The sequence below is a fragment of the Limnobacter sp. SAORIC-690 genome, assembly GCF_002954425.1.
Classification (GTDB): domain Bacteria; phylum Pseudomonadota; class Gammaproteobacteria; order Burkholderiales; family Burkholderiaceae_B; genus Limnobacter; species Limnobacter profundi.
The window spans coordinates 3,216,958-3,330,788 of the sequence record NZ_MQVZ01000001.1; the positions used below are offsets into that span (position 1 = coordinate 3,216,958).

Below are 113,831 nucleotides of genomic sequence, written 5' to 3' on the forward strand. Positions count from 1 at the left end.
TGGTTGTGCATCAAACCGAACAGTTGGCCACCCGCGCTGTGACCGACCAGGTACGCGCCGTTCTGCCCAGTGAGTTCAAGCAGAAAATCCAGGGCTGCAGGCATGTCATACAAGCCCCAGTCCTGCTTTTTCACCTCGCAATGCTTGACATGCGACTCCTGCAAAGATTTTCCGATGCCTCGATAATCAAACACCAATACAGAAAATCCCTGATGGGCCAACCATCGGGCAAACGGAAAATAAAATTTCTGGGTAATCCCTGTTGCGGGGCAAATCAGCAACGGTTTGTCAGTGTTGCCATTTGATGCGGGAAAAAATGTTCCAGCCAAAGGTTGCCCCACGGCTGGAATCGAGACTTCAATCTTGTTTGTCATGGAGGCACCCAATTAATAGTGTCGGTGCCAGTCTAGTTGTTGTTAGCAACTAGATAAGCAAGTGGATCAGCAATTCACTGTTCCACTTGGCGCAAGAATAAATGACGAATCACCGGCGTGATGATTCGTCCTGGATCAGAAAATCCCGTCAACCGCATCCACGACGATGGCTGTTCCTACTGCGATCAACAACAGATCAGTGCCCAACTGAACATATTTGTGGTTCAAAGGTGGTGCGGGCAGGCGAATGCGCAACTCATTGGGAATGTCGTAATAGCGAACATCGCTGCCCAAGGCTCGGCCTTTTTGCCACTGTTTGGCCTGCCCCGGGGGCTGGCAACCGTTGCCCTTCTTGGCCAATCCGGGCGGGCATTTGCCCTTGGCAACCTGGCCACCGTAATAATCGCGCACGATTCGGGTTTCAGAGCTACCAAAATTGAAGGACACAGATACACCGTCTTGACGTGAATCCCGGCCGTCGAAACGGCTGCCCTTCTCGCTGCCACCACCTTTGCGGTTTTCCTTGTGCTCCCGTTGTTCTCCTCTTTCCTTGTTTTTACCCTGGTTGCCGTTGCCTTTTTCAGGTTTATCCGCATAGGCACTGCCGCTTGCGATCAACAATGCGGTGGATGCGACAGCCAAGGTGCGTAGTATCGATTTCATGAACATGGGTGGCCTATAATTGTTTGTAATCCATTAGTAGTACCACCACGATGAACAACAAGCAATCCTTACTCGCCTCTTTGCAACAAAGCCGTGAGCGTGTTCTTGAATTGCTCAACAGCTTGAGTGCACAGCAAACCAAAGTGCCCTATTTGCCGGGCATTAATCCGCCTATTTGGGAGGTTGGGCACGCCGCTTTTTTCTTCGAGCGGTTTATTTTGCAAAACCTGGACAAAGCCTCCTCGTACAACCCCGCGCTTGACGATATCTGGGATTCGTTTGAACTGGCTCACGAGGACCGCTGGCACGAGGGGCTATTCCCGGACAAACCGGACACCCTGCGCTACTTTGACGACACCTTCAACAAGGTGAAACAGCGAATTGAAACCAAACCACTGACCGACAGTGATTTGTACCTGTACAAGTACGCCATTTTTCACCTCAACATGCACATTGAGTCGATGGTGTGGGCGCGCCAAAGCCAGGGCTATGCGCCGCCGCCCTATTCGTTGAAGGACACAGGCGCGGAGAACACATATCCAATCGACCACAGCGATGTGGAAGTACCTGCAGGCCGCTACCGCATCGGCATGCCTTCGGAGTCGGCACATTTCGCGACAGAAGATTTCTGTTTCGACAATGAAAAGCCTGGATTCATCGTTGACATGAAAGCCTTCAAAATTTCGAAAACTCTGGTCAGCAATGCCGAGTTTCTGGCTTTCATTCAGGCAGGTGGTTATGAAAATGACCACCTTTGGAGTATGGCAGGCCTGAAGTGGCGTAACAGCACTGGCGCGAGGCACCCTATATTCTGGAGAAAAGAAAACAGCATTTGGCTGGAACGCCACTTTGATCAATGGCTGCCTGTTCAGGCCAACCTGCCCGTTAAACACGTAAGTTATTGGGAAGCGCAAGCCTACTGCAAGTTTGCCGGGCGACGCTTGCCTTCCGAGTTTGAATGGGAAGTGGCCGCTTTGGGCAACCACGAACAAGGCACCTTCAACAAGTTTCCCTGGGGCAACAACATGGAAAGCCACCGGGTGGACATGGACAGCACACACCTTGCGAGGCTACCAGTAACTGCCCTGCCCGAAGGTGACAGCCCGTTTGGATGCCGGCAGATGATTGGCACTGTCTGGGAGTGGACCGACAGTCTGTTTTTCCCTTACAGCGGATTCACCATGGACATGTACCCCTTCATGTCCACCTTGCAATTCGGAGACCACAAAGTGGTTCGGGGTGGTTCTTGCGCCACTTCTTCCATACTCATTCGCGGCACATACCGCCAAGCCTACACGCCCGATCGAAACGATGTGTTCGTCGGCTTCAGAACCTGTGCCCAATAAGGCTTTATGACCAATTATTACGAAACCGACGAGCTATTAAACCAGTACCTGGCTTTTCACTACGGCGTCGACTATTTTGATGTTCCCAATTACCCAGTGCGCTGCGCTCAACTTTGCCTGGAATTCATGGGCAATCAGCCACGCCGCAAAGCGCTGGACCTGGGCTGTGCAGTTGGAAGAAGTACCTTCGAGCTGGCTTTGGGCTTTGATACAGCTGTGGGCGTTGATCTTTCCGCACGTTTCATCAACGCCGCCCAAGCATTGCAACAGGGCAATGCGCTGAATTACTTTTTGCACGATGAGGGTGATTTGGGCAGGGCCATGCAAGTGTCGCTTGCTGATTTCAATTACAGCGAGTGCAGCCAGCGTGTTGAATTCTCGCAAGGCGACGCCTGCAAGCTGGGCGCGGAACACACGGGTTACGACCTGATATTCGCGGGCAACCTGATTGACCGGGTGAACAACCCCACCGGGTTTTTAAACGACATGCCAAAGCGCATTGTGCCCGGCGGCTTGCTGGTGATCAGCTCGCCCTACACGCTGTTGACCGAGTACACGCCCAAGGAAAACTGGATTGGCGGCATTGAAGAACATGGCAAGCCCAAAACCATGCTTGAAGGCATGCAAGCCGTGCTTGCTCCCCATTTCAATCTGGTTCGCGAGCCATTGAACGTTCCGTTTGTGATTCGGGAAACTGCCCGCAAATACCAGCACAGCATTGCAGAAATGACTGTGTGGGAAAAAAAGGCAGGCTGATTGACAGTCAGCCCGGCACTTATTGCACCACAGGAATGAGTGTCACAGGTACGCCGTTGACTGCGGCGTTCCCACTGGGCTCATCCAGCCATTGCTCATCGGTCAAATCATTGCAACTAACCCCCGCGTGGGCGGCAGCCACTTGCAAGCGCGTGCCTGACTTGTCGTGGCCCCAACCGTGCGGAATACTCACCACGCTGGGCATTACATCGTTTGAAATTTCTACAGGCAATGTAATTTCACCCACTCGGCTGCGCACACGCACGTTGTAGCCGTCTTGCAAATTCAACCGCGCAGCATCCGCAGGGTTGACCATGGCGGTGCAGCGGTTCTTGCCTTTGACCAGGCGCTCGGAGTTGTGCATCCAGGAATTGTTGCTGCGAATGTGGCGCCTCCCAATCAACATCATTTCGGCACCAGCCCGCTTGTCGTCATTCAGCAAGTCGGCCACATAATTTGATGCGGCCTGCAGCACTTCCGCAGGTGCCAGCTGAATTTTTTTGTCGGCGGTTTGCAAGCGGTCTGGAAAACTGGGGCGAAGCGGCCCCAAGTCAACGCCTTCGGGGTGCTGTTTTAATTTGTCCAGACTCAGCTTTTGCTCACTGGCCATGCCATAGGGCCCCATTTGTAAACCCATGTCGAGAATCATTTGAGGCGGCATGGAAGGCCGAGCAGGTTTGCCAATCTTTGCACTGTAGCAGGCGGCCAGTTTGTCCATCAGTTCCCAATCGTCCAGGCTTCCTTGTGGTTTTGGCAAGGTGGCCGCGCTGTACTTGGCCTGGTTACGCACACCGAAAATATTGAAAATCAAATCGTAGTGATCATGCTCAAGAGGCGATGTGGTGGGCAAAATCACATCCGCATGGCGATTCGTTTCATTGATGTACAGGTCCACGGACACCATGAACTCAAGCCCTGCCAAAGCCTTGTCAAGCTGCTGGCCATTGGGTGTAGACAACACAGGGTTGCCCGCAACGGTCACCATGGCCTTGATTTGTCCTTCGCCCCAGGTTTGAATTTCTTCAGCCATGATGGCACTGGGAAACTCACCCAGCGCCTCAGGCTTTTGGCTGACCCGGCTGTGCCAGCGGCCATAACTGCCGGGCTTGCTGTTGGGCGCGGCAATCAGGTCTAGCGCAGGGTTGGCCACCAGGCTTCCTCCAACCCGGTCGGTGTTGCCCGTCACAAAGTTCAGCAACTGAATACCCCACTGCGCCAAGGTGCCATGGCGTTGGGTACAGGCGCCCATGCGACCATACGCCACCGCCTTTCCGGCATTCGCAAAATCACGCGCAATTTGGCGAATGGTGTCCGCGTCAATACCACACTCGGCCTGCGCCACTTCAGGCGTCACCTTTGAAATCGCGCCCAAAGCCGCAAACAAACCCTCACTGTGGTGGGCCAGGCGATCCATGCGGGTCAGGCCCTCCTCCACAATGGTGTTGATAAGTGCGAACACAAAAGCCGCATCGCTGGCAGGCCTGATGAAATGATGCGCATCAGCCACCTCGGCGGTTTCGGTTTTGCGAGGATCAATCACGATCAGCTTTCCGCCGCGCGCCTGGAGGGCCTTGATGCGTTTGGCCACATCGGGCACAGTCATCAAGCTACCGTTCGAAGCGATCGGATTGGCCCCCAGCATCAGGAAATATTGGGTGTGGTCAATGTCCGGGATGGTGATGAGCAGTTGGTGCCCAAACATCCAGTAACCCAACAGCTGCATGGGCAACTGATCAACCGAGGTGGCTGAAAAACGGTTGCGTGTTTTCAGCAACCCCAGAAAATTGGCACTGTGGGTCATCAAACCCCAGTTGTGCACATTCGGGTTGCCCTGATAAACACCCACGGCATTGGCACCATATTTTTGCTGCACCTGAAACAACCCTTCACAGGCCAACTCAATGGCGTCTTCCCAGGTGGTTTCTACCCATTGCCCGTTCACTTTTTTAACCGGTTGCTTTAAACGGTCGGGGTCTTCCTGAATATCCTTCAGAGCCACTGCCTTGGGGCAAATGTGCCCACGGCTAAAGGGGTCTTGCTCATCGCCCTTGATTGAAACAATCTGATTGTTGTCTACCTCGATCTTCAAGCCACAAATGGCTTCACACAAATGGCAGGCGCGGCGATGGGTTTGCAAGTCTTGTCTCCTGATTGTTCTGATTATTACTTTGACCTACATACTACTGTCGAAGGTGTAATACCATCAAGCAAACTCAAGGAGACATCATGATCAACGCTTACGCAGCTTTCGAGGCCAAAGGCCCACTCAAACCCTATCAGTACGACCCCGGTGAACTGGGTGCATTTGATATCGAAATCGATGTCGACCACTGCGGCATTTGCCACAGCGATGTCAGCATGCTCGACAACGACTGGGGCCGCGCCCAATACCCCATGGTGGCTGGCCATGAAATTATTGGTCGCGTGAGCAAATTGGGCAGCCATGTCAGCCACCTTGTATTGGGTGATGTCGTGGGCCTTGGCTGGCATGCAGGCTACTGCGAAAGTTGCAGAATGTGCATGGGTGGCGATCACAACCTGTGCAGCACAGCCAAAGGCACCATTGTTGGTCGTCATGGCGGGTTTGCTGACAAAGTACGCGCTCAAGCCATCAGCGCGGTAAAAATTCCCGCAGGTGTCAACCCGGCAACCGCAGGCCCGCTGCTGTGCGGTGGCATCACCGTTTACAACCCGCTTGTGCAATTCAATATTTCACCGCAAAGCAAAGTGGCGGTGATCGGCGTGGGCGGTTTGGGCCACATGGCGGTAATGTTTCTCAAAGCCTGGGGCTGCGAAGTCACTGCATTCAGCAGCGACCCCTCCAAAACCAATGAACTGAAAAGCATGGGCGCACACCACGTGCTCAACAGCAAAGATCCTGACGCCCTGAAAAAGGCAGCGGGTTCATTCGACCTGATTTTGTCGACTGTGAATGTGAAACTGGACTGGAATGCCTACATTTCTACATTGGCACCCAAAGGGCGTTTGCATTTTCTGGGTGCAGTGCTGGAACCTCTGGACATCGGCGTGTTTGGATTGATGGGCCAGCAACGCACCATTTCATCCTCGCCGGTGGGCAGCCCACGCGTGATTGCCGACATGCTGAAATTCGCAGCCTTGCACAACATACAGCCGATTGTAGAAACCTACCGCTTCGAGCAGATCAATGAAGCGATTGAGAAGGTACGCAACGGTAGCCCCCGCTTTAGGTGGTATTGTCACGATAATCCCCCCCTTTTTACCCCCCACCCCCACCCTTTGATGCGATTGATTTCGTTGAGCATTGAGAGGAATCTGGGTGGGAGGGTTCTGAATACATCTAGAAACGGCAAAAGACCGAAAAAAGCTCAGAGAGGACTGCAGGAATTTGCAACAAATTTATCACGAGAATGAAATATAAAAGGAAATTAATCTCTTTATAAATCATGGATCTTTGATGATCACCTCATGTGGATACTTAGAATTTGTCGCAATTTTTGTAGGTACTGTTACATGAAATGACAAAAAATGTGATTTTTTCCAAACATTTGTTCAGTCAACACTTGTTCGCACAATAAATTCGGGCAAGTATTCATTAACTCAACGAGTGAACAATAAAAAATATGGTCGCACAAACAAAGCCATTCGAGAGTACGGCAGCAACGCTTGCAAGCCTCTCCTCGGGCACATCGATCGCAAACAATATTGCTTATTTCAGGGCACACCATCCGGTCGATCCATGCGACTGTGAATACAGCGAATTGGCTGCGCACATTGAGGACAATGGCCTTCTGAACCTTAGTCTGCCGTTCATCCTTCGAGGCCTTGCTGAGACAGAAGGCACAACCTGGCACTACTTCCGTGGTCTGATGAAAGCCCATTCCGAGTTGCGGCCAAAGATCAAAACCGTCGAATCCACGCCTCGCCTGATCGGCGAACTGTTGAAAGTGTGTATTTACGAATACGACGCAATCAATCAGGAAGCCTTCGACAAAGCACAGGCCTGCAGTCTTGCGGTGCTTGAGACAGCAGCCTACCTTTTGGTTCATTACAGCCCGCACGAAGGCAATCAATGGCTTGACGCGATTTATCAAGATTGATTTGCCTCTGACAAAAACCCCCTGACGCAGCAGAAGAAATTTGGGATTGCTGCAAAAGAAAATATTTCGTATATTGATGTATATTCGAATTAATAAAATTTGCAAACTCGCTGAAAACCGATCCATACGAAGAAGGTAAAACGAATATGGAATTTGCTCTTGGTCTAGCCATCGTGTTGATGGCATGGAATACAACCGGGGAAACGAGTGGGGAGACAGGTGCCACAGTTGCGATGAACACACCCGCACACGCCATGGTGGCAGAGAAACATGAGGACCACCTTCCTTATTTCGCGGATGAGTTGCTATCGCGCAATGTCGAGCTGGCCAGGCACAGCGCCCCAGACCCCCTGCCGCAAGCCCGAAGCTTCGTAGCGGTTGCTCAGCCAAACCTCGAACCCAAATCTCCGAGCGCCACTTCAAACAAAACCAGCAACATACAGCTGGCCATGCAAGCCCCATCCTCCGATGTATTCATAGTTGACCTGCCGCCCAAAGTGATTCGGGACGCCGAGCAATTGGCTGCTCTGCCTGTGAAACAGGAAAGCGCAAGGCTGGTGGTGACACCGCGTGCCATTCAATGGGAATTGCGTGTTGAAGACGGCCGGCTGGACAAAGCCATTCGCCGTTGGGCCAAGGAAGCGGGTTACACATTTCGCTGGGATGCCGACCGCTACGTGATGATTGCAGCGGGCACCACCTTCTCCGGTACGTTTGAATATGCAGTGGAACAAGTGCTTGAAACACCGGGAATCAAGAACAGCGAATACCCCCTGGAAGCCTGTGTTTACAACAACGAACCGCCATTGCTGCGCATTACCCGCTTGGGCGATCAAAAAGAAGAGTGCCGATAAAACATGAAGACACCACTGAACAGAACACTGGTATGCACTGCTGTTGCAGCATTGCTAAGCCTTGGAACAGCAGCTTGCACAGGCCCACAGATCAAGGCTGAAGTACAGGCTGACAATGACAACGGTTTGCGCAAAGTTGAGCAGGTGAACACCAGCTTGCAAACCAACGGTTCCTTTCGTGGTGGTCGGCAATACGCCGAAGAACAAGCCAAGCAACAACAAAATGCGAAGGTGCTGAAACGCGCCAGCAAAAGCTGGATTGGCGGCACCTTCGTGCATGTGAATGACGACGACAAGTTGCCCGCGATTTTTCATGAAACCTACAAAATGAATTTCGCGGACAAAGGCCGCCCTGTGGATTTGAATACAGTGGCAGCCCGCCTGACCCAAATGGTCGGCATTCCTGTGCGCATTCAGCAAGACGTATTCAACACACCAGTCAGCGCCGAACCCCGCCGCGGCGCACGCCAGTTACCACCAGTAAGCGCCCCTACCGAGGCGGCACCACCGGTATCCACGCCAGTCGCAGTGGACAGTGTGGCCCTGGCGCCCCGTACCACCGTAGGTGCCGTGGCGATGAACTGGGACGGTACACTGATTGATTTTTTGAACAACACCACCGACAAACTGGGCTTGTCCTGGGAGTACCGCGACAACTCAATTGTCATCATGCGTTACACCACCGCCATGTATGAGCTGGCCTCTTTCCCCAATGGCTATGAATACGCCATGAGCAGCGGCACGCAAGGCCGGGTGCGGGGCAATGAAGTGCAAAGCAATTCGAATTTGAGCGTGTCCGAGAAAGGGAAAATTGACGGCCAGGCCAGCATACTGGAAGTGATCAACCGCATGGTGGCCTCGGTGCCCGGTTCCGAAGTGATCGTAGCCGAAGGCACTGGCCGAGTGATGGTTAAAACAAGCCGCGACATGCAAACCCAGGTGCGCGACATGATCCGCGCCGAAAATGCAAACATGCTGAAACAGGTGCATGTACAGCTTGATATTTACTCGGTCATGTCCAAGAAAGACGACCAACAGGGCGTGAACTGGGATGTTTTTTTCAGAAGCCTTTCTCAGCGCTACGGCATTGGCGTGTTGTCGCCAGAATCGCTGGTGGCCCCTGAAGCAGGTTTGATTGCACTGACCATTCCGGAAGCCTTGCAAGGTTTTATTCCCGGACAAAACCCACCCAACAGCCCTACCAATCAACGCTTTGGTGCCAGCTCGGCCATTGTGCAAGCTTTAAATGAAATTGGCGACAATGTTCAACACCGCCCCATTTCCCTGGTGGCATTGAACAGGCAGTGGGCACGCAAAGCAAGGCTGACCACCACGGGTTATTTGTCGGAAACCAAACCCGCCTCCTCAGGTGCTCTGGGTGGCGGCACGGGTGTACCCGGCTTGACCACCGATGAAATTACAACTGGTGACCAGTTTGCGGCCATGCCGTTTATTCTGGACAACAACACCATCATGCTGAAAATGGGCATTAGTTTGTCTGACCTCACCAGCCTGCTAGAAATTACCACTGGCTCTGGCGAAACCCTGCAGCGGGTTCAAACGCCCAACACCAGCAGCATTTCTGACCAGTACACCATCGCACTTCGCCCAGGTGAAGTGATGGCCATCACAGGCCTGTCACGCGATGTGTCCGGTTTCAGTGAGCGTAAGCTGACCGAGCAGGCACCTCTGCTGGCTGGTGGTTCGCGCAACTTGTCCACCATGCGAGAGAACTTCATCGTTCTGGTTCGCGCGGTGGTGCTGTAAGCATGGAGATGCGCCATGGCTGAGCAATCTGCAGTAGTTCATCAGCTGGGGAAAAAAGCCTACATTGCCGGCTTGAACTGGCAGCCACTGGCACGCTCAAGCTACAGCAAACGCATTGCCGATATTCGGGAGTATGCCGACCGGATTGATGCCACCAAGCATATTTTGCTCAAGGGCCATCAGAACGAATACCTGGGTCTTTATAACTACGATCCTGACATCTCGGATGAAGAACGCACCGGGCAGGTGTACAGCCTGGCGGCCATGTTGGCCACACAGAATGAGCAGGAACACGCCATCTATGCCATTCGCATAGAGGAAGGAAGCAAGAAAGGCCAAATGGCCTTGATGGTGATTGAACAGGGTGCGCCCACCATGGACATCATCGGCAGCGATGCCGAGGTGGTCAGCACTGTGAACACTTACACCAATGGGTCAATCGAAAGTTCGGAATACCATGTTTACAGCAACGCCCCAGAGCTGTTTCCGAGTGCCCTGCCCCTGGACATTGCAGCGCGCTTGGGCAGCTTCAGCAACAAACATGCGCTGATTGGTTTACCCACCGATTTGATCAAAGCCTCGGCGATGCTTGCCGTGGTGCTTCTGCTGGCTGGTGGCGTGTATGGCGGCAACGAATACCTGGAAGCCAGCGCACGTGAAGCCCGCATGAAGCAGGCGCAGTCAAGCATACAAACCCCGCAGTATTTGAAAAAACTGGCGACCGATCAACGCAATGTGGGGCTGGCCAATACCGATGTAATTGAAATGCTGAACCTGTTGAGCGAGCAACCTTTCATGGCGCGAGGCTGGCTATTGGAAAGCATTCAGTGCAACCTGGGCAAGTGCAGCAGTGAATGGCAATCGCAAGGCGGCTACACGCAAGAGTTGGTGAGCTTTTTGAACAACCAGCAAAGCAGCCCCGACCCCAAAGACGTCAACAAACTGAAGTTTTCGTTTTCATACGACATGGTCTCCCGGGGCATTCAGCAGTTGCAGGATTTGCCCAAAAAACAGGAAGCCAGCGAGCTGCTTTACCTGGAACAACAGGCTTGGCAAAAAGCGGGCATTCAGTTCAAGGTCGACACCCAAGGCCAAACCTGGCCCACTGGCTTCAAGAGCATTCCACCCAATGTGTCGGTGAACCGCCATGCAACTGAGGTGACGGGCAGCCTGACCCTCATGAAAGACTTTCTCGATCGATACCCTTCCGGAATTTACTGGAATCAGATTTCCATGAAGATTGAACCCAAAAACCTGGATGCCGCCGTGATGGTGACATTGAAGGGAGCACTGTATGCGTACTAAATATTTACTGGGCGGCCTGCTGGCGACATTGGCATTGAGCAGCCTGCATGCGCAGGAAAATGCAACACCCAAAGTTGAAGCCAAGGCCGAGAACAAAACCGCAGTGACACCGGTTGAGAACATCAAGCTCAACGGGGTGACAGTGCCTTTGAACATCAAAACACTGGCTGAAATTCAAAGACTGCAAGAAGAACAGGCCATGCGGGAAGAATTACAAGCTGCGCTGAAAATTGGTGGCAGTGTAACAAGCACGGCAAGTAAACCATTGGCAACACCCACACCTGCAGCAGTTGCGCCAAGCAAAGCCACAGCAACCCCAGTGCGAGCCTCCAGCAAGGCAGCACCTGCAGTTTCAGCCAACACAGTACTCGGCGTGTATGGCACAACAGGTGCAATGACCGCTGAAATTCAAACAGCAGGTCGAAGCGTACGCACACTTCGCGAAGGCGAACAACTGGGCAAATTCAATATCAGGCGAATCACCCGGAACGGACTGGAATTGGTCGCAAGCAACGGCAACACGCAGCATGTCTCCGTGGGTGCGCAAGTGAGGTTTTGATCATGAAAAGAGACCCGGCACTGAATTTGTTGGCCACGCAGGCGGAGAAGTCACTGAAGGTTGAAAAACTCAGTGAACTGCCCGCGTTTTCGCGCGTGCTGACCGACGGCAGTGCGGGAGCTTTGCTCAAGCTGCCAGCCGCTGTTGAAAAATATGTGTGTGCCATTGAAACAGGCGTGAAGCGTGCCATCATTCTGTACGATGCGGAAAAACTCGCGCAGATTCGCCCCTTCATTTCACACCTGCGCGGCAAACTGATTGCCGAGAAATTCACATTTGAGCGACCTGAAATTGGTTGTGGTGGTGGCGTAATCGAGCACTTGATCGAAAACTCCCGAACCAAAATCGACAATCCTGAAGGTGAAGAAGACCCGGCTGTAGCGCAGTCCAAAGCCAAAGAAATTTTTGAATCCTGGGTAGCTCTGGCTGTGCAGGAACGCGCAACCGACATTCACGTACAAGTGGTCAACAACATTGCGGAAGTGAAACTGCGCGTGGATGGTGAACTTGAATTTTTGCGCGATCAGCAAGGCGGCGTGTACACCCCGCTGCAAGCCGAGCGTGCCGTGGCCTGGGCCTACAACAATGCATCGGGCAAGGGGTCGAACAGCAACAGTCAGTTCTCGGTGGGCGAAAACCTATACTGCATGATCGCCGCCCGCGAAGTGGGTGGCAAACGTGTGGCCATGCGTTATCAATCCATGCGGGGCTGGGCCGGGATCAAAGTGGTGTGCCGCTTGCTGTACGTTGACATTGATGCCCCTACCCTCAGCTATGAGCAGTTGGGTTATGCCCCTTCGCACATGAAGCAGTTAAAGAGTGCATCCAACACGCCCTCCGGCACCATTATTTTTGCGGGTGTTACGGGTTCAGGCAAAACCACCACGCTGAAAACTTTCATTGAAACGCACCCTGGCAATGGTACAGACGCGTTTTACTCCATTGAAGACCCGGTGGAATACCCATTGCGAGGCGTTCATCAAATTCCGATTCAGCGTGATTTGCTGGACCGAAAAGGCTCCGCCGCCAAATACGCCGAAGTGGTTGCTGGCCTGATGCGAGCCGACCCGGGCTGCGTGTTGATGGGTGAAATTCGCGACCCGGCCACTGCGATCTCGGCACAACAAATTGTTGAAACAGGCCACATGGCTTGCGGCACGGTGCATGCGCATTTGATATCCGGTATTGTGCCCCGCCTTACTAACGAAGAAATCGGTATGAGTCGCGATGTGCTGACCAACCCGAATATTTTGACACTGCTGGTGTACCAAGCCTTGGTGCCCAAGCTGTGCCCACACTGCAAAATTGGTGGTCGCTTGTATCAGCAGGGCATGCCCGACTCGGAGCATGTGCTTGAAATCCTCGACACACTGGAAAACCGCTACGGCCTTGAACGTGATTTGTTCTACTTCAAGAAACAAGGCGGTTGCCCCAAGTGCAAACACCGCGGTACTGCTGGCCTGAGTGTGGTTGCTGAAATTTTGACCCCCGACCGGAAGTGGCTGAACCTGATTCGCCAGGGCAAAGACTATGAAGCCATGATGTACTACCGGTCGAAATCGGATGGCAACTTCAAATCCGAAAACATGGATGGAAAAACCGTGTTTGAACACACACTGTTCAAGGCACTGCAAGGCGACGTGGACCCACGCCATTGCGAACGCTTCGACAGCTTTGACCGTTTCGAAATCATGAACGACGCAGACCGCGCCGAAACTGCGGCTTACACCTGAACATGACATTCAAAAAGAAACTCACCAATCTTTTCAATGCCATCAACTTGATGGACTTTCGCGGCAAGCGCGAAGCATTTTATGAACAGCTTGCCAAATCGATAGAGAACAAAGAACAGTTCAAAACCTTTCTGGAAGAAGAACTGAAAATTGCCCGCCACAAGCGAACACGCAACAGCAGCCGGGAAGCGGCATTGAAGCTGATGGTTCGTAAACTGAGTTTGGGCGACGACTTTCTGATCAGCCAAATTCTGGGCACCGTAATGCCACAAAACGACCGCATGATGCTGGCCGCCGTGGACGAAGCCAAAGACAAACCGGGCACCTTGCGTGCATTGGCCGCAGCGATCAAATCACAAAAAGAAGCCAAAAGCGTGATCTGGAAGGCCATTTTCCCGCCGATGGTATTGATACCCGGTGTGGCAGGTTTTAGCTACGTGCTGGCCACGCAATCCATTCCAATTATTGTGAAAGTGGCACCGCCTGAAGTGTGGACGCCGTTCAATATGTCGGTGCGAATCGTGTCGGAAATTGTTGCCTCTCATGGCGGTTTGATTGTGGCCAGTGTTATTGGTGCTATCGCCGCATTTACTTATGCTCTGCCCCGCTGGAAAGGCAATTTGCGAAGCCAATTGGAGCAAGTGCCGCAGGGCTGGGGCTTCTTGTTGTTTCCGGTGGCGCCATTCTTATTGCCTCTGTCCATTTACCGCGACTTTCAGGTCAGCCTTCTGGTCACCTCGCTCGCGGTGCTGTTGAAAAGTGGAGCCACTTTGTCGTCGGCACTCGACACTCTCAAACGCAATGCCGACCCGTGGATGCGCTGGCATTTGAAAAAGATCATGAACCACCTGAACGTGGCCCCCACCGATTACATTCCCGCATTCAGCAAAGGGCTGATGAGCCCGAAGCTGCTGGCGCGCCTGGCCACCACCATTCGCAACAACCCGCAATTCGACAAAATTTTGATTCAGTTGGGTACTGAGGGTGGTGAAGACATTCGCAATGAAATTGGCAACACCGCCAAGGGTTTGAATGCCGTGTTATTGAGTGTTGCTGCGGCTGTGGTGGTGTTTTTGTATGTGGGGCAATTGTCGATCAGCCAAAGCATGACCGAGGAACTGGACCCTGTGAAAAGAATGCAACGCATGCGTTGAAATAAGTGCTTGACACAGCATGCATTTGATCTACAATTAATTCGTCTGTTGGTATATATACGGAATGCTTGGGCCAACATGTACTACACAATTTCCCTTCGGAGAGGAATCAAAAATGATTACATCGCACACACTGAATGCCCGCCGCAAACAAAGCGGTATTACCCTGATTGAAGTATCAATCGGCCTGATCATCGCAGCGATTGTTGCTGCCGCAGCCTTTATTGCATTCCAGAACAATGCACGCCGTACCGAAGTGCAGGACAACATCAAGCAGATAACAGAGATCATTAGCGAAACCAAACAAAAAGTTGGTTCTACTTCTGGATACGCTGACTTAACCACGCCGATCGCAGCACAGCTTGCAATTCTGCCGGCAGATCAAGATGGAAACCCATTACCAAACAGCTACAACGCGGCCGTTACATTGGTTGGTGTAGATGCAGATAACGCCACCTTGACCTGGACAGGTGTTGAGGGCGATCAATGTTCAGACATCGTTTTAGCGGTGGCTAACGGTGTCACAGACATTACAGGTACACCGACATCAGGTACCGGCGGCACTGTAAACGACATCGCTGGCGATTTGACACTCGCTCAAGCATCGACAATTTGTGGTACTGACGGATCACCAGTTACCTTGGCTCTAACCTTCGGCCGTCGTTAATCACATCTCATGTAGCACAGCAAGGGGGCAACACTGCCCCCTTGTTCATTTGAATCAAGGCGAATTACCATGCTTGACTCACTGAAACACAGCAACACCAAGCACACTGGCTTTCTCAGCATCGAGTTGGCGCTGGTGCTGATCATCAGTGCCATCATTGCCTTCGCTGTGGTTCAACAACAAGCACGTTCTGCAAAATCCTCTGTCGCGAAAATCCAGGCTGATCAACTCAACCAGGTCGGCGACGCATTGAATTCTTACACCGATTTATACCGGCGCGGCATTTCCGCCCCCGGCGATTTACAGGTGGATTTGAACAACGACGGCATCACCGATGTCACCATTCCCGAAGACCCCGTCACAGGCAATGAAGGCAGCAAACTGACCCCCACCATTGAAAACCTGATTGATGTGGGCCTGTTGCCTGCAAGCTTTGTGAACCGCCCAGCTGCATCGAATGGACAATTCATTACCCGCCTTTCAATTTTGCCGGCGGGCTGCTCAATGGCAGCCGACAATTGCCGCATTGAAGGCTACATTACCCTGAGCGAACCAGTCACGATTGGCGGGCAAGACGGTGCTGCTGGCGAATTCGACATTGAAATTGCAGGCGACATGCTGAGCTTCATGGGCGGCAACGGATTCACCACACTACAAGCCGACACCCCTGCTACCAGTGCTGGCGGCAACTTCACTGTGGCGCTGGATATTGATGGTGACGGCACGACCGATGCCAACACACCCGCGGGCATACCCGGCGTACGTGTGGGTGCCCTTGCCTCCCGATACGATGTTCGCAACCCGATTCCTGATGTTGATTTTTGCCGAGGCAACCGCACCCTGAACTGGGTGAATAGCGGCAATTCATGCACCACCGTTATTTTTAACGACACACCAGTGGGCTATCGCTTCGTAGCAGTGGATGCCGACAGCGGCGGCGGCGCAGGTGGCGGCGGCAGTGCCTTCATTCGCTGTGTGTACAACCCGAATGCCAACCCGCCCGCGCAACTGTCCATTCTCAGCAGCTGCTGCCAAAATGGTAACCAGTCTTGCACCCCACCTGCGGTGCCTTGATCATGAACAGGCGCCAGTTTCTTGCTGCTGCAAGTTCGGTTTTACTGACCGCACACCTGGACAAACTGGCGTGGGCCGCACAATCCCCCAGCTACACCCTGCTGGATATTCAACGCGGCCCGGATCGCTTTCAAATTGATTTCAGCACGCCTGAAGGTTACCGCACAGCCGCCTGGATGCTTCGCGATATTCGAGCCAATCGGGTGGGCGTGCCCAATATTGAAATGTTGCAACTGGCAGCATGGGCTCAAATTGTTTTGGCTGAACACCACGCCTACACCGTGTTTGAAGTAACCTCGGGTTTGCGGACACATCACACGAATTCCATCATCGAGGGTGCAGCCCGACATTCACGCCATTTGCCCGATGAGAGCGGACAGTTTTACGCCATGGACATCAAACCCATTGGTGTGAATATTGATCAATTGGCTAAAACCCTACAGTACCCCGCATTCGGGGGGGTTGGTGTTTACAGAAGCCATGTACATTTCGACATTCGCGACTACGCCACACAATGGCGTTCAAAAAAATGATTAAATTCATTAACTTGAGTCACTTCAAGTCAACCACAAAGCGACATGATACGTTGTCCATTTGTGTTAAATAATGATTTTTAGACCAAATTACAATTTGAAAGTCTTGATTCCGTATCATCATTAACCCACGAGATTGCTTTATCACGCGCCATGCCTCAAATTAACAACAAGAACAAGCCACGCACAGGTGCCTACCTGAACCTGTTCAAGCAAAAATACGGGCTAACCGTGTCAAAAATGTGCGCTTTGTTCGGTATCAGTACCCAGGCGAAATTCAACTCAATTGTTCGCCCACCCGAGGGCAATTCAAGCGATGAACCGCTCGATCCCACGGTTGCTTTGATCTTGAGGTTGTACGAAACCCATGAGTCGCTGGTTCCTTTGAACAATGAGCTCAGCCTGGAAGACACCTACAAAATGTTCCAAAGGGTGTTTGGAAAAACGAAAGTCAGCGAAAGCACTTTTGGTCAATTGTTGGGCCGCAGTGCAGGTTCGGGTTACCGGTGGTTGAACGGTTCAGGCAATGCCACACCGCAAGTGGGCATCGTGCTGGAAAGGCTGCACCACATGTTGGCCAGCGGCATGGAAGAACCGGAGGTTTGCTATTTGTGGCTGGACATTGTTCATCAGGAATACCGGGCGCGTAACCAGGTGCCACCGCTAAACGATATAGACGCAGTGAAGTTGTTGATTCAGAAGTACCCGCTTAAATACAAACACATGGCGTCATGAACAAAACATGGATTACACCGAGGTCAAACTGATTGCTGTGTGGAGCGGACCCAAGGCCCCACCCAGCCAGTTGAAACTTTCTGATTACAAATTGCCCGTGGCAGGTCGCATGCCGAAGAACTACTTCAATGCACTGTACGGCAACCGCAATGCCTACATGGCATTGGGTGAACTGTTGTCGCAAGCGCAAAAAGCAGGTCATTACTTTTCAACAGCCACCATTACTGTGGGCATTGAAACGCCACGCAAGCCGGGCGTGGTGCACCTGGAAGACCTGGGTGAAGAAAGTGGCACGCAATTTGTGAATTTGTCGCGCGTATCCAAAGAAGTGGTGTCAGAAGTGGCTGACATTTACCGTGCGTGTAGCGCCTTTAAAAAAATACCTGAGGGCGAAATAGACTGGCGCAAGCCCTTTCGCTTCATGCCAGAATGCCCGGAGCACTTGCCCGTGGTGTTCGATCTGCTGCAGTGCTCAGTGCTGGTTCACCCGGTGGCTTTTACCACCACACCCGAGGGCAAGCACCACTTCATTGCCAGCTTCGATCCCGATCGGGTCAAAATTCTGGACGCCCAACCCAACCGGCATGAAATAGGCCCACACCCAGAGCAAATCGTTTTTTAAATGTGGTACTGGGGTGTTTTGTGGTTGGGTGCGTTGGGGCCAGCCTGTTGAGGCGGCAATATGGTAATGATGGGCTGAGTCAGCTGATTGCTGAGTGAAAACGCCTGAGGAACCATGCCGTTTTCATCGGCATGCATGTAAATAATCGACATGACTGCGGCGCAGAAGCTGATCACCAACACTGCCATCATGGTAAAAATCACCGCCAGTATTCGTCTTGAAAGCCTTGGCTTTGCCGGGTTGAGTCCGTTCATGCTGCTGTCCTCCGCACCTTGGCATTTAACATTACAACTTCTGTACAAAATTACAAGCCATTCTTGCGCTGAAAAGTTTGCCACTGGCGAATAATTTCATGCAATGCAGCAAGGCCGTCGGTCAATGCTGCCGGCCCAGGCTGCAAAATCAAGGGCGATTTGACCTCGAAAATTTGCTGGTGCTTCACCGCACTCACATTGCCCCACCCTGTGCGCGCCGCAACGGTTTCAGGGCGAAATTTTTTGCCGCACCAAGAGCCAATAATGATGTCGGGATTGCGGCGAACAATTTCACTGCTGTCGGCAATAATACGGTTCTTGCCCAGGCTTTGCGTGGCCAGCTCGGGAAAACAATCGTCGCCCCCGGCAATACCAATCAGCTCGCTCACCCATTGGATGGCGCTGATCGGCGGCTCGTCCCATTCTTCAAAATACACCTTGGGGCGCACAGTCCATTGGCTGGCTTCAGCGCGTATGTCTTCCACTTGCGCCTGCATTTCTGCAATCAGTTGCAGGCCCTTTTCCGCAGCACCCACCATGGCGGCCACCTGGTACATCATGCTGAATATCTCAGGCACCGAACGTTGGTTGAACACCGTCACCTGAACGCCATGGCGAATCAATGCACTGGCAATATCGGCCTGCAAATCAGAAAAACCAAACACGCAATCAGGCTTCAAAGCCAAAATTTGATCAATCTTGGCAGTCAAAAATGCACTCACCTTGGGTTTTTCAAGGCGGGCTTTGCGTGGGCGCACGGTGTAGCCGGAAATACCGACAATCCGGTGTTCCTCACCCAGCAGGTAAAGCCACTCCGTGGTTTCTTCGGTGAGGCAAACAATGCGTTGGGGCAGCTGTACAATTGCGGGCGGACTCAACATTTATACCTCAATACCCATGCGCTTTGCCCGCCGTTGCCAGCGCTTGCGAGCCAGTTCGCGCATGTCGGCAACCTTGTCACCTTCGTCCACAATTTCTTCGCCCAACAAGGTTTCAACCAAATCCTCCAGCGTGAGTAGTCCTTTGGCTTCACCATATTCGTTAATGACCATCGCAATGTGCTGATGCTGCTCAAGAAATATGTCGAGTACCTTTGAAAGCGGGGCTGTGTCGGACACTGCGAGTAGATCACGCCTAAGTTCGCTGATCGGCATATCGCCTTGCTTGCGGGCCTGCGCTGTCAACAGGGCTTCCCGCAAAACAAAACCAATCAAATGATCAGGTTCGTCCTCGTAAATCGGAATTCTGGAAAAAGGCGTGTGGGTTTTTACCTTCAAAGCTTCATCTACGGTCAAATCCTTGTTCAGGGTAAACATCACAATTCGGGGTGTCATCACATCGCTGACATTGACGCTGCGCAGTTCAAGCAAATTTTGAATAATCGCAGATTCCCGATCGCTCAACACGCCCTGCTCTTCGCCCATGTTGGCCATGGCGGCGAATTCGCCTCGGTCCACATCGTTGTCTTTTTTCCCGCTCGAGATCAACCGGGTCAACTTTTCCGAAACAACAATCAGCGGATACATCGCCTTCACCATGAAATTGACATAAATCAAGGTAAAGGCAGCCAATTTTTTCCAGTGTGTGGCTCCCAGGGTTTTGGGAACGATTTCAGACAGAAACAGAATGAGCAGCGTCATAACCGCCGAGAACACGCCGAACCACACTTCACCAAATACCGCGGTGGCTTTTGAACCGGCGCCGATCGCACCGAGAGTGTGGGCGATAGTATTGACAGTCAGGATCGCAGCCAGAGAGCGATCCAGATTGGTCTCCCTCAGGTCTTTCAGCTTTTGAGCCTTTGAGGGATTGGATTCTTTCAGGCTGGCAATGTAGGAGGGAGTCATGCTGAGCAATGCAGCTTCACACAACGAGCAGAGAAAGGAAAAACCTAGCGCGGAGGCAACATAAACGATTAGCAAGAGGGCGTCCGCGCCCAACGTCGAGGGGTCCATTGAAAAATCCAGTAGTTTAAAACAGCGTGCTTTTTCAAGCAGCTATAGACTAACACACACGATATTTCGTTCAGTTGGCTGAATCACTTGCACAGGTCTTCGGTGCCAAAGCGAAAACGTGCGCCTGTGTATTGTTCAATTTCTGCAATGGCCTTGCAGGGGTTCTCGCCACGATCGATTAAATGCTGCGATGCATAGTGGTTGGCCCGGGTTTCAACCTGATCGAGAAAATTCTTAAACTCAGGGTCCTGGCCATACGCGCCCAGAAGCGTCATGAACGCATTGTTCATCAGTTCGGTGTCTTTGGCGTTGGTTTGGTGAATGCGTTTCAACAAGTCATACCCACGCGGGGGTCGTCGTATTTCAGGTGCACCAGTTCATGCACAAAAACATAGCGCAGGGCTGTGTCGCTCAGGCCTTCAGAAAAGGCTTCGTCAATCACGATCTGGGTTTTGCCCTTGGCAAAAGCAAACAAGGGGCTTTTCTGAAAACCCATGCGGGAATATGGCACATCGTACTGCTGGCGCAGTTCTTCAAACATGCTAAGGGTGTCGGCGAAATCGCGTTGGGGCGGCGTGGTGCAGCTGCTTACCCAGGGAAGCAGGAATAAAACCCAAATCCAGCGAAACGGCGTAAGGTGCATTCGGTAATGAATACCAAGTTGTGAGTATTGTGACGACAGCGTATCGAAATACTACTATCAAATAGAAAGGCCGGTGAAAATTTGTTCAACCCTTTGGCAGCCCTCAAGCCGACTGGCTGCACCTTGGTTTTTTGCGTTACACTGCCAGCCCTTTTTCAATTTCAGCGAGCAAAGCCATGTGGTTTAAAAACCTGTTCATCTTTCGCCTTACCAAATGGGAAGAAACCCCCGAATCGCTGGAAGACAAACTGGCCAAACAAGCCCTGCAAGCCTGCGGTGGCATGGACTTGCAAACGCGCGGTTGGGTTTCTCCAAAGGCCGAGGGCGAACCCTTTGTGCATCGAAGCGGCCAGCAGTTGCTGATTTCATTGGGCTTGGAAAAAAAGCTGCTGCCCAGCACGGTGATCAATCAATTCACCAAAGCGCGCGCAGCGGAAATTGAAGAACGCGAAGGCTACAAGCCCGGCCGCAAGCAGATGAAAGAAATCAAGGAAGCCGTGACTGACGAATTGTTGCCACGGGCTTTTGCCATTCGCAGCCGAATTAATGCGTGGATAGACCCGCAGGGCAAGTGGCTGGTGATTGACGCTGCAAGCCCGGCCAAGGCCGATGAACTGGTCGGCATGCTGATGAAAAGCGTGGAAGGCGTGGCCATGGCTTTGGTCAAAACCAAAATATCGCCCACCGTGGCCATGACCGCCTGGCTGGCCGAGAACGACAACCCGCCCCCCTTTACCGTGGACCAGGACTGCGAACTGAAAAGCCGTGGTGAACAGGCCGCCACTGTGCGCTATGTGAAGCACTCGCTGGAGTCTGAGGAAATTGCGAAGCACATCAAGGGTGGTAAGGACGTGACCAAACTGGCCATGACCTGGGCCGACAAAGTGTCTTTCGTGCTGCATGAAAACCTGCAAGTGAAGCGGCTTGCACCTTTGGATGTGATCAAAGAACAGGCCGCCCTCAGTGCCGACGATGATGCCTTTGATTCCGACTTTGCCTTGATGACCGGTGAATTGAGAAAGCTGATTCCCGGTTTGATTGATGTACTAGGTGGAGAACTGACTGGCGCGAATTCGCAACTCGCAGCCTGATATTTTCGAAACTCAGTGCACAAGTGTTAACTCTAGCCGCTTCGAAATTCAAGATTTCGTTGCGGCTGTACCTCAACAATCAAGAACAATTATTAAATATTTAAATTTGGGTTCATGCCAAGGTCAAGAATCAGTATGATTCCCCCACCCTTTGAACCAACTGGTAAAACCCAACCTTCAATGACCACACGAGTTGACCCCAACAGCCCGATCCACTGGCCCGGCGCAATCACCCTGTTCGGAACCACCATTGCTGCACTCATTCTTGTACCCGCTTACGCCTGGTTCAACGACTACAGCACTGCAGCCTGGGTGTCATTCGTGGTGTTGGCCATTCTGAATGGCATTTCGATTACCGCCGGTTACCACCGCCTGTGGGCACACCGCACCTACGAAGCCCACTGGACCGTGCGCTTCGTGTTGATGTTCTTCGGCACCATGGCCGTGCAAAACAGCATTTTGATTTGGGCTTCGGGCCACCGCACACACCACCGCCATGTGGACGACACCGAGCACGACCCTTACTCGGCCAAGCGTGGCTTCTGGTTCTCGCACATGGGCTGGATGATTCGCAAATATGAATCCGGCAAAGAAGACTTCAGCAACTCGCCTGACCTGCTGAAAGACCCACTGGTGATGTTCCAGCACAAACACTACACCGCCTTGGCCTTGGGCATTAACTTCGGTTTGCCAGTGATTATTGGCCTGCTGGTGGGCGACTTGTGGGGTGTGGTGCTGCTGGGTGGCCTGGCTCGCCTGGTGTGGTGCCACCAAACCACATTCTTTATCAATTCACTGGCGCACATTTGGGGCCGCCGCCCTTACACCGATGAGAACACCGCCCGCGACAATGATTTCCTGGCGATTTTCACCTATGGTGAGGGGTATCACAACTACCACCACCTGTTTCAGTACGATTACCGCAACGGCATCAAGTGGTTTCACATTGACCCCACGAAATGGCTGATTGCCGGTTTGTCTTACTTGGGCTTGACCAAAAACCTGAAGCGCTGCGACAAGTTCGCCATTGAAAAAGCACGCATCGCGATGCAATTCAAACGCGCCGAAGAAAAAATGCAGGCACAGCCCACCTCCATGCATGCGCATGTTGAGGCCATGAAAGCCCGCCTTGCGCAGGAATACGAGCACTACAGCAAGGCTTTGCAAGACTGGGCCAAACTGAAAGAAGCCTGGTACCAGGACACAAAAAACGCCATTAAAAACGGCGAAACCCTGGCAGCCTACAAAGCGAAATTCAAAGCCATGGAAGTTGAAATGCGCCTGCAACGCAAGCGCTTGCAAGCACTGGTTCGCCAGGTTCAAAAACCGGCATTGGCTGCCTGATCAGTTAAATGAAACGGGCCAAGGTGACTGCCACCTTGGAGCCTGACCCGATGGCACCCACCCAAAGCCTGGCGATCAACCCGCCGGGCTTTGTCGTTTTTGCGGCTGCCTCGTCGCGGTGTGCGCACTCATCCAGTTGAAACTCAATCAGTTGCGCCTTGAGTACCGTGTGAGTGCCCAACGCATTCAGCTTGTCGATTTGTTCCTGGTAGTGCAGGTTCACAAAAGTTTCCACGGCAGCAATGGTTCGGTACACCGCAACCGGCCCGAACAGGGCAGGCAAAGCACCAGTGATGAAGCCCGCAATGCGCCAGGGCACCAACAGCCAGCTTCGGCGAAACACGGGCAGCAGCTCATTCATGGCCTTTAAATGGCGTTGCTCAGTTTGCAGGTGTTCACTGGCAAATGCGCGAATTTCAGGGTTTCTTGAAACCGCCAGAATGCCCTTGTAAATCCACACCGCCCCGGTTTCACCGGCATGGTCGGTGCGAATATCGGCCACCAATGTGGACGGCAAATGGCTGGTGTCGAATTTCAAAACAAAGCGTTGAATGGCAGGGCGTACCGGCAAAAAGCCGTTGTAAGCCTTCTCCATCAGCCACAACATGCCGGGCACTTTGGCCAACCACGCCAACACCCGCCAGCCGGGCAACTGCGCCCACACATGCACAAAGGCCGCAGCACCACTGAGCAATTCGCCTTGCACCGTGCGCGTGTGAAAACGCGCCATGAGTTGTTCTTTGGATTGCCCTTGGGGCAGTGGCGTGTCGGGTTTGGAGACATCCACCCAGGCTATGGGCTGATCGGGCGTGATGTTTTGGTACACCGCGATTTCACGGCGGCACATGGGGCATGAGCCGTCGAAATACACCTCAACACATTGGGGCTGGTTTACAACTTGTTGGTCTTTAACTGCCATGACCGTACTGCCTTGATTGAAACTGCTTTGGGATAAAACGATTACCCCAGTTTAACTGTGTACTTCACGCCGTCAAACTCGATGACATCGCCACTCACAATTTTCTTGCGCTTCTGGGTTTCAATTTGGCCGTTGACCAACACGTGGCCATCGGCGATTACATTTTTTGCTTCGCCGCCGCTGGACAACCAACCCTGAAACTTCAAGATTTTGTAAAGCTCAACGGGTTCTTTGTTGATGATGACTTCGTTCATGGCGTGTATTCCCTGCAATCAATGCCCGAAGTGTATCAGCCTTCGAGTATCCACCGCGCGGCCTTCTCGGCAATCATCAGCGTGGGGCTGTTGGTGTTGCCGCTGGTAATAGTAGGCATCACGCTTGCATCAGCGATGCGCAGGTGCTTCACACCAATCACCCGCAAGCGGGAATCGACCACGGCAGCGGGGTCGTTGGCCGCACCCATTTTTGCTGTACCCACCGGGTGAAAAATCGTGGTGGCAATGTCGCCTGCCAAACGCACCAATTCCTCGTCGGTTTGAAACTCCACGCCGGGCTTGAATTCCTCAGGCTTGTATTTGGCCAAGGCGGGTTGCTGGGCAATGTTGCGGGTCACCCTTAATGAATCAGCCGCCACTTTTTGATCTTCAGTGGTGCTGAGGTAATTCGGTGCAATCGCAGGTGCTTCGTCGAACCGGCCGGTTTTGATGTGCACTGAACCCCGACTGCTAGGGTTGAGGTTACACACACTGGCCGTGAAAGCATTGAAGTTGTGCAGGGGCTGGCCGAACGCTGGCAGGCTCAGCGGCTGCACATGGTATTGAATGTTGGGGTATGGCCGGTCGGCACTGCTTTTGGTGAATGCACCCAGTTGCGAGGGGGCCATGCTCATGGGGCCGCTGCGCTTGAACACATATTCCATGCCAATTTGCGCCTTGCCCCACAGGCTGTTGGCCAGCGTGTTCAAGGTTTTAACGCCCTGCACTTTGAACACGGCGCGTATTTGCAAATGGTCTTGCAGGTTGGCACCCACACCGGGTTTGTCCAGCTTTACCTCAATGCCGTGTTGCTGCAGCAGGCTGCCCTGCCCTATGCCAGATAGCTCCAGAATTTGTGGCGTGCCAATTGCACCCGCGCACAACACAGTTTCACGCACGGCTTTCATCGCCACTTCTTCACCGCCCTTCACCACCAGCGCGCCATTGCACACCAGCTCGCCACTGGCGTTGCGTTCAATGATTAAATTTTTAACTTGTGCCTGGGTCCACACGGTTAAGTTGGGTCGCTTCAGGATGGGGCGCAAGAAGGCTTTGGAGGTATTCCACCGCCAGCCGCTGCGCTGGTTCACTTCAAAGTAGCCCACACCAAAATTATTGCCGCGGTTGAAGTCGTCGCTGGCGGGTATACCCGCTTGCTGCGCCGCTTCAGAAAATGCTTCCAGAATTTCCCAACGCAGGCGCTGCTTTTCAACGCGCCATTCTCCCTTGCCACTGTGAAACTTTGGCAGGTCTGTGTCGGCCAACTCGGCATGCGGGTTGTCGTAACGCCAGTTGCTTTCATGCGCTAGAAAATCTTGCAAACAATTGTTCCAGTTCCAGGCCTCGTCGCCGGTTTGAGCGGCCCAGCTTTCGTAATCGCGGGCCTGGCCCCGCATGTAGATCATGCCGTTGATGCTGGAGCAACCCCCCAAGGTTTTGCCACGGGGGTAAATCAAGGCGCGGCCGTTCAGGCCTGCATCGGGCTCGGTGCGAAAACGCCAATCGGTGCGGGGGTTGTCGATGCAATACAGGTAACCCACGGGAACGTGGATCCAGTGGTAATTGTCTTTACCGCCCGCCTCCAGCAACAGCACTGAATTGTTGGGGTTGGCACTGAGCCGGTTGGCCATCAAGGCCCCAGCCGTGCCCGCCCCTACTACGATGTAATCAAAAGTCCGCATGTTTACCCCGAATCGATTACCCAATAGTAACCAGCCCACAATTTGGATTGAAGCCTGCGTTGCTGCAATCGACTTGGGGTTTTCCAGAGTTTTGCAAAAAAGTTAAAGATGAAATGACCGATCACCCGCGCTTGTGACGATTCCAAGCGTGTCAGAATGACATCCGATTCCTTTACAATCATGGGCTAATACCCTATTCCAACAGCTCGAGGTTTTCAAAATGACAGAACGCACCACAGTGCATGGCTTGAAAGTAGCCACACCCCTGTACAACTTCATCAACAATGAAGTGCTGCCCGGCACCGGCATTGATCAAGCTGGTTTCTGGAAGGGCTTCGACGAAATCGTCAGCACACTGGCCCCAAAAAACGCTGCCCTGCTGGCCGAGCGCGACCGCATTCAGCTGGAAATGGACGCCTGGCACAAAGCCAACCCTGGCCCCATCAAAGACATGGCCGCTTATCAAGAATTCTTGAAAAAGATTGGCTACCTGGTTGAGCAGCCTGCCAAAGTGCAAGCCACCACTGCCAATGTAGACAGCGAACTGGCCACCCAAGCCGGCCCCCAGTTGGTTGTGCCTATTTTGAACGCACGCTACGCCCTGAACGCAGCCAACGCACGTTGGGGCAGCCTGTACGACGCACTGTACGGCACTGATGTTATTTCCGAAGAAGGCGGTGCAGAACGCGCAGGCGGCTACAACCCAGTGCGCGGTGCAAAAGTAATTGAGTTTGCACGCAACTTTTTGGATCAGTCTTTCCCATTGGAAGGCGCATCACACAAAGATGCCACTGGCTACGCCATTGCAGGCGGCAAGCTGCAAGTTGCCTTGAAGAACGGCAGCACCGCTGGCCTGAAAAACGCCGCACAGCTGGTGGGTTACCAGGGCGACGCTGCTGCTCCTTCTTCAGTATTGCTGGTGAACAACGGCATTCACGCCGACATCATTATTAACCGCTCAACACCGATTGGTTCCAGCGACGCAGCCGGTGTGGCCGACGTGGTGCTGGAAGCAGCGCTGTCGACGATTCTGGATCTGGAAGATTCTGTTGCAGCCGTAGACGCTGAAGACAAAATTGTGGCCTACAAAAACTGGCTGGGTATTTTGAAAGGCACCCTGACAGAAAGCGTCAGCAAAGGTGGCAAAACCTTCACACGTGGCCTGAACGCAGACCGCGTGTACACCGGCGTGAATGGCGAGAAAGTGACCATGCATGGCCGCTCCATGTTGTTCCTGCGCAATGTGGGCCACTTGATGACCAACCCCGCAATTTTGTGGGGCGGTGACAAAGAAATTCCCGAAGGCATTATGGACGCGATTGTGACCACCACGATTGCGCTGCACGACCTGAAAGGCAATGGCGTCAACGGTATTCGCAACAGCCGCAAAGGTTCTGTGTACATCGTGAAGCCGAAAATGCACGGCCCAGTTGAAGTAGGCTTTGCTGCCGAATTGTTCACCCATGTAGAAAAGCTGCTGGGCCTGCCCGACAGCACCGTGAAGCTGGGCATTATGGACGAAGAGCGCCGCACATCAGTCAACCTGAAGGCCTGTATTGCCGCCGCAGCCAGCCGTGTTGCTTTCATCAACACCGGCTTCTTGGACCGCACCGGCGATGAAATGCACACCGCCATGCACGCAGGCGCCATGATTCGCAAAGCCGACATGAAGAGCAGCGCATGGATTACCGCCTACGAGCGAAACAACGTGCTGGTTGGTTTGAGCTGTGGCTTGAAAGGCCGCGCGCAAATTGGTAAAGGCATGTGGGCCATGCCCGACCTGATGAAAGCCATGCTGGAACAGAAAATTGGCCACCCCAAAGCCGGTGCAAACACCGCCTGGGTACCCAGCCCAACTGCCGCAACACTGCACGCCATGCACTACCACCAGGTAAGCGTGGCCGCTGTTCAAGCCGAGCTGGAAAAGATTGATGCCGACGCAGAACGCCCAGGCATTTTGGCCAACCTGTTGCAGGTGCCAGTGGCTACCAACACCAACTGGAGCGACGCCGAAAAGCAGCAGGAACTGGACAACAACGCCCAAGGAATTTTGGGTTATGTGGTTCGCTGGGTTGACCAAGGTGTTGGTTGCTCGAAGGTGCCCGACATTAATAACGTGGGCCTGATGGAAGACCGCGCCACACTGCGCATTTCCAGCCAGCACATTGCCAACTGGATTCACCACGGCATTGTGAGCAAAGAGCAAGTGATGGAAACCATGAAGCGCATGGCCGCCGTGGTTGACCAGCAAAACGCTGGCGACCCCGCATACAAGCCCATGGCTGGCAACTTTGAAACATCCGCCGCATTCAAGGCTGCATGTGACCTGGTGTTCAAAGGCATGGAACAACCAGCCGGTTACACCGAGCCACTGCTGCACGCATGGCGCTTGAAGGTGAAAGCCGCTTGAGTTGATTGAGCAGTTGGATTTGAGAAAGCCAGGTGCTGAACAGTACCTGGCTTTTTTGTTGGAACGATTACATGCTTAGTTGATCAGTAGTTATTCAACTTTGATCGGGAGAAAAGTTTCATCAGAAAGCTGAACAACAAATACATCAACAATCCTCCCATGGCGCCAATTACAAACCAAAGGCTGAAGAGGCCAAGAGAGCATTTGTAATCGATACCGCCACTTGAAAGATAAAACTCCGACTGCGAATTGTGTGAGAAACCCAGAGCGATCATCACGCTTGCCAGAACGAGGCCACATGCCATGGCCACAATCAATGCCTTACCTTTAAGCAGTTTCATTTTTCTGCCTTCCGAAGCCATGGTTGTGACAAGTAGATTTTTTCTACACGGGCGCCGTAATCCGCTTGAGAATTTCTGCGCCGGCATTGTGCGAAATCTCGTCGTCAATCAAATTTTGAATATTGCTAGTGTCGAGATTACAAGAGTTTCGCTGGATTACTTAATTCTAGGTTCGCTCACAACTCCCGAGATTGAGCAGAGTCATTAGCCAGACGTTGCTTAGTTTGGCGGAACTAATATGACTACCGCGCAACAGTTTGACCTCGCCAGCCAAGTAATGTACATTATCCTGTACATGTACGGAGGAATTATGGACGCAATATCCTACACCGCAGCCAGACAGAATCTCGCCAAAACCATGGACAGAGTATGCTTTGACCACGAGCCAATCATCATCACCCGGAACAATGAACAGTCTGTGGTCATGATGTCACTAGAAGACTACAAGGCACTTGAAGAGACGGCATACCTGCTTCGTAGCCCCAAGAACGCGCGACGCCTGTTGGAATCGATTGCCCAACTTGAAGGTAAGCAAGGTGATGAACGGGAGCTGCTGGATTGAAAATTGTATTTTCTGAAACAGCTTGGGAAGACTACTTGTATTGGCAGAAAACTGACAAAAAAATGCTGCGCAGAACCAATGAATTGATTAAAGCGACTATACGTTCACCATTTGAAGGAATTGGTAAGCCTGAACCACTCAAACACGGCTTGGCGGGTTATTGGTCACGCCGAATTAATGACGAACATCGACTTATATACAAAGTGCTTGATGACTCACTGCTGATTGCGCAGTGCAGGTATCACTACTGAAGCTTCGCATTTCATGGAGACCATTTGGCTTACTTCTCCCCTGCGATCGACGCTAAACCCTGTGCTATCGGCGTCACCGCAAACTCTGGAAATCTCTGTTTGAATTTGCTTGAATCAAAAATATTGTCCACCGCGTATCGGGGTAGCAATTCAGTGGCGTCACAAATACGCTGACTGAAAAGCCCTGCCAGAACAAGTTGCCATTTTTTGAGAATCGAGTAGTCAGGCTTTGCACTAAAAGTTTTAGCGGCCAATTGTACAAACTCGCGGTAGGTTAAGCGGTTGTCATCGCAGGGCAGGTGCCAGGTTTGCCCGAATGCATCTGGAGTATTGCCCAGCAATGCCATGGCCCGGCTCGCGTCGGGCGTGTAAATGAGCGTGCGCAGCACATCGTCACGCAAAAACACCTTGGCTTTTTTTCCTGCTTTTAGGGGCTCAATGATGGTGGAATTCGTGATACTTTGCGTAAGGCCTGGTCCATAAAATTCTGGTGCCCGGCATATCAATGCCTCCACCTTGCCTTGTTTCATGGCTTCCAACAAGTCGTTGGCGATTTCTGCCCTCACCATGCCCTTCAAGCCGTGGGGTTCAAAACGGCAAGTCTCGGTTTGTACTTCGCTGGTTTGCGGGTACATGTAGGTGTTGTCGAAAAAAACCAGCTTTGCCTTGTGCTGCTCGCAGGCGGCAATCACATTGCTCATCATCACCGGCCACTGGTCTATCCACATTTGCGTGTTCATGGGCAGACCCACTGTGAGGTACACCACCTCAGAACCTGCAACTGCCTTTGATGTTTGCTCTGCGCTCAACAGGTTGGCGGGCATTAACTCATCCGTGCCGTTGACTTGCTGCGGGGTGCGGCTCACCAGGCGAATTTGGTCAATAAAATCGCGCTTCAGGCACCGTGCCAGCTCCTGGCCAATTTGCCCGTTGGCACCCAACACAGTTTGCATACCCTTCTCCAGATTTGTTTGGCCTGACACCACCAGTGCGTTACCGCAACTGAGTGCCGAATAGTACGCAAACATAACACTTTGGCGGGTGCTTGCTCAGTTTTCGTCGATACCTTGCTGAGAAATTTTCAATTTGACCTGAAACAATTTCTCGGGAAGATTTGGATTGGCTCGGGTGGCAAACCGATTGTATTCGCGAAATGTCAGAAGCAACTCGGCTTGGTCTACTGCTGTTTCAGGTGTTTTGGGCACAACCCAATCGGCCTTCACGAACTCCCCTCTCGCTTGCAGTGTGTGTACTTGAACTTCCGGTAGTTCATCGAAAGTGGCAACAGTGACCAGGTGATTATTTTTACAAGTGGTACCAGTTTCAAGTCCACAAGTTTCATTGCGAGCTGGCGTTGCAAACAGGCGTAATATCAGGCTCTTCTGTTGGCCAGGGCTGTATTGATTGAGTTCGATCAACTGCCCGTACGCTAGGTTGTTCAAGAGAGTTGGTTCTTCCACCTCAGTTGCCCAGCTTGAATTTACGAACAATACCAAAGCGCTGCTCATCATTATTTTTTGAATCTTGTTCATTGATCGACCCATAAAACGGATGGGTTATTGCTCACGCTGTTGTGAACGTTCAAGCCAAATTGAACTTGAACATTATTGATTTGGTTGGGGATAACTGCCATGCGGTGCCATTTAAACGAATTTAAAGAGGCACCTTAAAGAGAAGTAATGGGGGGTTACAAATTGCGGGGTGGTGATTGCTTGGTGTGATTACACCGCGCGGCAAGAAGACTTAACTTTTTCGTGATTCAGTTTGTGCCGCAAATGTAGCGAGGTAAAGTTGCTCCACCTGCTCTCTGGCCCACGGCGTTTTTCGTAGAAACTTCAGGCTGGATTTAACGGAAGGATCGTTCTTGAAACAATTGATTTTGATCCTATTGGCGAGCTCATACCAACCGTAGTGCTCAACAAGCTTCGTGACAACAACCTCCAGGGTAACTCCATGCATGGGGTTTTTGGATTGCTCGGTATTCATGCTGGGCTTTTATCCTTGAAGCGATTGCTCTTTATAAGAAGTGTCAAGCAGGCAATTCATACGAAACCTTGGTACCCGCAATATTGACTATCCCTTTCGTCTGTAACTCTAGCAGCAATGACTGAAGCTCTTCATCGGATAGTTGCTTTTGAAACATGTTGCTGATGGTGCTCGTGAGCGTCTTGACGGCGCGTGGCTTGGATGCTCCCCTACGCTTTAAATCAGCGATGATTACAGCAATTTTCTCGCTGGGTGATTTGGAGTTTGACGCCTTGACAATCGGAATGTCAGTGACATCTTTGGAACGACAGGCGAGGATCTTTTTGCCCTTGAGGTGATTGATCAGCGGGTCGAAGCCGGTGTCTTTGGAAACAATGTGGAAGTATGCCTCGGGCTCTTTGCTGGCCAACAAGCCGATGTAGTAGGCAATGTGAAAGTCGAGCGCGTTGGAGCCATTGCCAGAAATCTTGATGTACTCGGCACGCTCACCCATTTGCTGAAGTGCTGATGCCACCTCGAAGGTGACTTTGGCCTGATTGGCACCGACGAATACGATCACTTTGAAGTGCTCTTTGCTGAGCACCGCCATTGCTTCTGGCTGCACGTTTTCGTAATCGATAAGGACATAGTTTGTTCGCAATTGAAATCCTCGTTTTGGGCTTTGGTCTTTATAAGTCGGCAGGCTAGTTCTATAGGCTGATCGACCTCAATTAAACGGTCATTTCTGGATTGAATGCAACTTCCCAAAGGTGACCGTCGGGATCTTGAAAGTAACCCGCATAACCACCCCAAAAAGTTGCGCCTGTGGGCTTCACGATTGTTGCACCAGCTTTGCGTGCTTGCTGCATAACATCATCAACCTCGTCTTGAGAAGCAACATTGTGGGCAAGACTAAAGCTGCCTGTGCCACCACCGGTAAATGGTAAGCCTGTGTCGGCGGCTAGACTTGTGCGCGGCCACACTGCGAGTTTCAGGTTGGGTTGAAGATCGAAGAAAGCCACAGCACCGATCTCGAACTCAGTGCCCATGATGCCATTTGTGGGTAACCCAAGACCATCACGATAGAATGCGACAGCACGTTGCAGATCTTCGACGGCCAGGGTTATGAGGCTGATGTGTGGACGCATAAGCTAGTGGCAGGAAACTCTAGGGCAGATCAGGTGGACGAACAACTTCTCCATTACAACCAATGCGGGCACTTCAACGCGATGCTAATTGCACCTGTTAATTATTTTTTGCTGGCACTCCACTTGCCGTTTAATCCGATCGCGCCAGAAGGAATTTTTTCAACTCGCATCACGTTCATAGAGTTATTGGGCGTGAAGGATAATCTCTTTTCTTTGCGATCAAGGTCGTCGTTGTAATTGATTTCGCAAGGCCCCCAGTAGGCCTCATATCGAGACATCTGTGTGGTGCCTGGAACGTACTGAGGTGCTCTGCGTAAGTTGCATTGAGCGGAGTATCTGTAAACGGTTTGAGCGGAAAAGCCGTGAGTGGGACGGGCAGGAATATCGCGGGTGCCTAGAAATCGAATGTCCTTAGCAATAATGTCTCCGGCTTGATACCGCTGCTCAAGGCTTCCTTCGTGTGGAACATTCAATATCATCTGATCTCCACTAACAGTAGCCACCTGCATGTGCCAAAGAGACTCGGGTGAACCGTCGGGGAGTTTTTTGCCAGTCTGTCGGTAACTTTGCCAGTCGCCTTTCAAATTATCCAACCCGCCATCGGCTGTTGCAGAAAAAGAAATGGTGAACGCGACGAGAAAAATTCCGGTTGTAAGTGGCTTTTTCATGTTCAATATCATCTGACTGGGGTTAGAGGAAGTAAGTCACCAAACTACTATATAGCAAGCACTGATATTTGAATCGTGGAAGAGCCATGCCCCCTAACAATCTGATGCAATGACCAGTTAACTCCCTTCAAAATATTCATTGATGCCGAACAGTGCCTTAACGTTGGAGATAAGGGGCTGCGGCGCGAATTAGACTAACGTGAGAAACCACACCGATTCCGCAGTCCCGCTTGATCGAAAAGTTAGCCCGAAAGCAACGAACAAAGCCACTCATTTCTTAAGGGCGCGGGTGGCCGCACATTTCTCTAAGTTCTTTTTTCACGCGTCGCGCTGCGTCTCCGCGCCAACCGATAGAGTGCGCCAAAAAAGATCCAATAACAGAGTAGCCATTTGGATCTGCACCATAAGGTTGAGTGATCAAGCCCATTTGCTTCATGTGCTTCAGCGCTTCTACGGCGCCAGCATTATTGATTTTCTTCCAGTCGGACGTGATTTCCAATGCAATATCTCGAAGCGTACGCATACAAACTCCCTAAGGGCTAACGTTGGATCTGACCGGAATGCAACACAGGCGACGAAGCCAATTACTGCAGTTGCGTTTCCGTGTCGAGCAATCTGTTAAACCCCATTCTTCGCCTCACTATTCCTACGCCGCCGCAATATCGAGAACGTCGTCGGATCTAAAACCAAGATCAAGGTACTGACCCGTGCTTTCGTCAGGGCCCCACGCGGCACCAAAGGATTCGCTGGAAGGATCATAAAAGACGCTGAGCGGATTATCTTCAGTGACGAAGTACACCATGTGCGTTCCGGCCGGCAAATCCACTAAGTGGACGATGTGGTGTTCAACTATCACTGTCCGGAGAGCGGGTTCTATCCGTTTATCCAAAAAGCGCTGGCGAATGGACTGAATATAACACTCGGGGTCAGGAACGTGGCCGACGTACACGCTTCGCTCACCGGCCAGCGACTTGGAAACCATTTCGTCGATATACGCTGCATTCATGAGGTTTAACGTTTGAAATGAGAGGCGCTGACCGGCTTGCCGGGCAGCGTCCTCTCGATGGAAAAGTTAGGCATCACTCGTTGAGTCACCGAATGCCACCGAATCTTTTCATTTTGCCGAGCTGAACGGCCGCAAGTACAGGGAGCAGAGTAGTGCCAATAATCAGTCCATCTCTTTCTCGAAAGCTGTGCATGAGCCCTACAAGCTTTGGCAGATTCCAGTCATCTGAGAGTTCCTCACCTTTTGGCCACGCGAAGATTCCGCCGCCGCTTATACCCTTGAGGCTTGGTGTTGAGGTTTTCTCAAACTTCTCGGGATCGACGGCTTGCTTCTTGTTGAAGTGAATCACGATGTTGAGGTCTGATGACAACTCCAGCGAGTCATATACGTGCTGTTGCGCAGCTACGCCGCGAAACGAAAAGATCTCAGAGCGATGAGCTCCGTCTGCAGTTTTTCCAGATTTGGTCGCTGGATAACCAGAAACTGAGCACACAGTGAGCTCCAGGGAACTCTTGATCAGCTCGCAGCGTGTCTGGGGAACTGGTCTGAAGTGGCCGCAAAGGTCGGTAGCAAACTTCGAGCTGAGTCGGTAGTAAGCAATGTCGATACGATCTGTTCCTCTCCGTACCTCGGGCGGAAGATCGATGAACGCCATGTAGCCATCGATTGGCTCTAGACCAGTAGCCGTAGGAACTAGGAGTTCACCGGTCTTGTGGTCATCTGTGACATGGGCAGCCGTGTACAGAAATGGTTCACCGTGCAGCTCGACGAAAACTGCAGTGCCAAGCTGAGCGACTCGGTTGGGTGCTTGCGTTCTGAGGAATACAGGTACTAAGGCATCGTACGGATCGAAATTCTGCATGTAATGCCTAACGCCCTAGTTAACCGGTGCCGGAGCACGAAGTGCGGAGGGTACCAACAATTGCCATAAAAATGGCGAAGCCATGGCTAGTGTTGGCGTCCGCGTTGAATGCCCAGTTAGGCAAGTGATATTTGCGAGAACTACTGCATCACTTGGTCTGAGCTCGTACTGCATATGGTCTGACATCACTATTTCTGAGGGTAACTCTCTAGAGCGCTGATCCCTTTGATCAGTCCCTGCAGCGCAGAGGCAACATTGCGTTGATTGTATTCATGATCAACACCGTTCGCGGACTCTTTTGTGTACTTCGGGCCAAGGCAGTTGTTTTGCTTGCAAATTTCTTGCGCTCTAACATATGAGTCGGGATAAAGATCTTTGTTCTTTTCCAAGAAGGCTAACGAGGCTTGAACAATTCCTTCAGTTGAATAGTTGTATTCGAAGTCGGAGAGCAATCTGGATGCTGCTTGCTCAACTTTGTGGAAACGCTGATTCGCCTGCCAGTACCAGACTGCAGCCGATGCAAACAATGCAATCGCCAACCCGTATGCAGCATGCATGAGCCGTTGGCTCTTGCTCTGTGGTGGAAGCAACAAGCCGATCAATGATGCAATTGAACCGACCGCTCCTAGAACTACCCAAAGATCAATCATATTTCCTCGATGAGGTGTTTGCGCTTATTCAAAAAAGCCTAACGTCGGAGTTGACCCGCGCACACCGGTAGGGCGCCGCAAGACGTATACTCCCGCGCACGGCTTGCGGGGCCCTGCCGGTGGAGGTCCGCTCGAGCGAGGAGTTGGCCTCACCTCGGGAACTCCCGCCGTAGTGTCGCTAGCACATCACCGAAGGTCTCGCGGATGCTCCCCGCGGCGAATCGAATCTGCTGAATGCCATCTACGTTGGAGAAGTTCTCTACACCCTGCTCTAAAAGCATGATGGCCCGAGAGAAGCCTAGCGCACCCTGAAAAAGACCAGTCTCATGGATTACGTTTTGCCTTGCTCGAACCGCGCCATCAGCCTGTTCATCCTCAGCGGTTAGAACGAGCAGGGCGAACGTACTTGTCTTGACTAGATCTTCTAGAATGTCACGGATCGTGTGCCCCGCTCGCGCCCCGGTCTCATACGCGACGACCTGGATGCCATGCTGATCTTGAAGGTGATCCTTTAGATCCCGCCATGCGCGGCTTCTACCATGCCCGATAAAGACCACCGGGAGTTCTCGTTTCTCGCCGGGTTCTTCGGTCGGAAGCTGGTACTTCGGCGCTGCTGCTTCAAGAACCGAAAACACCTTTTCAATGGCGGCGCGAGTTGGCGCGTCCAGGGATGCGTACACGTATCGCTCGTATACCTGAACGTGCAGCGCAAGTCCTGTGGCTCGCAGATCAAGAATGGCGTTGCCGGACTGAACACGATAGTCGGCGAGAAACTCGTCGACGTCGTCGTAGGACCATTGAGCGTCCGGATGGTCCACGGTAAGGCCGTTTGGTTTCCACTCAACCTTCAGTGAGGTGGCAATGTTGACGAACTGGTTCACGAGCTCGCGCAGTACTTCCACGGGGAAGCGTGTTTCGCGGAACGTCTTGGCTTTTTGCATGTTGAGTGACTGTGCGTGGGTTGTGAGGTCTAACGCCTAGGTTAACCGGCGACGGAGCGCGTAGCGCGAAGTGTAACGACACTGGCCATGAAAATGCCGAAGGCATGGCCAGTGTTGGCGTCCGAGTTCAACCTACTGTTAGACATCACTGGTGAATTGCGAGGCTAGGCCCCGGATGCAAGGAACAAAGATTGCTGTTCGGAATTTTTGGCCTCTACTTGGCGCATTTCTTCAAGTTTCTTGCACAAGGCTTCGACGATGTCTGCCAATTGTTCGACAATTTCTTTGCTTGGGTCAAAGGATAAGCCGCCTACCCGTCTACTTTCGTCGAAAAGTCCGGGCGTAGTATCTGTATACCAAATTGGAATTACTGCGCCGTCCCCGAATCTCTGCTTGAATTGCTCGGATTCAAATTTGGTCCATATCTTCTTGGGGTAATGCTTGCTGAGCAGAGCTATCACGAACTTGGATTCGCTTCGATATATGGGTGCGAGATACTCCTCGACATCGTTGGCGAGTATTCTGTGTTGTTCATTTTTGTCGTAGAAGACGCTTATTTCACGGATGGTGAGTTCGTGCGCGAGTGATTCTGCTACAGAGCGATCTTCGCCGGCAAAGGAGAGGGCGAAATCGTATCTACTATTAAAGTCAATGCTGAAGTAACCGACTTGTCTTGCGAATTTTGACCAAATGATGTTCCTAATGAAGTAAAGAAATTTTGGATCTTCGGTTGTTAATAAGTCTGTCTTTGCTTCAAAATGGATCAACTCCGAGATCGTTTTGGAATTGGCAATGAGGTTGTTCAAGTGGCCCTTTTCTATCACCTGCGACACGCTTCCTTTAAGATCGGGGTTTGCGGCCATGGCCTCCTTTGTGTCGAGTGCTCCTTCTTGCGTTTGTGACAACCAAAGCAGAAGGTGGAGGTATGGAGCACGACCTTCTCTGCGTAGCTTGTTGCCTGTGGAGAACTCTCTCGCAATGGGGAAGAATCTTGGGCCAAGGTCTGCAAGCACTGCCTCCCTAATTGCGGGTAGGCTCATGCCAATTTTTTCTGGCTCAGGGGCGACACGAGTTTCTAGCAACTTTCCTTGGAGGCATACCTCGTGGCACAAAACTTGTGCCATCGCAAAGCTTCCTTCTGCCTCCTCGGATATTTCTCTAGAAATTGAAATGCTGCAATTTAAGGCGCGCTCTCCCAACTCAATGAGTTGCCTTATTCGCTCAACACTCGTTCTGCCAACCCGGATGGTTTCCACGCGGTGAAGAAGGTCTGGCGCATATTCAACCAGAGTTTGGCCTGCGCGGTTGATGCCAATTAAAATGATCTTGCTTGTCGTGTCCTCTTCGTCCGCAAGCGTTTTGGCGAAGTCCGTGATCTTTTGTTTTGAGGCGGGGGGTAAGCGATGAAAGTCGTCAATGATTACAACCCCAATACTCCTCATGGTGGGCAACTCGTTGATGAGTGGTATGTCTCCTTGCTTTCGGCCGGACAAAAATAAGCATGACTCAGCAAGCCCAGTTTCATCTAGTGCTCTCTTAATGCAGGATGTCTTCCCAATTCCAGATGGGCCCTCAATGATGACGCCTCGGCCTGGCGTTTGAATCGCTACGCGAACTCGATCGTATTCATCTGGCTCAACGAAAGTATGAGTTGGAACTCCAGATTTCTTAAAGACTTCGTCGATGCGAGGCATCTGTCTCTCCTAATACCTTAAGTGTATATCTAACGTGAAGCTAACCGGCCTGCACGGCTTTTCGCGCAGGTCCAGTTGAGCGTAAGGTTCTACGTTTCCTAATCATCAGCTTAGTCTATAGGTGGCAAACTTTTATCACACCTCTGAGCATTAGAATGAGCCAGTACCTTTCCCACAGATGTGATGGTAAAACTGGTGGGAATACTATCCCACCACTCCCTAAGAGTTCTTAGATTCGGCCTTTTATCCCATTCGCTCATGAATAAATTTATATTATTGCTTCTAACATTGCCGTCTTTAGAGTAAAGCTCATATATCGATTTGATTGCTTGTTTCTGTTCTTCAGAGAGCTCTTTTTGTACAGAGATGAATCTACCTTCATGAAATATTTGATGCACCAAGGAAATATCATCAATGCTCTTCGTGCTGCGAACAACAAGCCTGCAGAACTCATTGTTAAGGGTATGTTCAACAAGCATACTGGCAGGCAGGTTGTGGCTCTTAAGTATTTCGATAGCCTTATCGTGATTCTCTGATTTTTTGGCAATGCCAACGTCAACGTAACCTGGCAGAATTTCAGGGTAATACTGCCCTAATTTTTTCAGGCTCCCAAATGGAGTTAAACGAATTGCATCCAATATGTCCAAGTGGTCAAGCCAATCCTGCCCTCCCGGAAGTTCTCTGTAGAAAATTTTTCCAAATAAGTCATTTAAAATATCGAGCCCTTGGTTAATATCGCCGCTTAAGGGAAAAAAACTGCTTACCGCATGCGATGCGGTCAAACCCAATAGTGCTTCATCAGAAACTTTATCTACAATTTCCACTGCAAGGCTAATGCCTGCTCGTGCAATGCGATTTGCACCCTTCTGAAATCTATGAATAAGTAATTCAGACAGGAGATCATAATCTGCTGCCCTTTCGGTAGCAGCCGCTGTCTTTTGCGCTTCAACGAGAAGCAGCTGAAAACTAGGATCGGCAAACGCTTCCAAAGCACCTTCAACCTGAGCCATTTTAGGCATTAGCCTATTCTCAAACTCTATAACCCTAGAATTTGCAATATTTAGGGCTTCTTGAGAGTAGTCCTTTCTCAATTGCAAATTCATTTCCTGATATATCTCTCTTGCTCGTTTTTCATCAATGCCAACATGCACCACCATTTGTTGCGCTTGAAGATTGGTGGAGCCATCTCCGCCTTTTTGGCTCTGGCTATTTATCATTCTTATTGTCACCAATTTTCAAATCTCTACCGACTTGTATATTTGTTGATCTATCCCCACCGTTTTGAACTTGCTTGCTTCCTCGGCCAGAAAACAACCAACCAATTATTGCAAGTGGTATTGCAATGGCGACTCCACTAAATAGCCACTCTTTATTTTCAACGATCCATTCCATGTGAGCGCTCTCTGAGTACGACGTATAACGCGAAAGTGATTGGCCTGCGCAGCATTTTACGCTAGTCCGCTTGACTGCCAAGTTAGAAGGGCAAACCAGAGAGCCGCCTGTCATTTAGTTTTCTTTGGGGCTTGCTAGGTTTTAGGGATGATGTATTCCCTGGTGTGGTTTTGTTATCACGACGACGCTGATCCGGCTTCCCTGTTGATTTTGCTATCGGCTTTGGTCCAGGTTTAAGTGCCATAAATGCTCTCTTTTATGGTTTGAGAATGAAAGTGACCCACCATAGCTACCGCAGGCCAACACCAAAGCCTGCTTTTGTAAGGCATGTAATTTAATTAGTACATAAACTAAATTAATTGTCATACAACAGCAAGCAATCCACTCCCCTCACCCCACTGCTTAAAAAATAATCAACAGCCAGAAACCGCACTCAGCTTTACTCTCCGCCAAACAGCAAAACACACCACCCCTCATTTGAAGGGCGGTATCACTGAACTAAAAAACTCGCGGAAATAAAAAAACCGGACCACCCCGCTACGAATGGTCCGGTTTTCAGGAAGAAAAAATTATTGTTTTTATGCGGTCACTGGTGCCTTGGTTACTGCTTTGCTCATGCGTGCACGTACTGCTTTTTTCACTTCGGGGTTGGGGTTGCGCATGGCTTGGTTAACCTTCTCCACGAAAGCGTCGATCTCTTTCATGAAGTGGCTGTTGTCATGGTCCCAGGGGTGGAAGTCGGCGCGGAAGTAGTCGAAGAAGTCGCTCATGGCGTTGCGGAAAATGCCTTCCTTGCCCAGCAACATTTTGGCAACGGCTTTGTAGCCTTGCAGGTGCTTGCCCTTGGTGTTGGGGTCGGCGAATACCAAGCGTGCATGGAAGTACATAATGACGGGCCAGAAAATAACAGTGGCCAGCACCATGCCAAAGCGGCGAATGAAGCGGTTGTAGACGTTGTCGGGAATCACGGTGTTCCACACGTCGTAGGCCACTGCTTTGTGCTCGGTTTCTTCGTACGCGTGCCACTGCCACATCTGCTTGAAACCTTCGTCCGATTTCTCACCGGTAACTTTTGGATCTTTCAACACAGCGTCGGCCATGATGGCGGTGTAATGTTCCAGCGCAATGGTGCCAGCCAGCGACAATTTTTTGCCCAGGCCTTTTTGCAAACCACCCAGCAATTTCCACAGCATTTTGTCCAGCTTCAAAGCGGGCACACCACTGCGGTCCATCATCTCGTTGTATTCCTCGTGCTCGCGGCTGTGCAGCGCTTCCTGGCCGATGAATGCGGTGATGGCTTGTTTCAGTTCGGGGTCGGTCACCTGGTCTTTGTAGGCGCGCACGGAGTCCATGAACAAACGCTCGCCTGCGGGAAACAACACCGACAGTGCGTTGAAGAAATGGGTGACGTGCTCACCGGCTTCGTGCCAGTTGTTGATGCGGGACTCGTCGAGGTTGATTTTGACGTCACGGCGCACTGGAATGACTTTCATGGTGTACTCCTTTGGTTGCAGCTATTTTTATACTTTGGTACTAACGATTACATTGCTCAATGTATCAATCATTTTCGTCATTAACAACTGTAAACGTTAGAAAAACACTCTAAATTTCAAACGAGCGTTTGTTTTTTGAAACATGGCAACCCATTGATTCAATTGCATAAATTATTTTGCAGTGCAATATAAAACCAAACTCATTGACTGGAAGTGTTTGTTCCGCAAAGCCTTCTGCACCTTGTGGTGTGCGGTAAAATCGAAGTATTAACCAGTTCATTCAGAGGTATTTATGAACGCGCCAAAACCAATTTCTGTACAACAGCCGCGCACCGTGGAACACATTGTGGTGGGCCAAGCCACCAGCGATGGCGCTGGGGTGAAGCTGACCCGTGTGATTACACAAAACCTGCAGCGCAGGCTAGACCCATTTCTGATGCTGGACAACTTTGGCAGCGACAACCCCAACGATTACATTGCGGGCTTTCCGAACCACCCGCACCGCGGGTTTGAAACCATCACGTACATGATTGCCGGGCGCATGCTGCACGAAGACAGCAAGGGCAACAAAGGCTTGCTGGAAAACGGCGGCGTGCAGTGGATGACGGCTGGCCGCGGTGTGTTTCACAGTGAAATTCCCCAGCAGGAAGAAGGCGTGATGGAAGGTTTTCAGCTGTGGTTGAACCTGCCCGCGAAAGACAAAATGTGCACGCCTTGGTATCGCGATTTCAAGAACAACGACCTGCCCCAGTTTAAAACCGCCGATGGTGTTGCGGTAACCGTGATTGCAGGCAACAGCCATGGCGTGGAAGGTGCGGTAAGCCGCGAAGGCACGCAGCCTTTGTACCTTGATTTGCACTTGCCTGCGGGTTCGCGTTTTGTACAGGAACTGCCTGCGCAACACAATGCGGTGGTATTTGTTTACCGAGGCGAAGTAACCGTTGCTGGGCAGCGCATTGGCGACAAACGCATGGCGATTTTGAAGAACGAAGGCGATGGCTTAGTGATAGAAGCCAGCGCGGATGCAAAAGCCTTGTTGATTGCAGGCAAGCCGCTGAATGAGCCCATTGCGCAATACGGCCCGTTTGTGATGAACACCGAACAGGAAATTCGACAGGCCCTGCAGGATTTCCGCGAAGGAACACTGGCGTAAAAAAAGCCCGGAGAAATCCGGGCTTTTTTATTTGCTGCTTCATTAGCGCTTACTGCTCAATCACCACTGGTTTTTTCATTTTCACCCAGGCCTCTGCCTTGGGAAGGTAATTTTCCTCAATCACATTGCGCTTGATTTTCATGGTGGGGGTCAGGAAGCCGTTTTCCATGGTCCACAGGTCTTTCACCACCACAATGCAACTTAACTTCTCATGCGCTTCAAGCTGTCCATTCACATGGTTCAGCAACTCGGTCATTTCACTTTCAACCCGTGCGGCCTCGGATGGGTTTTGCTCCACTTGTTTGTGTTCTTCAAGGGGTAACATGACCAAGGCGAAGGGTTGTGAAAACGAAGGGCCTGTAACGCACACAGCTTCAATCAATTCATGACCGTTCAAGCGGTTTTCAATGGGCACAGGTGCAATGTATTTGCCCTTGCTGGTTTTGAACAATTCTTTCACGCGGCCGGTAATTTTCAAACGGCCTTGGGCGTCGATCACACCCATGTCACCTGTTTTCAAAAAGCCGTCTTCGGTATACGACTGCGCAGTCAGCTCGGGGTTTTTGTAATAGCCCATCATGTTGCATGGGCTTTTTACCAGCACCTCGCCCACTTCGGAAATTTTGCATTCCACGCCGGGGTAGGTGTTGCCCACGTAGCCCACACGCACCTTGCCGGGCAGACTGCAGTGCGAGTAGGCAAAGTTTTCGCTCATGGCGTAGCCTTCGAGCAAATCAAGGCCCAGGTTGCGGTACCAGGACATTAGCGCAGGGGCCAAAGGTGCCGAGCCACTGAGCGCCATTCGAACTTCAGACAAGCCCAGTTTTTTCAGCAAAAACTTTTTGAACAAACCGGAAAGAATCGGAATTCGGAAAACAACTTGCTGCACACCCAGCGGAATTTTTCCGCAAATACCGTTGTAAAACTTGGTCCACAAACGCGGCACCGAGAAAAACAAAGTGGGCCGTGCGCGTTGCAGGTCTTGTATGAAGCTGTCGAGCCCGAACGAGAAGTACACATGGAAGCCATAGAACAGCGAACCGGTTTCCAGAATGGCGCGCTCGGCGGCATGGGCCAGCGGCAGGTAGGAAATCATTCGATCGTTGTTGCTGAAGGTCATCACTTTCGAGGTGCCGCGCAGTGCGCTGATCATGGCGTTGAACGAGATCATCACGCCCTTGGGTTTGCCGGTACTGCCGGATGTGTACAGCATGGTGGCCATTTCATCTTTGCTGCGCTTCACGGGTTGTTGCGTGGGCGCGGTGGCAGCCACAATGTCGTCCCATTTCTTGGCGTGGGCCAACTGGGGCGCCAAGGGCAAAGTAATGGTGGGCATGCTGGTGGGAATGCCCTTTTCAACCACGCGCCACAACTCGTCCATCTTGCCGATGAAGATCATTTTCGAATCGCTGTTGTCCAGCACATATTCAGCGGTTTCAGCATTCAGTGTGGGGTACAAGGGAATGGACACATGCCCTGCCCGCCAAATGGCGAGGTCGGCCATGATCCAGTGCGCACTGTTTTTACCCAGAATGCCGATGTGGGTTTTCTCGGGCAGGTTGAGCGATTGCAAGTACGCAGCCATTCTGTTCACCTGGTCGGCCACTTGGCCCCAGGTGTAGTCCACGGTTTTTTCAGTTGAAAAAGGCTGGGTGAAATAAACCTTGTTGGGTTGGGTGGCTGCCCAATGGTCCAGGCAATCCAGCAGGGTTTCGAATTTCTCGTACTGCGCTGCACTCATGTGTTTGTCTCCGGAATTATTTCTGTTCTAACTACTGTTTTATAAGTTGATACAAGAATATCAGCCCGGTGGGCCGCTTCATTAAAAATTCATATTCAATTTGTCAACCTGTGCCCCTTCATGCGAGTTATTGCATGACATTGGCACGAAAACTTCGCACAGCCTATTTTCATCTGGAGTTCTCAATGAAAACGCTTGTTTCAATCATCGCACTGGGCACCACGCTCGCATTTTCCCAATTGGCCCAGGCCGGGGACAAATACCGGGAGCCCCGCATCGACATCAACATCCTGATTCCATCAGCGTATGCAGCCTTTGGATACGATGATTACTACGATCATCGAGGCAGAGACGACTACCGCTATGGCAAACGCTTTCGCGACCGTGATGACGACGATGACGACGACGATTGGGACGACCGCTACGATGATGACGACGATGACGATGACGATTGATTCTCGCCAGCGCTCAGGTACTAATCCGGCATTAGTTCGGCACTAGTTCAAAGCCTCCTTGTTTTCCAGCAGTATTGCGGCACCCAGGCCGCCACCTGCACAACTGGACACCACGGCATAGCGCTTGTTCTCCACCTGTAACCTGCGGGCTGCGGTGGTTAGCAAACGAATGCCTGTGGCTGCAAACGGATTGCCCAGTGAAAGTGAGCCACCCCAGGTATTGAGCTTCTCGATCGGCAGTTCGCCAGGCACTTTGCCTTGGTAGTACTCATCTGCAAATTCACGTCGCTGCATGCAGGCAATGTTCACCAGCACTTGGGCTGCAAAAGCTTCATGAAGTTCCCACACGTCAATGTCGGTCATGCTCAACTTGTTTCGGGCCAACAAGGCTGGAATGGACACCGCTGGCCCCAGCAACATTTCTTCTTCCAGGCTTTTTACTGCGGCCAGTTGATAATCCACCACCTCGGCCAAGGGCTGTAAACCCAGTTCAGCTGCGGCTTCCCGGCTTGTTACCAGCAAGGCGGCTGAACCGTCCGTGAAACGGGAGGAGCCTGCGGCGGTAATCACCCCGTCTTTGCGGAAAATGGTTCGCATGGTCGACAACTTCTGGACATTACTGTCCTTGCGCGGTGTGTTGTCTCGTGTAATGGGCTGTTTAACACCTGGCACTTGTACCGGAATGATGGTGCCGTCGAAGTGACCTTGGTTCAGTGCCTCAATGGCCAGCTGGTGGCTGCGCGCGGTGAATGCATCGCAATCCTCTCGGCTTACCTTGAACTTTTGCACCATTTGTTCGGCGCACACACCCATGGTTTTGCGGGTGGTGAAATCGGTGCCGGTGGGCATCTCGGGTTTCAAGTCAGCCGGGCGAAGGTTGGCCAGGTTTTTGAGTATGTTTTTTGCAGATGAATCTTGCCGAACCTTCATGGCCGCGCGCCGAATTTTTTGCGAGTAACGAATGGGAATGTCGGAAAAACTTTCCACACCCGCTGCGATGCCCACATCAATTCGACCCAAGGCAATCATGTCGCACAAATTGGCAAAGCCCACACTGGCCGACAAACCAGCCATGGAGGTGGTATAAGCTGGAATGGTGGCCGGCAAGCCAGCGCTCAACATGCTTTCACGCGCCACGTTGGAAGTTTCAATTTCATGCAACACAGTGCCCATGGTTACCATGTTCACGCGGTTCGCATCCAGGCCGGTTTTACTCACCAAACCCGCAATGGCTTTGCCGCCCAGCTCATAGGTCATGAGCTGGGAATAGGCACCACCCGAATCAAGAAAGGGGGTGCGCACGCCATCCACAATGACTGCTTTGCGAATGGACTTCATTTGAAACGACCCACCATGTGCAAGGTGCCGTCTGCTGCGGCCAGGCGAAGTTGGGTGTAACCTTCAGCGTCCTTCGTTGTGCTGGTTTGCACCTTCATGCCCGAATTGGGCAATGGCAGTGGTTTGATCCAGCGCACATCGAGATCGGCCACTGAATACCCTGCGTTGTGTAACACTTCCCAAGTGCGGGCCAGTTGCCCGAAGCCATGCAAAATACAGCTTTTGAAACGCGTGCGTTTGCCCACGGCCTTGATGGTGTGTATGGGATTGAAGTCGCCGGTCAACATGGCAAAGGCCAGGCCGTCTTCCTCCTCGGCATCCCAATGGCCTGCGATGTTGAAATCATATTCTTCGCGCTTGGCAGGTTTGCTTTTGCCAGCAGGTTTTGCACGGGGCACGGTGGAGTAACTGTCGATGACGATGGCCAGTTCGCCCTTGGGGTTGCTGGCCTGCACGCGGGTGTGAATGCGCACTTTGTCGCCATCGTCGCTCACATCCATCAAACTGCCGCGCAGGGCAATCGCTTCGCCACGATTCAGTGGCTTGTGAATTTGCATGCGCAAACCCTGGTTTAACAGCGACAGCAAATTGTAGGGGGCAAGGCTGCCCAGCTTGGCCAACATGGGCATGGCCCAATGGCTACAAAAGTGCGCAGGCATTTCCGTGCTGTAGCGATTGGCGGGTGCGCCTGTCCAAGCCACATATTGATCCAGCAATTCATTGTTCAGTGCAGGCACGTGCATGCTGTGGTGAACTGGCAACTCCGGCAAAGTGCCGGGCCGGGTGATAGGGGTTGCATTGCGAATGGCCGCCCAGCCCATGGACCGAATGTTGGGCCAGTGCAAGGCAAGGTATTTCAATGGATAGTCTGCCAACATGGTGTGTGTAGTCCTTTTCTTTTTTACAAGCCCAACTGCTTGCCGATAATTTCATTCATGATTTCATAAGTGCCACCGCCGATGGATGCAATTCGATTGTCGCGATACAAACGTTCCACCAAACTTTCGCGCATATAGCCCATGCCACCAAAAATTTGCACAGCTTCATAGGTAATAAAGTCGGAAGTTTTGGTGGCAAAGTTTTTGGCCATCGACACCTCTTTTAAGGCAGGCTTGCCCGCCTGCATGCGGGCAGCCACCCGGTAGGTGAATTCGCGGCTGGCTTCCAATTGGGTTGCCATGTCGGCCAGTTTGTGGCGAATCACCTGGTGTTTGCTTAAAGGCTTACCAAAAGTGCTGCGGTTTTTGGCGTAGTTCAAGGCCTCGTTGAATGCCAGTTCCGACAAGGTATTCGCGTAGCAGGCAAGGCCCAAACGTTCTGCTTCAAAGTTGGTCATGATCATCATGAAGCCACCGTTTTCAATGCCGATCAAATTGGATTTGGGCACCACCACATTGTCGAAAAACAGCTCGGCAGTGTCGCTGCACCACCAACCCATTTTTTTCAATGGCTGGCCTGTGGTAAAACCGGGCATGCCTTTTTCCATCAACAGCATGCTGATGCCGCCATAGCCATCACCGCCGGTGCGCACAGCCACGGTGTAATAGTCAGCGCGGATACCCGATGTAATATAGGTTTTAGAACCAGACACTTTGTAATGGTCGCCACAATCCACCGCGCGGGTTTTCAGGTTGGCCACATCCGAACCACCACCGGGCTCGGTCACTGCCAGGGCGATGATTTTCTCGCCACTCAACACTTCAGGAACAATGCGCGCTTTCATCTCGGCGCTGGCCCACTTGGCAATGGGCGGAAGTGCAATGCCATGCGACATCAGGCTGGAGAAAAAGCCACCGGAGCCTGCACGCAGCAGTTCTTCGGTGGCGACCAGGCTCATGAAGTAATCACCTTCTGAATTGCCACCGAATTCTTCGGGATAGCCAATACCAAGGATGCCAGCCTCGCCAGCCAGTTTGTAAATTTCGAGGGGGAAGGTGCCCGCCTCTTCCCACTCATTAATGTGAGGCGTGACATGACGTTCAACAAAGCGGCGAATGTTGCGGCGCGCTTCCTCGTGGGTTTCATTGAAATAAAGGGTGAACATTCTGGCCTCAAATTGAACTGGTGCATTCATCTTGTTGCACACATTCAATTTGGCCTAGGGCAAAGCTGGACAGAATGGGGGTAAATAGCGACAGAGTGTCTTAATTTACCCTGCTTTGCGCAATAAACGCCTGGGGCGACATGCCAAACCAGCGCTTGAAGGCACGCCTGAAGTTGGATACTTCCTGATAACCCAGGCTGAGCGCCACAGATTCAACCGTGTTGTTGCTGACGAGCAAGCTGAATTTGGCCTGCCGAGCCAGCTCAGAATCGCGCAGGGTTTGGTAACTGGTGTGTTCATCGCGCAGGTAACGCATCAAGGTTCGGGATGACAAATGAAAATGGCTTGCCACTTGCTCACAAGTCCATATTTGCCCAGGGTTGCTGCGCAACAGTTCGGTCACTCTGGCCGCCCAGTTACTGGGTCGCCTTTGTTCCAGCAACAACTGCTCGCAGCGGGCCAAAGCCATGGCATGGGTTTCAGGATCGGCCATGGGGTTTTGCATTAGCGCCAAGCCATGGGGAATCACAATTTTTGTTTTAGCTTTGCCAAACAGGCACGGTGCATGGAGAAACTGCGGATACTGGTCAGCATACGATGGGGCAGAATACGCCAGCTCCACTCGCAAAGCAGGTTTGGAATTGCCAATGATCATGCCGAGGTGGTTGACCATGGTGGCCAGCACGGCTTCACAGAAAAAGCGCCCCACTTCGTCCAGTGCGATGCCCATGTTGATGATCACTGCAAAGTGATCGCTGGCAATGTGGCCTTCCATGCGGGCAAAACCGCCGCGTATGTCATGAAACTTTTCAGTCGCTTTCCAGGCATGGCCCAAGGTAGGCGATGAGGCAATCAAAGTACCCAAGGGCCCGTGCGCAGCAAGGTGCAAATTCGCCCCCCAACGCAAACCCAAGGCCGGGTTGCCGCTGAGTTGCAGTGCGTTGCGCACAATGATGGCTTGTGTTTCAGCATCAATGTACTTGTTCAACTCGAGCAGATCAGCCGGTGTAAGGCGTGTGCCTTTCAGCAGCAGAAGCTGGCCTTTGTGGTCCAGCCCCTGCTCGCGCGCCAGCGTGCGCGTGTAGGCCGTTGGAAATACGACCTTGTTGTTGAGGTCTTGAGCAATCACACGGTTGCGGCCAGGCGGGCACCTTGGTTGATCGCTTCTTTGGCATCCAGCTCGGCGGCCTTGAATGCCCCACCAATGATGTGCACAGTTTTGCCCAAGGCGCGAACGGATTCTTCCAGTTCACGGTTGGGGTGTTGGCCTGCACACACAATCACATTGTCGACTTCCAGCAAATGCTCGGCACCATCGGGTGTGCGAATGCGCAAGCCTGCATCCTCAACGCCAATGTACTCCACACCCGACAACAAACGCACGCCTTTGGCTTCCAGCGCAGCGCGGTGAATCCAGCCCGTGGTTTTGCCAGGGCCCGCAATTTTCTTGGGCTTGCGTTGAAGAATAGTGATTTGGCGCGCCGCTTTTTCAGGGTTGGCCTTGACGCCTGCAATGCCACCACGCGCATTCTGCTCTCGGTCAATGCCCCAGAATTCGCAGAAGTCTTCAATGCTGGTGGAAGGTGATTGTGCAACACCATGCTCATTTTCGTGATGCGTAAGAAACTCAGCCGTATCCACTCCAATGCCGCCACCGCCGACAATGGCCACTCGCTGGCCCACCGGCTTGCCGTGCTTCAACACATCGAGATAACCCATCACCTTGGGGTGATCAACACCCGGCAGGCTGGGCACATTGGGAATAATGCCCGTGGCCAGCACCACTTCATCAAAATCTTTCAAATCATCAGCACTAACCCGCTTGCCCAGTTGCAGCTTCACGCCTTCCTTGTTCAACATGGTGCTGAAGTAACGAATGGTCTCGTGGAATTCTTCCTTGCCGGGCACTTGCTTGGCAATGTTGAATTGCCCGCCGATTTCCTTTGCTTCATCAAACAGGGTCACTGCGTGGCCGCGCTGTGCAGCCGTCAGCGAGAACGACATGCCGGCAGGGCCTGCCCCCACCACCGCCACTTTTTTCTTCGTGGTGGTTTTGACAAAGATCAGTTCCGTTTCATGGCAAGCCTGTGGGTTCACCAAACAGCTGCAACGCTTGCCGCCAAAGGTGTGGTCAAGGCAAGCCTGGTTGCAACCAATACAGGTGTTGATTTCATCCACCCGGCCTTCTTTGGTTTTCAACACCCAGTCGGGGTCGGCCAAAAACGGGCGGGCCATGGCGATCATGTCTGCATCACCGTTTTGCAAAACCCGCTCCGCGTCGCCCGGCATATTCAAGCGGTTCGAAGCTGCCACTGGAATGGACACCACTTCCTTGATTTTGCGCGTGGCCCACGTGAATGCGCCGCGTGGCACCTGCGTGGCAATGGTTGGAATTTTTGCTTCGTGCCAGCCAATGCCTGTATTCAGAATGGTGACGCCTGCTTTTTCCAGCTCGCGGGCCAGCAGCAGGGTTTCTTCAAGGCTTTGACCATCGGGCACAAGGTCAAGCATGGACATGCGGTACACAATAATAAATTCCGCACCCACTTTGGCGCGAATGCGGCGCACCACTTCCAGCGGGAAGCGCATGCGTTTTTCGAAAGTGCCACCCCATTCGTCGGTGCGTTCATTGCCGCGCTCGGTCAGGAACTGGTTGAGCAAATAACCCTCGGAACCCATCACTTCCACACCATCGTAACCGGCCATTTTTGCGTAGGCCGCGGCATTGGCAAAGCCATCAATTTCCTGCTCAATTTCAGCGGGGGTCAATTCACGGGGTGTGAATGGAAAAATTGGGGACTGTTTGGCGGAGGCCGACACCATGTTCACGTTGTAGGCCTGGCGACCTGCGTGCAGCAATTGAATGGCAATTTTGCCTCCCGCAGCATGCACGGCATCGGTCACGGTGCGGTGACGAATTGCATCTTGCTCGCTGGTCATGCGGCCAGCACCTGGCCACAGCACGGCAGTTTCAGAAGTGGCAAAACCACCTGTGATCATCAAGCCCACGTCGCCTTGCGCGCGGCGTGCAAAAAAAGCAGCCAGTTTTTCTGGTGACTCTTCTTCAAGCCCAGTGTGCATGGAACCCATGATGACGCGGTTCTTCAAGGTGGTGAAACCCAGGTTCAATGGCTCAAGTAACTTGGCATGTGCTTGATTTTGCATAACTGCTGGCATTTCAATACCTCGATGGTTGGATCAATAAAACATTACAAAGTTATTCAAATATTACGTCAATTAGAAACAAATTAAGGGGTGGCATGCACTTTCACGCCGCATGTGCCAGCCGGTATTCCTTGGGGGTTTGGCCGCACCAGCGTTTGAATGTTCGGCTGAAATTGGATGCATCTTCGTAGCCCAAGGCATGGGCAATTTCTTCAACGGTGGTGTGGGTGTGTGCCAGCAACCAGCAGGCGCGTTCTTGCCGCACTTCATCCAACAATTGCTGAAAGCTGGTGCCCTCGGCCTGCAGGTGGCGCATGAAGGTGCGTTCGGTCAGGTTTTCCCTGGAAGCCATACTTTGCAAGGTGGGCATGTGCCCTTCGGTTTGCTGCAACAGCATGCGCACGCGCTGGGCCAAGGTGCCGCCGGCTTGAAGACGCTGCAACTGCAAATCACAATCGCGAAGCAAGCGCTGCAAGGCTTCATCATCGGCAGCCAGGCTGGGGCTGTTCACCAGAGTGCTGCCCAACACCACACGCAACTGCGCATGCCCAAAGCTGTTATGTTGCGCAATTCGCTGATATTCATGGACCCAGGGCGGGGCTTCAAACGGCCACTCGATTCGAAGTTGCGGTGGCAGTTCTTGCCCGGTCATCGCTGTGAGCAACTGCACCAAACCACCGAGCAACTGGCAATGCAGGTACTCGCGAACCGGGCCTAGATCAACCCATTCTTCAAGCACCGCGGCAAACTCGGGTTCATGTTCAAACTTCAAATTGGCGAGGTTTTGGCGCAAGCCCGCGTAGCGCTGCAGCAGTAACATGGCGCTGGGCAAATTCTTGCTGGCAATCATGGCTGCACCGAGCGTGCCGTGGGCCGATGCCGGTGTTCTCAAACCCACCTCCAAACCCAGCCAGGGGCATCGGCTAAGTTGCACGCCACGCTCAATCAACTGGCGCATCTGGTCAAAACTCATGAACTGGTTGCTTTCGTGAAGCTGCTGCCAGTTCAAGGGCAGGCCTTCCAGAATTTGCTCCGGCGAATAGCCGCGACGCTGCAACTCGGCGCACAGCAAACGCGCGTACACCGGGTGCAATGCAGGCTTTAAGGCTGCGACTGATTCATACAGAGATTGGGTCAAGTGTGTTGTCTCGTGGTGTTTGTTGTTGTTTTGTTTTTGTCACTTTATGACGATCTTATGCCACCCTGTGCGGTGTTGTCCATCGCCTTGCAGGCCTAAGATAAAACCATCCTGAACCACCTGGTGCACAACAATGACATCGAACACCATGCCCGCAACCCAATACAAAGATCCCAAGAAATACTTGTGGCTGCTTTCTGTAATTGCGCCCTTTGCCGCGCCGCTCGGCCCGATCATGTACCTCTACACCGGCCACACGCAGTGGCTGTGGGTGTTCCTGGCGTTTTTCTATCTGGGTTTGCCCGTGCTCGATTTTGTGTTTGGCGAAGACAAACAAAACCCGCCTGAACAGGCCGTGCCCGAACTGGAGAACACCACTTACTACCGCGTGATCACCTACCTGCTGGTGCCCATTATTACCTTCGGTTTTTTGTTCAACGTGGTTTTTCTGGCCACGCACGATTTGCACTGGCTGCACTGGTTGGCCGTGGCCATTACCACAGGTTCGCTGCTGGGCTTTGGCTTGAACCTGGGTCATGAAATGGGCCACAAAAAGCGCAAGCTGGACAAAGCACTGGCGCTGTTCACCCTCTCGTTGGGTGGCTATGGCCACTTCTCAATTGAACACAACCGTGGCCACCACCGCGATGTGGCCACACCGGAAGACCCGGCCACCTCACGCATGGGTGAGCACATTTATGAATTCATGTTGCGTGAAATTCCCGGGGCATTCAAACGCGCCTGGAGGCTCGAAAGTGAACGCCTGGAACGCGCAGGCAAAAGCCGCTGGAATGCCGGCAATGAAATGCTGCAAGCCGGTGCCATGACCTTGGTGTTGTACACCGCGCTGATCGCCATGTTTGGCTTGCCCATGGTGCCCGTGTTGGCCGTGGTGGCTTTTTGGGGTGCATTTCAGTTGACCAGTGCCAACTACATTGAGCACTACGGCCTGATGCGCCAGAAGTTGCCCAATGGTGAGTACGAGCGTTGCGCCCCACACCATTCCTGGAACAGCAATCATTTGGTGTCCAACTTGGTGGTGTTTCAGTTGCAGCGCCACTCAGACCACCACGCCAACCCGGCGCGCAGTTACCAGTCGCTGCGTGATTTTCCGGAACTGCCCAGCTTGCCGTCGGGATACTTCGGCATGTTCCTGATTGCCTATGTACCACCCCTGTGGTTTGCCATCATGAACCCAAGGTTGCTGGAAGTAGCAGGCAAGAATGCGCAAAAAATCAACATTCATCCGCGCAAGCGTGCACGAGTGATTCAGCGTTATTCGCTGGCGGCGTAATCAGCCAGCCTGATTGATCTGCTTGCCCACAGCGCCCTCTAGCAGGGCGCTTTTTATTTCAGCCGGAATAATTTGCTTGGTGAATTCTTTGGCATCGACCAACACATAAGTGGCTTGTGAAGTGGCCACCAAAGCACCGGTGGCTCTATTCACAAACTCAACAGTCAAGGTGAAACTCGTATTGCCAAAATGGCTGGGATACACGCTGGCTTTCAGCACCTCATCGTAACGAGCCGGGGCTTTCCACTCCGTGAGCAAACGCACCACCTGGGTTTCATAACCCAGGCGCACCAGTTCCGGATAACCACCCAGCGCAGCCCGCAAATATTCATTCACCGCCAAATCGGTGTAGTCACCATACCTGGCATTGAACACCACACCTTGCGCGTCGCATTCGCCATAACGCACCCTGAATAGAAACTCAAAAGGCTTGCTCATTGAAAACTCACACCGGCTGTGCAACAAGCGCCTGCGCCAAGTGCTCCTGGCGCGCTCTTGCGTTCTGCTCAGCCTGCTCTAGTGCGGGTACACGCGACACGCCACGAATGAGATCCACCGCTTTTTCAGCCATCATCATGACAGGGCCGTTGGTGTTGCCGCCAATCAGGCTGGGCATTACAGACGCGTCCACAATACGAAGGCCTTCAAGCCCATGCACGCGCAGTTGCGGATCCACCACCGCCATGGAATCGGTGCCCATCTTGCAGGTGCCAGTAGGGTGGTAAACAGTGTCCACGCGGTTGCGCAACACTTCACGAATTTCATCGTCGGTGTGCACGTTCTCGGTGAATTTGTCTTTCACGATAAACTTCGCCAGGGCCGGTGCATGCATGATCTTGCGGGTCAGTTTGAAACCTTCAACCAACTCATCCAGATCGCGCGGGTCTTTCAAAAAACCAATGTCAATCAAGGGTGGCGTGTCCATGGTGTTGCCTTGCAGGGTAAGGCTTCCGCGGCTGCGCGGGCGCAACAAACACACGTGGCAGGAAAAACCGTGGCCCATGTGCATTTTGCGGGCGTGGTCATCCACCATGGCCACCACGAAGTGCAATTGAACGTTGGGATCTTTCAGTTCGGGGCTGGTTTTTAGAAACGCACCACCTTCAGCGAAGTTGCTGGTAAGCGCACCCCTGCGATGTTTGCGGTAGCGGAAAATTTCACGCAACAAACGAATGCCGCCGCGAATCGACAGGCCAAGCGTATCCAGGCTTTTCGTGGAGTAACCAAAAATAAAGTCGGGATGATCCTGCAGGTTCTTGCCCACACCCGGCAGGTGATGAACCACATCAATATCGTGGCGAGCCAACTCGGATGAATCGCCCACGCCAGAAACCATCAACAATTGCGGCGTTTGAATGGCGCCCGCGGTCAAAACGATTTCCTTGCGTGCTTTCAATACAGTCAGCTGACCGTTGATGGACACCTCAACTCCTACAGCACGCTTGCCTTCAAACAGCACACGCTGAACCATGGCCTTGGTGTGCACAGTGAGGTTTTTACGGTGCAAGTGCGGAAACAGATAGGCACGCGCAGCGCTCCAGCGTTCACCATTTTTTTGGGTCACCTGATAAATGCCTACGCCTTCCTGATCGGCCCCGTTGAAGTCGTGATTGATTTTGAAGCCTGCCTGTTTGCCAGCCTCAAGATAGATTTGCTGAAAGGGATTGTCGGAGCGCAAATCAGCCACGTTCAGCGGGCCGCTGTTGCCATGGTAGGCATCACGAATACGCTCGTTGCATTCGCTGAGTTTGAAATAAGGCAGCACGTCTTTGTAAGACCAGCCGCTGCAACCTTCTTCATGGGCCCAACGATCATAATCAGATGCCGTGCCACGGATATACACCATGGCATTGATGGCTGATGAACCGCCCAAGGTTTTGCCGCGCGGCTGATAGCCCTTGCGGCCATTCAAGCCAGGCTGCGGTGTAGTTTCAAAGGCCCAGTTGTTGATTTTGGTGGGCAACATGGCCACTGCACCGCTGGGAATATTGATGAGGTTGCCGGTGCCGTCGCCGCCGGCTTCAAGAAGGCATACATCGAGTGCTGAGTCTTCGCTGAGGCGACCTGCCATGGCACAGCCACCGGAACCACCACCCACCACGATGTAGTCGTGTTCTGTCTTCATCTGCTCCTCCTGATTTTCAAACCCGCTTGGATCGGGTTTTGTGATTTTCTCACTTGATCATAGAGGAAGCCGGGCAAAAAGAAACGCCTCAAAGCTCACAAAAAATTGATAATTCCGGTCAAGCGATGCGTGTGATCTTCTCAGGTGCAGCGGGTGCACTGCCCACCGCATTTCCAGCCAACTGGTTCACCTGTTCCAAGGCCTCTTCCACCTCTCGCATCACGCGCTGGGTCAATTCCTCAACCGTGGGAACGTCCTGCACCAAACCTTGCACCTGACCAATCAACTGCACGCCCTGCGTGTGATTGCCTTCAATGGTGGCTTTCTTGATTTGCAAAACGGCAGCACCGTAAAAGGTAACCGTGAGTGTTTGCTCCAAACCCATTTTGAAGACGTCTTTGAGGATGCCCAGCAAGGGCTTGTTCATTTCACGCGCAGCCAGGTAGGCGCGCCACATGGCACGCACGGGATTGAATGGCTTGGACATGATTTTTTTGGAGTTGGGGGTGGTCATGACCCGGCAAGGAATGCTGTCAAAGTTCTTGCTGTAAATGGTGTCTTCCACTTCCTTTTTCACAATCAGTTCTTTGGTGTTGGCATGCACCGGGCTTTCTTTCGACGCGGCCCAGCGCGTGCCCATGGCCACACCATCAGCACCCAAGGCCAAGGCTGCCACCACACCGCCACCCGTGCCAAAACCACCGGCTGCGATAATTGGAAGCTTGGTGACCTGCCGGATTGCGGGCACCAACACCAGTGATGTGACAGCACCGCCGTGCGCTGCGGCCTCGTGGCCGGTCACCAACAAGGCATCTGCACCCGACTGCTCGGCCTTCAAGGCATGTTTGGCATTCACCACGGTCACAATCACTTTGCCGCCGTAGTCATGCACACGCTTGCACACATCTGCTGGGCTGCCCAGGCTGAAGTTGATCACGGGTACCTTTTCATTCAGGGCCACTTCAAGATTTTCTCGGGCACCCGGCATGATCAATGCGCAACCAATGCCGAAAGGCTTGTTGGTCAGACTTCGAACCTTGCGAATTTCAGAGAGGGTTTGCTCGGGCGTCAAATGCCCAATGGCCAGAATACCCAGACCACCCGCGTTGGCTGTGGCAGCCACCAGATCGGCATTGGCCACGTAGGTCATGCCAGGGCACACCAGTGGATATTGAATGTTGAACATCTCGGTGATGCGGGTTTTCATGGGCTGTCCGTAGATCGAGTGGGCCGGGTCGGGCAATCCAATGAATATTACATCAAGCGAGATATTCTGATAAGCACTGTAAGTATGCGCTGAGCTGCTTTTATCCCAGTGTCTTGGTCAGGTCACCCAACAATGGCAAACCACCGAGCAAGCCACCCTCGGCACCACTGGTCGAACTGATGGATGAGGTCAAACCACCCAGCAGATCACCCCCAAGCACATCGCCCAACAGTGGAATTTCGCCCAAGGCACTGCCGCCACCAAGCCCGCTGGTCAAATTGTCCAGCGCACCGCCGAGGAATGGAATATTGCCCAAGGCAGAACTGACATCACCGCCCAAGGAACCCGCGAGATCACCGATCAGGTTAGTGACTGGTGCAGCGGGTGTGCTGGCACCGACCGACGACACCGCATCGCCAACGCCGCCCAACAAACCACCCACGGTGTTCAGCAAGGTGTTGCCGCCTTCTCCGATCAAGCCAAAGGCGTGGGGGCCAAACCTTCTTGAAGACCACCCCCCAAACCACTAAGGACACCGGCCAAACCACCGTCGTTGTTACCCGTGGCCACCGAATCAACCACACCACCCAAAGTGCCTGCAATGTCACCCAGCACCGGCACCGGGGCCAACAGTTGGCCGACGCTGTCGCCCACGTTCACCACGGTGCCCACCACGCCGCCAACACCACCATCGGTATTGGGGCCTGTGGTTCCCAACAGGCTGGCCACCAAATCAGACACGGGTGCTAGGGGTGTTCCTTCACCGAAGCCGCTCACCTGGTTGGCGGCCACACCCAGCAGGTCGGTCAAAGTGCCCAGACCCATGTCGAGCACGTTGGCCACTGGTGCCAAAGGTGTGGCTTCAAGCCCGCTGGTCAAGCCATCGGTCAAGCCTGTCAAAATTCCGTTCAAACCGCCGTTGTTGTTGCCCACCAAAGTGGATTCGATCACGTTGCCTACGGCATTCACCACGTCGCCCACCACGGGCACGGGCTCGGTCAATTCACCCAGATTGTTGGTCAGGTCACTAATGGTTTCTGCCAGGCCACCCGCATTTTCTGCAGGCAAGGCGCCGGGATTTCCGCCACCGCTGCCACCACCGCCGTTGTCATCGTCTGAACCGCCAAATACAGCTGCAGCACCCACTGCACCTGCCAAAGGCAGAGCACCCAGGCCTGCGCCAGCCCCCAGCAGGCCAGCACCAAAGAGACCACTCATTTCACCGGTGGCTTCCTGACCATCCAGCACTGCCGCCTGGTTTTCTCCATCAAACTCGGACACCAAGGTGACATTGCCCAAACCATCGCCAGCATTGGATGTAATCACCACCTGACCGTTGGGGCCTGCATCGGGGTCAAAACCCAGTGTGGCTACACCACCATTAGAGATTTCGAGGAATGCCGGAATTTGTTGCTGTGTGCCCGGAATGCTGAGCACTGCAATGGAGTTGCTGGTGGAGCGCAACACGTCACCCGCTTGCAACACCATGTCTTCGCGAAGAGGCGTTTCAATGCCGTTTCGCTTCACGAACACGTCGCCGTCGATATTGGTCACAGAGGCTACTACTGGGTTGTCAAAGTTCATGGTGTTTTCCTTGAATCAAGCAAAGTCAGCGTTTTGAACCACGATGGATTCTGCAAATGCTGCGGACGAATTAATGGGAGAGGAGGACTGCGAGAAATCAGTGAAATCCCTTGGAGAAATCGCGGCAGTGGCTGCATCAAACTGGCTGTTCATGCCAAACAGCGAAAGATCAATTTGCGTGATTTGCGACACAATGCTGTTGAACAAATCGGCGGGAATTACAGTAGAGGCCAATGACAAATCTGTGCTGTTCATGCCCGGCAAAGTGTCCATACTTTGAACAGAACCCATTTCGTTCGACATGTGAATTCCTTGCTGATATTCCGATTGATAGGGGGGTTAACTATTTTTGGTTAACCTTTACTAGGTAGCGAATATACCCAACATGTCAGGTTTTTACTTACACGATGTAAGGGTTTTTTGTAAAAATTGTATTAAAACCACGAAAGAACCCATTTAGGGGGATCAAAATTGGGGGGATTCTGGAAGGCAAATACGTGGGGTAGAACACCGCAATCGAATGAAATTAAGGCATCATTCAGCATCCAAATTTTTTGCATTCAAAGGGAAATCAAATGGCTCAATTCGAGAATGTCACCGTGGTAAAAGCCGCCAATATTTATTTCGATGGCAAGGTCACCAGCCGCACAGTGTTGTTTGCTGATGGCACGAAAAAAACATTGGGAGTGATGCTGCCCGGCGACTATGAATTTGGCACCGCAGAAAAAGAAATCATGGAAATTCTGGCGGGTGATATGGATGTGTGTTTGCCAGGTGAAAGCTGGAAAGCCATTACGGGCGGCCAGTCATTCGAGGTACCGGCCAACGCCAAATTCCAGTTGAAAGTGAAAACACCCGTGGATTACTGCTGCAGCTACATCAAGTAATTAGGCAGGCACCACAAACCGCCCGAACTCAAAACTGCCCGACCGTGCGGTGGGGCCACACAAACTGTTGTTGCGCTCTCTCAAACAAGCTCACTATAATTTGGACAAGAAATCTTGTCAAAAGTGAACATTGAATGAGCAAAACACCCACGAGGGCTTATGGAGGCGTGGCTGCTGAACAGCGCGCCGAGGAACGCAAGGCACGTTTGCTGGCTGCAGCGCTTGAACTGTTTGCGCGGCAAGGCTACGGGCGCACCACAATTGAAGCCTTGTGCAGCGAAGCCAAAGTAACAGCGCGCCACTTCTACCAGTTGTTTGACAGCCGCGAGGCGATTCTTCGCGCGCTGTACGACAATATCATCGCAGATCTTCGTGCAGGTGTGTTGAAAGCCATGTCCGCGCCCGAGCTGAATTTGTCTGAACAAATACCACTGGCAGTGAGCGCCATGGTGCATCACTACCTGGAAGACAGCCGACATGCCCGAGTGGGCGTTCTTGAGGTGGTAGGTGTGAGCCCACAGATGGAAGCACGCCGGCGCGAAGCCATTCATGACATGGCCGGTTTGATTGAAGCCTACCTGAACAATTTGGTGAGCAAAGGCGAGCTGCCCAAACGCAACTACCATTTGGTAAGCGTGGCCTTGGTGGGTGGCATCAATGAGTTGCTGGCCGAGTGGCTGATGCTGGAGAACCCACCCGACATCCCCGAGCTTAGCGAAGAGATCATCAACATTTTGAATGCCTTGATAAGGGGAGCCGCGCGATGAACCGCGTCAATTCCAAGGGTGTGCGTGATGCCTTGGTGTTTCACGCCGCATTTTTTGCAGTTGCCATTCCGGTTGCATTGAACACCACGGGCAACACCTTGGGCGTTGCACTGCTGGTGTTTGCGGTGGCCTACAACATTGCGCTTCCATTGGCTGGCGTGTTGAGGGGACACGGCGAATGGGTCCGCTTGTGGAAGTTTTTGCTGCCGCTTTCGATTGCCCTGCCCTGCGCCGACTGGATGCTGGTGGAACGCATGGGCACATTGACCTTTCCCGATCACGGCATTGTGCGCTTGGGTGGAGCGGTGCCCGTGTATTTCATGGGTTTGTGGATCATATTGTTGTGGCAAGTGTGCTGGCTGGCACTGGCCACCTCAAAACCCTACCCCGTGGTGGCAGCACTCTCGCTGGGTGGGTTCCTGATTTGGGAATGGGCTGCACGCCCCATGAACCTGTGGCATGCACAAGAGGTGCTCCAGGTGCAGGGCTTTGCGCTTTACCCCCTGATTCCGGAAATGTTGCTGGCCATGGGCGCTCTGTGGCTGTGGAACGTACTGGGTAACAAATCCACTTTTCAACAAATTACTGGTGCACTGGCCCTGGCTGTTTTTTATGCGGGTGCGCTGTCACTTTCACTGCTCTGGGTTGGTTAACCCTTGTGGCGTGGTCGTTCCCAACCGGCTTTGAGAGGGTCTTGAAGCCAAACCGTCCATGAGCCTGATCGGAGCCTTCTTCAAATATTTGTTCAATGAATGGACAACGGCATTTAAAGTAAAACGTTCTTCACGTTGAAGCTGTACAACATCAGCAAAGCCCAATATTCAGGAGAAATTCATGTCAAGAAGCGCGCTGTACTCACCGAAACAACAACGCGGCATGGGCCTTCTGGGCTCTGTTGTGCTGGCAGCGGGTGTGGTGGTGGCCGGTTTTTTAATGGCCACTGCGGTGAAGGAATTTCGCAAGTATGATCAGTTCATTGAGGTGCGAGGCCTGGCCGAGGAAGTGGTGAAATCGGACAAAGCCAGCTGGAACCTGTCTTTCTCGGTACTTGCAGAAACACCGCAAGCCGCTGGTGCGGCCTGGACCAAACAATTGGAGAAACTGGAAAGTTTGGTGCTGGGCATGGGCTTTGAGGCCAGCGACATTCGCCGCCAACCGGTGACCATTTTTGAAAACGTAAACCCAAATGGCGCGCCGGTTGAACCCGGCAAACGCTGGCGTGCGCAGGGTGGCTTTGTGCTGGAGACCGCCAAGGTGGATGCGGTGGAACAGGCCTCGCTGAACAGCGATGTGTTCCTCAACGAGGGCATTCTGGTCGAGTCGAGCTTTATTCAGTTTTACTTCACTGACTTGAACAGCATCAAGCCCCGGATGCTGAAAGCAGCCACCGACAATGCCAAGGAGGCTGCGCAAACTTTTGCAGCCGATTCAGGTGTGAAAGTGGGTGCCTTGAAAACAGCCACTCAGGGACTGTTTTCAATTTCAGCGCCATTGGGCGATTACGGCGGCGAGAACACTGTAATGAAAAAAATTCGCGTGGTCACCAAGGTTCAGTATTTGGTGGAGTAAATTTCAGCGAGGTTTGGCCTTACTCACCCATTCACTCAACGGTGTAGCCGCAGCCCACAATTCATGGCCTGCATCGTTGGAGTGGATAGAATCGCCACTGTTGTACTGAGGCAGGAATGTAAGGCCACCAGGCGCTTCCACTTCACCATTGTAATCCGCCACGCCATCACACTCGCCACTGTTCAAGATCCAGTCGTTCAACTTGGCGCGTTCTCCATTCAAGTTGGCTTGCGAAGATTGCGCACCGGGAATCCAGGTTGGGCAATACACATTGATGCCCTTTGCATGGGCTTGTTCAATAACTTCCTGGTAATTGGCGATGATTTCATCGGCACTTCGGCTGGACAAGTCATTGGTTACCCACACCACCACCGAACTGACACCCACGGTGTCGAACACGTCGCGTTCCAACCGAGTCGCACTGGCGTTTTGCAGCGTGTCGCCGCCGATGCCACGGTTCACAATCGTGTCGCGTTGCCCAACCGGGATTTCATCCAGCATGCGTACCGACAAGAGATCGCTAATTTTCTTGAATGCATTCTGGCTGGTGTTATAACCATGAAAACTGGAGCTGCCCAAAAACACCATGGCACCTTTTGCGTCTTTCGTTAGCACCTCGATATCCCGCAGCGCATACACCGTGCAACCATTGCACATAATGGGCAAACCCGGAGGAGTTGAAAAACGGGTTTCATCAATCAATCCATAACCCGCGCCAGAATCCTCGAGTGCTTGATCGCCTGAGCCATTGGGCAGTTTGTAGGATTCAATCCAGGTGGCACCGAACTCACCGGGATTGTCCGCACCTTTCACATACAAACTCACGGCAAGGTCGTCTTGGTTGTTGACCTTGAACGCGATGGGATCGCTGTAAAACGATTCAGTTTGGGGCGGAATTGTGGCGCTGGTCTGGCCGCAATTAAAGGTCACTACCTTGCTGGTATTCAGCTTCAGGTTTGCACCTGTTGCGCCCTCACGCAGGCCTACTGCGGCGGCACCAATCTGCATGGGTTGATCGCTCAGGTTGATGAAACGAATACGCACCGCATTGCCGCTGGCCGTGACTCGGGCAATGTTTCGAACCGTTGTTTCCACGGGCGCAGTGCCGGTGACATGGGTAACACCCCAGGCCGACATCCAGCGTGCGCCGTCAGCCGCGTTTGAATTGCTGTTGCAAGACAAGCCGGAAGGCTGGGTATTGGAGCCCGAGGAACCTGAGGAAACACCATTGGATTCTGATGAACAGGCGGCCACCGCCAGCACAAGCAACGGCCAAAGAACTTGTTGTAGTTTATGGTGATTCAAAAAAATGTCCCCTGAAGTGTTCTTGCTAATACTACAGAGGATGCCTTGGTGGATGTGTTTCAGCATTCGTGGATAGCCGCAGCAGAAATATACCTAAGTGGTTCTACGTCGATTGTTAAATTTCGTGTACGAACAATTCCCGCTCAAAACGAATTTGTGGCCAGAACACGCCATCGTCGGCACGCTCGCCAGCACCAATCACCATGATGGGGAACGCGTCGTCGCTGAGCTTCAACAATTTACGGACACGGGCCTCGTCGTAGCCCTCCATCATGCAGGTATCAAAGCCATGCGCACGCAAAGCCAGCACCAGGTTTTCGCAGGCCAGTGCCGCACTTTTCGCAGCCCACAACTCCACTTCACTGCGGGTGTAGGGGCCGCGAGGCAAGGGAGCGATCAAACCACCCACATTGGATGCTGCCTTTTTCACCATGGCAAAACTGTTCAAGGGACCAGGTGAGTAGTTGTAGGGAATCAGTTGGTAGTAACGGCGTACCAGCGTGGGCACTTCCGGCATGGGCCACTCTTTAATCATCTTCTTGGAAAAGTCACTGACACGATCAACACGCGCCACGCACACAATCAGTTCCTGTGCGGTTTTTGCAGCCAACTGGCCCAAACAGGCTGTTACCAATTTGGCCTTTTTGGCTGGCGTTTTTACCACGTAAAACTCCCAGGGCTGCAAACCTGAAGAACAGGGTGCAAGCAAGGCCAAGTCCAGGCATTCATCCAGCACTTCTTTGGGAATCGGCTTGTCGGTAAACTTACGCACCGACCTTCGGCTTTCTACCACTTTCCTGAAGTTGGCCGCGCTAATGCCTTTGGGGGCAGGCTCGTAATACCGCTGCTTGCCGTCGACTTCAATGGTCTTGAATTTGCGTGCTGCTGCTTTCATGTTTTGCGTGCTCCAGACTGCTTAAAGGTTGAACCCAATTTTTTAGAAAAGTTTTTCATACCGTGCTCAAAGTCATCCATCAAGGTGTACACCACGGGAATAACCAAGAGGCTTAGGAAGGTAGATGTCATCAAACCACCGATCACGGCAATCGCCATGGGACTGCGGAAGCTGGTGTCGGCATCACCAGTGCCAATGGCGATGGGCAACATGCCCGCCGCCATGGCAATGGTGGTCATGATGATAGGGCGAGCCCGCTTGTGGCAGGCATCTACCACCGCATCCAGCCGGCTCATGCCCTTTTCATTGCGGGCCACAATCGCGTACTCCACCAGCAAAATCGAGTTCTTGGTGGCAATGCCCATCAGCATGATCAAACCGATCAGTGAAGGCATGGAAAAGCTTTTCCCTGCCATCAACAAGCCCACAAAGGCACCACCCAGGCTGAGTGGCAATGCAGCAAGAATGGTAACCGGTTGCAAGAAATCTTTGAACAACAACACCAGCACCACAAAAATGCACAACACACCTGTGAGCATGGCCAAACCGAAACTGGCGAACAGTTCTTCCATTACCTCCGCATCACCGATATTGCGTTGAGCCACACCAGGTGGCAGGTTTTTGATGCTGGGCAATTCCTGGACGGCTGCTGTCACATCGCCCAGCGGTTGCCCTTGCAATTCAATTTCAAAGTTCACATTGCGAGCACGGTCGTAGCGATCAATCACCGAAGGACCGGCGTTGATGCCTAGGGTGGCCACCTGGTTCAAGGGCACACTGGGTACACCTGGTTTCGCTGAAGGAACAGCAAGGCGTTCAAGCACATTCAGATCTTTTCGGGCCTCGTCGTCGAGGCGAACCACGATAGGCACTTGCCGCTGCGACAGGTTCAGCTTGGGCAGAGCGGCATCATAATCACCCACAGTGGCCACGCGCAGGGTTTCGCCCATGGCTGCAGTGCTTACACCCAAGTCGGCTGCTTTGGCAAAATCGGGTTTGATCCAGATTTCTGGCCGCACCAAGGCCGCACTGGATGCAATGGAACCCAAACCGGGAATGGTGCGCAAATCACGCTCCACTTCACTGGCTGCTTTGGACAATGCTTCGCCATCTTCTCCAGAAAGTACCAGCACATACTTTTCGCCCGAGGCGCCCAAACCCACCTTGTAACGCACGCCTGGCAAGTTACTCAGCGCCTCGCGCATCTGCGTTTCCGTCACTTGCTTTCGTACGGTGCGCTCACCCCTGGGATCAAGCAACACGGTGAGGGTGGCTTTGCGAACTTCAGCCTGCCCGCTCATCATGAAGGGATCGGTTCCAGCTGCGCCACCGCCAATGGTGGTGTACACGCTGCGCACATACTCTACTTCGCTAATTAACTCGCGAGCCTTCTCGGCCGCTTTGCGGGTTTGCTCATAAGTGCTGCCCGGTTGTAATTCAATGTAAACCTGCGTTTGCGACAAATCATCAGGAGGAATAAACCCGGTGGGCAACAGGGGAATCAACATGATAGAGCCCACGAAAAATGCACCTGCAGCCACGCAGGTGACAAGCCGGTGGGCCAAGGCCCAGCGCACCCAGTCCAGATAACGGGCCATCATTTTACCGGGCTCGTTTTTCTCATGTTCATGCCCTTTTGAAGTCAGCATGTAAGCCGCCATCATGGGCGTCAACATGCGGGCCACCACCAGCGAAGCAAACACGGCCAGCGCAGCAGTCCAGCCAAACTGTTTGAAAAACTTTCCGGCAATGCCGCTCATGAATGCGGTGGGTAGAAACACGGCAATCAAGGTGAAGGTGGTTGCAATCACGGCAAGGCCAATTTCATCAGCAGCCTCGCGTGCGGCATCCAGGGGGCTTTTGCCCATGCGCAAATGGCGAACAATGTTTTCTACTTCCACAATGGCGTCATCGACCAAAATACCCACCACCAGCGACATGGCAAGCAGCGACACCACATTAAGGCTGAAGCCCAAGTAATACATGCCCGCAAATGCCGGGATTACCGACAAGGGCAAGGCCACTGCCGACACAAAAGTGGCACGCCAGTCGCGCAAGAAAAACCACACCACCACCACGGCAAGAAATGCACCTTCGTAAAGCATTTTCATGGAGACATCAAAATCTTCTTTCACGGGCTCCACAAAGTTGAATGCCTCAACCATGGTGAGATCGGGCCGCTGCGCCTGCAACTGCGCCAAAGCCTCGGCCACGCCCTTGCCCACTTCAACCTCGCTGGCACCTTTGCTGCGAGTAATCTCGAAACCCACCACATCTTGACCATTCAGCAGGGCGGCCGATCGCCGATCGGCAATGGTGTCTTTAATCGTTGCTATTTCAGGTAACTTCACGCGGCGGCCATTGCTCAGCACAATTGAAATTTCTTTCAGCTGATTGGCATTGTCCACAGTGGCAATGGTGCGCAGCGGTTGCTCGCCCACACCCAGGTCGGCCCGGCCACCCGCAGTTTCCAACTGGGTGTTGCGCAGTTGGCGGGACACATCGAGTGCACTGACACCCAGCGCCTGCATTTTCAATGGATCAAGCTCAACCACAACCTCGCGCGTCACACCGCCCACACGGTTTACTGCACCGACGCCTTTCACATTCAGCAGGGTTTTGGTGATGGTGTTGTCGACATACCAGGACAAACCTTCCTCATCAAACGCGGTTGAGGCGATGGTATAAGCAAGTACAGGTGCACCGCTTAATTCCAGTTTATTGACCACAGGGTCTCGCAAATCAGTGGGCAAATCAGCACGCACCCGCGACACCGCAGACCGTACATCGTCCACGGCTTCTTGTGTGTCTTTTTCCAGATTGAACTCAACCGTGATGCTGACAATACCGTCTTGAATCTTGGTGTAAATGTGTTTGAGTTGTTGCAGTGTGGCGAGCGAGTTTTCAATTTTCCGGGCAACATCGTTTTCAAGCTGGGAAGGCGATGCACCAGGAAGACTCGCAGTGACCAGCACGGTGGGCAGTTCAATATCTGGGAACTGCTGAATTTTCATGCTGGAAAAGCTGTACAGCCCCATCACGGTGAGCAAGAAAAACAGCATCACCGCCGGAATGGGGTTTTTAATGGACCAGGTCGAGACGTTCACTGAATCACCTTCACCAAATCACCATGGGCCAAGAAAGCCACACCGCTTTTTACCACCTGGTCACCGGGCTTCACACCTTCCAACACCTCGATGAATTCGCCTTGCGCATTGTTTACGCGCAACTTGATGCGCTGCACCTTGCTGCTGGCTTCGTCCACGGTGAATGCGTAGGTAAAGCCATCGCGCTCAATCACCGCAGTTTGCGGAATTACTGTCGCGGTTTGCTGGCCCAAATCAAACTCGCCGCGCAGGTACATGCCAGGTTTCAAGCCCTTGGCGTAGGCGCCGGGAACATCGACGTACACCATGCCGGTTCGTGATTGCGCATTGATGACTGGGCTTAGTGTGCGCACCTTTCCTTGGATGGCTTCGCCCGCATTGAACACAGTCACTTCCATGCCTTCAGAAATTCGGGCCAACTCTGCGTCGGTCACCTCGGCTTGCCACTCCAGGCGCTGCTGGCGAACCAAACGGAACAATTCCTGCCCGGGGGCGGGCACCGAACCCAAGGTGGCCGTGCGCGCGCTGATTACGCCGTCGTCCAGCGCAATGACCGTGGTGTTGCGCAAGCGAATTTCCTGCTGGGTTTGCAAAGCCCTGGCCGACAACAAACGGGCCTGTGCCGACTTTTCCGCAGCGATCACCTGATTGCGTTCTTGCGCGCTGACTGCCCCTTGGTCGGTGATGTTGCGAATCATATCGCGTTCAGCTTTGCCTGTTCGAACAAAGCCTGCGCTTCAGCCACGCCCGCTTTGGCCTGTGCCAAATCTGCATTCACTGTTTGTTGATCGAACACGGCCAGCGTTTGCCCCTTCTTTACGACATCGCCAACTTCGGCGCGCAAAGAATCAATTCGTACCCCATTGAGTTGCGATCCAATCACTGCCTCCTGCCAGGCAGCCACGCTGCCATTCACGGACAGGGTCAGAGGAATGGTTTTCTCCTCCACCGCAGCCAATTCAACCGACAAACTGGCTTTGCCAGGAACTTCCGTTTCACTTGCAGCGCCGGGTGCGGCTTGCTCGGTGCCGGGAGAACAAGCGCCCAACAGCAAGACTGCCGCAAGCGTGGCGACGGGGTACTGACTTAAAACTATTGGAATTTTCATTTGCTGCAATCCTGTTTGCGTCGTTTGCTTTCACTGTCGAGCATGGCGCGGGCATAACCAGCCAAGCGTTCACTCAGGGTATCGATGGCTTTGGCATTGCTCATTAATTTCGGGCAAATTACATCCACCACATCTTGAGCCACATAAAAATTTACGGCCATGCCCATCATTGCGAAGGCCAGGCGTTGGATGTCGAGGTCGGGTTTGCTCAAACCAAAATAGGCAGTCAGCATGTTCACCAAAGCCATGTGCTGCGGCTTTATTTCCGCATCAATTTCATGCTCCCAGGCACCAGTGGGTTCAATCATTTCGCGGAAATGCAATTTCATCACCAGGCGAAAGGTTTCACCGTGCTTCAAGGGCTCCAGGAAATCCCGGAACAATTGCTTTAAGGCTTTGTCCACGTCGGTGCTGTTCAAATCAGGAATGCCCTGTTCAAACGGCGTGCCACACAGCGGCTCGGTGTAGGCCGCCCGGTAAAGGCCAGCCTTGTCGCCAAAGTAATAGCGAATGGAGGAGATGTTGGCACCCGCCTTGTCGGCGATTTCGCGCGTGGAGGCCCCTTCATAGCCTTTTTCGGCGAAGGTGATCAGTGCGGCCTGCACCAGCTTTTGCCGTGCAGACTGCTGCTTGTCTTGAAGCATGGGGAAGTCCAAAATTAATTCAATCGATTGATTTAAAAATATATCAAACGAATGATTAAACAGCAATCGCGAGCAGTTCATTTGTCGGGATTGAAACGAATCGATACCACCGAATTCCTGAAACTTGCTACTCTTGGCGAGCAAATTCAAAAAACAACAAACTGGAGACAATCATGGGTATGGCGGAAAAAGGCAGCAAGGCGCTGCGAAAACTGAAATCGGTCGCTCAAAAACGGGCATCCAGTCTTCCGGCAGGCAATTTGATCAACGCCGTGGTTGATCAAGTGAATCAGTTTGAAACGGGTATCAAGCAAACTGTGGATGGTGTTCAAGACAAGGTAAAAGGCTTGCAGGCCAACTTGTTGAAAATGTACCAAGCCAACAAAGAACTGGAACAGGAGAACCGCGAATTGAGCAAAACCATGGTGAGGCTAGAGAAGGACAATGCCCACTTGACCATGCAACTGGACCGCACCCAAATGGAACTGGATGTATTGAAGGCCAAGCTGGAGAACATTGGCAAACTGGTGAGTGGCTACGAGGAATCAATTGCCGCAGTCACACGCAGCAACAAACCCAAGCGCAAATAAGCAGATAAAAGAGCCAGCCGATGACCCGCACACCCATTCCACGATTTGACGACAACTATTCGGAAGATGCGGCCAAAGCGCGCCGCGAATTTTTAACGCAGCAAACCGGAGCCAGCTTGCACCACACCGGCACCTATTCCCTGCCCCCTGAAAGTTTGAAAAGCAACACCGAGAACTTCATTGGCGTGGTGCAAATGCCGGTGGGTGTGGCTGGGCCAGTGTTGATTCACGGCGAACATGCGCAAGGCTGGTTTTACGTGCCACTGGCCACGACCGAAGGCACACTGGTGGCCAGTTATAGCCGAGGCATGCGCATGGTGAGCGAATCGGGCGGCGTGAAGGTGACGGTGGCCGAGGAATATATGCAACGTGCGCCACTTTTTGAATTCGAGGACGCCCGCGCGGCCAAACGGTTTTTGCAATGGATCAATGAAAACCTGGCCACAGTCAAAGCCGAAGCAGAAAAAACCACCAGCTTTGGCAAGCTGGAACACATTCAAACCTGGCAGGTGGCGCGCATGGTGTACACGCGCTTTAACTACACCACGGGTGATGCCGCCGGGCAAAACATGTGCGGCAAAGCCACGCACGCAGCCTGCCAATGGGTGTTGAAAAACAGCCCGGAGGCCATTAGTTACTTTGCCCTGAGTGGCGCCATTGAAACCGACAAAAAACATTCGCACATGAACCTGCTACACAGCCGGGGCAAGCGTGTAATTGCGGAAGCCACCATCCAGCGCGAAGTGCTGCAACGGCTGGCACGCACCACTCCTGAAACCATTTTCAAGCAACGCCAGCGCAGTGCCATAGGCGCACAACTGGCAGGCAGTGCCTACAGTGGCCCACACTCGGCCAATGGCATTGCTGCCCTGTTCATTGCCACAGGCCAAGATGAAGCCAATGTGGTGGAAAGCCACACAGGCATGGTGTTCATGGACATTACAGCAGATGGAGATTTGTATTTTTCTGTCACATTGCCCTCTGTGATTTGCGCCACCAAGGGCGGCGGCACAGGTTTGGCAACTCAGGCGGAGTGCCTGAAAATGCTGGGCTGCGAGGGCACTGGCAAGGCGCGTAAACTGGCTGAGATTGTGGGCGCAACAGTACTGGCAGGTGATTTGTCTTTGCTGTCAGCCATTCTGGCGGATGAATGGGTTTCCTCCCACGACGCCTACGGAAGAAACCGCTGAAGAATGGCAAGGCAGCGCCGTGCGTGTGGCGCTGTCAGTAAAACACCAGTCGCTGGTGCAGTGCGGAATGACTTGGAATGTGTTTCAGTGCACACTCGTTTTACAATACAAAAACGAGGAGACACAATGCAGTCTGAGGCAGGATCCGCGCAGTTGAACAACTCATTGATCAAACGTGTAGCTGGCCTCGTGACGAAAGTCTCCGACGCCTTTGCATTTCCCCTACGAACTTCCCACTACATTGAACTGGTCAACCCCTTGTGGAGTACCCATGCACTTCAAGCGCGGGTTGAAGCAGTTTGGGACGAAACCTCTGATTCACGCACCATCACCTTGCGCCCTGGCCTGAACTGGCGAAGCCACCGCCCAGGCCAGCACTTGCGTATTGGCGTGCCCATTGGAGGGCAACATTTCACGCGCACCTATTCAATCAGTTCAGCCCCGGAACGCAATGATGGCTGCTTCACCATCACGGTGAAAGCCATCGACAATGGCCGCATGTCGCACCACCTGGTTCGCAAGCTGAAAGTGGGCGATTACGTGCCCATTGGCGTGCCGCAAGGCGACTTTTACCTGCCCGATGCACAGCCCGTGCTGCCCCTATTTATTACTGCGGGCAGCGGCATTACGCCAATCATGAGCATGCTGCGCAGCCTGGTGCTTCAGGAGCGCATGCCCAACACCGTGCACATTCACTATGCACCCCACACTTACGACGTCATTTTTGGGCGTGAACTGAAAGAAATTGCGGACAAGCAAAAGCTGTACAAACTGAACCTGGTGCACACCCGTGAGCCTGGCCAGAAGCCTGAAGACATTACCGGCAAACGTCCCCACTTTTCCAAAGAGCAGCTCGAGCAACTTTGCCCCGACTGGCGAAAACGCGATGTGTATGCCTGTGGCCCGCAAGCCATGCTCGATTCAATTGAGCAACTGTATGAAGCCGAGGGGCTACGCAGGCAAGTGCACACGGAGCGGTTCCGCGCTCAACTGGCTGGCGTTCCCACCGAGGTGAAAACCGGCGTGGTGAAGTTTCTGAACAGCAATGTGAGCGCCAATTCAGACGGTGAAACCAACCTGCTTCGCCTCGCCGAGGATTCCGGCCTGAACCCGGAACACGGCTGCCGAATGGGCATTTGCCACGGTTGTGATGTGAAACTGGCCAGTGGCTGTGTGCGCGATTTGCGCACGAACGCGCTGATCAATGAAACAGGACAAGTGATTCAGATTTGCGTGTGCGCCGCGGTGGGCGATGCAGAAATCGAAGTGTAAGCAACACGGGAAAGCAGGAGAAACAATATGGGCATGCCAAAACATTTGAGCGCCAGCGACATTGAAGAATTTGGTCGCGAAATGGACGCCATACGCAATGAAATTGCAGACTCGCTGGGCAGCAAGGACCGCGCCTACATTCTCTCGGTCATCAAATGGCAGCGAAGCCTGATGCTGGCCGGGCGTATTGTGGTGTTTCTCAGCTTTTTCCTGTTGCCCATGAGCGACTGGACCTTCACAGGCTGGCCACAGTTCTGGGCCGTGCTACTGCTGGGCGCGATCATGTTGGGCGTATCGAAAAGTATTGAGAACATGGAATTGGGTCACAACATCATGCATGCACAGTTCGACTGGATGCGCGACCCCAACATTCAATCCAACACCTGGGAATGGGACAACGTCTGCCCTTCTGACCAATGGAAACACAGCCACAACGTGGTGCACCACACTTGGACCAATGTGCACGGCAAAGACCCGGACATTGGTTATGGTGTTTTGCGTGTAACCGATGACCAGCGTTGGCATGCCAAATACCTGTTCAACCCGGTGATCAACTTTGTATTGATGATGATGTTTCAATGGGGTGTGGCCCTGCACGACCTGGAAGCCGACAAACTGCTGGCGGGCAAAAAAAGCTTTAAGGAAATAATCCCGATGCTGAAACGCATCGGCTGGAAAGTGCGCCACCAGTTGTTGAAAGACTACGTGTGCTGGCCTGTTTTGGGCGCAGCAGTCACCGTGCCGTTTACCGTGTTTTTCGGCTTCGACATTGTGAACATTGCATTGGCGGCGCTTGGATTCACCGTGGTGGCAAACCTTATCGCCAATGGCATTCGCAACATTTGGTCGAATGTGATTATTTTCTGCGGCCACTTCCCGGCAGGTGTTCACCATTTCACCAAAGAAGAGGTGGAAGGCGAAACCCGCGCAGCCTGGTATGTGCGCCAGTTGCTGGGCAGTTGCAACATTACCGGCGGCAAGTTGTTCCATATTCTGTCAGGCAACCTGAGCCACCAGATTGAACACCACCTGTTCCCGGACATTCCTGCCAACCGCTATGCAGAAATGTCGCCCCGAGTTCAGGCCTTGGCAGCTCGGTATGGGTTGCCTTACAACAAGGGGAGTTTCACGCGCCAGTTTGGCACCACCACCTGGAACATCTGGCGACTCTCCTTGCCTTGATCGATCACACTGCCTGTGCGGTGCTGTACGCGAAAAACAGCACCAAACTGGCAGCCATGGTTCCGTTGAACCACTTCAAGCGCAGCGGGCTGTTGATGAAAGCCCGCAAGCGCGCACCCAACACCAGCCACAAACCCACGCACAGCAAACCCACACTGGCCATGATCACGCCACCATCAACACGTCGAGAACTGGTGTGTTCGAGCTGGCCGGAAAAAGCGCAACTGCCGCTGTCGCCATGAACCAGGCTTTGGGATTGACCCATTGAAACAGCACGGCATTAACAAAGCTCAAGGGCTTGGAACCGGGTTTCAGCGAATCCTCGGAAGGTGAAAAGCTGGCAATTCGCCACGCCAAATACACCATCATCAGCAAGCTGAACACCAATAGGGCTGTGTGAAACCAGGGCAGGCTTTCAAACACCGCATTCAAGCCCAAACCCATGGCCAGCAGCATCAGCGGAAAACCCACAATAATGCCGAAGAAATGCGGCAGGCTTTTTCGCACACCAAAATTCATGCTGCTTGTCATGATCATCAGGTTGTTGGGCCCGGGGGTAATGATGCTTAAAAAAGCAAACAGGGCAATCGCTTGAAAGTGCTGCATGGCGAACTCCTTTCGTGGAGTAAAAATGGAACACTCACTTTAAGAACTTTTGCATATTCAGTACAGATTCAGGATAATGAAATAATGTGCAGTACAGATTAAACACTGAAAAATCTGTACTGTTTCTGGAACTTGACTTCTGTGCGGGTGGCCCCCATGAAACTGGAACGTTGGCAAGTGATTGCCGCAGGCATTTGTTCACTGATTCTGACCGTGGGTTTAGCCCGCTTTTCTTACACTCCCTTGCTGCCCATCATGCGCGAGCAGGCTGGCTTAAGCGCCTTTGATGGCGGATGGTTGGCCACGGTGAACTACATTGGCTACATCAGCGGTGCCTTGCTGGCCTCCACACTGAGCAACCTGAATTACAAATACCTGCTGTACCGCTTTGGCCTGATTGTGGCGGTGCTCAGCACCATCGGCATGGGATTGACCACGGATGTGAACCTTTGGGTGTTTCTGCGTTTTATCTCGGGTGTTTCGAGTACAGCGGGCATGTTGATTGCCTCAGGCTTGATCATGAACTGGTTGGCCCGCCAAAACCTGAAAACCGAACTGGGCCTGCACTTTGCGGGCGCGGGCATGGGTTTGGTGCTTTCTGGCATTGCAGTCATGGCCATGGTCGACCACCTGGCCTGGGACGAACAATGGTGGGTATTGGGTGTGGTGGGAGTTCTTTTCTTCGTGCCAGCCTGGATATGGATGCCCAAGCCCGCCAAGGCAGGCAGTGATGAAGCACAGGTGGCCGACGTGCCACCGCCCAGCGCCAAGTGGATGCGCTTGATGTTGGGTGCCTACTTTTGCGCAGGCTTTGGCTACGTGATTAGCGCCACCTTTATTGTGGCGATTGCTGAAACCTTGCCCGAACTTCAGGCAAAGGCCCCTGGGTGTGGGTGGTGGTTGGTTTGGCTGCGATTCCCTCCTCGTTTGTGTGGGACCGCGTGGCGCGCGTCACCGGCGTTTTTGAAGCCCTGGTGTTGGCTTACCTGCTGCAAATCATCTCAATTGTGATGGCTGCCCTGATCGACGGCTATTGGGCCAACATGATCAGCGCTGTGCTGTTTGGGGGTACATTCGCAGGCATTGTGAACCTGACATTGAGCATTGCCGGGCGTCAGTTTCCCGCCAACCCCAGCAAGGCCATGGCACGAATGACACTCAGTTATGGCGTGTCGCAAATTGCGGCGCCCGCTTTGGCCGGTTTGATCGCTGAACGCACAGGCACCTATCGCGGCTCGCTGTACCTGGCGGCTGCATTGATGGTGGCGGGCGTGTTCATGGTGTGGCAACTGAAAAAGCAAACCGAGGCTTGAACCATGGACAACTCCTCTTGCAAATACGAAACACTGGCGTTGAACCTGCAGGCCTTGATTGAAAACAATCACTTTGCAGCGGGGTACAAACTGCCCTCAATTCGGAAATTGTCGGAGCAATGGCACTACTCCATCGACACGGTACAAAAAGCATTGAACCTGCTGGAAGACCGAGGCTATGTGCAACCTGTGGCCAAGTCAGGCTATTACGTGCAAGCCCGCACCCTGCCCAGTGCTGCGGCCTGTACGCAGGCGCCTGATTCTATTGTGCTGGAGCCACCGGTGAACCTGGAGGTGGCCAATCAAATCGCCATGCTGCTCAGAAGTTCCACCCGCGAAGGTGTTGCACCACTGGGCGTTGCATTCCCAGCCCATGAATTGCTACCAATTGCCACCCTGCGTAGAAGCTACGCCACTGTGAACCGTACCCGCCCTGACCTGCTTACCCTGGGTAGCCACGTTGAACCCAATCAACCTGAACTGGTGCAACAACTGCAACAGCGCTTTGAGTTAATGGGCATGAAATTGAAACGCGATGAGTTGGTGATCACCGATGGGTGTACTGAAGCGCTTAGCCTCGCCTTGCAAAGCGTGGCCAAACACAATGACATTGTGGCAGTTGAGTCGCCCGGTTATTACTTGCTGCTGCAAATGATTGAATCACTGGGCTTGCGCGCACTGGAAATTCCGAGCAGTCCGGAAAATGGCATGTCGCTAGAAGCACTGGAAATCGCAGTGAAGCAAACCCGAATCGCGGCTTGTATTGTGTGCCCCACCGCCAGCAACCCCATGGGTTCTGTCATGCCCGATGCCAACCGAAAAAAACTGCTGGAGCTGGCCGAGAAATATGATTTTCCGATTGTGGAAGACAATGTGTATGCCGACCTGTACTTTGAACGGTTTCGACCACGGCCACTGAAGGCTGGCAAGCAAAGCGACCGGGTTCTCATGTGTGGTTCATTTTCAAAATCACTGAGCCCGTCGCTGCGAATTGGCTATGTGGCAGGCGGCAAGTACGCCGCACAGGTGTTGTCGAAGAAACGGATTTTAAGTGGCTCCACCAACCCGATCACGCAGGTGGCTGTTGCGCATTATCTGGAGAAAGGATCGTTTGAACGGCACTTGCGCACCCTGCGCCAACAGTTTGAAACGCAGGTGCGAGCCATGGGCAGTTTGGTGCTGAAACATTTTCCGCAAGGCACCCGAATTTCCGAACCCAAAGGTGGATTCGTGTTGTGGGTTGAACTGCCAGGAGACATCGATACCTTAGCCCTGTTCAACAAGGCCATTGCCCGAAAAGTGGCCTACATGCCGGGCAGCGTATTTTCTGCAAGCGGCCTGTACAAAAACTGCATTCGTCTGAATTGTGGCCACCCGGTGACAGACGACACCGCAGTGGCCATTGCAAAGTTGGGAGCCCTGTTTGAAGCCTCACTCGTCGCCTAGCCACACCACTTTGTACAAGTCGCGGCGGCGATCGAGGTAATTGCGAACAGAACCTTCGTTTTTCAGAATTTGAAGCTTGTCCAGGTCCACATCCACAATCAGGGTCATCTCGGTGTTGGGTGTGGTTTCCGCCATGATGGCGTCGTGTGGAAATGCGAAATCGGAGGGTGAGAACACCGCAGTTTGCCCGTACTGAATGTCGACATTGTCTACCTTGGGCAAATTACCAAAACTGCCTGAAATGGCCACATAGCACTCGTTTTCAATGGCACGGGCCTGGGCACAACGGCGCACGCGCAGGTATCCGTTTTTGGTGTCGGTCCAGAAAGGCACCAACAAAATTTGCATGTCTTTGTCGGCTAGCACACGCGACAACTCGGGAAACTCGGAGTCGTAACAAATCAGGATTCCGATCTTGCCAAAGTCGGTGTCAAACACACTCAGCTTGCTACCCCCCTCCATCATCCATTCACGTTTTTCATGCGGTGTGGGGTGAATTTTGTACTGCGCCTCAACCGTGCCATCGCGGCGGCACAAATAGGCCACGTTGTACAAGGCACCATCTTCCATCACCGGCATGGAACCGGCCACCACATTGATATTGTGGCTCACCGCCATGCGACTCATCTCGTCGCGAATTTGATCGGTGTAGGTGGCGAGGTGACGAATCGCCTCCAAGGAGTTGCCATTGCCCGCCAAACCCATCAGGGGTGCATTGAAAAATTCGGGGAACAGGGCGACATCACAACGGTAATCTGAAAGCGCGTTGATGAAGTACTCGGCCTGTTTCACCACGTCTTCCACGCTGTGGAATTCACGCATTTGCCACTGCACACAACCCAGGCGTGCGGTGGTTTTGGGCGCACCGAATAACATCGGCTTTTCAGGTTCGTAGTAAATGTTGAACCACTCCAGCAAGGTGGCATAGCCCTGTGATTCTTTGTCTTCCGGCAAGTAGCCTTTTAGCACTTGCTTCACCTCAAAATCGTTGCTGAGCTGAAAAGTAAGAATGGGGTCGTAAATGTCTTTGCGTTTCACTGCGGCAATGTACTGCTGCGGCGACATGTCTTTCATGTGGTCTTTGTAGCCGGGAATTCGCCCGCCCGCCATGATGGCGCGAAGGTTGAGGTTTTGGCACAATTCCTTGCGCGCTTCGTACAGGCGGCGACCCAAACGCATGTTGCGGTATTCGGGATCGGCGAATACATCAATGCCGTAAAGCACGTCACCCTTGGGGTCGTGCGTGGTGGCGTAAATGTTGCCGGTGATCTCCATGTAAGTGTGTTTGTCGCCAAACTTGTCATAGTCCACCACCACTGCAAAGGCCGCGGCAATCACCTTGCCATCGTCTTCAATGCAAATTTGACCTTCCGGAAATGTTTTTAAAATTGAACGGAATTTGGCTTCTGGCAAAGCACCGCCAGCACTGTGGTAAACCACCTCCATGATTCGCTTGATATCCGCGTAATCTGATGCCTGCAAATTGCGCAAGCTTAGCTTGTGCTCCGTATGTTCATACTCGGTATTTTCGATTTCTGTCGACATGGTCACTTCTCCATTCGTTTAATTTATGAACCTCCTTATTAGAACATATTTAGAAAATTGATGAATTTTTGATCAGTCCGGGCTCAATAAATCGGGTTTTACTGAATGGCGAGTTAAAAAATAATTCAAGACAATTAAACATCGATTTACGACGAATAATTTCTGAAGATGATTCACACCAAACGCGCACTGGGCGGCGTATTTGTGGCGCCCCATCATTTGGCTGCACAGGCTGGCCGAGATGTGCTGAAAGAAGGTGGCAACGCCGCAGAAGCCATGATCGCCGCTGCCGCTGCCATTGCAGTGGTATACCCACACATGAACTCGATTGGTGGTGACGGTTTCTGGCTGCTCGCGAGCCTGGCAAAGCGCCAATCGGCATTGATGCCTGTGGCAAAGCTGCGGCAAAAGCCACACGAGCCTTTTACACCGAGCAAGGATTCGATGCGATTCCCAACCGCGGGCCATTGGCTGCGCTCACAGCAGCCGGCACCGTGGGTGGCTGGATCAAGGCGCAAGAAGTAGCCACACAATGGGGCGGCAAACTGCCTTTGAGCCGATTGCTGGAAGACGCCGTGGTGCATGCACGCCATGGCGTGGCTGTCAGCAGCAGTCAGGAACGTTTAACCCGTGTGAAGTTCGATGAGCTTTCAACAGCACCCGGCTTTGCGGAGCATTTCCTGATGGATGGTAAGGTGCCTGTTGAGGGCAGCGTATTGAAACAAGCCGCCTTGGGCGACACCTTGGCGCGCATGGGCCAAGTGGGACTGGATGATTTTTACCGCGGTGAACTGGCTCAGGCCATGGCTGAAGACTTGGCCCGCGTGGGCAGCCCCATCAGTCTTGCGGATTTGAACAATCACCATGCGCAGTTTGTTACGCCTTTGCAAACCGAGCTGAACAACAGCACGATTTACAACATGACACCGCCCACGCAAGGCATGGCCTCGCTGATGATTCTGGGAATGTTCGACACGCTCGGCGTGCAACAGGCCGATGGGTTTGAGTATTTGCACGGCATGGTAGAAAGCACCAAGCAAGCCTTTCTGGTGCGCGACCGCTACTGTACCGACCCTGCTTACATGACGGTGAACCCCAGTGATTTTCTGACCCGTGAGGCGCTGGCCGAGCGGGCGAAGAAAATCAACATGCAGCGCGCACTGCCCTGGCCCCAAGACCCATGGCAAGGCGACACCATCTGGATGGGTTGTATTGACAGCGAAGGTCGTACCGCCAGCTTTATTCAAAGTGTGTTCTGGGAATTTGGTTCGGGTGTGGTTTGCCCTTCAACCGGTGTGATGTGGCAAAACCGGGGCATCAGTTTTTCACTGAAAGAAGATGCACTGCACCGGCTTGAGCCGGGCCGCAAACCCTTCCACACCTTGAACCCGGCCATGGCACGTTTCAAAGACGGCCGCAGCATGGTGTACGGCACCATGGGCGGCGAAGGCCAACCACAAACCCAAGCTGCTGTGTTCAGCCGATATGCCATGTTCAATCAGCCTTTGCAAACTTCGGTAACAGCACCACGCTGGCTGTTGGGCCGCACCTGAGGCGAGCAAAGCACAACTTTGAAACTGGAAAACCGGTTTGATGAACAATTGATTGCCCAACTGCGAGACGCAGGCCATGTACTGGAGGTGTTGCCAGAGGCATTCAGTGACACCATGGGTCATGCCGGTGCGGTGGTACGCCACCCCAACGGCATGATGGAAGGGGCTGCTGACCCGCGTTCAGATGGATCAGTGGCCTGTGTTTAAACACCTTCGCTGATTCGTTTGAAATAAGAGGTATATGCAGAAGTACCTTCAGGCCACTGGCCAAGAAAGTGCTGCTGCCAGGCAGCTTGATCAAATTGAACGCGAACCTGTTCAACCCACACACCATTGAGTTGTATGGATTGAAATACCAAAGCAGTATTATTCAAGCGTGTCGCTGAAATTCGGGTGAACAATCCGTTCAGGCTTCCCGGTTCACTGGCCATTCCAGCCGCGCCGTTGTTGCTGATCAATCCTGTTTGCCCATTGGGCAGTGGCTCATGATGAAACGCGGCACTGCAAGTGTGGCTGCTGGCAAATACATTCACCTGTGCTTTTTCAAACAAAGCTGCACGCCATGGCGCTTCGTCCGTTTGCTTCAAATGAGCAGGGTCAAAACGCCAGCCTGCCAATGAATCGCCATCGCCATGCACCACAGCCACATTCAATTCACCCACGCTGTAACGTGCAAAGAAAGGTTTCTGTAACAACCTGTCCAATAATTCCGGCTGTTGTTGCGCGCACCGCTTCAGCTCGGTATGAATGAAGTTTGACCGGTCCACCACACCTTGATCCACATTCTCGGGATAGGCACAGCCACAATCAGCCACATCCAAAGGCTCGCCAAGTTCAGCTTCCACATTGCCCAAAATGCAATCGTGATTCAACACACGCTGGTTGATGTGAACAAAGTCTTCAAGCGATTTGTTGAACCAGTTAAAGTCGCCATTAAAACAAATGCGAACGTTACCCAATTCTTTCGAGGCCAGTTGTTCAACCACATTCAGTGCAAAAGGATTGCCATACAAACCACCCACCACATACAACACATCGCATTGTGTAGCGGGTACCTGTGCAATTTTGGCCGCACCGTACTGGTATCGAATCGGGCAACTGCGCCCTGCCTTCTCAGTCATGATTCACTCATACAAATGATCAAGTTGCGCTTGCGTTAATTCATGGCTAACGCAATCAAGAACTACTTCACCGGCTTTCAGGCCGATGACCCGTTGGCTAAGAAGGGGGACCAGGCTCACGTTGTGAACCACGGTAATCAGCGTGGAATTCTCTGTGGCCTTTACCAAGAGTTCACACACCTCATCTGCCGCTGTAGGGTCAAGCGCCGCTGTGGGTTCATCAGCCAACACCAGTTCGGGTTCTTGCATCAACATGCGGGCAATGGCCACCTTCTGGCGTTCACCACCAGAAAGCTTGTCTGCGCGTTTTTCTGCCAGATGGGCCATGCCCACTGCTTTCAATGCAGCTTGCGCACGCAGGGTTTCTTCATTCGTGAAAATTCGCGCCCAACTGCGCAAGCGCGGCATGCGTGCCAAACCACCCACCAAAACATTTTCCATGGCGCTTAAGCGCGCAACCAAATGCAGGCCTTGCAACACTTGGCCCACCTGTGCACGCACCAAGCGCAAATCGCGCTCACGACGAAGCGGAAACACGGTGTGGCCGTTAACTACAATGTGCCCGGTCGTGGGTTTTACAAACCCGTTTAAACACCGCAAAAGAGTTGATTTGCCCGCGCCGTTGCGACCCAGAATGGCTACCTTCTCGCCACGGGAAATGTGAAGCGAGTCCACTTTCAAAATGCGTCGCCCTGCGATCACCATTTCCAGATTTTGAATGTCGATGATGTTGGTGCTCATAGGAGGGCCGTCCGAATTCTGCGACTGATGGCATCAAATGCAGTTACCATCAACACCACCACAATCAGAATACTCGACAAGCGGCCCCATTGAAACAAGGCGACCGCCTCTGAAATCAGCAGGCCCAAACCACCCGCACCAATGATGCCAAGAATGGTGGAGTCGCGGATATTGTATTCCCACAGGTACAAATGGCTGCTCACCCACTGTGGCAACACATTGGGCCACACAGACCAGAAAAAGGTTTGCGAAGGGCTTGCACCCACCCCCTTTACGGCCTCAATCGAGGCCATGTCCAGTGTTTCTATCGACTCTGCAAACAGCTTGCCGTAGGTACCCAGACTGTGAAATGCAATCGCCAGAATACCTGCTGTGGGGCCAAGGCCCACAATGCCCACCAACACCAAACCAAACACCAAGGTATGAATGGAACGCGATGTGTCCAGCACCAAACGCGAGAACGCGGTAAGCACTCGCGGGGCCTTAATGTTTTTTGCGCTGAGCACACCGAAGGGCAACGCCAGAATTGCACCCAACAACGAGCCCAGCGTGGCGATTTTAAAGGTTGTCCAGGTGGCAAAACCCAGCTGGACCAGCCACTGCTTTTCTACTTCCTGTCGGTTTTCTGTTCGCAACACAGTGCCATCGTCGCTTTTGTACTCGTAAGCCGCGTCGCCAAACCACACATCAAGAAAACTGGGCCGTGCGAATTCAGTGGCGGTTTTAATAAAGTTGGCCACAGGGTTGCGCCCCATGGACAAATCGCCAGCCGTGGCCAAGCTGAACACACAGGCGAACACAATAAGCGCATATAAAAAGACCAGCCCGAAAAACCCGAGCCGGCCTTTGAGGCGCAACTTGAACTGCATCCAATTCATGGTGGTGAAACGGCCCTCTTATTTGGGCTGCAAGCGGCCAGTGGCCAGGCCTGCATCACGAATTGGCTTGTAGTAGCTGTTGTCTTTTTTCGCAAAACCCGTGTAACGCGGTGGCAACAAGTTGGGTTGATTCTTCAGTTCAGCACCAATGCCTAGCAGGGCCTCTTGCAACTTGGCTACAAAGGCCTTGTCTTCAAACAATTTCGAGCTGACTGCAAACGCATCGTTGCAGGGGGTCGGAAGTCCAGATGATTTTTGAATCTTCGGCCTTGATCAATCCATCAGCAATCATTGCATCCCGGTTGCGGTTGTAATCTGCACCCGCATCGATTGCGCCTTGGGTAACCTGGGTCTGAATTGCTTGGTGGCTGGTGTTGATGACTTTCGAGAAATACGTGTCGGGGTTAATGCCCTGCTTCTGAAAATAATGGAAGGGAATAAGATAGCCAGACGTTGAACCTTTGTCACCAAACGCAAAGGTTTTGCCCTTCAAGTCGGCCATGCTCTTGATGCCGCTTTTCGGGTTGGTCACCATGATTCCGAAATATTCTGGTTTGCCTTCGTACTCAATGGTGGCAACAGCTTGCGCTTTTGCTTCGTTGTTGGCCAACACATAGCCCCATGGGCCCATCAAGGCAATGTCGGTTTCACCATTGGCCAGCGATTTCGCCAGACCTTCCCAACTGCTCACCGTGCGCAACTTCACGGGTTTACCCAGCTTTTTTTCCAGATACTGCGCCAAAGGTGTGTAAGTGGCGTCATTTTTGTCTTTGTCGGGCTGGTAAAGGCCAACGCCAAATTGAATTACTTCTTGAGCAATCACCGGTGTGGAAACAAGGGCAAAGCTGAAAGCGCCGATCAGGGCTTTGGTCAACAAACGCATGGTCAGGTTCCGTAATGAAAATTGGATTATTAAAATAAACGAAATTCTCAACGCTTATTACGCTAAACAAGCCACAAAGGTTACAGGAATTTGATTTGAATTCGAGAGCGATTGCTGCGCCAGTGGCGCACTGGCGCCTAATTCGGTTGTTTCCTGGCCAACCAGGCCTCGTAACCACCGTCCATGGCTCTGGCCTGCGCATAACCCTGTTTGCGTAAAAGGCCAGCCACATGGGCTGCGCTGACATCGTCGGGACAGGCACACATGGTGACGATTACATCGGTTTTTGGCCAGGCTCGGGCTGCGGCCAGGGCACTTTCTGCATTGGCAGGCAACCAACCAGCCAATGGCTCGGCTTCTTGAACAATCGCAGGGCGAAGGTCGACCAGGCGAAGGTTGGACTGGCCAGCTTTAACCATGCCCAAAACTTCTGCGGCAGGCACTTTGGGCAGTTTCAATCTCGCCTGGAATGCATCACGGCGAGACAGTTTCCACATGAGCCAGAAAGCGCAAATCAGCGCAGCCACCAAGCCCACAACAAACAAATTGTCTTGCAAAGCAGCAAATACGGCATTGACCTGATCTTTAAACAACCAGCCTGCAAGTAAAGCTGCCATGGCCCACAAAAACGCACCTGCTGCCGACGCAATGGTGAAGCTGATAATGGACATTTTCACTGCGCCTGCAATGGGCGGTGCAACTGTAGAAAACCCGGGAATGAACTTGGCCACCACCAACGACCATGGGCCCCACACGCGAAAGCGCGATTCTGTCTGGCTGACACACGATTCAGGATTGATTGACAGTTTGCACAACACCGACAATACCCGATAACCATAGAAGCGGCCCGCCAGATACCAGGCCCAATCCGCAATCAGCGAAGCCGAGGTGGCCACGATTGCGAGCAACAAGATACCAGACCACTGGCCTGACAAGCTGGCCGACAGGATCATGGTGGGCACCGCAGGCACAGGGGCACCGAGCTGCTGCAACAGCACGTTGAAGAAAACCAAAACTTCTGTGGTTTCAAACAGAGACATGGTGATTACTGCCTTGAACTGCCCTGCGCAGGAGATAGCGACATCATAAGCAATTTACAGAGAAGGTCGACAAGATTAGAGGAAGCACTCTCCAAATGAGGTCACTTCACGTCACAAAGTGTTGTTACCCTGACACTTCCAGTTTCAAAACATGAAGGAGTAAACACCATGGCAGACCTCGAACATTACAAGGCAAAATTGAATGCCCAGTTGGACGAGTGGAAAGCAGATCTGGACAAACTCAAGGCCAAAGCCGACGGCAAGTCGGCAGACGCCAAGAAAGAGTTGAATGAATCCATTGATGCGCTTGAGGCCAAGCTGGCCCAAGGTCGTTCAAAACTTGAAGAACTGAAAGGTGCAAGCGCTGAAGCCTTCGAAAACTTGCGTGAAGGCGCAAACAGCGCTTGGGACAGCATCAAGGATGCCTTTGACAAGGCCAAGTCCAAGTTCTAATCAAACAGCGGGCCGTAGGCCTGCATGTTTAAAGCTGGGGTTGTGAAAGGCCCCAGCGATACGGTTTCTTCATAAAACGACTGACATTCGAACAAACCATTTCCGAATTCATCTTCAGTCAAAATATAGCCCAGGGAATTGTGTGTCAGGCCTAGCAGCATCATGGGGTTTTCGCTTCGTGCGCGAATTGAATCGGCCATGCCTTTTGACCCCTCGCCGGGAATTGTCACCAACTCCAGCACCTTTCCCTCGCCTTGTCCCAGTTGAATTCGAGTGACTGGCGTTTCCGCATACAAGGCCACCTGAGGCAAGTTTTCATAGCCTGGAATATTGGCTGCCAGCTCTTCGCCCAGCGGCGTGAAGTTGTAATAACCGTTGAAGCTGCGCAAGCCACCTGCCCCAACAAACAAAGGGTTGGTCACAGGCAAAAAAGCATTGGCATGCGCAACTTGCAAACCGCCCTCCACTTTCTTGCGCTGGCTTAAAACGTTCATGGCCGCTTGTGCAACAGCCACGCCCATGGCGTTGGCTTTTTCATAAGGGTCTTCTGCTGCGGGTGCGCGTGGCGAAGAGTCTGCAATCGCGCCATTGTAAAACAGCACGGTTGAATCGAAATTTCGCTCGAGCAATCGCAGCGCGCCGCCCACCCAGTCAGTGTGCACCAAGCGGTTGCTGGAACCCAGCACAGTGGGGTGTGCTGAGTAATTCAACACCGAACCCAACACCTCGCCTCGCGCTGTGCGGGCTTGCAACAAAGTCAGTGTGGGATCGGGCATGCGGGAATCATCAGGATCGCAGCGGCGGAAGTTGTTCAAGCGCGCCTCACCTTCCAGCACAGTTTGTGCAAAATCTACATAGGCTGGCTTAAGCCTGGCCACGGCTTCAGCAGCCGCCTCTGCAGCCAACTGGTACAAGCCGCCTTTCAATGCCGGGTCACAAGCTTGCGCGGGGTCGGCTTGTTCGCAACTCAACCAGCTGGCAGGTACGCCACCCCACAGGCCTTGCAAGTCGGCAGCAGAATGTGAATGGGTTTGTGCAAACAATACGTTGTTGGGTGGCACATTCGCAGCCTGCGCAACGGCCGCTTTCAGTTTGTTTTGAATCACATTGCCCGCACCTATCGCATCGATGGTGACAAACACCAACCGGTTCGCAGGCTCGGCCTGACCCTCCAGAACAAACACACGTACAAAAGTGCCATCGCCAATTCCATTGGCGGGTGGTCCACCGATATCGAAGTTCACAAGGTCTTGCGGACCATTGAATGCGAAGCCGCCATACCCACCCAGATTGAATTGTTGCAACTTGCCAACCAACGGCGTGCTGCTGGTGACCACACCCTGAATTTGTGCAGGCGTCGGGTCAATATTTCGCTTGGCTGAGGCTGCACGAAATTGAGAGGTATCGAGCAAATTCGGATTGCCACCACCGTTGCCACCGCCATTGCCACCACCGTTTCCAGGGGGTGGATCTACAATGACGGGTGGGTCGTTCTCATTGGTGTCGGTTCGCGATGCAGTTACTGAACCGTTGTCCGAGTTCAAACAAGCTGACAGCAACAGGCACAGAAAAACCACATTCCATTGAAGTGCTTTCATTGACGAATACTCCTTATTTCAATGCGGGGTTGAAGCCCCGTGATGTGCAAGGCAAACCATTGCACACGTCAATCAACGCACCCCGCTTTTTCAAGAACGCAGACTTCATGTCCATGTTTTTTTCTTCGTTGCGGGGGTGGCCGTGCGGATCGGCACCATAACCTGTGGTCATGGGTCGGTTGTCCAGCGGCGGCGGCGCACTGCCATTTGGGTTTGCAGAACCATCGGCATTGGTCATGGGGCCGCTGTCCCACACGGTGAGTGCATTGCCTGCATGCGGATATTTTTTGATGCACGGCAAACCGAAATACGGATGGTCATCCGGGTGCCTGCGCCCGAAAGACACACTCGGAAACTGCTCCTGTTCGGCACGCACAGCAGGATGGGCCTGCTTGAGCACCGCCGGTCCGCGCTGAGCGGAAGGACCACCCACCACGGCGGGGCATTGCAATGGCGCCTCTATGGTTCTCGCCATGATTTCCGCGGTGTTCATATACACCTGGTGATCAGCAAACGCGGGGATCAACAACACACGCTTGTTGGGTCGCGTGCCAGGCAACTCCCGCCCTGGGGCCAAACTCCAGGCGTAACCATTGTTCTCACCCCGATCCCACAACATCTGAATCAGCGAGAGAATGAATTGCTGATCCAGCGAGGCCGGGTAAGCCTCGTAAAATGCGGGGGCATACGGTGCGAAGTCAACCGAACGCTGCAACAAGGTGGAGTACGCCATTCCGGGCACGCCCAGTGTTGCGGCCTGAATGTCGGGTGAAATCGCTGTAACCGGCCCACCATTAATGCCGCCTTGCGAATTGCCGTCGTAAAACAATTCGCTGCGGTCAATCAGGCATTTGCCGTCTTTCTGAAATGCAGGGTGAGTACAAAATCCATTTTCGGAAATCATCGCGCGACCCAGCATGGTGAAATTCAAAAAGCCTTGTTGCAAACGATCGGTGAGGCGATTGAAACCGCTGAAGTCAGTCAGCATCAACACCGTGCTGGCCAAATCGCCGCCCGCCGCATCCCAGAAGGGATCGTATTTGCGATTGTCATCGGGATCATCAGGCTGATTGCCCGTGGCCAAGCCGGCCCAATCCACCATGCAGAACAGGAAATTGTGGCGCTCGGCCATCACGCGCACATTCAAATCATAGGTGTTGCCTTCATCGCGAGAGCCCAGCAAACCATGACCATACAAAGACGCGCGCGCAGGTTCACCCGTGTCCAGGTTTTTGCGCGCAATGGAGCAAATGAACGGCACGCTGGCATTTGGCGTCAGGGGGTTTCGCTGAGGCAGGGCTGTGGCCGGGCTGCCGGTGGGCACCAGCGGATAGTTGTAAGTGCCACCCGACAAACAATTGGGGCTGGTGAGAAAACACGGCACATCAATATGCCCCCGAATTCGCCGCGCGGTGATTTCACTGGCCGATCCGTTCTCCGGATTTTCAATCACGGCATCAATCGTGAAGTTGGGCGATTGCGCAGCTGTCGCTTCGATGGACACATCGCGCGCATGAATCAGGCGTTCAGTGAGGTTCCTTCCCGATGCCACAGTGAAGTCCCAGGCAAGGTAGAGATTTTCACGTTCAACACCGGCCAAGCCCAACACACTGAAAATATTTTCCATCAGCGGTTTGCGCGCATTTTGCGCAGCATTCGCCAGCGGCGTGCCATCCCGGTAGGCTTTGAATACCGTGTTGGGCTGGATAGTGTCACCGGCACTGTTTTTCAGGTTGCGCATGGCCACGATGTAACGTCGCCCCGGTTCCAGATTCTTGGCCACCCGAATGACAAGCGCGGGGCCAGGATCTGCGTTGGGCAAGCTCAAACGGCCCTGGGTGATGTTGGCGTCCAGTTCAGCCCAAATCAATTGCTTCTTCAAAGTCAAGGTGTCAATCAGCACAATCGGCTGATTGCGCTGCAAACTCGCTTCGATATTGGTAATGGGCACTGCACCCGTTTTTTGCAAATCAAGCCCGGGTACACGCGTCAGAATAGGTTGACCGGGAGAAAACCCGTCATTGCGATTCCAGTCAGTGGGATCGATGGGCTTGCCCGCAATGTTCTTGGGCATGGCCAACACGTTCAAATTCACCCGCATCTTGGTGTCGGTTTGCGTGTCTGCGGTTGCGAAGTAATTGTTCGGAAATGGGAACAGACAGTAGGCCGGGTCCAGCGGATCACAGCGCTCGGCACCCGCTGGTGCAGCGCCGGTGCCGGCTGGCTCAGTTCGTACCACGGGGTCTTTGGGGAACAAGGGAGACTCAACACCGCCGCCGTCCCCGCCATCGCCATCGCCATCACCAGGGTTGTCTGGATCTTCCGGATCCACCGGTGTGTCGGGTTCCTCCTCATTGGGATTGGTAACGGTGGGGCTGTCAGCCTGCGGCGAAGCTGAATCGCCCATGCACCCACCCAATAGCAAAGCCCAAGCCAATACAATGGCTCCACCCCAGATTGTCGTCCTCATGTCTCTCTCTTTTTTGCAAGGGGCCTTGTGTTCGACCCTTAAGTTACATTACTGTAACTAGAGATTAGTTTATGAAGTTGTAATACGTCTAGTGTAGTTTTTCCATAGTAAATTCAACGAGTTAACAATGTTAAAACCAGTGCAAACCCGCATGAAACCTGAGGAAAGAGAACGTCAACTGCTCGAAGTTGCGCAGCGGATGTTTGTGGAAAGGGGTTACCAAGGCACAGCCATGGAAGACATTGCGAGGGCGGCTGGCGTGACCCGGCCCGTGGTGTACAAACTATTTGGCAACAAGGACGGCATTTACCTTGCTTGTTTGAAGAAAGCGCGGGAAGTGCTGAACACTTACATCATTGAGCGTGCTCTCGAGGGCAACGGTCTTCAGGGTCGCTTGCGCGGCGGTATTGAGGGTTATTTTTCATTTGTCGAATTCGAGAGGGACGCATTTCGATTTCTCTACGACAGTGGTGCAGCGGTGGCTGGCCCAGCGGCGCAAGCCGCAGGTCAATTGCGCTTCGACACAGTGAACCGCATCGCTTTTTTACTGGACGATTTAAAAGGTGTTATGCCGGAAGAAGAAATTGTGGCCACTGCCCACGCTTTGTCTGGCGCGGGCGAGCAACTGGCCAAATGGTGGTTAACCCAACCCGCTTTGCCCAAAGCCACGGTGGTGAACACCATGTTTAATTTGCTTTGGGCGGGCTTGGTTAATCACCAACAATAATGTTTAAGGTGCAGGCGCACTCGAGAAGTCAAAGTTGTTGGTGATGACTTCACGGGGAGAATCTGTGGTGCCCACAAATCCGGGGTTAAAGTTGGCGGCAGCCATCTGTACCACAGGTGTTAAGTCCACTGGTTCTGCAATCGCCATCACTGTGTATTCGCCCTCCACACCGCTGTCGGCACTGAAGTTGAACACACCAGTGGCTGTGTAGGGGGCCACCTGAGGCGCATCCACCGGCAAAGTGAATGAATACCCTGCGGTGTCACCCATGCCAGTCATCACACCGCCTGAATCAAATGTTTCGAATGACAACTGGGCTGAATTGATCAACACCGTAGCACCCTCAGTCAAGGTTTGCGTGATTTCAACGAAAGTGGCGGGTTTTACATCGTCCGTATTGGTCACGTTTCCTACAGCATCACCTTCTACAGTAGCTGGAAGCAGCGCAATTTCATTTTGATCACCCGCAGTAACCGAATCAAAATCCAAATTCACTAGCTGACCTTCGGGAACCACGACATCGGTGACCACCTTGGTAATAAAACCCGATGCAGTGAACACCAAATCGTAAGTGCCAGGAGGAACCTGGGACAAAACAAATCTACCATTGGCGGCCAGGTCTGTTGATTCAATTGGCGCTGTCGCGCGCACCACCTCGCCATCTTGCTGCAAAGAAATACTGACGCCCTCGGGCACCAGTGCATCGGCTACACTGCCACGCACGCCAGACGACAAGCGTGGAATTGCAGTCAGCACTGGTTTCAGCAAGTAGTTACCAGAATTTCCCGCTTCAACCACTGACTTGCATGCATCGAAATCAATCAAAAGGTCAGCAACCTGCCCTTCAGCCACATCAATGCCCACATTAATTTTCACGCCGCTTTGTTGACCACTGGGAGTTTTCAAGTCTTCGAAGCCACCCGCACTGAACACCACGTGGTTGGGTGCACGTGTGGGGTCAGCATCAGGATCAAAGTCAATGTCGGCAGGGTCGGCCCTGGCATTGTCCACCAACACAAAACGAACCTGCTGAATTCGCCCGACCGGCAAGGTGATTTCACCCAGTTCTTCAATCACGCCGTTTTGCAAATCGAGTAAATCAATCTGGCGTGGCTGGTCCAACACAATCTCTGACCAACCGCCACCGTCGGGGCTGGCCGTGGCGCTGCTGTTGACCCGAATTCGGTCCACTGTCACAAACACATTGTCGTAACCACAAGACGGCGCGTCGGTCATGGCGGTGCGCAGCGTTCCTGTGGCGGCAGAATCGCCGCCGCCACAAGCTGCTACAAACAAGGCGGCACAAGTAACCGCCAAGGCGCTTTGGATGTATGTTTTCCCCTTTCGCATTTCTATCTCCTTGAATGTCCGCTTGAAATTAGATCTGAGCAGATTCGGACTATCCATGTTTAACGCGTCAAAAGGAAAAACTGTTTACCCGTGTCGCAACGAATAATTGTGCACTACAACATATCATTCTTGAAAATCAGGAAATCTCGAAAATAATCTATCTTTTTTAGAGCTCAGTTTCCAAATAATTCTCAATCTCAATTTCTTAACATACCCACCAAACCCTTTTCCCTTATGGATTAGAAGGTTAGAGTCGATTCAAGAGAACAATCAGAATGATAGCTATTTTGCATTAATGAAAGTATTCAATTAACTTTTGCAATCGCACAATTTATTGGTTAAAATTGCGGTGAATTAATTTACTGACTGTTCATTAACTTTTTGGAGGACTTCAAATGTCTCTGATCAACACCACAATCAAGCCATTCAAAGCCACTGCTTACTGGAACGGCAAAGAAATCAACCTGACCGAAGCCGACGTGTTGGGCAAGTGGTCTGTGTTCTTCTTCTACCCCGCTGACTTCACCTTCGTATGCCCCACCGAATTGGGCGACCTGGCTGACCAGTACGAAGAACTGAAGGCCATGGGCGTTGAAGTGTTCTCTGTATCAACCGACACCCACTTCACACACAAAGCTTGGGCCGACGCCACCGAAACCATCGGCAAAATCCGCTTCCCAATGATTGGCGACCCCACCGGTCAAATCACACGCAACTTCGGCGTGATGATTGAAGAAGAAGGTTTGGCACTGCGCGGTACTTTTGTACTCGACCCACAGGGCGTGATCAAAGTGATGGAAGTGCACGACCTTGGAATTGGCCGTGACGCATCTGAACTGAAGCGCAAGATTCAAGCCGCACAGTACATCGCCAAGAATCCTGGCCAGGCTTGCCCTGCCAAGTGGAAGGAAGGCGATGCCGCTTTGACTCCTTCACTGGACCTGGTAGGCAAAATCTAAATTCAAATCACCTTTGAATTTTTAGCAGTAAACCGCTCCCCACAAGGGAGCGGCCCCTTGTTCACACACATCTGACGAACATCCCCGGAGTACCCCATGCTCGACGCAAACATCAAACAACAACTGAAGACCTATCTGCAAATGCTGCGCCACCCCATTGAATTGGTGGCCTCGCTGGACAACAGCGACAAGGCACGCGATATGGAACAGCTGGTGCAAGAAATCGCGGAGTGCTCAGACAAAGTGTCTGTGCGCCTGGACGGCAACTACAACCTGCGCCCCTCATTCTCAATTGCCAAGCAAGGTGAGGAAGGCCGCGTGCGTTTTGCCGGTTTGCCCATGGGACATGAATTCACCTCGCTGCTGCTCGGCCTGCTTCATGTAGGCGGCCACCCACCCAAAGTGGAAGCAGATGTGATCGAACAAATCAAAGGCTTGCAGGCACCCGCCCATGGTGGTCACTTTGAAACCGTGATTTCATTGAGCTGCCACAACTGTCCTGACGTGGTACAAGCCTTCAACACCATTGCAGCATTGAACCCGGCATTTAGCCACACCATGATCGATGGCGGCATGTTCCAGCCACTTGTTGAACAGCGCAAGGTCATGGCAGTCCCCACCGTGTTTCAAGGTACACAAGGGAATAGCAACGAAAGCTTTGGCTCCGGCCGAATGACACTGGAAGAAATTGTCGCCAAGCTGGACACTGGCGCTGCTGAAAAGGACGCAGCCAAACTGAATGCCAAAGGCGAGTTTGATGTGCTGATTGTGGGCGGTGGCCCCGCCGGCGCATCCGCTGCGATTTATGCTGCGCGTAAAGGCGTGAAAACCGGCATCGTCACCGAGCGCTTCGGTGGCCAGGTTCTGGACACACTGGGCATTGAAAACTTCATTTCCGTGAAAGAAACAGAAGGCCCCAAGCTGGTGGCTGCACTGGAACAACACGTGAAGGAATACGACATCGACGTGATGAACCTGCAACGCGCCAAAGGCCTCCAGAAACTGAGCGACGGCAAGGTTGAAGTTGAACTGGAAAACGGTGCCAAGCTGACCAGCAAAACCATCATTTTGAGCACCGGCGCACGCTGGCGCGAAATGAATGTGCCAGGCGAAGCCGAGTACCGCAACAAGGGCGTGGCCTACTGCCCGCACTGCGACGGCCCGCTGTACAAAGGCAAGCGTGTTGCAGTAATTGGTGGTGGCAACAGCGGTGTAGAAGCTGCAATTGACCTGGCCGGCATTGTGAAAGAAGTCACCTTGTTTGAATTCGACACCAAGCTAAAAGCAGACGCGGTATTGCAGAAAAAACTGTATAGCCTGCCGAATGTGAAAGTGATCTTGAATGCGCTGACCACCGAGGTGAATGGCGACGGTAGCAAAGTGTACGGCCTTACCTACAAAGACCGAGCAACGGACGAAGTGAAACAGGTTGAACTGGAAGGCATTTTTGTTCAAATCGGTTTGCTGCCCAACACCGACTGGCTGAAAGGCACACTGGAATTGAGCAAGCATGGTGAAATCGTGGTGGACCACAAGGGCCACACCAGCATGGAAGGCGTGTTTGCCGCAGGCGACTGCACAACAGCACCTTACAAGCAGATCATCATCGCCATGGGCGAAGGTGCGAATGCGTCGCTAGCCGCGTTTGATCACTTGATCAGACAGTAAAACGGCTCAAGGCCAAACCTAACAAAAACCCCGGTGTAACCCACCGGGGTTTTTGTTTTCAACAGCCCGACTTTGCGACAAAAAAGACAGTGTTACAAAAAATATTTCATGACGTTAATGATATCGATTATCATTCGTCTTCATATTATTTTTTGAGACGACTATGCAGCACTCTCCCAAACCCATCGCACTTGCCGTGGCGCTGGCTTTAAGCAGCCTCGCCAACGCACATGCCCAAGAAAACCCCCAAACTTTGCCTGATGTGGATGTCATCGACTTCCGAGGCGAACAAATGGACAGCATCAAGTACACGCGCCCATTACAAGAGACTCCACGCATCATCACCGTATTGCCGCAAGATCTGCTTGAAGAACAAAACGTCACTTCGCTGAACGAGGCGTTGCGTAACATACCAGGCATCAGCCTTCAGGCTGGTGAAGGTAACCCACCGGGTGGTGATCAACTTAAAATTCGCGGTTTCAATGCCCGTGATGACATCAATGTCAACGGCATGCGCGACATTGGCAACTACTTCCGCGATCCGTTTTTCATCGAACAGCTGGAAGTGGTCAAAGGTCCGAACTCTGCGTTCTCGGGTCGCGGCTCTGCGGGCGGCACCATCAACTTTGTGACCAAACAACCTTTGGGTGTTGATTTCAATCGCGCAGAAGTCAGCGTGGGGACCGACAGCTATTTCCGAACCACACTGGACATGAATCGTGTGTTGGACGATGACGAAGCTTTGCGCATCAACTTGATGAAACACAGTGCAGACTTGCCCGGCCGAAACACGGCAGAAGAAGACCGCTACGGTGTTTATGCCGCCTACACATGGGGCTTGAACAAACCCACATCGATTACAGCCGATGTACTACACATCAAAACCAATGACATTCCCGATGCAGGTTTGCCTTTTGACCGCCGAAATGGCGGCACAGGTCGCCTGCCGGATGGCATCAACTTTGACAACTTCTACGGCCACACCAATGACTACAAAGACATTGAAGTGAACCAGATTGGCCTGGCAGTTCAACATGCACTGGCCAGCGGACAAGTGATTCGCAACCAAACACGCTTTGCACAAGTTGGCAACGACTCGATTACATCGTCCCCAAGATTTGTGGACAACGGAACGGGCGCTGGCAACAACAACCCTGCATCAGGCTTTGCTGTGGGTAATTTGAAGCCTCGTGATCAGGTCGACACCAGCTTCAGGAATCAGACAGACCTTTTGTTCAGCTTGAATACCGGCAGTATCCAACACGACATGGTGGCAGGTTTCGACTTTGGTTTTTATGAATATGAAAACCGACGACGCCTGGACACCAACGGCCCTGTCACCAGCCTGTTTAACCCCGCCGAACGCGAGTTCACAGGCACACTGGCTTACGGTGGCATTCATCGGTTCGAAACCGAAGAAATGGGCCTGTACCTGCTTGACACCATGAAGTTCAACGAAAAATGGGAGCTGAACGCAGGCATTCGTTACGACAAGGTAAAGGCCTTTGCGAATGAAGAAGATCGCCAAAATTCCACTGCCGCAGGCCTCACACCACAACAAGCCGAAAACCGCAGCTTCATGCGCGAAGACACGGAGACAAGCTATAGTTTGGGCCTGGTGCACAAGCTAACACCCAACCACGCCTTGTATGCCTCTTACGGCACGGCCTTCAACATTTCCGGTAACTTCGACCGCAACCAAATTCAACTGGCCGGCGGAAGTATGAATGATCGGGTGGCTGGCAACACATTCGATACTCCTACCGAGAAGATTCAGGCGTACGAACTGGGCAGCAAAATGACCATTGGTGCGGGGCTGGATATCAACGCTGCTGTATTCCGGACAGAGACTGATGAAGGTCGTCTGCCCGCGCCAGCGGCGGGCGGAGTCACCACGCCGAACGTGGAATATTACATTGATGGTTTTGAGGTACTCGTTGCAGGTCAAGTGACCAAGGCATGGAAACTTTACTCAGGCTACACCTTCCTTGAATCTGAAGTGACCAGCGCACCCACATCGCCATTCTCCGTGGGTCAGGAACTGGGCGGCACACCGAAGCACTCATTCAATGTTTTCACCACCTACGACATCACACCGAAATTCACTTTGGGCGGTGGCTTGCAGTATGTGGATGAACAAACCAGTGGTGTTCAACCCGACACCACCGGTAACGTGAAGGTGAGCATTCCAAGCTACACCGTGGTTGACTTGTACACCACCTACAAATTCACCAAAGACGTTCAGGTTCGTGTGAACTTGTACAATGTGTTCGACGAACGATATATCTCCCAACTTGCTGAAGGCGGCGGACAAGGCATTCCCGGAGAAGGTCGTCAGTTGATCGCCACTTTAAGATACGACTTTTAATTAAACGACACACACATGCTGGTCACCATCGACAATATTCTCAGTACCGAGGAGCTTGCAAGCATCCACAAGATGCTCAAGCAAGCTGACTGGGCGACCGGTCAAAGTGCGGGCACACAGGCCCGCCTTGCCAAAAACAATCTTCAAATTCCGGAAGGGAGCGAAGTGTTGAGAGACCTGCGTGTGCTGGTGATGCGCGCGTTAAACAGAAGCAGCCGATTAATTTCGGCTGCCCTGCCCTACAAAATACTGCCACCCAACTTCAATCGCTACGCCGGTGAAACGAATCACTATGGCTTGCACACCGACAGCACTGTGCGTTATCTACCCGACGGCAGCGCGTTGCGCACCGACATTTCTGCCACGCTGTTTTTATCCAATCCCGAGGATTACGAGGGTGGTGAGCTGGTCATTGAAGACACCTATGGCATGCAAAACGTTAAATTGCCCGCGGGCAGCCTGGTGGTTTACCCGTCGGGCTCCATGCACCAAGTGAACCCTGTTACCCGGGGTGAGCGATTGGCCTGCTACATGTTCATGCAAAGCATGGTGAAAGACCTGGAGTGCCGCCGCTTGCTGTTTCAGATGGATGAATCCCTCATCAAATTGCGAACGCAATATGGCGAGGGTCACCCGGAGCTGGTTCGGCTTACAGGTTTGTACAACAATCTGTTGAGAAAATGGACTGAGTGTTAAGGATCAAAAACAAAACGCCTTCAGTAGTCGGGGTCGATGTGCGAGTATAAACGCCACCGCCACAGCAGACCCAACCATCAACATAATCCACACCAGTGCCGCAATCGAAGGTCGATCTGCAACAAGGCACACCACCAGTGACACAACAAGGGCAAGATAACCCAACAGTTTCAACACCGTTCGAGGTGGTTGGCTATCGGCCAAGGGAATCTGCTTCACCTGTGCCCAATGCACATCCATGGACAAGGCCAACCACGCCATGCCCACCAGGCTGAGCAAAGCGGCGGCAGTTAAATAAAATGCCTCAGGCATGGGCCACCTCACCCGTGTCAGATCCAGATTGTTTTTCAGTTTTACCAACCGGCACATCCGCACCACGCTCTCGGCGTGCAAGTTTCAATGCCGCCCAGCCGCTCATCACGGCACACGCCATCAGGCTCAAATCAACGCCTGCGACAGGCCAATACGTGTCAGTGAACACTGTTTTGATCAAATGGTCGCCAGTGGTGGCCCAGTTCAACAGAACCGCTGAAATACTGAGTGCTACTACTCCCCAGCATTGCTCACGCCAGGCCGGGTTGAACAAACCATGTGCAACAGGCGCACTGCGAACGTAAGCATGAACAAAGCTAAGGCCCCACACAGTCCAGAATGCAGCTTTTTCCCAATCGGCCTTGCCCAATAGGTCGGCTGGCAAAATTCGATTGATGACCAGCATACCGACTGCGGCCATCACCATGCCGGTCACTGTAGTAACGGCCAATGAATCGACCACACGGCTACCATTGCTGCCGCTTTTTGCATGTTGGGATTTTCGTTTTTCAACGAAGAAAATAAAACCAGTCGCAATACACACGGCACCGAGCAAGCCACCCAAGACATACAGCCAACGCAAGAACCAGTGCTCAAAGTGCTGCAAATGCAAGCCCGTCAGGAACTCATTTACCTCAGATACCGCTGTGCGTGGTGGGTCTTCACTGAGCACTTCACCCGTGCTGGTTTTAAAATGAATGCCCTCGCCAACCAAGGCCACGCGGTCACTGCCAGCGCGGTAAATGCTCACATAACTGTTGGCATCGCCTACGTGGTGCATCACCAGAAAACCAACTTCACCCGCCATGTCGCGAGCTGCCCAACGGCGTTTGGCCTCTTCCACCATGGCATCCACACTGCTCATGGTGCCTGGCACACCCGCTGCCTCATGCGGCAAACCGGTCGCGGCCGCCTCGTGAATTTCATGTTGCTTGTGCAGGGGGTCAAGCAGAGTGCTGGTCACCGGCAAAAAATAAAAACTAGCAAAAATAACCAAACCCGTGAATGCAAAAAAGAAATGGAATGGCAAAGCCACCACACCAGTCAGGTTGTGCAAATCCAGGCTGGCACGTTGTGTCCGCTTCCAGGGCCGGAAGGTGAAAAACTCGCGGAACACCTTTCGGTGCATGATGACACCCGTCACCAAGGCCGCAAGCATCATCAATGCGGCAAGGCCAACAATCCAGATGCCCAGGTTTTTCCACTTCAGCTGCAAACTGTAGTGCATGGGATAAAACCAGTGACTGCCGATTTTCAACTTGTCGTCTGGCAACACTTCGCCGGTTCGGGGGTCCAGCGTCACGTTCTTGTGAATGTGGTTGTGGTCTTCCGGGTTCTTCGCCAATGGCACACCATAACCCACACCGGCCGCCAACACAGGGTCGCGGTGGGTCACATAAGCCCAGTATTCATCGACAGGCAGTTCAGTGCGAGGTGTCATCTCGCCTTTGGCTGGGTCGTGCAGCCTGGGCATGTTGGTGGCGTAGTCCACCTCATCGGGCTCCAGCTGTTGCAAAGCAGGCAGAAGCACTTTGTCGAAGGACGGCATGGGCTGCGCATCGAACCGGGTTTCAGGAATGGCCCAGCGATCAATCTCCCGGTCAAACACCGACAACGATCCAAAGAAAAAACAGACCATTAACACAAAGCCCAACACCAAACCGAACCAGGTGTGAACCCAGGTCATGGACAATCGAAAATTACTGAACACCAAACTTCCCCTTCAAGACAACATGCTTTGCTGAATCCACCAGGCCGACAGGGTCATCAACACCCCACCCCCTGCCAACACAGCCCACACACGGGCCACACTGCTGCTGGCAAAAGCCCACAGAAAAACGCCCAGAAACACCAGAAATGCAAGCATCAAAATACCGGTTTCGGCCTCATGAAAATCAACACCGAGCGCGGCAAGGCCGGCGATGCCCAAGGATGAAAAACCCCACGTGAATGCATAGCCGCCCAGTAGCGCTGACAACACCCGATTCACAACCCAGTAGTTGAGACTGCCGACCTTATTCATTGCTGAAACGCTCATATTTTTTAATGAACAGTAATGATAATTATTCTTACTTATTTAATCAATTGATACAGCGATTTAATTTGTTGATTGATCTGCTACGATCAGGGCCTTGCGGTTCACATGGATGGTCAACATGCCTATGTCCAAAGCCAAAATCGGCACATTACTGATGCTCTTGGCCTGCCCCGCCTTGCAAGCTCAAACTCCAGCCCCGGAACAGGCAAATGAAAGCGACTTGCGGGCCTGTTTACAACTCGAACAGCAGGGCCTGAAGCGGTTCAACACACTGGAGCAACGGGCCAGCGACCTGCGTGGCAGCGAGAAACTCTTAAGCGAGCGGCGCGTTGCCTTGCAAAACCAGAAAGCCAAACTGGATGCGGGCAAGCCCGATCAAAAGGCAGTTGCGAATTTCAATGAAGCGGTGAACACCTTTAACCTTCAGGCTGACCAGTTGAATGCAGACAAAGCTGAGTTTGAGAAAGAGTCAGCTACTTACGACAACTGGGTCAACAACAACCTGAAACCGGTGTGCAACAAGGTGATCAACAAACCGGTGAATCCGGTGACGTCGTATTACGCTTGCGGCTTTAACAGCACACAGCCGCTGGCCGATGTGCCCCACTGCAAAACCTTGCCCAATCTGGACAGCCTGAAAACCTGCATTCAAAAAGCAGGCAGCAAAACTGCCGCCTCGGAGGCTTGCAAGGGATAACCCATGTGGGGCTGTCCACCAAATTACTAGCTAAACGTTGATAGGGTTTGTGCATTGTTCTCACACCTCACCCCAATCGCAGTATGAGCATCAACACCCTTCTGGCTGGCCCCGTGTTGCGTCGCATGCAAAGCGAGCGAATCACTTTGTGGTTGGCAACATCGCAGCCCGTGCAATGGCGGCTTGCCCTGTTTCCGGACAAACATGATTCGCAGGTGCATGAAATTCGTGGGCATTGCCGTGCATTGAAAGTGGCCGAACACTATTACATCCACCTGATCGACCTGCCTTTGAACATGCCTCTGCCGGCCGACACCTGGGTGGGTTATGAACTCAGCTACAAACATGGGGCAGATGGTGAATGGATCAACCTGACCCAGGAAGCACCACACTTGCTTTACCCGGGCAGAAGTACGCTGGGGTTTGTCATTCAAAGCCAGGTTCGCAGCGTATTACACGGTTCTTGCCGCAAGCCGCATTACGCCCGCAAAGAGGGTAGCTCAGCCGGCGATGGGCTGGTTCGGGCAGACCAACACTTGCTGGAACTGGCCGCCACACCCACTGAATGGCCAGCACTGCTGATGATGGGTGGCGATCAAATTTACACCGACGATGTAGCGGGCCCCATGCTAGTGGCCATACACCGCTTATTGGATGAATTGAATTCGCCAGCCGAGCCTTTGCCGGGTACCCAACTGCTCAGCAGCCATACCCTGCACCGCGACCAGCCGCACTATTACACGCGCGATCAACTGTTGCCAAAAACCAGAGCCAACAAAGACATTCGCACCGTGCTGTTCACGGGTGTGAAAAAACCCGTGTTCACCACTGACAGTGCCCGAAACCATTTGATCTCCCTGTCCGAAGTCATGGCCATGTATTTGTTGGTGTGGTCGCCCATTCCCTGGCGCTACACCGACATGACCATCCCACCAGAAGTGCCCACTGAATTTGCAGAACGCTATGAAGCACAACTGGAAGCGATGGAAGAATTTGTCGCGGAACTGGACTGTGTGCACCGCTTGATGGCCCACATACCAGTGGCCATGATGTTCGACGACCATGACATCACCGACGACTGGAACCTGAGTGCCGAGTGGGAAGAAACTGCTTACGGTGAGCCATTCTCCCGTCGCATCATCGGCAATGCGCTGGTGGCTTACCTGGTGTGCCAGGCCTGGGGCAATGCGCCAGAAAACTTTTCCGATGACATGATGAAGCGCTGCGATGAGGCGCTGCAATTGCCCGGCGAGGAAGCGCATGAAGATCTGATTTCCGAGTTGATTGCCTTTCGCGGCTGGCAATACAAGTGGGACACCAAACCTGCTTTGATGGTGATTGACACGCGAACCAACCGCTGGCGGTCGGAATTCAACCCGGCTCACCCCTCGGGGCTGATGGATTGGGAGTCATTGTCAGAGTTGCAGCAAAGGCTGCTTGGCCATGATGCTGTGTTGCTGGTCTCACCTGCCCCAATGTTCGGTGTCAAATTGATTGAAACCATCCAAAAAGTGTTTACCTGGTTTGGCAAACCCTTGATGGTCGATGCGGAAAACTGGATGGCTCACCGAGGCGCCGCGAATACGCTACTGAATTTGTTCCGGCACGGTAAAACACCCCAAAATTTTGTGATTCTTTCTGGCGATGTGCACTATTCATTCGCTTATGAAGTGGAACTTCGCAGCAAGAAAAACAGCCCCAATATCTGGCAAATTACCAGCAGCGGTTTCAGAAATGAATTTCCGCGCAAACTGCTCGACATTCTCGATCGCTTGAATCGATGGCTGTACGCACCTTGGTCACCTTTGAACTGGTTCACCAAACGCCGAAAAATGCGCATTGTGCCGCGCAAACCCGACCACGGCAGTCGTGGTGAGCGCTTGGTCAACGGCAGTGGAATCGGTTTGCTGACTCTGGATGCTGCCGGTGCACCATTGAAAATTACACAACTGCTGGCCGATGGCGACACCATTGAATTTCGCAAGCGCATGGAGGACGAAGCGCACTAGCGAATGGACTGGGCCGAGGCTTTCAGCTTGCTGCAGGCTTCGCCACTTCCACCTGCTGGCCTGGCTTCAATAAAGCGTTGGGGTTCACCACCACGCGGTCCTCAATATTCACGCCCTGAACTACCTCTACCGTGGTCGGGAAATTTTTACCCAAGGTAATTTTTCTGAACTCAACCTGATTGTCGGTATTCAACACCACCAAAGTAGCACCACCATCCCGATACACAATGGTGTTGGCAGGCACGGTGACGCTGTTGCCTTTGCCGTTTGATTCAATTTTCAAGTTGGCATTCAACCCTGCAGGCAAGGCCAGTTCACGGTTGTCAAACTCATACTCAATTCGTACCGTGCCAGTGTCCGCGCGCAATTCCTGGGACGAACGCTTGAAATTGACGGCAACCATTTGTCCCGGGCGCTCGGCAATACTCAGGCTGGCTTTGCTGGCCTGCTCAATGCGAAACAACTGGGGTTGCGGCACATCGACCTGCACACGAATCACATCACTGTTGATGATTCGGTAAAGCATTCGGGTGTCATTCGGGCTGACACGGTCGCCCCGGTCAATATTGCGTTCAGTAATTACGCCATCAAAGGGCGCCTTCAACGTGAGGTAAGCCACTTCACTTTGCAGGCGGGCCACCTCTGCTTTTGCAGCACTCAAATTGGCCTTGGCCACTTCTTCAATGCCCATCAACTCATCGACTTGCTGGGCCGACACCGCACCTGCAGTGCCCAATGGCTCTACGCGTTCCCGATTGCGCGTGGCTACCAGCAATTCTGCTTCGCGTTGTTTCAATGCAGCCCGCGCAGAATTCAGTGATGCTTCCAATTCGGGTGCAGAAATACGTGCAAGTACCTCGCCCGCTTTGACTCGTGTACCGATGTCAGCATACCGTGCTTCGACAAACCCTGAACTGCGGGCAAACAGGCTGGCCTCGCGCGAAGGTGCCAGCCTCGCTGCGAATTGAATTTCACTGCTGGCCTGCGACAACGCAGGTTGCACCACATTCACCACGGGCAGGTTTGCCTGATCTTGGGCCGGTTTTAAATTGGCTTTGGCATCCTGCCCCCAATAGGCGAAACCTGCACCGCCAGCAATCAGCACGGCCACAGCAGATCCGAATAGAAACTTCTTGCTCACAAGTGGTGTATTCATGGTTTACTCCTCAACCAGCGGTTTGCCGGGTACTGCGTTTTTCATCGCAAATGTGAAAATCAAAGGCACCAAAATCAAGGTGGCCACCGAGCCTGTCATCAATCCGCCAATCACGGCGCGGGCCAATGGCGCATTTTGTTCAGCGCCCTGCCCCAACGCAGTGGCCATCGGGATGAGACCCACAATCATGGTCAATGCAGTCATCAAAATTGGACGAATTCGCTGACGCACGGTTTGCAATGCAGCCTCCCAGGCACCCATGCCCTGCACCCAGGCATCACGCGCAAACGAGGTTAGCAACACGCTGTTGGCCGTGGTGATGCCCATGGTCATGATCAAGCCCATAAGTGCAGGCACGCTGATCGGTGTTCCGGTGATATACAAGGCAGCCACTGCACCGGACAGCGCCACCGGTAAACTGCTCAAGGCCACAAAAGGCAAAACCCACGATTGAAAGTTGAACACCATCACCAGCACAATCAAGGCCAAGGCACCCAGCAAACCAATCGCCAGTTCCCTAAAGGCCTCGGTCATTGCGGTGGCCTGGCCGTTGATCTCTATTTTGTTGCCCGGTTTCAAACGCGACTGCAAATCTGCCACCGCCTCTTGAGATTGCGCTGCAAGCACCTTTAAATTGTCGCCCGGCGCATTCGCCAGTACGCTGACCACCGGTTGCAGGGTGGAACGCACCACGGTAGCCGGTACAGTGCGCGGAGTGATCGTTGCGATTGCACCCAGTTGAATGCTTTCTCCGCTCGGCGTTGTAATGGGCAAACGCAGCAAATCTTCTGCTGAGCCGATGGTTTGCAACGGTGCCTGCACCTGCACCACATACGAAATACCCGCACGGGGATCGGACCAATAACTGGGTGCGACCGTGCCGCCTGTGCCCAATACACCCAACAAGGTTTGCAAGGCATCGGCCGAAGTAATGCCCAAGGCAAGGGCACGGTCACGGTCAATCGACACCATGTACTCTGGCAAATTGCCCACCTGTCGCAACATCAAATCGCTGATGTCACTGGAGCCATCCAGTTTCTTGAGCAACTCTTGGGCAATGCCCATATTGCCAGGCACATCACGGCCAATCACCCGGATTTCAGTCGACGTTGGTGTAAGGCCTGAGAGTGTTTGATTGGTGATGTCGGCTGGTAAAAACAGAAACTTGAAATCAGGGTAACGTTGAGTCAGTTCCTCGCGCAGCAGGGTTTGATACTCAAACGTGCTCGCCTTTTTCGGGCTCAGTTCAATCAGCATTTCACCATCGAACCCGCCGATCGTCATGGTATCGACCCACGACATGTTCACGGGGTCGGGCTGCCCGATCAATTCCACGATCTGCTTTACTTCATCTTCAGGAATTAATTCTCGAATGGTGGTTTGCACCTGTGCAAACTTGTTGGCAGTTTCCTCAACACGCGTGCCTGCCGGGCCACGCACGTACAGCTTCAACAAGCCCGCATCGGTGCGCGGGAAATACTGTTGCGGGCTGATGGCCAGCAAAGTGCCAGCGCTGGCCACAATCAAGACCACCACCAAGGCCACCACGGGCCACTTGGCGCGCAAGGCAGGCAGTCGGTTGGCAATGCCGTCACCCAAACGGTCAATGGATGCTTCAAGCTTGTGAAAACCCTTGTAATGCTTGTCATTCTTGCCGAGATTCAGCGCAGCCAAGGTGGGCACCACAGTTCTTGAAAAGAAGTAGGACGCCGCCAATGCAGCAATCACTGTGATGGCCAATGGCTGGAACACATAACCCGCAATGCCCTCCAGCAAGAAAATGGGCGTGAACACAATGCAGGTGGACAAGGTAGACACAAATTCGGGGAACGCCACCTGCTTGGCCCCGGCCAGTGCTGCCTGCGGTGCACTCAGCCCCAGGCCAATATTGCGGTTGATGTTTTCAATTTCAACCATGGCGTTGTCCACCAGAATACCCACCGCAAGGGCAAGACCCGCCAGGCTCATCAAATTCAGGGTATGCCCGGTCAGCTTCACGGCAATCACCGCGACCAGCAGTGAAAGTGGAATCGACACCAGAACGATGAGGCTGGATTTGATCGACCCCAGGAAAATGAACACCACCAGGCCCACCAGAAAACCCACAATCAGAATTTCCTTGGCGATGATGTCTACCGCACTTTGTACAAACACGGACTGATCAAAAATCGGAGTAATTTTTGCACCCGCTGGCGCCGCAGCTTGAATTTCCGGCAACCGTTCCTTTACTTTCTCGATGATTTCTGTGGTGGATGCATCGCCAATTTTGATCATCGACACCAGCACGGCGCTGCTGCCGTCCACCCGAGTCAGATTGGTTTGAATGGCACCACCATCGCGCACGTCGGCAACATCTCGAAGCTTGATGATTCTCCCATCCCTGGCACTGATGGGCAGGTTGGCAAACACCTCAGCACTTTCCGGGCTTGCATCCACGGAAATTTGCATGTCGCGCGTACCCTCACGCACATTGCCTGAAGGCAGGGTGAGGTTTTGCTGGTTCACAGCCTCGGCGACATCGGCCGCAGAGAGTCCAAATGCCGGGAGCGCATCGGGCTTCAAATCAATCATGATCTGGCGGGTTGCACCGCCATACGGCAAGGTTAGCCGCATGCCGCCAATGCTTTGCACCTGCCCGCGCAATTGAATTCGTGCGTAATCGGCCAATTGGCTTTGACTGAGCGTGTCGGAAGAAACCACCATGCTGAGGATGGGCCGGCTGGACAAGGAGTTGCGAACCACAATGGGCGGGCTGGTGCCAGCGGGCATTCGTCGCAAAATGGTTTGTGAAATTGCGCCGACCTGGGACAAGGCCACATCAATTTCCACATTGTCCTGAAACACCACCCGAACCAGGCCCACACCATTAAACGTTTCGGAGGAAATTTCCTTCACGTTGTCCACGTTGTTCAACAAGGCGAGCTCAGAGAACGAGGTAATCTTGGTGGCCATTTCACGGGCATTCAGGCCCTGATAGGTCCACACCACATTCACCACCGGAGTTTTTACTTCAGGAAGAATATCAACCGGCAATTGCCGTAAGGATGACAAGCCCAGAATGAACACGAGAATTGCCAACGCGCCCATTGAGTAGGGTCTTCGCAATGCGTACTTCACCAACCACATTGTTAGTCCTTTAACTGCTGCTTCTTTGCACAGCCCACTTTGAGCGCCGTTGCTCGAAAATGTTCAAAATATTTGAGAATTATTCTCGAATCCCTGCAAAGGGATCGCTAATTTAAGCATACTTGCGCATTCACTCACCACCTGCTGAAAACCATGAGTCAAGCCAGTGCACTGCGATTGTTGTTGCTGTCCATGATCTGGGGCTCGTCGTTTGTGTTTTACAAAATTGCAGCCGCCGATATGGCACCCGCTTTAATGGCGGCGCTTCGGGTGATGTTTGGTGCACTGTTTCTGGGCGGGCTTTTTGCACTCACCCGCAAGCAAACCCAGGTTGCAAAGCGCTGGAAGTTAATTGCGGTGATTGCCGTGTTTGCCTCCGCCCTGCCTTTCACTTTGGTGGCCTACGCCTCGTTCACGGTCACAGCATCGGTGCTGGTGATCATCAATGCCACGGCTCCAATTTGGGCGGCGCTTGTTGCCCTGGTGTGGACGCGCGCCGTGCCATCGCCCATGGCCTTGCTTGGGCTTGTCTTGGGTTTACTGGGCGTGGCAATTATTGTGGGTTTTGATGCGGCAACCCTGAACACAGAAGGCACTGGGCTGGGTGTAACTGCGGCACTGGGCGCTGCGGCTTGCTATGGCATTGCCACCAACATGGCGAAATACCTGGGCAGTGACATTGACCCGCTCACCAACGCATTTGGTTGCTTGCTGATGGGTTCGTTTATTTTGATGCCCTTTGTACCATTTAACCTGCCTGAACAAATGCCCGCAATGAGCAGTTGGCTGGCCATTCTGGGTGTGGGTGTGTTGTGCAGTGGTGTCGCTTACTTGCTGTATTTCAGGCTGGTCATGGACATTGGGCCTACCTCGGCACTTACCGTCACCTTTTTAACTCCGGTATTCGGCGTGCTGTGGGGCAACCTTTTTCTAGATGAAACCGTGGGGTGGCACACTTTGGTCGGCGGTTTGGTGGTGTTGGCCGGCACAGCCTTGGCGGCCGTTTACGGCCTGCAAAAAAACGATGCCGTACCGGTGGACTGATATAGATTTCAACGCGTCAAAACCACGCTTTGACAGTCCATGGAATCCACATTCACGGTGACCGTGTTCAAATCCACACCCAACACCTGTAGCAAACCATCAAGAATATTGCCCACAAGCCCCAAGATAGGACTCAAGACAGGTTCAAGCGCATTCAGCAACAAGTTCACCAAACCGTTCACAACGCCATTGATCAGTGGCCCCACCAGCGGAAGTTCAATACCAAGGTCCAATTCTGTGTTTTGCAGCAAATTGCCCAGTGACTCCCCCACGCTGAGTTCAATGGTTTCGCTGAAAGGCGCTACCCCGTCAAAACTGTGCTGAACAGGGTCAGAGCGCAAACTGGTCTCAGCCGCCAAAGTAACACCGGCATTCACCAAACCCAGAAAATTCACATCCAGAATATCGGCTGGTGCGCCACATTCCAGCGCGCCGACAGTGGTATTCAAGTTACCCGCGCTGTCAGAAATACACACCTCGGCCACGGCGGGTACCACGGTCATTACCATGTTGTTGGTTGTGCGCGGATACCTGCATGTCAATTCATTCACCTCGGCCAGGCCACCGGCTACACGCAGTTGAAGCCCAAGATCAAGCGCGCTTAAACTGACAAGTGCAAGGTTGATATTCAAAGGCTGGCGAACACGGACATCCAACGCGACCTGTGCTGTTCGGCCCGTGGCGATCGGGTTTTTGTAAGGCATTTTTCGGCCTACAAATACCTGTGGTGCTTCCAGAATATTCACGCCGACATCCAGATTCAGCAAACCCGATGAAATAGGCAACACATAACCCACACCTTCCACAGCATTCAGCACAGTCACCTGCGCCAGTTGTCCAAGGTTAATGTCAAGCGTGGTATTGGTTCGACCGGATAAATCGAGGGCTACGAGATCACCCACAGTCACGTTGACATTGTTCAACGGCCCACTCAGGGCACTCAGAATGCCTTCAACTTCCATTTTGTCGGCTGCATCGGCATTGCCCACCACCAGAGCGTCTTGCAGCAAGCCCAATGCCGACACGTTCAACGACAACAAATCATTCACATTGGCCACACCCAGTTCAGTGGCCAAGGCCAGTAAATCAACGCGAATGTCGCTGCCCAGCAAACTACCCCACTGGGCCACATTCAAATTGATTGCGCCCCCACCCAGGGCAGTCAACAAACCATTCAGCAAAGCAGACTGATTGGTGTCCACACTGACCAGGCCACTGGATACCGACCCCACCACCGTGGGTGCCACCGTGGCTTCGGCCAGCACGGTCACCTCACGGTTTGGCAAAAACACCAGCAAACCATTGACCGGGCGAATAATTGTGACCCGGCTGGTGATGGAGTTGTCGCAATCGTTGGTGGGTGCATCGTCGATAATGCACTCAATGGTCAAATCGTCGTCGGCGCTTACACCGTTGGCCAGGGCAATGGCCTGTGCCTCGGCAAACTCGGGCCCGTTGGCCATTTGGCGGGCGGCAGTCAGGGCAACCAGGTCAGCAACACCTTGCAAGCGGGTTTTTTCCCAAGCCATGTGCCCCACGGCCAGAACACCCATAGCGCCCATGCTCATGATGAGCACAAACACCGTCAAAATTGAATAGGCACCGCGTTGCGATTGCAGAGAATTGGGCTTAACCATCGTTGGGCTCCACACGTGTTGTGGACTCTGCTGACAAATTCTCAGGCAAAGGAATGAAAAAGGAATTACCGACCAGTGGGTTGCTGCTGTAGTTGGGATAATCGAGACGCACCCGCAGGCAGGTTGAGTCGCCGCAGGCAAACGAATTCACGGAAGGCACAACGCTTTCCCGGAAAGAACCCACGTAAGTGGGCAGCAGGTCTTCCAAAGCGTCTTGCGCAAGGCTTTCATAGTCGCCGACTGCAAAACCACTGCGATACACCGTGGCTTGCCGCGCGGCCTCACTGGTGGTGTTGTTCATGATCAACATGGCCCCCAACAGCACCGAGTACTCCACGATCGCGAAAATCACAGCCAGCAAAATTGGCAGTGTCAGCACCAGCTCGATCATGAGCGCGCCTCGCTGACGTAATTTGGACTGAGTTTTCATGATGGGCTTGTCTTCGTCGAATGGGTTAGTCAAAAAGTGTTAATCAAAATATTACCTAATCACTTTGCCATTCAACACTGGGAATAATAGGAATGAATAGGATGAATTTTACCCTCTTATTTGGGTAAAGGAAAAATATTTCACTTATATTTCAACTAGATAAAGCTTATCGCGATGTCCATTCAAAAACCAATCAAACAATTGATTGAAAACATTAAGCCTTACATTATGTCAGCTTTTTACTTACAAATGATTAACCTGTGCTGGTAAAAAAACAAAAGCCGGCTGAACCAGCCGGCTTTGTGAAGTGAAACTAAAACTTATTGTTTACAACTTAGTCGTCTCGACCTCGACCATGTTTGCCATGTCCATGGCCTCGATCATCATGCTTCCAGTGTTTGCCGTGCCCACGGTGGTCGTGGTCACGGCGATACTCACGGTAATCACGGCGATCATAGTCGCGGCGGTCGTAATCCCTGCGGTCATAGTAGTCGCGACGGTCATAGCCACCACGATTCACGTAGGTCACGCGGTCTCGATAAATGTAGCGCTGCTCAATGTAACGCGGGCTGAAGTCGTAGTAGTCGCGAGACTTCACGAAATAAACCGGCCGTGAACATGCGTCGTAACGACCACAATAGCGACCCCATTTTTTCAGGTGTCCCGGGGGTACATGCAAGTACACCGGTGACAAAATACGTGACGGACGAGTCACAATCAGGGGCTCTGCATACACCAGCGTTGGGTAGCGCCCGTTGTCGATATTGACTGAGCCATACACACCGGGAAGCACTTCCCCGCCCACACCGATAGAGATGTTGACGGCCTGAGCCTGCATGGGGGCGAGAGCAAGACCAGTCAGAACTGCAAAACTGGCCGAAAAAATCCTGAACAATCGAGTTTTCATCACAAATCCTCCTTGCCGTGATGTCAACTAAAACGCAACGGCCTTCGTTTGGTTGACTCGGAATAAATAAGCAGTAAAGCTTGTTTAACCCTATGATGGTCTTTCCCACACACAAGAATGATGGAGTAATAAAATGACTAAAACTATGCGCGCAACAGCAATGGCAGTTTTGTTGAGCTTTTCAAGCAGCTTTATTGTGGCACCAGCCCACGCAGCAATCGTGAGCACCGAAGAAGCGGTTGCCATGCATCAGCAAGACCGCTCCGAACTCAAGCAATTCTTCGATCGTGAAGACATTGCCAAAGCACTGCAAGCTCATGGTGTAAGCCCTGAAGTTGCCAAGGCCCGTGTGGATTCCATGACAGAAGAAGAAGCCCAGAAGCTTGCCGCCCACATTGAGAACGCACCCGCAGGTGCCGGCATTGTTGGTGTACTATTTACTGTCTTCATTATTTTGTTGGTAACCGACATTCTTGGCCTGACCAAGGTATTTCCGTTTACCCGTTCCGTTCGATGAAATTACGTTTTTCCAGTACCGCCTGGGCCCGCTTGGCGGGCTCAGCTGTACTTGTAGGGCTGTTGGCCTCTTGTTCAATTTTGCCAACAGTCCCGCAAGACCTTCAAAACACCGTTCAAACCCAAGCACCTGTTGAACTCAAAAACGTGCCGTTTTTCGCACAGGAAGAGTTTTACTGCGGCCCGTCAACATTGGCCATGGTGCTCAACCATGCCGGTGAAAATACCGATCCGAACAAACTGGCTGAGCTGGTTTACTTGCCAGGCCGCCAAGGCAGCTTGCAACTTGAAATGCTGGCTGCACCCCGCCGCTTGGGCTACCTGAGTTACCAAATTGAGCCCAAACTTCCCGCCCTGTTTGACGCCCTGAATGCTGGCGCACCCGTGGTGGTTTTGCTGAATCTTTCACTGCCGATTGCACCGCAATGGCACTACGCCGTGGTGGTGGGTTACGAGCCTGGCAGCAACAGCATGGTTTTGCGCTCTGGCCCGAAGGAACGTGAGTTGATCCCCGTGGCCACCTTTTTGAAACTTTGGGAACGCTCACAGAACTGGGGCTTTACCGTGATTAAAACCACCGCCGAACCACCCAGTTACGTGAATGCACAAGGCTATCTGAATTCAGCGGTTGCGCTTGAGCGCTCCAACACTGAGAAAGCCGGTCAGGCTTACCAACAGGGTGCGAAAACCTGGCCCACCGAGCCCTGGTTTCATTTTGGTTTGGGTAACCTGGCCTATGGGGCCAAAAGTTATGTGGAAGCCGAACAGCACTACCGCAAGGCAGTGGGTGTGTACCCCGACATGGCTGATGCCTGGAACAACCTGGCGGAGACTCTGATCAAGCTGGACCGCAAGAATGAAGCCCGTGCAGCGATCAACAAAGCGATTGCCATCGGCGGCGGGCGCATTGCTGCCTACAAGGAAACAGCCCAGAAAATACAGGCCGACTGATGCAGCTGGATTGGGCCCAAACCTTGGGCTTTGTGGCCGCAGCACTCACCACCTTTTCGTTTATTCCGCAGGTGGTGTATTGCTGGAAAACACGCGACACCCGAAGCATTTCTTTGGGCATGTACGCGTGTTTTTGTTTGGGCGTGCTTCTGTGGCTTGTTTACGGCTTGTTGGTGCGGCAATGGCCTGTTGTGGTGGCCAATGCAGTCACATTGTTGCTCGCCAGCTCTATTCTGTATTTGAAACTGAATCAAAAACCATGATCAAGGCAATTTTGACGGGGCATAGCAAAGGGCTGGGCTTGGGTATTGCCCGCGCACTTCTGCAACAAGGGCATGCTGTATTGGGCATTTCCCGGTCACAAAACACTGAACTTCAACAACAATACAACGAAGATCTTCAGCAAATAAGCCTTGATTTGGCACAACCCGGCGCACTTGAGCAGCTTGAAAGCAGCACTCAATTGCGGAAATTCATTGCAAGCGCAACACAATTGCTTTTGATTAACAACGCGGGCTTGGTGTCACCGATTGGGCCACTGAGTGCGCAAACCATTGTCGATATTTCCAGAAGTGTTCAGCTCAATGTTGCAGTGCCTTTGGCCCTGAGCGCCTTGCTGGCCCGGAAAATTCAGGGCACGCAGCAACTTCGGATACTGCATGTATCCAGTGGCGCTGCTCAAAGTGCTTACCCGGGCTGGAGCGTGTATTGCGCCACCAAGGCCGCGCTCGACATGCACGCACGGGCTGTGCAAGAAGACCAACTTCCGAATGTTGCCATTTGCAGCCTGGCACCCGGGGTGATTGACACCGCCATGCAAACACAAATTCGGGAAACCGACGAATCGCTTTTCCCCAACAAACAACGATTCATCCAGTTAAAAAACAGCAATTCTCTCAGCAGCCCAGAGTCAAGCGGTGAACGCTTGGTGCAGTACCTGTTGAGTCCGAATTTCGGCAGGCTTGCTGTGGACGATCTACGCGCCTACTGACCCGCAAACCCGCCGAAACAGGTTTAGTGCAGCTTCACCAAGGGTGTGGCGCGTTTGAGCAGAAAACGCGCCATGGCGAGTAAAAAAGTTTTCATGCCGCCCAGCACGGCATAGTGGTGCATCAAGTGCAAACTCGCGTACATGCTGCGTGCAAAAAAACCTTCCACAAACATGCTGCTCGCTTTGAATAATCCGCCCATCAAACTGCCCACCGAGCTGCGAGAACCCAGAGACACCAAAGAGCCATGGTCCTTGTACAAATAAGGCTTGCTCGACGCTGGCTTGCCGCGTTCGGCGTTCATGATGGTTTTGTAAATGTAATCAGCCTGCTGGTGCGCAGACTGTGCGCGGGGCGGAACCATACTGCCATCAGGTTGCACACAGGCTGCACAATCACCCAACGAAAAAATGTGCTGCTGACCCTTCACCCGCAAATCGCCCTCCACTTCCAGCTGATTGTTGCGGTTCACGGGCAAACCCAGATTGGCGAGCCAGGCAGGTGCCTTAATGCCCGCGGCCCACACGCACAAATCGGCCTTGTAGCGGTTGCCACTGGCGTCCTCCACTTGCTTGGGTGAAATTTCCACCACCCTGCAATTGTTGACCACAGTAATGTGGCGCTGCTCGAGCAAACGCAAGGCCGCGCTCGACACACTTTCTGGCAGCACAGGCAGAATGCTGGGAGCTCCTTCCAGAATGGTGATAGTCACATCGCTGGCTGCGTTTATACGGCTGAAACCATAACGGCTGTGAACGTGGCTGGCTTCCCGCAACTCCGCGGCCAGCTCAACACCGGTGGCACCGGCGCCAATAATGACTATGTCCAGGCTCGCCGATGGATCCAGTTTCTTACGCAAATCAAGCGTGGCCAAATGCTTGAGCATTTTCAAGCGGAAGCTCTCGGCCTGTTGCGGCCCGTCCAGCGAAATGGTGAAGTCTTGCGCACCTTTCACACCAAAATAATTGGATTGACTGCCCACGGAAATCACAAGCGTTCCAAACTGCAACACGCGCTTGGGCAGCACCTCATCGCCCACATCGTCACGAACCGCTGCAATTTCAAGCTGTTTGCCGTGGGCATCCAGCCCCTCCATAG

114 protein-coding genes and 1 pseudogene (1 of these 115 running past the window's edge) are annotated in these 113,831 nt (G+C 52.8%); 48 read left to right on the top strand and 67 right to left on the bottom strand.

From position 1 onward, the window contains the following. Both BSZ31_RS15270 and BSZ31_RS15275 read right to left on the bottom strand, forming a co-directional pair. On the bottom strand, positions 1-374 hold a 374-nt coding region (locus BSZ31_RS15270; RefSeq protein WP_146106747.1), incomplete at its 3' end, for an alpha/beta fold hydrolase. A 135-nt stretch (positions 375-509) separates the two neighbouring features. Further along, a complete protein-coding gene (locus BSZ31_RS15275) occupies positions 510-1,037 on the bottom strand; it encodes a hypothetical protein (RefSeq protein WP_206018624.1) in 528 nt (175 codons plus the stop codon). Positions 1,038-1,087: 50 nt separating this feature from the next. On the opposite strand from BSZ31_RS15275, the gene senA reads away from it, so the two are divergent. Both senA and BSZ31_RS15285 read left to right on the top strand, forming a co-directional pair. Further along, complete coding sequence (gene senA, locus BSZ31_RS15280; protein WP_105029460.1) at positions 1,088-2,383, top strand: selenoneine synthase SenA; 1,296 nt, start codon at positions 1,088-1,090, stop codon at positions 2,381-2,383. Positions 2,384-2,389: 6 nt separating this feature from the next. Further along, a complete protein-coding gene (locus tag BSZ31_RS15285) occupies positions 2,390-3,139 on the top strand; it encodes a putative 4-mercaptohistidine N1-methyltransferase (protein ID WP_105029461.1) in 750 nt (249 codons plus the stop codon). A gap of 19 nt (positions 3,140-3,158) precedes the next feature. Here BSZ31_RS15285 and BSZ31_RS15290 read toward each other — a convergent pair whose 3' ends face one another. After that, positions 3,159-5,276, bottom strand: coding sequence for a molybdopterin oxidoreductase family protein (locus BSZ31_RS15290; RefSeq protein ID WP_105029462.1), 2,118 nt, complete (start codon positions 5,274-5,276; stop codon positions 3,159-3,161). An 89-nt stretch (positions 5,277-5,365) separates the two neighbouring features. On the opposite strand from BSZ31_RS15290, the gene BSZ31_RS15295 reads away from it, so the two are divergent. The 13 genes from BSZ31_RS15295 (at position 5,366) to BSZ31_RS15355 (ending at position 18,221) form a co-directional block, all read left to right on the top strand. Further along, entirely contained in the window at positions 5,366-6,532 is a 1,167-nt protein-coding gene (locus BSZ31_RS15295; RefSeq protein ID WP_240605729.1) for an NAD(P)-dependent alcohol dehydrogenase, read from the top strand. A gap of 209 nt (positions 6,533-6,741) precedes the next feature. Next, complete coding sequence (locus tag BSZ31_RS15300) at positions 6,742-7,218, top strand: hypothetical protein (RefSeq protein WP_105029463.1); 477 nt, start codon at positions 6,742-6,744, stop codon at positions 7,216-7,218. A gap of 146 nt (positions 7,219-7,364) precedes the next feature. Beyond that, a complete protein-coding gene (locus BSZ31_RS15305) occupies positions 7,365-8,072 on the top strand; it encodes a TcpQ domain-containing protein (RefSeq protein WP_105029464.1) in 708 nt (235 codons plus the stop codon). A 3-nt stretch (positions 8,073-8,075) separates the two neighbouring features. Beyond that, on the top strand, positions 8,076-9,839 hold the full coding sequence (locus BSZ31_RS15310; protein WP_105029465.1) for a type II secretion system protein GspD: 1,764 nt from the start codon (positions 8,076-8,078) through the stop codon (positions 9,837-9,839). Positions 9,840-9,854: 15 nt separating this feature from the next. After that, positions 9,855-11,144: a type 4b pilus protein PilO2 gene (gene pilO2 / locus BSZ31_RS15315; RefSeq protein ID WP_105029466.1), complete on the top strand. Its 1,290-nt coding sequence runs from the start codon at positions 9,855-9,857 to the stop codon at positions 11,142-11,144. Then, positions 11,134-11,703: a hypothetical protein gene (locus tag BSZ31_RS15320; RefSeq protein WP_105029467.1), complete on the top strand. Its 570-nt coding sequence runs from the start codon at positions 11,134-11,136 to the stop codon at positions 11,701-11,703. The genes pilO2 and BSZ31_RS15320 overlap by 11 nt, the downstream gene beginning before the upstream one ends. A 2-nt stretch (positions 11,704-11,705) precedes the next feature. After that, a complete protein-coding gene (locus tag BSZ31_RS15325; RefSeq protein ID WP_105029468.1) occupies positions 11,706-13,436 on the top strand; it encodes a GspE/PulE family protein in 1,731 nt (576 codons plus the stop codon). A gap of 2 nt (positions 13,437-13,438) precedes the next feature. Further along, a complete protein-coding gene (locus tag BSZ31_RS15330; protein WP_105029469.1) occupies positions 13,439-14,590 on the top strand; it encodes a type II secretion system F family protein in 1,152 nt (383 codons plus the stop codon). Between the two features lie 115 nt (positions 14,591-14,705). After that, a complete protein-coding gene (locus BSZ31_RS15335) occupies positions 14,706-15,257 on the top strand; it encodes a type 4 pilus major pilin (protein WP_168427073.1) in 552 nt (183 codons plus the stop codon). Positions 15,258-15,326: 69 nt separating this feature from the next. Continuing rightward, a complete protein-coding gene (locus BSZ31_RS15340; RefSeq protein ID WP_105029471.1) occupies positions 15,327-16,331 on the top strand; it encodes a hypothetical protein in 1,005 nt (334 codons plus the stop codon). Positions 16,332-16,333: 2 nt separating this feature from the next. Further along, positions 16,334-16,864 carry a D-Ala-D-Ala carboxypeptidase family metallohydrolase gene (locus tag BSZ31_RS15345; protein ID WP_105029472.1) on the top strand — a complete coding sequence of 177 codons (531 nt, stop codon included), beginning with the start codon at positions 16,334-16,336 and terminating at the stop codon, positions 16,862-16,864. Between the two features lie 153 nt (positions 16,865-17,017). After that, positions 17,018-17,599 carry a hypothetical protein gene (locus BSZ31_RS15350; protein WP_105029473.1) on the top strand — a complete coding sequence of 194 codons (582 nt, stop codon included), beginning with the start codon at positions 17,018-17,020 and terminating at the stop codon, positions 17,597-17,599. 7 nt (positions 17,600-17,606) lie between these two features. After that, positions 17,607-18,221 carry a hypothetical protein gene (locus BSZ31_RS15355; RefSeq protein ID WP_105029474.1) on the top strand — a complete coding sequence of 205 codons (615 nt, stop codon included), beginning with the start codon at positions 17,607-17,609 and terminating at the stop codon, positions 18,219-18,221. Here BSZ31_RS15355 and BSZ31_RS15360 read toward each other — a convergent pair. The 5 genes from BSZ31_RS15360 to BSZ31_RS15380 form a co-directional block, all read right to left on the bottom strand. Beyond that, entirely contained in the window at positions 18,218-18,475 is a 258-nt protein-coding gene (locus BSZ31_RS15360; protein ID WP_146106723.1) for a hypothetical protein, read from the bottom strand. The genes BSZ31_RS15355 and BSZ31_RS15360 overlap by 4 nt on opposite strands. A 50-nt stretch (positions 18,476-18,525) precedes the next feature. Further along, entirely contained in the window at positions 18,526-19,356 is an 831-nt protein-coding gene (locus BSZ31_RS15365) for a cobalamin-binding protein (RefSeq protein WP_105029476.1), read from the bottom strand. After that, positions 19,357-20,430, bottom strand: a complete 1,074-nt coding sequence (locus tag BSZ31_RS15370; RefSeq protein WP_105029477.1) for a hemolysin family protein — start codon at positions 20,428-20,430, stop codon at positions 19,357-19,359. 83 nt (positions 20,431-20,513) lie between these two features. Then, complete coding sequence (locus BSZ31_RS15375) at positions 20,514-20,762, bottom strand: hypothetical protein (RefSeq protein ID WP_146106724.1); 249 nt, start codon at positions 20,760-20,762, stop codon at positions 20,514-20,516. Beyond that, on the bottom strand, positions 20,759-21,073 hold the full coding sequence (locus tag BSZ31_RS15380) for a M48 family metalloprotease (RefSeq protein ID WP_105029479.1): 315 nt from the start codon (positions 21,071-21,073) through the stop codon (positions 20,759-20,761). The genes BSZ31_RS15375 and BSZ31_RS15380 overlap by 4 nt, the downstream gene beginning before the upstream one ends. Positions 21,074-21,249: 176 nt before the next feature. Between BSZ31_RS15380 and BSZ31_RS15385 the strand changes: the two genes are divergently transcribed. Together BSZ31_RS15385 and BSZ31_RS15390 are read left to right on the top strand one after the other, a co-directional pair. Beyond that, positions 21,250-22,164 (top strand): recombination-associated protein RdgC, encoded by a 915-nt coding sequence (locus BSZ31_RS15385; protein ID WP_105029480.1) that lies wholly within the window; start codon positions 21,250-21,252, stop codon positions 22,162-22,164. Between the two features lie 180 nt (positions 22,165-22,344). Further along, positions 22,345-23,508 carry a fatty acid desaturase gene (locus BSZ31_RS15390; protein ID WP_240605730.1) on the top strand — a complete coding sequence of 388 codons (1,164 nt, stop codon included), beginning with the start codon at positions 22,345-22,347 and terminating at the stop codon, positions 23,506-23,508. Between the two features lie 4 nt (positions 23,509-23,512). Here the strand turns inward: BSZ31_RS15390 and BSZ31_RS17460 are convergent, their stop codons facing one another. From BSZ31_RS17460 to BSZ31_RS15410, 3 genes are read right to left on the bottom strand one after another with little or no spacing between them, the layout of a single operon-like run. Then, positions 23,513-24,427 carry a demethoxyubiquinone hydroxylase family protein gene (locus tag BSZ31_RS17460; protein ID WP_240605731.1) on the bottom strand — a complete coding sequence of 305 codons (915 nt, stop codon included), beginning with the start codon at positions 24,425-24,427 and terminating at the stop codon, positions 23,513-23,515. Between the two features lie 41 nt (positions 24,428-24,468). Continuing rightward, positions 24,469-24,681 carry an RNA-binding S4 domain-containing protein gene (locus BSZ31_RS15405; protein ID WP_105029482.1) on the bottom strand — a complete coding sequence of 71 codons (213 nt, stop codon included), beginning with the start codon at positions 24,679-24,681 and terminating at the stop codon, positions 24,469-24,471. Positions 24,682-24,716: 35 nt separating this feature from the next. Then, positions 24,717-26,363, bottom strand: coding sequence for a GMC family oxidoreductase (locus tag BSZ31_RS15410; RefSeq protein ID WP_105029483.1), 1,647 nt, complete (start codon positions 26,361-26,363; stop codon positions 24,717-24,719). A 220-nt stretch (positions 26,364-26,583) separates the two neighbouring features. Between BSZ31_RS15410 and BSZ31_RS15420 the strand changes: the two genes are divergently transcribed. Further along, entirely contained in the window at positions 26,584-28,773 is a 2,190-nt protein-coding gene (locus tag BSZ31_RS15420; RefSeq protein WP_105029485.1) for a malate synthase G, read from the top strand. An 83-nt stretch (positions 28,774-28,856) separates the two neighbouring features. On the opposite strand, the gene BSZ31_RS15425 is transcribed toward BSZ31_RS15420, so the two are convergent. Beyond that, complete coding sequence (locus BSZ31_RS15425) at positions 28,857-29,114, bottom strand: hypothetical protein (RefSeq protein WP_146106725.1); 258 nt, start codon at positions 29,112-29,114, stop codon at positions 28,857-28,859. Positions 29,115-29,424: 310 nt separating this feature from the next. Here BSZ31_RS15425 and BSZ31_RS15430 point away from each other — a divergent pair, with 310 nt between their 5' ends. Continuing rightward, positions 29,425-29,676 carry a type II toxin-antitoxin system Phd/YefM family antitoxin gene (locus BSZ31_RS15430; protein ID WP_105029911.1) on the top strand — a complete coding sequence of 84 codons (252 nt, stop codon included), beginning with the start codon at positions 29,425-29,427 and terminating at the stop codon, positions 29,674-29,676. Beyond that, positions 29,673-29,927, top strand: coding sequence for a Txe/YoeB family addiction module toxin (locus tag BSZ31_RS15435; RefSeq protein ID WP_105029487.1), 255 nt, complete (start codon positions 29,673-29,675; stop codon positions 29,925-29,927). Before BSZ31_RS15430 ends, BSZ31_RS15435 begins: the two co-directional genes overlap by 4 nt. Positions 29,928-29,956: 29 nt before the next feature. Here the strand turns inward: BSZ31_RS15435 and BSZ31_RS15440 are convergent, their stop codons facing one another. The 15 genes from BSZ31_RS15440 to BSZ31_RS15510 all read right to left on the bottom strand — a co-directional run bounded on the left by BSZ31_RS15440 (position 29,957) and on the right by BSZ31_RS15510 (position 41,746). After that, the gene (locus tag BSZ31_RS15440) at positions 29,957-30,880 is read right to left on the bottom strand and encodes an NAD-dependent epimerase/dehydratase family protein (RefSeq protein WP_105029912.1); all 924 of its coding nucleotides are present in this window, start codon (positions 30,878-30,880) and stop codon (positions 29,957-29,959) included. Positions 30,881-30,976: 96 nt separating this feature from the next. After that, a complete protein-coding gene (locus tag BSZ31_RS15445) occupies positions 30,977-31,459 on the bottom strand; it encodes a hypothetical protein (RefSeq protein ID WP_105029488.1) in 483 nt (160 codons plus the stop codon). 211 nt (positions 31,460-31,670) lie between these two features. Next, positions 31,671-31,913: a VF530 family DNA-binding protein gene (locus BSZ31_RS15450; protein WP_105029489.1), complete on the bottom strand. Its 243-nt coding sequence runs from the start codon at positions 31,911-31,913 to the stop codon at positions 31,671-31,673. A gap of 43 nt (positions 31,914-31,956) precedes the next feature. Further along, entirely contained in the window at positions 31,957-32,553 is a 597-nt protein-coding gene (locus tag BSZ31_RS15455) for a PIN domain-containing protein (RefSeq protein ID WP_105029490.1), read from the bottom strand. Between the two features lie 70 nt (positions 32,554-32,623). Continuing rightward, positions 32,624-33,040, bottom strand: a complete 417-nt coding sequence (locus BSZ31_RS15460) for a VOC family protein (protein WP_105029491.1) — start codon at positions 33,038-33,040, stop codon at positions 32,624-32,626. Between the two features lie 101 nt (positions 33,041-33,141). Next, complete coding sequence (locus BSZ31_RS15465) at positions 33,142-33,708, bottom strand: hypothetical protein (protein ID WP_105029492.1); 567 nt, start codon at positions 33,706-33,708, stop codon at positions 33,142-33,144. Between the two features lie 277 nt (positions 33,709-33,985). After that, on the bottom strand, positions 33,986-34,231 hold the full coding sequence (locus BSZ31_RS15470) for a hypothetical protein (RefSeq protein WP_105029493.1): 246 nt from the start codon (positions 34,229-34,231) through the stop codon (positions 33,986-33,988). Positions 34,232-34,354: 123 nt separating this feature from the next. Then, on the bottom strand, positions 34,355-34,714 hold the full coding sequence (locus tag BSZ31_RS15475; protein ID WP_105029494.1) for a hypothetical protein: 360 nt from the start codon (positions 34,712-34,714) through the stop codon (positions 34,355-34,357). An 85-nt stretch (positions 34,715-34,799) separates the two neighbouring features. Next, positions 34,800-35,576 (bottom strand): hypothetical protein, encoded by a 777-nt coding sequence (locus BSZ31_RS15480; RefSeq protein WP_105029495.1) that lies wholly within the window; start codon positions 35,574-35,576, stop codon positions 34,800-34,802. A gap of 188 nt (positions 35,577-35,764) precedes the next feature. Continuing rightward, the gene (locus tag BSZ31_RS15485; protein ID WP_105029496.1) at positions 35,765-36,226 is read right to left on the bottom strand and encodes a hypothetical protein; all 462 of its coding nucleotides are present in this window, start codon (positions 36,224-36,226) and stop codon (positions 35,765-35,767) included. Positions 36,227-36,375: 149 nt separating this feature from the next. Next, entirely contained in the window at positions 36,376-37,167 is a 792-nt protein-coding gene (locus BSZ31_RS15490) for a TIR domain-containing protein (RefSeq protein ID WP_105029497.1), read from the bottom strand. A gap of 164 nt (positions 37,168-37,331) precedes the next feature. Continuing rightward, entirely contained in the window at positions 37,332-38,861 is a 1,530-nt protein-coding gene (locus tag BSZ31_RS15495; RefSeq protein ID WP_105029498.1) for a TIR domain-containing protein, read from the bottom strand. A 110-nt stretch (positions 38,862-38,971) separates the two neighbouring features. Further along, complete coding sequence (locus tag BSZ31_RS15500) at positions 38,972-40,078, bottom strand: LPO_1073/Vpar_1526 family protein (protein ID WP_105029499.1); 1,107 nt, start codon at positions 40,076-40,078, stop codon at positions 38,972-38,974. Continuing rightward, positions 40,068-40,253 carry a hypothetical protein gene (locus tag BSZ31_RS15505; RefSeq protein WP_105029500.1) on the bottom strand — a complete coding sequence of 62 codons (186 nt, stop codon included), beginning with the start codon at positions 40,251-40,253 and terminating at the stop codon, positions 40,068-40,070. The genes BSZ31_RS15500 and BSZ31_RS15505 overlap by 11 nt, the downstream gene beginning before the upstream one ends. A 578-nt stretch (positions 40,254-40,831) precedes the next feature. Next, positions 40,832-41,746: a metal-dependent hydrolase gene (locus BSZ31_RS15510; RefSeq protein ID WP_105029501.1), complete on the bottom strand. Its 915-nt coding sequence runs from the start codon at positions 41,744-41,746 to the stop codon at positions 40,832-40,834. Between the two features lie 292 nt (positions 41,747-42,038). Between BSZ31_RS15510 and BSZ31_RS15515 the strand changes: the two genes are divergently transcribed. Then, positions 42,039-42,899, top strand: coding sequence for a pirin family protein (locus BSZ31_RS15515; RefSeq protein ID WP_105029502.1), 861 nt, complete (start codon positions 42,039-42,041; stop codon positions 42,897-42,899). 49 nt (positions 42,900-42,948) lie between these two features. On the opposite strand, the gene BSZ31_RS15520 is transcribed toward BSZ31_RS15515, so the two are convergent. Next, on the bottom strand, positions 42,949-44,640 hold the full coding sequence (locus BSZ31_RS15520) for an AMP-binding protein (protein WP_105029503.1): 1,692 nt from the start codon (positions 44,638-44,640) through the stop codon (positions 42,949-42,951). 185 nt (positions 44,641-44,825) lie between these two features. Here BSZ31_RS15520 and BSZ31_RS15525 point away from each other — a divergent pair, with 185 nt between their 5' ends. Further along, positions 44,826-45,095, top strand: a complete 270-nt coding sequence (locus BSZ31_RS15525; RefSeq protein ID WP_146106726.1) for a hypothetical protein — start codon at positions 44,826-44,828, stop codon at positions 45,093-45,095. Between the two features lie 42 nt (positions 45,096-45,137). Here BSZ31_RS15525 and BSZ31_RS15530 read toward each other — a convergent pair whose 3' ends face one another. The 6 genes from BSZ31_RS15530 to BSZ31_RS15555 all read right to left on the bottom strand — a co-directional run bounded on the left by BSZ31_RS15530 (position 45,138) and on the right by BSZ31_RS15555 (position 52,780). Next, the gene (locus BSZ31_RS15530; protein ID WP_105029505.1) at positions 45,138-46,433 is read right to left on the bottom strand and encodes a thiolase family protein; all 1,296 of its coding nucleotides are present in this window, start codon (positions 46,431-46,433) and stop codon (positions 45,138-45,140) included. Continuing rightward, the gene (locus tag BSZ31_RS15535) at positions 46,430-47,311 is read right to left on the bottom strand and encodes a MaoC family dehydratase (protein ID WP_105029506.1); all 882 of its coding nucleotides are present in this window, start codon (positions 47,309-47,311) and stop codon (positions 46,430-46,432) included. Before BSZ31_RS15535 ends, BSZ31_RS15530 begins: the two co-directional genes overlap by 4 nt. Positions 47,312-47,334: 23 nt before the next feature. After that, on the bottom strand, positions 47,335-48,477 hold the full coding sequence (locus tag BSZ31_RS15540; protein WP_105029913.1) for an acyl-CoA dehydrogenase family protein: 1,143 nt from the start codon (positions 48,475-48,477) through the stop codon (positions 47,335-47,337). A 100-nt stretch (positions 48,478-48,577) separates the two neighbouring features. Further along, positions 48,578-49,606 carry an AraC family transcriptional regulator gene (locus BSZ31_RS15545; RefSeq protein ID WP_105029507.1) on the bottom strand — a complete coding sequence of 343 codons (1,029 nt, stop codon included), beginning with the start codon at positions 49,604-49,606 and terminating at the stop codon, positions 48,578-48,580. Further along, the gene (locus tag BSZ31_RS15550) at positions 49,603-51,642 is read right to left on the bottom strand and encodes an NADPH-dependent 2,4-dienoyl-CoA reductase (RefSeq protein WP_240605732.1); all 2,040 of its coding nucleotides are present in this window, start codon (positions 51,640-51,642) and stop codon (positions 49,603-49,605) included. Before BSZ31_RS15550 ends, BSZ31_RS15545 begins: the two co-directional genes overlap by 4 nt. A 103-nt stretch (positions 51,643-51,745) precedes the next feature. Further along, complete coding sequence (locus BSZ31_RS15555; protein WP_105029509.1) at positions 51,746-52,780, bottom strand: AraC family transcriptional regulator; 1,035 nt, start codon at positions 52,778-52,780, stop codon at positions 51,746-51,748. 133 nt (positions 52,781-52,913) lie between these two features. Here BSZ31_RS15555 and BSZ31_RS15560 point away from each other — a divergent pair, with 133 nt between their 5' ends. Next, positions 52,914-54,074 (top strand): alkane 1-monooxygenase, encoded by a 1,161-nt coding sequence (locus tag BSZ31_RS15560; RefSeq protein WP_105029510.1) that lies wholly within the window; start codon positions 52,914-52,916, stop codon positions 54,072-54,074. Here BSZ31_RS15560 and BSZ31_RS15565 read toward each other — a convergent pair whose 3' ends face one another. The 6 genes from BSZ31_RS15565 to BSZ31_RS15590 form a co-directional block, all read right to left on the bottom strand. Next, positions 54,075-54,512, bottom strand: a complete 438-nt coding sequence (locus tag BSZ31_RS15565; RefSeq protein ID WP_105029511.1) for a thioesterase family protein — start codon at positions 54,510-54,512, stop codon at positions 54,075-54,077. Positions 54,513-54,519: 7 nt separating this feature from the next. Beyond that, a complete protein-coding gene (locus BSZ31_RS15570; protein WP_105029512.1) occupies positions 54,520-56,199 on the bottom strand; it encodes a GMC family oxidoreductase in 1,680 nt (559 codons plus the stop codon). Between the two features lie 118 nt (positions 56,200-56,317). Continuing rightward, positions 56,318-57,406 carry a nitronate monooxygenase family protein gene (locus BSZ31_RS15575; RefSeq protein WP_105029513.1) on the bottom strand — a complete coding sequence of 363 codons (1,089 nt, stop codon included), beginning with the start codon at positions 57,404-57,406 and terminating at the stop codon, positions 56,318-56,320. A 100-nt stretch (positions 57,407-57,506) separates the two neighbouring features. Next, on the bottom strand, positions 57,507-57,884 hold the full coding sequence (locus tag BSZ31_RS15580) for a hypothetical protein (RefSeq protein WP_105029514.1): 378 nt from the start codon (positions 57,882-57,884) through the stop codon (positions 57,507-57,509). Then, entirely contained in the window at positions 57,881-58,990 is a 1,110-nt protein-coding gene (locus BSZ31_RS15585; RefSeq protein WP_105029515.1) for a hypothetical protein, read from the bottom strand. The genes BSZ31_RS15580 and BSZ31_RS15585 overlap by 4 nt, the downstream gene beginning before the upstream one ends. A gap of 15 nt (positions 58,991-59,005) precedes the next feature. Beyond that, positions 59,006-59,293, bottom strand: a complete 288-nt coding sequence (locus BSZ31_RS15590) for a hypothetical protein (protein ID WP_105029516.1) — start codon at positions 59,291-59,293, stop codon at positions 59,006-59,008. 272 nt (positions 59,294-59,565) lie between these two features. On the opposite strand from BSZ31_RS15590, the gene BSZ31_RS15595 reads away from it, so the two are divergent. The 4 genes from BSZ31_RS15595 (at position 59,566) to BSZ31_RS15610 (ending at position 62,213) form a co-directional block, all read left to right on the top strand. Beyond that, positions 59,566-59,877 carry a pyrimidine/purine nucleoside phosphorylase gene (locus BSZ31_RS15595; RefSeq protein ID WP_105029517.1) on the top strand — a complete coding sequence of 104 codons (312 nt, stop codon included), beginning with the start codon at positions 59,566-59,568 and terminating at the stop codon, positions 59,875-59,877. Positions 59,878-60,011: 134 nt separating this feature from the next. After that, positions 60,012-60,644, top strand: coding sequence for a TetR/AcrR family transcriptional regulator (locus BSZ31_RS15600; protein WP_105029518.1), 633 nt, complete (start codon positions 60,012-60,014; stop codon positions 60,642-60,644). After that, the gene (locus tag BSZ31_RS15605) at positions 60,641-61,297 is read left to right on the top strand and encodes a hypothetical protein (RefSeq protein WP_105029519.1); all 657 of its coding nucleotides are present in this window, start codon (positions 60,641-60,643) and stop codon (positions 61,295-61,297) included. Before BSZ31_RS15600 ends, BSZ31_RS15605 begins: the two co-directional genes overlap by 4 nt. Before the next feature lie 181 nt (positions 61,298-61,478). After that, entirely contained in the window at positions 61,479-62,213 is a 735-nt protein-coding gene (locus tag BSZ31_RS15610) for an SIMPL domain-containing protein (protein ID WP_105029520.1), read from the top strand. 3 nt (positions 62,214-62,216) lie between these two features. Here the strand turns inward: BSZ31_RS15610 and BSZ31_RS15615 are convergent, their stop codons facing one another. The 6 genes from BSZ31_RS15615 to BSZ31_RS15640 all read right to left on the bottom strand — a co-directional run bounded on the left by BSZ31_RS15615 (position 62,217) and on the right by BSZ31_RS15640 (position 69,272). Continuing rightward, positions 62,217-63,518: a GDSL-type esterase/lipase family protein gene (locus BSZ31_RS15615; RefSeq protein WP_168427015.1), complete on the bottom strand. Its 1,302-nt coding sequence runs from the start codon at positions 63,516-63,518 to the stop codon at positions 62,217-62,219. A gap of 115 nt (positions 63,519-63,633) precedes the next feature. Next, complete coding sequence (locus tag BSZ31_RS15620) at positions 63,634-64,413, bottom strand: nitroreductase family protein (protein WP_105029522.1); 780 nt, start codon at positions 64,411-64,413, stop codon at positions 63,634-63,636. Next, entirely contained in the window at positions 64,410-67,520 is a 3,111-nt protein-coding gene (locus BSZ31_RS15625; RefSeq protein ID WP_105029523.1) for an efflux RND transporter permease subunit, read from the bottom strand. Before BSZ31_RS15625 ends, BSZ31_RS15620 begins: the two co-directional genes overlap by 4 nt. Beyond that, positions 67,517-68,218 carry an efflux RND transporter periplasmic adaptor subunit gene (locus BSZ31_RS15630; protein ID WP_105029524.1) on the bottom strand — a complete coding sequence of 234 codons (702 nt, stop codon included), beginning with the start codon at positions 68,216-68,218 and terminating at the stop codon, positions 67,517-67,519. The genes BSZ31_RS15625 and BSZ31_RS15630 overlap by 4 nt, the downstream gene beginning before the upstream one ends. Further along, the gene (locus BSZ31_RS15635; protein ID WP_105029525.1) at positions 68,215-68,628 is read right to left on the bottom strand and encodes a biotin/lipoyl-binding protein; all 414 of its coding nucleotides are present in this window, start codon (positions 68,626-68,628) and stop codon (positions 68,215-68,217) included. Before BSZ31_RS15635 ends, BSZ31_RS15630 begins: the two co-directional genes overlap by 4 nt. Then, positions 68,625-69,272, bottom strand: a complete 648-nt coding sequence (locus BSZ31_RS15640; RefSeq protein ID WP_105029526.1) for a CerR family C-terminal domain-containing protein — start codon at positions 69,270-69,272, stop codon at positions 68,625-68,627. Before BSZ31_RS15640 ends, BSZ31_RS15635 begins: the two co-directional genes overlap by 4 nt. Positions 69,273-69,445: 173 nt before the next feature. On the opposite strand from BSZ31_RS15640, the gene BSZ31_RS15645 reads away from it, so the two are divergent. The 4 genes from BSZ31_RS15645 (at position 69,446) to BSZ31_RS15660 (ending at position 73,506) form a co-directional block, all read left to right on the top strand. Next, entirely contained in the window at positions 69,446-69,862 is a 417-nt protein-coding gene (locus BSZ31_RS15645; protein ID WP_105029527.1) for a hypothetical protein, read from the top strand. A 20-nt stretch (positions 69,863-69,882) separates the two neighbouring features. Next, complete coding sequence (locus BSZ31_RS15650; RefSeq protein ID WP_105029528.1) at positions 69,883-71,052, top strand: hydroxymethylglutaryl-CoA reductase; 1,170 nt, start codon at positions 69,883-69,885, stop codon at positions 71,050-71,052. 126 nt (positions 71,053-71,178) lie between these two features. Next, positions 71,179-72,324, top strand: a complete 1,146-nt coding sequence (locus BSZ31_RS15655; RefSeq protein ID WP_105029529.1) for a ferredoxin reductase — start codon at positions 71,179-71,181, stop codon at positions 72,322-72,324. A 27-nt stretch (positions 72,325-72,351) separates the two neighbouring features. Further along, positions 72,352-73,506 (top strand): acyl-CoA desaturase, encoded by a 1,155-nt coding sequence (locus BSZ31_RS15660; RefSeq protein ID WP_105029530.1) that lies wholly within the window; start codon positions 72,352-72,354, stop codon positions 73,504-73,506. A gap of 4 nt (positions 73,507-73,510) precedes the next feature. Here BSZ31_RS15660 and BSZ31_RS16965 read toward each other — a convergent pair whose 3' ends face one another. Continuing rightward, positions 73,511-73,669: a hypothetical protein gene (locus BSZ31_RS16965; protein ID WP_168427016.1), complete on the bottom strand. Its 159-nt coding sequence runs from the start codon at positions 73,667-73,669 to the stop codon at positions 73,511-73,513. A gap of 2 nt (positions 73,670-73,671) precedes the next feature. After that, positions 73,672-74,112: a LysE family translocator gene (locus BSZ31_RS15665; protein WP_105029531.1), complete on the bottom strand. Its 441-nt coding sequence runs from the start codon at positions 74,110-74,112 to the stop codon at positions 73,672-73,674. Positions 74,113-74,268: 156 nt separating this feature from the next. On the opposite strand from BSZ31_RS15665, the gene BSZ31_RS15670 reads away from it, so the two are divergent. Genes BSZ31_RS15670 through BSZ31_RS15675 form a run of 3 tightly spaced genes read left to right on the top strand, consistent with a single transcriptional unit; the run spans position 74,269 to position 76,871 of the window. After that, complete coding sequence (locus tag BSZ31_RS15670; RefSeq protein WP_255411439.1) at positions 74,269-75,123, top strand: YbfB/YjiJ family MFS transporter; 855 nt, start codon at positions 74,269-74,271, stop codon at positions 75,121-75,123. Then, on the top strand, positions 75,042-75,425 hold the full coding sequence (locus BSZ31_RS17655) for a YbfB/YjiJ family MFS transporter (protein WP_304466333.1): 384 nt from the start codon (positions 75,042-75,044) through the stop codon (positions 75,423-75,425). Before BSZ31_RS15670 ends, BSZ31_RS17655 begins: the two co-directional genes overlap by 82 nt. Positions 75,426-75,428: 3 nt before the next feature. Next, a complete protein-coding gene (locus BSZ31_RS15675) occupies positions 75,429-76,871 on the top strand; it encodes a PLP-dependent aminotransferase family protein (protein WP_105029532.1) in 1,443 nt (480 codons plus the stop codon). Here BSZ31_RS15675 and BSZ31_RS15680 read toward each other — a convergent pair. Then, complete coding sequence (locus tag BSZ31_RS15680) at positions 76,857-78,416, bottom strand: carbon-nitrogen hydrolase family protein (protein WP_105029533.1); 1,560 nt, start codon at positions 78,414-78,416, stop codon at positions 76,857-76,859. The two genes, BSZ31_RS15675 and BSZ31_RS15680, sit on opposite strands and share 15 nt — an antisense overlap. Positions 78,417-78,584: 168 nt before the next feature. Between BSZ31_RS15680 and BSZ31_RS15685 the strand changes: the two are divergent. Beyond that, positions 78,585-80,176, top strand: a pseudogene (locus tag BSZ31_RS15685) (gamma-glutamyltransferase family protein). On the opposite strand, the gene BSZ31_RS15690 reads toward BSZ31_RS15685, so the two are convergent. The 6 genes from BSZ31_RS15690 to BSZ31_RS15710 form a co-directional block, all read right to left on the bottom strand. After that, positions 80,173-81,090, bottom strand: coding sequence for a hypothetical protein (locus tag BSZ31_RS15690; RefSeq protein ID WP_105029534.1), 918 nt, complete (start codon positions 81,088-81,090; stop codon positions 80,173-80,175). The pseudogene BSZ31_RS15685 and the gene BSZ31_RS15690 overlap by 4 nt on opposite strands. Before the next feature lie 3 nt (positions 81,091-81,093). Next, a complete protein-coding gene (locus BSZ31_RS15695; RefSeq protein ID WP_105029535.1) occupies positions 81,094-81,831 on the bottom strand; it encodes a phosphonate ABC transporter ATP-binding protein in 738 nt (245 codons plus the stop codon). Continuing rightward, on the bottom strand, positions 81,828-82,709 hold the full coding sequence (gene phnE, locus BSZ31_RS15700; RefSeq protein WP_105029536.1) for a phosphonate ABC transporter, permease protein PhnE: 882 nt from the start codon (positions 82,707-82,709) through the stop codon (positions 81,828-81,830). The genes BSZ31_RS15695 and phnE overlap by 4 nt, the downstream gene beginning before the upstream one ends. 18 nt (positions 82,710-82,727) lie before the next feature. Further along, positions 82,728-82,910 (bottom strand): hypothetical protein, encoded by a 183-nt coding sequence (locus BSZ31_RS17115; RefSeq protein WP_206018625.1) that lies wholly within the window; start codon positions 82,908-82,910, stop codon positions 82,728-82,730. Further along, positions 82,903-83,592: a phosphate/phosphite/phosphonate ABC transporter substrate-binding protein gene (locus BSZ31_RS15705; RefSeq protein ID WP_206018626.1), complete on the bottom strand. Its 690-nt coding sequence runs from the start codon at positions 83,590-83,592 to the stop codon at positions 82,903-82,905. Before BSZ31_RS15705 ends, BSZ31_RS17115 begins: the two co-directional genes overlap by 8 nt. A gap of 137 nt (positions 83,593-83,729) precedes the next feature. After that, positions 83,730-84,632 carry a VTT domain-containing protein gene (locus BSZ31_RS15710; protein WP_105029537.1) on the bottom strand — a complete coding sequence of 301 codons (903 nt, stop codon included), beginning with the start codon at positions 84,630-84,632 and terminating at the stop codon, positions 83,730-83,732. 168 nt (positions 84,633-84,800) lie between these two features. Between BSZ31_RS15710 and BSZ31_RS15715 the strand changes: the two genes are divergently transcribed. Continuing rightward, a complete protein-coding gene (locus BSZ31_RS15715; protein ID WP_105029538.1) occupies positions 84,801-85,085 on the top strand; it encodes a coiled coil domain-containing protein in 285 nt (94 codons plus the stop codon). Here BSZ31_RS15715 and BSZ31_RS15720 read toward each other — a convergent pair. Beyond that, positions 85,082-86,683, bottom strand: coding sequence for a neutral/alkaline non-lysosomal ceramidase N-terminal domain-containing protein (locus tag BSZ31_RS15720; RefSeq protein ID WP_105029539.1), 1,602 nt, complete (start codon positions 86,681-86,683; stop codon positions 85,082-85,084). The genes BSZ31_RS15715 and BSZ31_RS15720 overlap by 4 nt on opposite strands. Positions 86,684-86,696: 13 nt before the next feature. Next, positions 86,697-89,153: a hypothetical protein gene (locus BSZ31_RS15725; protein ID WP_146106727.1), complete on the bottom strand. Its 2,457-nt coding sequence runs from the start codon at positions 89,151-89,153 to the stop codon at positions 86,697-86,699. Positions 89,154-89,280: 127 nt separating this feature from the next. On the opposite strand from BSZ31_RS15725, the gene BSZ31_RS15730 reads away from it, so the two are divergent. Continuing rightward, positions 89,281-89,880: a TetR/AcrR family transcriptional regulator gene (locus BSZ31_RS15730; RefSeq protein WP_105029541.1), complete on the top strand. Its 600-nt coding sequence runs from the start codon at positions 89,281-89,283 to the stop codon at positions 89,878-89,880. Between the two features lie 3 nt (positions 89,881-89,883). Here the strand turns inward: BSZ31_RS15730 and BSZ31_RS15735 are convergent, their stop codons facing one another. Beyond that, positions 89,884-91,230, bottom strand: coding sequence for a DUF4382 domain-containing protein (locus BSZ31_RS15735; RefSeq protein WP_168427017.1), 1,347 nt, complete (start codon positions 91,228-91,230; stop codon positions 89,884-89,886). A 395-nt stretch (positions 91,231-91,625) separates the two neighbouring features. Here BSZ31_RS15735 and ahpC point away from each other — a divergent pair, with 395 nt between their 5' ends. From ahpC to BSZ31_RS15755, 4 genes are all read left to right on the top strand, one after another. After that, on the top strand, positions 91,626-92,189 hold the full coding sequence (gene ahpC / locus BSZ31_RS15740; RefSeq protein WP_105029543.1) for an alkyl hydroperoxide reductase subunit C: 564 nt from the start codon (positions 91,626-91,628) through the stop codon (positions 92,187-92,189). Between the two features lie 96 nt (positions 92,190-92,285). Then, positions 92,286-93,857 (top strand): alkyl hydroperoxide reductase subunit F, encoded by a 1,572-nt coding sequence (gene ahpF, locus BSZ31_RS15745; protein WP_105029544.1) that lies wholly within the window; start codon positions 92,286-92,288, stop codon positions 93,855-93,857. A gap of 163 nt (positions 93,858-94,020) precedes the next feature. Continuing rightward, positions 94,021-96,225 (top strand): TonB-dependent siderophore receptor, encoded by a 2,205-nt coding sequence (locus tag BSZ31_RS15750; RefSeq protein WP_105029545.1) that lies wholly within the window; start codon positions 94,021-94,023, stop codon positions 96,223-96,225. Positions 96,226-96,240: 15 nt separating this feature from the next. Beyond that, the gene (locus tag BSZ31_RS15755; RefSeq protein WP_105029546.1) at positions 96,241-96,921 is read left to right on the top strand and encodes a Fe2+-dependent dioxygenase; all 681 of its coding nucleotides are present in this window, start codon (positions 96,241-96,243) and stop codon (positions 96,919-96,921) included. 3 nt (positions 96,922-96,924) lie between these two features. Here the strand turns inward: BSZ31_RS15755 and BSZ31_RS15760 are convergent, their stop codons facing one another. The 3 genes from BSZ31_RS15760 to BSZ31_RS15770 are packed head-to-tail and all read right to left on the bottom strand — an operon-like array spanning position 96,925 to position 99,256. Then, positions 96,925-97,233 (bottom strand): DUF3325 domain-containing protein, encoded by a 309-nt coding sequence (locus tag BSZ31_RS15760; protein ID WP_105029547.1) that lies wholly within the window; start codon positions 97,231-97,233, stop codon positions 96,925-96,927. Then, positions 97,226-98,944 (bottom strand): PepSY domain-containing protein, encoded by a 1,719-nt coding sequence (locus BSZ31_RS15765; protein WP_168427018.1) that lies wholly within the window; start codon positions 98,942-98,944, stop codon positions 97,226-97,228. The genes BSZ31_RS15760 and BSZ31_RS15765 overlap by 8 nt, the downstream gene beginning before the upstream one ends. Before the next feature lie 12 nt (positions 98,945-98,956). Beyond that, positions 98,957-99,256, bottom strand: a complete 300-nt coding sequence (locus BSZ31_RS15770; protein ID WP_105029548.1) for an iron uptake protein — start codon at positions 99,254-99,256, stop codon at positions 98,957-98,959. A 133-nt stretch (positions 99,257-99,389) separates the two neighbouring features. On the opposite strand from BSZ31_RS15770, the gene BSZ31_RS15775 reads away from it, so the two are divergent. Together BSZ31_RS15775 and BSZ31_RS15780 are read left to right on the top strand one after the other, a co-directional pair. Next, positions 99,390-99,968 (top strand): hypothetical protein, encoded by a 579-nt coding sequence (locus BSZ31_RS15775; protein ID WP_146106728.1) that lies wholly within the window; start codon positions 99,390-99,392, stop codon positions 99,966-99,968. An 83-nt stretch (positions 99,969-100,051) separates the two neighbouring features. Beyond that, entirely contained in the window at positions 100,052-101,977 is a 1,926-nt protein-coding gene (locus BSZ31_RS15780) for an alkaline phosphatase D family protein (protein WP_105029550.1), read from the top strand. A 22-nt stretch (positions 101,978-101,999) separates the two neighbouring features. On the opposite strand, the gene BSZ31_RS15785 is transcribed toward BSZ31_RS15780, so the two are convergent. Further along, positions 102,000-103,133 (bottom strand): efflux RND transporter periplasmic adaptor subunit, encoded by a 1,134-nt coding sequence (locus tag BSZ31_RS15785; protein ID WP_105029551.1) that lies wholly within the window; start codon positions 103,131-103,133, stop codon positions 102,000-102,002. 3 nt (positions 103,134-103,136) lie between these two features. Continuing rightward, complete coding sequence (locus BSZ31_RS15790; RefSeq protein WP_105029552.1) at positions 103,137-106,259, bottom strand: efflux RND transporter permease subunit; 3,123 nt, start codon at positions 106,257-106,259, stop codon at positions 103,137-103,139. A gap of 153 nt (positions 106,260-106,412) precedes the next feature. Between BSZ31_RS15790 and BSZ31_RS15795 the strand changes: the two genes are divergently transcribed. Further along, complete coding sequence (locus BSZ31_RS15795) at positions 106,413-107,303, top strand: DMT family transporter (RefSeq protein WP_105029553.1); 891 nt, start codon at positions 106,413-106,415, stop codon at positions 107,301-107,303. Positions 107,304-107,311: 8 nt separating this feature from the next. On the opposite strand, the gene BSZ31_RS15800 is transcribed toward BSZ31_RS15795, so the two are convergent. The 3 genes from BSZ31_RS15800 to BSZ31_RS15810 form a co-directional block, all read right to left on the bottom strand. Next, positions 107,312-108,940 carry a pilus assembly protein TadG-related protein gene (locus BSZ31_RS15800; RefSeq protein ID WP_105029554.1) on the bottom strand — a complete coding sequence of 543 codons (1,629 nt, stop codon included), beginning with the start codon at positions 108,938-108,940 and terminating at the stop codon, positions 107,312-107,314. Beyond that, the gene (locus tag BSZ31_RS15805; protein WP_105029555.1) at positions 108,933-109,403 is read right to left on the bottom strand and encodes a TadE/TadG family type IV pilus assembly protein; all 471 of its coding nucleotides are present in this window, start codon (positions 109,401-109,403) and stop codon (positions 108,933-108,935) included. The genes BSZ31_RS15800 and BSZ31_RS15805 overlap by 8 nt, the downstream gene beginning before the upstream one ends. Before the next feature lie 301 nt (positions 109,404-109,704). Next, positions 109,705-110,277, bottom strand: coding sequence for a hypothetical protein (locus tag BSZ31_RS15810; RefSeq protein ID WP_105029556.1), 573 nt, complete (start codon positions 110,275-110,277; stop codon positions 109,705-109,707). Positions 110,278-110,410: 133 nt separating this feature from the next. Here BSZ31_RS15810 and BSZ31_RS15815 point away from each other — a divergent pair, with 133 nt between their 5' ends. From BSZ31_RS15815 to BSZ31_RS15830, 4 genes are read left to right on the top strand one after another with little or no spacing between them, the layout of a single operon-like run. Continuing rightward, on the top strand, positions 110,411-110,794 hold the full coding sequence (locus BSZ31_RS15815) for a PA2779 family protein (RefSeq protein WP_040513516.1): 384 nt from the start codon (positions 110,411-110,413) through the stop codon (positions 110,792-110,794). Beyond that, complete coding sequence (locus BSZ31_RS15820; RefSeq protein ID WP_105029557.1) at positions 110,791-111,744, top strand: PA2778 family cysteine peptidase; 954 nt, start codon at positions 110,791-110,793, stop codon at positions 111,742-111,744. Before BSZ31_RS15815 ends, BSZ31_RS15820 begins: the two co-directional genes overlap by 4 nt. Further along, positions 111,744-112,007: a SemiSWEET transporter gene (locus BSZ31_RS15825; protein ID WP_105029558.1), complete on the top strand. Its 264-nt coding sequence runs from the start codon at positions 111,744-111,746 to the stop codon at positions 112,005-112,007. The genes BSZ31_RS15820 and BSZ31_RS15825 overlap by 1 nt, the downstream gene beginning before the upstream one ends. After that, a complete protein-coding gene (locus tag BSZ31_RS15830; RefSeq protein ID WP_105029559.1) occupies positions 112,004-112,735 on the top strand; it encodes an SDR family oxidoreductase in 732 nt (243 codons plus the stop codon). The genes BSZ31_RS15825 and BSZ31_RS15830 overlap by 4 nt, the downstream gene beginning before the upstream one ends. Positions 112,736-112,758: 23 nt before the next feature. Here the strand turns inward: BSZ31_RS15830 and BSZ31_RS15835 are convergent, their stop codons facing one another. After that, on the bottom strand, positions 112,759-113,831 hold the 3' portion of the coding sequence (locus BSZ31_RS15835) for an NAD(P)/FAD-dependent oxidoreductase (protein ID WP_105029560.1). It continues 232 nt past the right edge of the window; only the last 1,073 of its 1,305 coding nucleotides appear in the window; its start codon lies beyond the right edge, outside the window; it ends in the stop codon at positions 112,759-112,761.

What these genes read in the sequence shown, in the direction of transcription:
- BSZ31_RS15275 (WP_206018624.1), bottom strand. Translation starts at nt 1,037, where the DNA reads ATGAAATCGATACTACGCACCTTGGCTGTCGCATCCACCGCATTGTTG.
- senA (WP_105029460.1), top strand. Translation starts at nt 1,088, where the DNA reads ATGAACAACAAGCAATCCTTACTCGCCTCTTTGCAACAAAGCCGTGAG.
- BSZ31_RS15285 (WP_105029461.1), top strand. Translation starts at nt 2,390, where the DNA reads ATGACCAATTATTACGAAACCGACGAGCTATTAAACCAGTACCTGGCT.
- BSZ31_RS15295 (WP_240605729.1), top strand. Translation starts at nt 5,366, where the DNA reads ATGATCAACGCTTACGCAGCTTTCGAGGCCAAAGGCCCACTCAAACCC.
- BSZ31_RS15300 (WP_105029463.1), top strand. Translation starts at nt 6,742, where the DNA reads ATGGTCGCACAAACAAAGCCATTCGAGAGTACGGCAGCAACGCTTGCA.
- BSZ31_RS15305 (WP_105029464.1), top strand. Translation starts at nt 7,365, where the DNA reads ATGGAATTTGCTCTTGGTCTAGCCATCGTGTTGATGGCATGGAATACA.
- BSZ31_RS15310 (WP_105029465.1), top strand. Translation starts at nt 8,076, where the DNA reads ATGAAGACACCACTGAACAGAACACTGGTATGCACTGCTGTTGCAGCA.
- pilO2 (WP_105029466.1), top strand. Translation starts at nt 9,855, where the DNA reads ATGGCTGAGCAATCTGCAGTAGTTCATCAGCTGGGGAAAAAAGCCTAC.
- BSZ31_RS15320 (WP_105029467.1), top strand. Translation starts at nt 11,134, where the DNA reads ATGCGTACTAAATATTTACTGGGCGGCCTGCTGGCGACATTGGCATTG.
- BSZ31_RS15325 (WP_105029468.1), top strand. Translation starts at nt 11,706, where the DNA reads ATGAAAAGAGACCCGGCACTGAATTTGTTGGCCACGCAGGCGGAGAAG.
- BSZ31_RS15330 (WP_105029469.1), top strand. Translation starts at nt 13,439, where the DNA reads ATGACATTCAAAAAGAAACTCACCAATCTTTTCAATGCCATCAACTTG.
- BSZ31_RS15335 (WP_168427073.1), top strand. Translation starts at nt 14,706, where the DNA reads ATGATTACATCGCACACACTGAATGCCCGCCGCAAACAAAGCGGTATT.
- BSZ31_RS15340 (WP_105029471.1), top strand. Translation starts at nt 15,327, where the DNA reads ATGCTTGACTCACTGAAACACAGCAACACCAAGCACACTGGCTTTCTC.
- BSZ31_RS15345 (WP_105029472.1), top strand. Translation starts at nt 16,334, where the DNA reads ATGAACAGGCGCCAGTTTCTTGCTGCTGCAAGTTCGGTTTTACTGACC.
- BSZ31_RS15350 (WP_105029473.1), top strand. Translation starts at nt 17,018, where the DNA reads ATGCCTCAAATTAACAACAAGAACAAGCCACGCACAGGTGCCTACCTG.
- BSZ31_RS15355 (WP_105029474.1), top strand. Translation starts at nt 17,607, where the DNA reads ATGGATTACACCGAGGTCAAACTGATTGCTGTGTGGAGCGGACCCAAG.
- BSZ31_RS15360 (WP_146106723.1), bottom strand. Translation starts at nt 18,475, where the DNA reads ATGAACGGACTCAACCCGGCAAAGCCAAGGCTTTCAAGACGAATACTG.
- BSZ31_RS15365 (WP_105029476.1), bottom strand. Translation starts at nt 19,356, where the DNA reads ATGTTGAGTCCGCCCGCAATTGTACAGCTGCCCCAACGCATTGTTTGC.
- BSZ31_RS15370 (WP_105029477.1), bottom strand. Translation starts at nt 20,430, where the DNA reads ATGGACCCCTCGACGTTGGGCGCGGACGCCCTCTTGCTAATCGTTTAT.
- BSZ31_RS15380 (WP_105029479.1), bottom strand. Translation starts at nt 21,073, where the DNA reads ATGCACCTTACGCCGTTTCGCTGGATTTGGGTTTTATTCCTGCTTCCC.
- BSZ31_RS15385 (WP_105029480.1), top strand. Translation starts at nt 21,250, where the DNA reads ATGTGGTTTAAAAACCTGTTCATCTTTCGCCTTACCAAATGGGAAGAA.
- BSZ31_RS15390 (WP_240605730.1), top strand. Translation starts at nt 22,345, where the DNA reads ATGACCACACGAGTTGACCCCAACAGCCCGATCCACTGGCCCGGCGCA.
- BSZ31_RS17460 (WP_240605731.1), bottom strand. Translation starts at nt 24,427, where the DNA reads ATGGCAGTTAAAGACCAACAAGTTGTAAACCAGCCCCAATGTGTTGAG.
- BSZ31_RS15405 (WP_105029482.1), bottom strand. Translation starts at nt 24,681, where the DNA reads ATGAACGAAGTCATCATCAACAAAGAACCCGTTGAGCTTTACAAAATC.
- BSZ31_RS15410 (WP_105029483.1), bottom strand. Translation starts at nt 26,363, where the DNA reads ATGCGGACTTTTGATTACATCGTAGTAGGGGCGGGCACGGCTGGGGCC.
- BSZ31_RS15420 (WP_105029485.1), top strand. Translation starts at nt 26,584, where the DNA reads ATGACAGAACGCACCACAGTGCATGGCTTGAAAGTAGCCACACCCCTG.
- BSZ31_RS15425 (WP_146106725.1), bottom strand. Translation starts at nt 29,114, where the DNA reads ATGAAACTGCTTAAAGGTAAGGCATTGATTGTGGCCATGGCATGTGGC.
- BSZ31_RS15430 (WP_105029911.1), top strand. Translation starts at nt 29,425, where the DNA reads ATGGACGCAATATCCTACACCGCAGCCAGACAGAATCTCGCCAAAACC.
- BSZ31_RS15440 (WP_105029912.1), bottom strand. Translation starts at nt 30,880, where the DNA reads ATGCAAACTGTGTTGGGTGCCAACGGGCAAATTGGCCAGGAGCTGGCA.
- BSZ31_RS15445 (WP_105029488.1), bottom strand. Translation starts at nt 31,459, where the DNA reads ATGAACAAGATTCAAAAAATAATGATGAGCAGCGCTTTGGTATTGTTC.
- BSZ31_RS15450 (WP_105029489.1), bottom strand. Translation starts at nt 31,913, where the DNA reads ATGAATACCGAGCAATCCAAAAACCCCATGCATGGAGTTACCCTGGAG.
- BSZ31_RS15460 (WP_105029491.1), bottom strand. Translation starts at nt 33,040, where the DNA reads ATGCGTCCACACATCAGCCTCATAACCCTGGCCGTCGAAGATCTGCAA.
- BSZ31_RS15465 (WP_105029492.1), bottom strand. Translation starts at nt 33,708, where the DNA reads ATGAAAAAGCCACTTACAACCGGAATTTTTCTCGTCGCGTTCACCATT.
- BSZ31_RS15470 (WP_105029493.1), bottom strand. Translation starts at nt 34,231, where the DNA reads ATGCGTACGCTTCGAGATATTGCATTGGAAATCACGTCCGACTGGAAG.
- BSZ31_RS15475 (WP_105029494.1), bottom strand. Translation starts at nt 34,714, where the DNA reads ATGAATGCAGCGTATATCGACGAAATGGTTTCCAAGTCGCTGGCCGGT.
- BSZ31_RS15480 (WP_105029495.1), bottom strand. Translation starts at nt 35,576, where the DNA reads ATGCAGAATTTCGATCCGTACGATGCCTTAGTACCTGTATTCCTCAGA.
- BSZ31_RS15485 (WP_105029496.1), bottom strand. Translation starts at nt 36,226, where the DNA reads ATGATTGATCTTTGGGTAGTTCTAGGAGCGGTCGGTTCAATTGCATCA.
- BSZ31_RS15490 (WP_105029497.1), bottom strand. Translation starts at nt 37,167, where the DNA reads ATGCAAAAAGCCAAGACGTTCCGCGAAACACGCTTCCCCGTGGAAGTA.
- BSZ31_RS15495 (WP_105029498.1), bottom strand. Translation starts at nt 38,861, where the DNA reads ATGCCTCGCATCGACGAAGTCTTTAAGAAATCTGGAGTTCCAACTCAT.
- BSZ31_RS15500 (WP_105029499.1), bottom strand. Translation starts at nt 40,078, where the DNA reads ATGATAAATAGCCAGAGCCAAAAAGGCGGAGATGGCTCCACCAATCTT.
- BSZ31_RS15505 (WP_105029500.1), bottom strand. Translation starts at nt 40,253, where the DNA reads ATGGAATGGATCGTTGAAAATAAAGAGTGGCTATTTAGTGGAGTCGCC.
- BSZ31_RS15510 (WP_105029501.1), bottom strand. Translation starts at nt 41,746, where the DNA reads ATGAAAGTCATTCCAGTGCGCCGTGACGTCAAAATCAACCTCGACGAG.
- BSZ31_RS15515 (WP_105029502.1), top strand. Translation starts at nt 42,039, where the DNA reads ATGAACGCGCCAAAACCAATTTCTGTACAACAGCCGCGCACCGTGGAA.
- BSZ31_RS15520 (WP_105029503.1), bottom strand. Translation starts at nt 44,640, where the DNA reads ATGAGTGCAGCGCAGTACGAGAAATTCGAAACCCTGCTGGATTGCCTG.
- BSZ31_RS15525 (WP_146106726.1), top strand. Translation starts at nt 44,826, where the DNA reads ATGAAAACGCTTGTTTCAATCATCGCACTGGGCACCACGCTCGCATTT.
- BSZ31_RS15530 (WP_105029505.1), bottom strand. Translation starts at nt 46,433, where the DNA reads ATGAAGTCCATTCGCAAAGCAGTCATTGTGGATGGCGTGCGCACCCCC.
- BSZ31_RS15535 (WP_105029506.1), bottom strand. Translation starts at nt 47,311, where the DNA reads ATGTTGGCAGACTATCCATTGAAATACCTTGCCTTGCACTGGCCCAAC.
- BSZ31_RS15540 (WP_105029913.1), bottom strand. Translation starts at nt 48,477, where the DNA reads ATGTTCACCCTTTATTTCAATGAAACCCACGAGGAAGCGCGCCGCAAC.
- BSZ31_RS15550 (WP_240605732.1), bottom strand. Translation starts at nt 51,642, where the DNA reads ATGCAAAATCAAGCACATGCCAAGTTACTTGAGCCATTGAACCTGGGT.
- BSZ31_RS15560 (WP_105029510.1), top strand. Translation starts at nt 52,914, where the DNA reads ATGACATCGAACACCATGCCCGCAACCCAATACAAAGATCCCAAGAAA.
- BSZ31_RS15565 (WP_105029511.1), bottom strand. Translation starts at nt 54,512, where the DNA reads ATGAGCAAGCCTTTTGAGTTTCTATTCAGGGTGCGTTATGGCGAATGC.
- BSZ31_RS15570 (WP_105029512.1), bottom strand. Translation starts at nt 56,199, where the DNA reads ATGAAGACAGAACACGACTACATCGTGGTGGGTGGTGGTTCCGGTGGC.
- BSZ31_RS15575 (WP_105029513.1), bottom strand. Translation starts at nt 57,406, where the DNA reads ATGAAAACCCGCATCACCGAGATGTTCAACATTCAATATCCACTGGTG.
- BSZ31_RS15585 (WP_105029515.1), bottom strand. Translation starts at nt 58,990, where the DNA reads ATGAACTTTGACAACCCAGTAGTAGCCTCTGTGACCAATATCGACGGC.
- BSZ31_RS15590 (WP_105029516.1), bottom strand. Translation starts at nt 59,293, where the DNA reads ATGTCGAACGAAATGGGTTCTGTTCAAAGTATGGACACTTTGCCGGGC.
- BSZ31_RS15595 (WP_105029517.1), top strand. Translation starts at nt 59,566, where the DNA reads ATGGCTCAATTCGAGAATGTCACCGTGGTAAAAGCCGCCAATATTTAT.
- BSZ31_RS15600 (WP_105029518.1), top strand. Translation starts at nt 60,012, where the DNA reads ATGAGCAAAACACCCACGAGGGCTTATGGAGGCGTGGCTGCTGAACAG.
- BSZ31_RS15605 (WP_105029519.1), top strand. Translation starts at nt 60,641, where the DNA reads ATGAACCGCGTCAATTCCAAGGGTGTGCGTGATGCCTTGGTGTTTCAC.
- BSZ31_RS15610 (WP_105029520.1), top strand. Translation starts at nt 61,479, where the DNA reads ATGTCAAGAAGCGCGCTGTACTCACCGAAACAACAACGCGGCATGGGC.
- BSZ31_RS15620 (WP_105029522.1), bottom strand. Translation starts at nt 64,413, where the DNA reads ATGAAAGCAGCAGCACGCAAATTCAAGACCATTGAAGTCGACGGCAAG.
- BSZ31_RS15630 (WP_105029524.1), bottom strand. Translation starts at nt 68,218, where the DNA reads ATGATTCGCAACATCACCGACCAAGGGGCAGTCAGCGCGCAAGAACGC.
- BSZ31_RS15635 (WP_105029525.1), bottom strand. Translation starts at nt 68,628, where the DNA reads ATGAAAATTCCAATAGTTTTAAGTCAGTACCCCGTCGCCACGCTTGCG.
- BSZ31_RS15640 (WP_105029526.1), bottom strand. Translation starts at nt 69,272, where the DNA reads ATGCTTCAAGACAAGCAGCAGTCTGCACGGCAAAAGCTGGTGCAGGCC.
- BSZ31_RS15645 (WP_105029527.1), top strand. Translation starts at nt 69,446, where the DNA reads ATGGGTATGGCGGAAAAAGGCAGCAAGGCGCTGCGAAAACTGAAATCG.
- BSZ31_RS15650 (WP_105029528.1), top strand. Translation starts at nt 69,883, where the DNA reads ATGACCCGCACACCCATTCCACGATTTGACGACAACTATTCGGAAGAT.
- BSZ31_RS15655 (WP_105029529.1), top strand. Translation starts at nt 71,179, where the DNA reads ATGCAGTCTGAGGCAGGATCCGCGCAGTTGAACAACTCATTGATCAAA.
- BSZ31_RS15660 (WP_105029530.1), top strand. Translation starts at nt 72,352, where the DNA reads ATGGGCATGCCAAAACATTTGAGCGCCAGCGACATTGAAGAATTTGGT.
- BSZ31_RS16965 (WP_168427016.1), bottom strand. Translation starts at nt 73,669, where the DNA reads ATGGCCAGTGTGGGTTTGCTGTGCGTGGGTTTGTGGCTGGTGTTGGGT.
- BSZ31_RS15665 (WP_105029531.1), bottom strand. Translation starts at nt 74,112, where the DNA reads ATGCAGCACTTTCAAGCGATTGCCCTGTTTGCTTTTTTAAGCATCATT.
- BSZ31_RS15670 (WP_255411439.1), top strand. Translation starts at nt 74,269, where the DNA reads ATGAAACTGGAACGTTGGCAAGTGATTGCCGCAGGCATTTGTTCACTG.
- BSZ31_RS15675 (WP_105029532.1), top strand. Translation starts at nt 75,429, where the DNA reads ATGGACAACTCCTCTTGCAAATACGAAACACTGGCGTTGAACCTGCAG.
- BSZ31_RS15680 (WP_105029533.1), bottom strand. Translation starts at nt 78,416, where the DNA reads ATGTCGACAGAAATCGAAAATACCGAGTATGAACATACGGAGCACAAG.
- BSZ31_RS15690 (WP_105029534.1), bottom strand. Translation starts at nt 81,090, where the DNA reads ATGACTGAGAAGGCAGGGCGCAGTTGCCCGATTCGATACCAGTACGGT.
- BSZ31_RS15695 (WP_105029535.1), bottom strand. Translation starts at nt 81,831, where the DNA reads ATGAGCACCAACATCATCGACATTCAAAATCTGGAAATGGTGATCGCA.
- phnE (WP_105029536.1), bottom strand. Translation starts at nt 82,709, where the DNA reads ATGAATTGGATGCAGTTCAAGTTGCGCCTCAAAGGCCGGCTCGGGTTT.
- BSZ31_RS15705 (WP_206018626.1), bottom strand. Translation starts at nt 83,592, where the DNA reads ATGCGTTTGTTGACCAAAGCCCTGATCGGCGCTTTCAGCTTTGCCCTT.
- BSZ31_RS15710 (WP_105029537.1), bottom strand. Translation starts at nt 84,632, where the DNA reads ATGTCTCTGTTTGAAACCACAGAAGTTTTGGTTTTCTTCAACGTGCTG.
- BSZ31_RS15715 (WP_105029538.1), top strand. Translation starts at nt 84,801, where the DNA reads ATGGCAGACCTCGAACATTACAAGGCAAAATTGAATGCCCAGTTGGAC.
- BSZ31_RS15720 (WP_105029539.1), bottom strand. Translation starts at nt 86,683, where the DNA reads ATGAAAGCACTTCAATGGAATGTGGTTTTTCTGTGCCTGTTGCTGTCA.
- BSZ31_RS15725 (WP_146106727.1), bottom strand. Translation starts at nt 89,153, where the DNA reads ATGAGGACGACAATCTGGGGTGGAGCCATTGTATTGGCTTGGGCTTTG.
- BSZ31_RS15730 (WP_105029541.1), top strand. Translation starts at nt 89,281, where the DNA reads ATGTTAAAACCAGTGCAAACCCGCATGAAACCTGAGGAAAGAGAACGT.
- BSZ31_RS15735 (WP_168427017.1), bottom strand. Translation starts at nt 91,230, where the DNA reads ATGCGAAAGGGGAAAACATACATCCAAAGCGCCTTGGCGGTTACTTGT.
- ahpC (WP_105029543.1), top strand. Translation starts at nt 91,626, where the DNA reads ATGTCTCTGATCAACACCACAATCAAGCCATTCAAAGCCACTGCTTAC.
- ahpF (WP_105029544.1), top strand. Translation starts at nt 92,286, where the DNA reads ATGCTCGACGCAAACATCAAACAACAACTGAAGACCTATCTGCAAATG.
- BSZ31_RS15750 (WP_105029545.1), top strand. Translation starts at nt 94,021, where the DNA reads ATGCAGCACTCTCCCAAACCCATCGCACTTGCCGTGGCGCTGGCTTTA.
- BSZ31_RS15755 (WP_105029546.1), top strand. Translation starts at nt 96,241, where the DNA reads ATGCTGGTCACCATCGACAATATTCTCAGTACCGAGGAGCTTGCAAGC.
- BSZ31_RS15760 (WP_105029547.1), bottom strand. Translation starts at nt 97,233, where the DNA reads ATGCCTGAGGCATTTTATTTAACTGCCGCCGCTTTGCTCAGCCTGGTG.
- BSZ31_RS15770 (WP_105029548.1), bottom strand. Translation starts at nt 99,256, where the DNA reads ATGAATAAGGTCGGCAGTCTCAACTACTGGGTTGTGAATCGGGTGTTG.
- BSZ31_RS15775 (WP_146106728.1), top strand. Translation starts at nt 99,390, where the DNA reads ATGCCTATGTCCAAAGCCAAAATCGGCACATTACTGATGCTCTTGGCC.
- BSZ31_RS15780 (WP_105029550.1), top strand. Translation starts at nt 100,052, where the DNA reads ATGAGCATCAACACCCTTCTGGCTGGCCCCGTGTTGCGTCGCATGCAA.
- BSZ31_RS15785 (WP_105029551.1), bottom strand. Translation starts at nt 103,133, where the DNA reads ATGAATACACCACTTGTGAGCAAGAAGTTTCTATTCGGATCTGCTGTG.
- BSZ31_RS15790 (WP_105029552.1), bottom strand. Translation starts at nt 106,259, where the DNA reads ATGTGGTTGGTGAAGTACGCATTGCGAAGACCCTACTCAATGGGCGCG.
- BSZ31_RS15795 (WP_105029553.1), top strand. Translation starts at nt 106,413, where the DNA reads ATGAGTCAAGCCAGTGCACTGCGATTGTTGTTGCTGTCCATGATCTGG.
- BSZ31_RS15800 (WP_105029554.1), bottom strand. Translation starts at nt 108,940, where the DNA reads ATGGTTAAGCCCAATTCTCTGCAATCGCAACGCGGTGCCTATTCAATT.
- BSZ31_RS15810 (WP_105029556.1), bottom strand. Translation starts at nt 110,277, where the DNA reads ATGAAAACTCGATTGTTCAGGATTTTTTCGGCCAGTTTTGCAGTTCTG.
- BSZ31_RS15815 (WP_040513516.1), top strand. Translation starts at nt 110,411, where the DNA reads ATGACTAAAACTATGCGCGCAACAGCAATGGCAGTTTTGTTGAGCTTT.
- BSZ31_RS15820 (WP_105029557.1), top strand. Translation starts at nt 110,791, where the DNA reads ATGAAATTACGTTTTTCCAGTACCGCCTGGGCCCGCTTGGCGGGCTCA.
- BSZ31_RS15825 (WP_105029558.1), top strand. Translation starts at nt 111,744, where the DNA reads ATGCAGCTGGATTGGGCCCAAACCTTGGGCTTTGTGGCCGCAGCACTC.
- BSZ31_RS15830 (WP_105029559.1), top strand. Translation starts at nt 112,004, where the DNA reads ATGATCAAGGCAATTTTGACGGGGCATAGCAAAGGGCTGGGCTTGGGT.